A 113,892-nucleotide genomic window follows, 5' to 3' on the forward strand; every position below is an offset into this window, starting at 1 on the left:
CGCTATGGCTCGAATTTTCCGGCCAAGGTGACGGCCTGGAACCACATGGCCGGCTCGGCGCTGACCGTTGCGCCGACCATCGAGTCGGTCAAGGATCTGGGCGGTCAGCAGGTGGCGATCCCCTTCTGGTACTCGATCCACAACGTGGTGCTGCAACAGATCCTGCGCGACGCCGGTCTGACTGTGGTCACGCGCCCTAAGGACAAGCCGGGGCCGAACGAGGTGGTCCTGACCGTGATGGCTCCGGCCGACATGGGGCCGGCGCTCGCCAATGGCGCCATCGCCGGCTTCATCGTCGCCGAACCCTTCAATGCCGCCGCCGAGACCCAGGGCATCGGCAAGATCCTGCGCTTCACCGGCGATGTCTGGAACAACCACGCCTGCTGTGTCGTCTTCCAGCACGAGCGGGATCTCCAGGAGCGGCCCGAGTGGTCGCAGCAGGTGGTCAACGCCATCGTCAAGGCTCAGCACTGGATGCGCGATCACCGCGCCGAGACCGCCGCCCTGCTCGCGCGCGACGGCAGCGGCAAATACACGCCGTTCCCGCAGCCGGTGCTGGAACGGGTGCTGGTGCCCAATGCCGAGCGCGACCGCGAATATCTGGCCAGCGGCGCCAATCGTCATGCCGACTGGAATCGCGAACGCATCGATTTTCAGCCCTGGCCCTTCCCCTCCTATACCGAGGCGCTGGTACGGGCACTCAAGGACACCCAGGTCGAGGGCGACAACGGGTTCCTTGCCGGCCTGGATCCGGCTTTCGTCGCCCGCGATCTGGTCGATGACCGCTTCGTGCGCACGGCCATCGAGTCCGTCGGTGGCCTCGGCGCCTTCGGCGTGACCGGCGGCTGGGAGCGGACCGAGAGGATCGCGGTGTGAGCGAGTCGGTCGAAATCCAGGCGGACGGGTTATCCGCGTCCGGCCGGCGCCTTGAACTGGGCTGGCTGCTGCCGGCCGGCGGACTGCTCCTGACCCTGGCGCTCTGGTGGCTGGCGACCGCGCCCGAGCTGGGCGCCTCACCGCTGGCGGCGCGCTTCTCGCCGGCGGCGACCTGGGACGCGACGCTGGCGCTCGCGGCGACCAACGAGCTCTGGCCGCACACGGTCGACAGTCTGCGCCGCGTCGTCGTCGGTCTGGTCCTGGCGCTGGCGGTGGGCGTGCCGATCGGTCTGCTGGTCGGCGTCTCGCGCACCTTCGAACGGTCTACCACCGCGACGTTTCAGTTCCTGCGCATGATCTCGCCGCTGTCCTGGATGCCACTGGCGGTGATGGCGCTCGGCATCGGCGACGCGCCGGTCTATTTCCTGCTCGCCTTCGCCGCCGTCTGGCCGATCGCGCTGAACGTCGCCGCCGGGGTGCACGCCATCGACCCGCGCTGGCAGCGTCTGGCGCGCAGTCTGGCCGCCCGGCGTCTAGAGGTGCTGATCGGCATCGTTATCCCGGCCATCGTCGGTCACCTGCTCACCGGGGTGCGGCTTGCCATCGGGCTGATCTGGGTGGTGCTGGTTCCGGCCGAGATGCTCGGCGTCCAGGCCGGACTCGGCTATTTCATTCTGGATACCCGCGACCGCATGGCCTACGGCGAGCTGATGGCGGTGATCCTCTTCATCGGTCTGCTCGGCTATCTGCTCGATCTCGCGGCGCGGCTCGCCCATCGCGCCTGGGACCGACGGGATTGATGTCTGGCGAGTGCCGAAGTCGAGACGATCCATCCACGGACCCCATGAGCCATCCACTGGAGTACCAAGCCATGTGCCAAACCCCAGCCTCCGAACAGCGTGATCCGCGCTCGGCGCCTCCCGAGGTGCAGCATCCGTTGTCGCATCGCCATCTCGCCGGCACGACGCGTCGCGGCTCGACGCGAGCTGCCTCGACGACATCGAACGCGCACCCACTGCGCATCGCGATCGTCGGCAAGGGCGGCGTCGGCAAGACGACCGTGGCCGGTGCGCTGGCGCGCACGCTGGTGGAGCAGGGGCGGCGCGTGCTGGCACTGGACGCCGATCCGGACGCCAATCTGGCCTCGGTGCTGCCGCTCGATGGCGTCGAACCTCCGCAGCCGCTCGCCCATCAGCGTGACCTGATCCGTGCCGCCGCCGGTGTCGGCGAGCTGCCGCTCGGGTTCTTTCAGTTCAATCCGGATACTGGCGATCTCCTGCCACGAGGTACCGTGACCTGGGGCGGCGGAAATCCGTTGGTGGTGCTCGGTTGGAGCAAGTCGGGCGGAGAAGGCTGCTACTGCGCCGAACACGCCGTGCTGCGGCGCCTGCTCTCCGATGCAGCGGCGCTACCGGCCAATGTCACCCTGATCGACAGCGAGGCCGGGCTGGAGCATCTGAGCCGGGGCACCATCGCTGGGGTGGATCTGGTGCTGGTGGTGGTGGAACCGGGGCAGCGCAGTCTGGAGACCGCCACCGCCGTGCGCCGGCTCGCCGGGGATCTGGGGATCGCGCGCGTGCATGCTGTGGTCTGCGGCTATCGCGACCGCGCCGAATTGCTCAAGCTGCGCGGTCGGCTCGGCGACTGGCCGCCGGTCGCCGCCTTTCCCTATGACGAAGCGGTGCGCGCGGCCGATCTGGCCGGCCGCCCTCCACCGCTGGAAGGCGCGTTCCGAGAGGCCGCCGAGACCCTAGCCGCCAACGTCCTGCAACTGGCCGACCGTCTCCAGGCGCTGCCGGAATGAGTACGGGGTCGTCCAGGAAGGCACGCCAGGGATTTCCCACCAAAGCCGAAGTCATGGCGCAGACGCCGGATCCGGCGGTGCGCCAGATGCTGGTGCGAATGGAGCAGCTCGGTCTCGAGACCGCCTTCGACCGCTTCGATGCCCAGAAGGCCCACTGCGGATTCGGACTCGACGGCACCTGCTGCCGCATCTGCAACATGGGGCCATGCAAGGTCACGGCACGCAGCCCACGCGGGGTGTGTGGAGCCGATGCCGATCTGATCGTGGCGCGCAACATCCTGCGCTGGGTCGCCGCTGGGGTCGCCTCCCACGGTGCGCGCGGACGCGAGGTGATGCTGACCCTCAAGGCCGCCGCCGAGGGGCGCGTGGCCCTGCCGATCCGGGGCGAGGCCAAGGCGCGCGCCACCGCCCGCGCCTTCGGCATCGACGACCCGGCCAAAAGCCTGCCCGAACTCGCGGGCGAGATCGCCGATATCCTGCTGGAGGATCTGTCGCGCAGCGTCCCCGACGTCCATCGCACGCTCCAGGCGCTTGCGCCGCCGGAACGGCAGGCCGTCTGGGAGGCACTCGGCATCCTGCCGATCAGCGCCTATCACGAGGTCTTCGAGGCGCTGCACCGCACCGGGACCGGCACCGATGGCGACTGGGAAAACGTCATGCGCCAACTGCTGCGCTGCGGACTCGCCTTCGCCTGGAGCAGCGTGCTCGGCTCCTCGATCGCCATGGACATCCTCTATGGCCCGCCGCGCCGCGACCGCATCGCCGCCAATCTCGGTGCGCTTGATCCGGATACGGTCAATATCGCCATCCACGGCCATTCGCCGGTGCTGCCGATGGCCATTGTCGCCGCCGCCGACGATCCCGAACTGCAAGCGCTGGCCAGCGAACAGGGCGCCGCCGGCATCCGCTTCTACGGCATCTGCTGTTCGGGGCTCTCGTCGCTCTACCGTCACGGCGGGGTCAGTCCGCTCGCCAACGCCATCGGCGCGGAACTGGTGCTGGGTACGGGCGCGCTCGATCTCTGGATCGCCGATGTCCAGGATGTCTATCCGGGCATCATGGAGGTGGCGCACTGTTTCCACACGCGCGTGGTGACGACCAACGATTCCTGCCGCCTGCCGGGGGCCGAGCACATCGGTTTCGATCATCATCACGCCAACCTCGATGAAGTTCACGCACTCGCCCGCCGGATCGTGCGGATGGGGATCGAACAGTTCCCGCAGCGGCGCGCCGCCAATGTCTTCGTGCCGCGCCAGGTCATGGAGGCCGAGATCGGTTTTTCGATCGAGAGTCTCACGGAGACCTTCGAGGGACTGCCGAACCTGCTGGCGGCGCTCACCGATGGCCGGGTGCGCGGCATCGTCAACCTGGTCGGCTGCAACAACCCCAAGGTGCTCTACGAAAAGACCCTGTGTGAAGTAGCCGATGCGCTGCTCGCCGCCGATTGTCTGATCCTGACCAACGGCTGCGCCTCCTTCCCGCTGCTCAAACTCGGCTATTGCACCGAAACGGCGCTGGAGCGCACCGGCCTTGGTCTGCGCGCGCTGCTCGGCGAGCGCGGGCTGCCGCCGGTCTGGCACATGGGCGAGTGTCTCGACAATGCGCGCGCTTCGGGACTTTTTCGGGCACTGGCCGATCTGGCGGGACGGCCGATCAAGGAGATGCCCTTCGCCTTCGCCAGTCCGGAATGGAGCAATGAAAAGGGCGTGGGCGCGGCGCTCGGCTTCCGCCTGCTCGGTGTGCCGTCCTATCACTGCGTGCCCGCGCCCATCGGCGGCTCGGCGGCGGTCTCGCGGTTCTTCCATGAGACGACGCAGGACACGCTGGGCGCGGCGATGGTCGTGGAGCGCGATCCGCAGCGTCTGGCCCAGAGGATCATCGAGGATCTGAACGTGCGTGCGATCGGCTGATTGAGCCCCGTCGGAACACGGTGGATACCCTTCGGTGCGCGCCAAGGTCGCGGCGATCAATGCACTTTCCAGGTCAGGAAGGCCCGCCTGAAGCCTGGTACTCGGGTATGGGTCTGTCTTTGAACCTCGGCACCGTATCCCAACCCGACCTGAAGTCCTCGGCGGCGTGAAGCGTACCGTTTCGCCGCGATTTGAACTCCAGCAAGGCATCGTGGAAACGGGCGGCGTCGATGAGGAACCCGTCGTGCCCATGCACCGAATCGATGGCCAGCAGGGTCGCGTTCGGGATCAGTCGCACGAGTTCCCACTGGTCGCTCGGCACATAGAGTCCGTCGCTGTCGATCGAGCCGATCAGGACCGGTTGCCGGATGGCACGCAGGACCGCCTCGTAGTCACCGCGTCCGCGCGCCAGATCATGGGTGTCGAGCGCATCGATCAGTATCCGATAGCTGTTGGCATCGAAGCGCTCAGTCAGCGACCGGCCGTGATGGCGCAGCCAGCCGTTGACCGCATAGTCGTCGGGGACATCGGAGGCGGCACCGAAGACCGCGTGACCCGAGCGGCGTCCGAAACGCTCTTCCAGCGAACGCGGACTGCGGTAGGTCGCCATGGCGATGGCACGCGCGGCGGCCAGTCCGGCGCGTGGCGGATCGCGCGGATCATAGTCGCCGTCGCGGTATCTGGGATCGGCGGCCAGGGCCAGACGCTGTGCCTCGCTCCAGGCCAGACACCAGGCCGAATGGCGTCCGCTGGCGGCCAGCGCCGCCACCGCCATCACCCGCTCGGGATCGAGCAGCGCCCATTCCAGCGCCTGCAAGCCACCCATCGAGCCGCCGATCACCAGTTGCAGGCGCCGGATGCCGAGCGCGTCGATCAACGCCATCTGGAGACGCACCTGATCGCGGATCGTCACCCGAGGAAAGCAGCGTCCCCAGGGGCGGCCATCCGGGGCTGGACTGGTCGGACCCGTGGTGCCGTAGCAGCCGCCGAGCACATTGCTGCAGACGATGAAATCGCGTTCCGGATCCAGCAGGCGACCGCGCCCGAACAGCGGCGCCCACCAGTCATCGGCATCCGCCGAGCCGGTCAGGGCGTGACAGACCAGGATGGCGTTGTCTGCCGTGGGGGATAGTCGCCCCCAGGTGCGATAGGCGACCTCGACCTCGGGCAGCCAGGCGCCGGATTCCAGCCTGAACGGCCGTTCGAGCCGCCGATGGCGGGTCTGCGCGCTGAGCCGGAACGCCGTCACGCCGCGTCCTCGGGATGGGCGTGCCGCAACGCCCGATCGAAATCGGCCTTGATGTCCTCGATGTGCTCGATGCCGACCGACACCCGGATCAGGTCGGGCCGTACCCCGGCCTGACGCTGTTCCGTGTCGGACAACTGCTGATGCGTGGTCGAGGCCGGATGGATGACCAGGGTCTTGGCGTCGCCGACATTGGCCAGATGACTGGCCAGCTCGACATGGTCGATGAAGCGGCGTGCCGCCGAGGCGCCGCCGACCACGCCGAAGTTGAGCACCGAGCCGAAGCCGTGGCGCAGATAACGCTTGGCCTTGGCGTTGTAGAGATGGTCCGGCAGACCGAGATACTCGACCCAGGCCACCTGCGGATGCGCGCGCAGCCACTGGGCCAGTTCCAGCGCATTGTCGGCATGACGCTGCACGCGCAGCGAGAGCGTCTCGACGCCTTGCAGCAACTGGAAGGCGTTGAAGGGCGAGAGTGTCGCGCCGACGTCGCGCAGCCCCTCGACCCGCGCGCGGATGGCGAAGGCGATGTTGCCGAAGGCGCCGCCGCTGCCGAAGACCTCCCAGAAGTTCAGCCCGTGATAGCCGGGCGCCGGGTCGGTGAACAGCGGAAACTTTCCGTTGCCCCAGTCGAAGGTGCCGGCATCGACGATGATGCCGCCGATCGAGGTGCCGTGTCCGCCGATCCACTTGGTCGCCGAGGCCACCACCACGTCCGCGCCGAAGTCGATCGGGCGGGCGATGAAGCCGGCCGCGCCGAAGGTATTGTCGACGATCAGCGGGATGCCGTGCTCATGAGCGAGTGTCGCCAGCGCCTCGAAGTCGGGCACGTTGAAACGCGGATTGCCGATGGTCTCGACATAGAGCGCCTTGGTGTGTTCATCGATGGCCCGGCGGAAATCGTCCGGATCGTCGCCGTCGACGAACTTCACGCCGATGCCCAGACGCGGCAGCGTGACCTTGAACTGGTTGTAGGTGCCGCCGTAGAGATAGCTGGTCGAGACGATGTTGTCGCCGGCCTGGGCCAGCGTCGTCAGCGCCAGGAACTGCGCCGCCTGACCCGAGCTGGCGGCGACCGCCGCCACGCCGCCCTCGAGCGCGGCGATGCGCTGCTCGAAGACATCCGTGGTCGGGTTCATGATGCGGGTGTAGATGTTGCCGAACTCCTTGAGCGCGAACAGACGCGCGCCGTGATCGGCGTCATTGAAGGTATAGGACGTCGTCTGATAGATGGGGACCGCGCGGGCGTTGGTGCCGGGCGCGGGCGATTGGCCGGCGTGGACCTGGAGCGTTTCGTAGCGATAGTTGGCCTTGAGGTCGGTCACGATGGAATTCCTCGATCAAAGGGGCTGGGTAGCATGGATAGCGGCGGCGGCGGGGCGTGGGACGCGCGGATGGAATCCGGAGAGACGCGCGGGTGTCGGTGTCACGTCCGGCCGCTGGAATCGACCGGACTGCAGGGCGCGCAGCAGCGCCAAGCCCTGCGGCCAGGGACCGAATCCCGAGTCGACGTTGATGTGTCCGGCCTCGCCGATGTCGATCACCGCACTGCCCCAGAGTCCGGCCCAGTGCTCGACCGTTTCCAGGCGCATCCAGGGATCGTTGCGGCTGGCCACCACCAGGCTGGGGAAGGGCAGGGGCGTGAACGGCAGATCGGCGGCTAGCGAGCGCCGGCTGTTGCGCCGCGTCCCGGCGCGCACGCCGCGCGGCGAGAAGCGTTGCGGGTCGGCCGGGGCCACCAGTAGCGCGCCGGCGATGCGCCCGGCCAGCCCGGTCCCGGCGCTCACGGCCGTGAGGCAGCCGAAGCTGTGCGCGACCAGCCATACCGGCTCGGAGGATTCGAGGATCGAACGCCGGACGGCCTTGGCCCAGCGGCTCAGGATGGGCGCTTCCCAGTCGATGCCCGTGACGCGACGCGCGCCGGGCAGCCGCTCCTGCATCCAGGTCTGCCAGTGCGCCGGACCGCTGCCGTGATAGCCGGGGAGGATGAGCGTGGTCCGGTGCATATCAGGACGCCTCCCGGACGCGCAGGTCCGCGACCGCGCGGAACAGCTCGCCCTCGACCAGCTCGGCCCCCAGCGCCTGGGCGCGCTCCAGAGCCTCCGGGGTGTCGATGCGATCGATCCAGAGACCGATGCTGTGGGCCTGGGCCTGACGGCTCCAGTCCAGCAGGGCGTCCTGGTCGTGGCGCCAGATGTAAGGCGGCAGGTCGGTCACGACCCAGCCCACGCCGAGTTCGTGCAGGACACTCCAATCCGTGTCGTCGAGCGCCGGCCGGGTCGCCAGCAGCCGATAGCCGTGACGCGCGAAGCTGCGCGCCGCCGCTTGCACATGCGGATCCTGCTGGAGCGCGCGTCCGTTCAGGCGTAGCACGACCTGACTGGGTTCCAGCCCGAGCCGGTGGAGCAGTTCCTGGAACACCTGGCCATGCTGTTCGGGCAGGGCGCTGAGGTGGCGCAGATGCACCCCGAGCACCAGCCAGGCATTGGTGTCGTGGCCGGCGCTCAGATGATGCAGGGCATGGAAGGTGCGCAGAAAGCGATCGAGGAAGAGCACGTCCTCGGCGTCCCAGGCATGGACGTAGAGCGCCTCCGGTTTCATGGGGTGCCCGCGGCTGCTTTCGACCCGCAACTGGGCGCTGTAGGCCGCCACCGTGCCATCGCCTGTACGCACCACGGGCACCTGATGGGGCGTCAGACGAAAGCCCGCGATGCCCGCGCTGAGTTGGCCCTGGCGGTAGCGGAAGCCCGCCTGCTCACGTAACCGCGCGGTCGGATGCAGTTGATGCAAGCGGTCGTTGAGATACTCGACAACACTGGTCAGCGGCATGGCCGGCCTCCCTCGATGAATGCGCTAGGGGAACCGCCGCAGGGCGGATCGGGATGATTCGAGGGATGGACGATAGCGCCGCCGGGAAGCGGCGTAAAAGAATATGAAATGCTTTTTTTATATGATTTGAGAATAAAAAAAGCGCGCGGCGGGAGAGACCGCCGCGCGCCGAAGGGATGGATCATTCAGGATCCATGCAAAGGCAACGGGTGTGATGCGCGATCATGCGCTCCTCGTCGGTCGGGATGATCCAGGCGCCGACCCGGCTGTCCGCGACGCTGATCCGGGTGGAATGGGCCGCATTGGCCGCCGGATCCAGCTCCAGGCCGAGCCAGGCGCAACCGGCGCTGACCGCCGCGCGGATCGGGGCGGCGTGCTCGCCGATGCCGGCGGTGAACACCAGATGATCCAGTCCGCCCAACACCGCCGCCAGCGCCCCGATCTCGCGCACGATCCGATGCACGAAGAGTTCGATTGCCTCGCGCGCGCCGTCCTCGCGGCTGTCGAGCAGCACACGCATGTCGGCGCTGAATCCGGAGACGCCGAGCAGACCGGATTCGTGATAGAGCAACCGTGCGACCTGTTCCGGCGTCAGTCCCTCCTGTTGCAACAGATGCAGCACCACGCCCGGATCCAGATAGCCGCAGCGTGTCCCCATCGGCAGGCCGTCCAGGGTGGTGAAGCCCATGCTGGAGGCGACACTGACCCCATCGCGCGTGGCGCACAGACTGGCTCCCTGACCCAGATGGGCCATCACCACCCGTCCGGTCTCGGCCCGTCCGAGCTGCCGGGCCAGACGCCGGCTGACGTATTCATAGGACAGGCCGTGGAAACCATAGCGGACGATACCGGCCTCGCTCAGTCGGCGCGGCAGCGCATAGGCCTGCGCGACCCAGGACTGGCCGGTATGGAAGCTGGTGTCGAAACAGGCCACCTGCGGCAGTTCGGGACGCAATGTCGCCAGCAACCGCACCGGCGCCAGGCTGTTGGGCTGATGCAGGGGCGCGAGCGGGGTCAGGGCGTCGAGCCGGTCCAGGGTCTCGGCATCCAGCCGCACCGGCTGACGATAATCGCGTCCGCCATGCACCACGCGATGGCCGACGGCCGCGATCCGTTCGAAACCGGACTGCGCCTCCAGCCAGGCGAGCAGCCGTTGCAGCGCGGCGGCCTGGTCGAAGACCCCATCGGTCGCGAGCGCCTCGTCGGTCAGGGTGGCGCCGGCCCCATCGCGGATCAGCAGATGGGGCCGGGCGCCGCCGAGTCCGGAGAAGTGCCCTCGGGCGCGTAGAGCGAGAGCGTCCGGTTCGGCCCCGGCACCCGGCGTGAAGACGGCGAACTTGAGGCTCGACGAGCCGTTGTTGATGACCAGCAGTTCGCCGCTCATGGACCCTTCTTCAACTGGTATTGCGCCAGCAGCAGCGCCAGGGCGCAGGAGGCCATGCGGGTGATGGCGTCATCGGCGCGGCTGGTCAGCACGATGGGCACGCGCGCCCCGACCACCAGACCGGCGCCGCTGGCGTCGGCCAGATAGGTGAGCTGCTTGACCAGCATGTTGGCGGCCTCCAGATCCGGCGCCACCAGGATGTCGGCGCGTCCGGCCACCTCGGAGACGATCCCCTTGGTCGCCGCCGCCGTCTCGGAGACGGCGTTGTCGAAGGCCAGCGGACCATCGAGCACGGCGCCGCTGATCTGACCGCGCTCGGCCATCTTGCACAGCGCGGCGGCCTCGACCGTCGAGCGGATGCGCGGATTGACGGTCTCGATCGCCGAGAGGATGGCGACCCTGGGTTGGGCGATGCCGATCGCGTGGGCCAGATCGATGGCGTTCTGCACGATATCGACCTTCTCCTCCAGGGTCGGGTCGATGTTGATGCCGGCGTCGGTGATGAAGAGCGGACGCGGATAGGTCGGCACGTCGAAGGCGCTGACATGGCTGATGCGCCGCTCGGTGCGCAGGCCCGAGTTGCGCCGGACCACCTCGCGCAGCAGCTCGTCGGAGTGCAGCGAACCCTTCATGATGGCCTGCACCGCGCCGCTGCGGGCGAGCGCCACCGCCTGTTCGGCCGCCGCGTGACTGTGGGGCACATCGATGATCCGGAAACCGCTGATGTCGACCTCGGCGGCGTCCGCCGCCTGACGGATGCGCGCCTCCGGTCCCACCAGCACCGGGACGATGAGTCCGGCCTGGGCCGATTCCAGGGCGCCCAGCAGGGCCTGTTCGTCGACCGGATGCACCACCGCCATCGCCACCGGCTCGGGCTGGGTCGCGGCGTCGAGCAGTTCGTGGAGCTTGGCCCGCTCGGCCAGGCGCACCCGCGGCATGATGGTGCGCGCGCGGCGGATCTTCTCGGTCGGCGCCAGGACATCGGCCACGCCCTCGATCACATGGCGGCCGTCCTGATTGGTGCAGAAACAATCGAAGGTGACGCGCTTCTTCTCGTCGTCCTTCTCGCGCACCCGGACCGTCACCTTGAGCACGTCGCCCAGGCCGACCGGGGCGCGGAAGCGCAGGGTCTGTCCCAGATAGATGGTGCCGGGGCCGGGCATCTCGGTGCCGAGCACAGTGGAGATGAGCGCGCCGCCCCACATGCCGTGGGCGATGATCTCCTGAAAGCGGCTGCTCTTGGCGAAGTCCTCGTCGACATGGGCCGGGTTGACGTCGCCCGACATCACCGCGAACAGCTTGATGTCGTCCATGGTCAGACGGCGCTCGATGCCGGCGCTGTCGCCGATCTGGAGTTCGTCGAAGGTCCGGTTCTCGATGAAGGTCTTGTCGTGATGGTTGTCCGTGACCATGCTCTCAGGCCCTCACGTTGACGCCGGCGTCGACATAGGTGGTGCTGCCGCTCAGGCCGCTGCCGGCCTCGGAGGCGAGGAACACGGCGGTGCGTCCGACGTCGTCGATGGTCGCCAGCCGGCGCAGCGGGGCGCGACTCTCGGCGCTCGCCAGCAGCTGATCGATCCACGACTGGAGAGACTGTAGATGAGTCCAAAGGTTCGATGCCGCCCGCAGCGCTCGTTCATCGCTCGGACTGTACCCCTGGCGAATGCAGTGCTCGCGAATCGATCTGTGATGAACGGCAACGAAGTCTTCAACCGTCAAATGCACGTCGTCGAGGATGGCGTGGAATGTCGCCCGGTTGGTGGTGGCGAGATCGAAGAAAAGACGCGCTGGATCCCGGTCTGGCATGTGGCTACGTCCCCGACAGATAGATTTGCGGTCGTCGAGCGACCGAACTCAGATTCGATTGCAGGCGCTCCTGATCACGCTCGATGGCTCTCCTCGAGATGGAAGCCCAGCAATTCCAGCAGGACACCTGCGATCGAGCCTCCCAAAAGGCCGCCGAGCAGTCCGTGTGGAATATGACTCGCCACTCCCGCGAATACGGATGTGAACTGGGCGTCCAGCATCAGGATCGTTGCACCGCCGACGAACCAGATGCTGGCGCCGACGACCGCGGCGATGAGCCCCGCGACCAGGGGCGCGGACAGGGCGGCGGGCAACCGGCGGACTGCACCCTCGACCAGCCAGTGTTCCGAGAGCTGGAACAGGACGCCGACGCTCGTCACCGCGATGGCAGCCAGAACCAGCATGTTGGTCTGCCGGCCGGACAGTGCGAAGATCAGGACCAGCCCGGCCCCCGCCAGGATTCCGGCGAGCAGACCATTGAGCATCTCGGCCAGCGGACGGCTGCCGCGCGTGATCGTCCAACCATAGAGACTGCCAGCCACCAGACCGGCGACTCCAGCCAGACCGACGAGGGTGGGGAGTTCGATCCTGAGACCACTCGCCATCAGATAGCCGATCGAGGCCAGGACACCGGCCATCGAGCCGATCAGCGCAACGGGCATGGCGCTGTAGAAGGCCGAGGTCGTCATGCCCGCGATGGCGGTCGCGATCATCAGGCATTGCCAGCCCGGCAGTCCGAACACCCAGCACACGCCATAGAGTCCGGTGAAGAGCGCCCCGAACAGGGCGCCCGCCAAACCCCAGACGATCAAAATCATCGCGATGGCGACGCCGTGGTCTTTCGTCGGCATGAAACTTCTCAGTGAGCGACGCGCAGGAGGGAGGAGGGCGTTCGGTCCGGTGATCATCGCAGCGCGCGTTCCAGTTGGCGGATGCCGACGGCTCCGCCGGCGGCGATGGCCCCCAGCCAGGCCCGCAGACGGTTTAGATTCCCCATGAGCAGGGCGTCGGAGATCGCGCCCAGGGTGCAGAAATGGGTGATATGAGCCGTCGCCCCAAAGAGGGTGCCGGCCAGGAAGCCGACACCGGCCACCCGTGTGCCGACCGGAATCGCTTCGAATATCGTCATTTGAGCGTGTCGGACCAGATGTTGCGCGCCCAGGCCAACGCATAGTCCGCTTCCAGCGCGTTGCGTGACTCGGACAGTCCGCCGGCGCCCTCGACGCTCGCCAGGATCTGTTCTTTGGCGTCGAACTTGTGGACCGAGGCCACATGCAAGGCTTCACGGGCGGAGACGAAGCTGTAGCAGGTGTTGGCGATGATGGGTGATTCATTGACCGGAATCCCGGCGAGACGGGCGATGACCGCATCCGCCGCCACCTTGGCATGATTGTTGGCCATGAAACCTGACTTCGGATTGGCGTCGAGGATGAGGATCTTGCTGCGCGGCTTGTGCCGTTTGAAATACTCCGCGATCAGACTCGCCCGCTCGAAGGGGCCGGGCGGGCAGCGGTAGGGCATGGCCGGTACTGAGATCACGAAGGTGCCGCCGTTTCGCAGGTCTTGCAGTCGCCGGCGCAGGGCAACCGTTTGCGGTCCGGCCTTCCAGGCATGGGGTACCCGCGCCTGGGCCTCGGTCGACGCGAGACCGGGGAGGCGGTCATAGAGGAAATCGATGCCGGGCGCCACGATCAGACGGTCCCAGGGCAGAGGATCGCCGTTGGCCAGCCGCACCTGACGTCGATCCGGATCGATGGCCAGCGCCTCGTCGCGCACCAGCCGCACGCCATGCGCCTTCAGGCCATCGTAGGACAGGGTGATGTCGTCGATGTCCTTGACCCCCGCCAGCACCAGATTGCTGATCGGGCAGGAGACGAACCGGGCATTGCGCTCGACCAGAGTCACATCCAGTCCGGGCGCCCGGCCAGGGGAAGCGCGCCCTTTTGGGCCTGGCCATCGGTTCCGTGACAGGCGGCGCAGGAGGCGGCCCAGGTGCGCACCTGACGCGGGCTGGAGTCGGCCTGAAGCCCGGCGGAGGAAAGGCCTAGGGCCAGGCCGAGCGCCATGATGATGGGAGGATGGTCGGATCTCATCGGCATTCCTGGTGGTGTCGAGTGGAATCAGCACAGGGACTGCCGACTAGACTCGCTCAGGAGGCGAGAGACACGAACCAAGAAAATCTGATAAGGAAATCAGGTCATACGCGACGCACGACTGGCTATCAGTCTGCAATCAATCCACTGAATCCGATATGTAGGAGGCACAGAAATTGGCTGGCAGCTGACGTTTCCTGCCAAACCGGAACTCCCGCGTCAGGGTCGGCGGTGTCACGTCTTCTTGCTCAACGATGATCGTGATCATGTGTTTCAGGCGATGCACATAAGGTTGGCCGGTTCTGGACTTTCAAACGGCCAGACGCTAATGACAACTAGGCTTGAGCGATGCCTATACTGTGCGTAATATGTGCCTATATTTTAGGTGCACTCAGGAGAAACGCCATGTTCGCCCGCTTCGCCGACGTGCTTGAATCGACGCGGGAACCGGGTACGTCGCGGTTCTCAGCCTCGGGCGTCGCGCACATTCTCGGCCTGCAACAGCAGGATCTGGCCGAGCTGGCCGGGGTCCATCGCAACACCCTGCGCACCCACCCGGAATCGCCGAGACTGCAATCGGCACTGCGCGACCTGATGCGTGTGCTGTCGGCCGCCACGGCGATACAGCCGGATCCGCCGCGCGCCATCTTCCTGATCAAGAACGAGCCCATCGCGGCGTTTCGTCACCAGACCCTGTTGCAGCTGGTCCAGCAAGGTCGAACCGAGGACGCGATTGACTATCTGGAGTCGATCCGCGCCGGGTTCGTCGGATGATCCTCTCCGACTTGCCGCCCGGCACCACCGTATTCCGCGCGCATACCCCACAGTGGGCCAGCCGGCCGACCAGCGGCGCCGGTGCCGCGGCCCGAGGTGGGCGCTTCAACCGCGAAGGCGTCGAGGCGCTGTACCTGTCGTTGGAGGCAGTGACCACATGATCTCCTCCCTGGCTACCTGTTCCCAGGCCACCATGAACGATGGCGAACGGTCGGTACCACGGCGTGCATTCATCGGGCTCCTCGCGCTCACCATGAGTGGCTGCGCTATCGCGCCTCGGGAACCGTACCCCGAACTGTCCTTGACGGTGACCGCTCCCATCCAGATTCCTGCCGGCCAGGCGCATGCCGTCCTTCAGAGCGGTCGAGTCGTTGGTACGAGCAATCGACTTGCACCCTATTGTGAACTCGAGGTTCGCCGCGTCTCAGGGGTGGAGCCGCAGCTGATCACGCACGGTGATTTCCAGGTTGACCGCCTCCGCCACAGCGTGCTGCTGGATCCAACGACACGTCTGCCGGCCTTCATCTTTGGGTCGAGTTGTGCCGACCCGCTCTATCAGGAGAGCATTTGGCAGCTGCACTCGGATATGCCCAGCGAGGTGCTCTTTCTGCGCTGTATCGCCCCCTATTTCCACTGCACTCTCGGACCACCGCTCACACCCGAGCAGGTTCAGCAGCAGGTCGGACGTTATCTCCGCGTACAAACGAGCGATCCAGCCGTTCTGTCCCACGCGCCTGCTACAACAACCCCACCGCCAGACTGACAATACCGCTGACAACGAAGCTCCAACACTTGGAAACCTTAAGCGACAAGGGTGAAAAATCAAATTATTCAATGATTTGTCGTGAAAATCTGGGGGGCGACACGCAGGCGACTCAGGACGACAAGGGTAGCCGGTCTGCTCGCTCTGTCGCCCCGTGTCGCCCGCGCGGTCTACTGAGCGGCGGCCCCGAAGACCTGATCCAGCTGCCCCCAGAGCGCCTGCTTGACCCGGCGCAGCCGCATCTGCGGCATCAGGCGCAACTGGTCGATCGCCTCATCGAAGGTCCAGCGCTGTTTGAGCATCTGCTCGACATCCTGGCCGAAGGTGGCGGCCGGGTATTTCGCCAGCCGGATCCAGCCCAGAATGCGGGCTTCGAACACCCGAAACAGCTCCAGCTCCGTGACCGGACAGCCGCGATGCTCCAGCGTCCCCAGATGGGCATTGAGCCAGATCAGGGTCGGCGCCTGTGTGTGCTCCAGGACCGCCTTGGTGCTGCTCAGGGTCTCGGCCATATCCGGCCCGCCGGCGATGACCGAGTTGAGGATCACCGGCACGCCCAAGGTGTCCAGCAGGCTGAACAGATCGTTCTCGACGGCATAGGCCATCAACGGCTGAAAGCCGTTGCTGCCGACATCGACGACGAAGTGCGTGTCGGTCTCGGCACTTGTGAGGGTCTCGACCAGCTGATCGAAGGCACGCGGATTGACGACATGCTCCTCGGCCAGCCGCAGATAGGCGCACTGCAACGGCCGGTAGCGCAGCAGGGTGGGGTTGGTGGTATCGGTGTCGATACAGCGCACCGAGCGCCCGCGTTCCTGGAGATACTGGGCCAGGATCGAGGAGACATAGCTCTTGCCCACGCCGCCCTTGGCCTGGAGCGTCAGATACAGAATCGACATCGCGGATGACCTCATGCATGGTTGGAATGGAGCGGGACGCGCCGGGCCGAGCGCCTAATGGATTTCGCTGTCGTCGCTGAGCGGATCCCAGCGAAAGGTGGCGGGCGGCCGGGCGGGCGGCTGGGGGTCTGAATCCTGACGGGGCGGCGTGGGGATGCGGACAGGCGAGGCACTGGAGCGGCTGAGTACCGTCGTGACAGCGCTCGGATCCGGTCGCCAGGTTGCCAGATAGCGTCGAAACTGCCGCAGACTCATCGGCGGCGGATGACCCAGCGCGGCCAGTGCCCGGTAGAGTGCGCCGGCCCGGTAGCCGACGGCCAGTGCCCGGCGGATCGCCGTCTGGTGCTGCTGCATGAACGCCCGCGCCCTGGAGGGACGAACGGCCGGCGTCTGGGCCAGCTGTGTCAGGATCCGTTCCGGATCGAGCCGCTCCTCCGCCATCGTTGTCCTCCCCGCTCATTTCGGCGACGCTGAGGCGGCTCGATACCCTGGGAGTGGGCGCTGATCGAGACCTATGAGCCGCGCTTCGCCGAGATCCGTCTCCTGCTGCACCAGATCGGCATCCTTCGGCGTCAGGCGCGACACCTGACCATGCTCCTGGAGCGACGCGAGCGGCCCGACAGTGGGCTGGAGTTCGAGCTTCAGGACTGAACCACAGCGTCCCGCGTGAGTCTGAAGCGCCACGCGACGCCTGAGATTCAGCGTCCTCACCCAGGTTCAGTCATAGCGGCGTGGCACTGGATGCCCCCAGCCTGGCGTCCTATCATCGCGTTCACGATCCTCAGCTGGATTGTCATTCCCCAATCCCATCCACCGCCTGCCCTGCGGAGCCCCCATGCCTACACTCGGAACCGCTTTGACCCCCTCGGCCACCAAGGTACTGCTCTGCGGGGCCGGCGAACTCGGTAAAGAGGTCGTGATCGAACTCAAGCGCCTCGGCGTCGAGGTCATCGCCTGCGACCGCTATGCCAATGCCCCGGCGATGCAGGTGGCCGATCGCGCCCACTGTTTTTCCATGCTCGACGGGGCGGAGCTGCGGCGGGTGATCGAGCAGGAGCGCCCGGACCTCATCGTCCCCGAGATCGAGGCGATCGCCACCGAGACGCTGCTGGAGCTGGAGGCCGAGGGATTCCGGGTCGTGCCCACCGCCCGCGCCGTCCAGCTGACCATGAACCGCGAGGGCATCCGTCGTCTGGTGGCCGAGGAGCTGGGACTGCCGACTTCGAACTACCGGTTTGCCGACACCTACGCTGAGTTCATGCAGGCGGTCGCCGAAATCGGCCTGCCGTGCGTGGTCAAGCCGATCATGAGTTCCTCGGGCAAGGGCCAGAGTCTGGTGCGCCACGCCGACGAGCTGCCGGCGGCCTGGGACTATGCTCAGGTCGGCGGACGTGCCGGCGGTGGCCGGGTGATCGTCGAGGGCTTCATCGACTTCGACTACGAAATCACCCTGCTGACGGTGCGCCATCGCGACGGCGCCACGTTCTGCGAACCGATCGGCCATCGCCAGGAAGAGGGCGACTATCGCGAATCCTGGCAGCCGCAACCGATGACGCCGCGTGCGCTGGAGCGTGCCCAGACCATCGCCGCCCAGGTGACGGAGGCGCTGGGCGGGCAGGGGATCTTCGGCGTCGAACTCTTCGTGCGCGGCGATGAGGTGATCTTCAGCGAGGTCTCGCCCCGTCCCCATGATACGGGTCTGGTGACACTGATCTCACAGGATCTCTCGGAGTTTGCCCTGCACGCCCGCGCGATTCTGGGATTACCGATCCCGGCCATCCGTCAGCTGGGGCCGGCGGCCTCGGCGGTCATTCTGGCCGAAGGGGTGTCCACACAACCGCGCTTCGGCAATCTGGCCGCCGCCCTGGCCGAACCCGGAACCGATCTGCGTCTGTTCGGCAAGCCCGAGGTGCAGGGGCGACGCCGACTGGGCGTGGCTCTGGCGTGCGGCCGGAGCGTTGAGGAGGCCACCGCGCGGGCCGTGCGTGTGGCTGAGCAGGTGCAGGTCCGGCTTGACGAGGCGGTGGGGGATCGGTGACAGCGCGGAGGTTTGGCCGCCTCCGGTCGGCGAGGATGCCATTGGCGCCATTCCTCCAGGAGTTCGTCGCGGTGTTGTACGACCCAATCCATGACCTCGGCGCGCAATCCGCGCGGTCAGGCATCATCGGTGTCCAGGGAGTCCGTAGACGGCAGTGGCGTGAGGTTGTCGCAGAGGCGTGGCGGCTTTACTTTTGGGTCAAGGATACGCCAATATTGTTTTACGCGAACGCCAAATGGCCATACTCATGTCTGCACCGATACACCCCCCTGTGAGTTCCGCGGCCGGTCTGCTGGGCGGTCGGCGTATTTTGCACGCGCAACCGCGTCAACCCATGGATTGGGTGGCCCTGGTCCGCCAGGGATTGCCGGCGGCGTCCGTCGACAGCCTGGTCCGCTCGACACACCTGACCCAGTCACAACTGGCCCAGGCGTTGGCCATTCCTGAGCGCACGCTGGTCCGACGCAAACGTGAGGGGGCCTTGTCGCCGGACGAGTCGGCCAAGGTGGTGCGGTTGGCGCGTGTGGTCGAGCGCGCCGAAGGGGTGTTCGAGTCCACCGAGGTGGCCCTGAACTGGCTGCAAGCCGCCAATGCCGCGCTCGGCGGTGTTTCGCCGCTGTCCCTGCTGGACACCGAAATCGGGGCCGAGAGTGTACTGGACACGCTGGGGCGCATCGAGCACGGGGTCTTTGCCTGATGCCGACAGGCACAGTCACGGCCTGGCGCATCACCACCGCCCGCTTCGCCGCGCAGGCGTTCAGCGGGGAGGGGGCCAGACGCTATGGCGGACGCTGGAATCCGAAAGGCTGGCCCGTGGTCTACACCGCTGCGTCACCCTCGCTGGCGTTGCTGGAGATGCTGGTTCAGGACGCGCCACTGCGGGCTCACTATGTCTTGATCCAGGCCCAGTGGCCCGAGTCCCTGGCCGAGACGCGCCTTGAGAGCGATCCGCTGCCCGAGGACTGGCGCACCCTGGGGGGACGGGATGGGCTGCAAGCCATGGGGCGTGACTGGCTGGCGGCCGGTGAGACGGCCGTACTCAGCGTTCCCAGCGCGGTCATGCCCCTGGAGCGCAATCGGCTTCTCAATCCGCTGCATCCGGACTTTGCGCATATCCGGATCGGCCAACCTCATTCGCTCGCGACCGATATACGCCTGTTACGCCATATGGAACCTTGAGACGTTTGAGGCCTCCCCACACGCGAGGCCGGAGCGTGATTCCATGGTTTCACCGCCCATCGGCGCGGTCAGCCTGTGGCCGAGCGCCCGCCTCGAGTGCCGCCGCCATGGCCAGCACCCGCCGCCCATAGGCGCGTGCCCGGCTGGAATCTCGCCAGTGGTGGTAGCGCCCCAGTCCCAAGGCCAGGTCATCGGGGGCCGAGCCGATGGCCTCGGCCAGGAGGCGGGCGCCGAGTTCGAGGTTGGTGCGGGCCTCGAGCAGGTCTTCCGGAGCGCGCACCCGCCGGCCGTGCCAGTGCAGGTTGATCTGCAACAGCCCGACATCGATGGCCCGGGGCGGATGGCGCGCAAGCAGTTGGCGCAGGGCATGGGCCGCCTCGGCCTTGGAACGATGGAACTGCGACCCCTCGGGACTGCGCCGCGTATAGGGCCACGGCTGCGCGTGGCCCGGACCGGCGCGACGGCGGCTCTTCTGGAGCGCCACCCCATAGAGCCAGTGCGGATCAAGTCCGTGGCGCGCCGCCACCGTCTCCCACAGGGTGCCGCGCAAGAAGGCCCCTCCCGCCTCAGTCCTGGAGACAGCGGACGTTGAGGAGGCGCTGATCAGGCGAATCGGCGGAGCGGCCTGGACCGGGCCGCCCAGACTCCAGAGCATGATCGCGACCGGAACCTGTCCGTCATGCGAGAGCGGTCCATGGAGCGAAGCACCGTTTTTGACGGTTCCGGATGGGGGAGTGGACGATAACCAGGGTTGGAGGGCGCCCAGCTATTCCTGGTCGGCCAAGCGGGTGTTGCAGATTCGTAGAAAGCGAGCCAGTCTATTTCCGTACATTATCCGTACTTGACAGGATGCCGCCATGCCTACAGCACTTGAGCGTATCGACCTGCGCACCTCCGTCGAAACGAAAGCCCTGATCGCGCGCGCGGCGGCCACCACGGGAATGTCGGTGAGTGCCTTTCTGTTGAGCGCCGCTCGGGAGCGCGCCCACGCGGTGCTGAGTCAGACCGACTCTCTGACCTTGACCCCGCGTGACTGGGAAGCCTTCGTCGCGGCGTTGGATCATCAGGACCGTCCGCGCCCCAAGCTCACGGCCGCGATGGAGCGCTATCGCGCCTGGAAATCCGAGCCAACGGACGCTTGAGCGCCGGCCGCTGATGCGCCTCGAACCGTTGCCCGCTCATCACGATCGTCGTGCCTTCAGCTGTGGTGAAGACGATCTGGACCAGTACCTGCGCCGCTTTGCACGCCAGCACGCTGCGGCCAACCTGAAGTCGTACCTATGTGGCCGCTGAGGGCTCGACGGTGCTGGGCTTCTACAGTCTGGCCATGGCCGCCATCCTCAAGGATCAGCTACCGGCGGCTCACGCCGCACGCTTTCCCCGTTTCCCGCTTCCGGTCGCGCGTCTGGCCCGTCTGGCGGTCGATCAGTTGCATCAAAAACAGGGCCTGGGTGAACGGTTGTTGATGGATGCGTTGCAGCGATGCGCGCGGCTGGCCGAGGAGATCGGCATGGTGGGCGTGATCGTCGATGCCAAACACGAGCGGGCACGCGGCTGGTATGAGCGCTACGAATTCGAGCGCTTCCCGGATGCACCGCTGACACTATGGCTGCCGACCGGGGTGATCACGCGACTGTGCGGCGCCTAGCCGGGGCAGGGTGGTGAGGCGCACCGAGAGCCCTCATGGGTCGACTCGCGGACGGTCCGAAGCGGACGTGTCGGTATTGGCCGTCGGGGTGACGCCGGCGACATCCAAAATCCGCGCCCCATGCTGCTCCAGGGCGACGCGCACCGAGTCCTCACCAAAGCGAGCGTAGACAGCGGTGGTCGACTGGTTGGAATGGTTGAGAACCCGTCCGATCAAGTGCAGCGAGTCTCCCGATTGGGCCAGCCAGTTAGAGCCTATACCTTTTCGCTATCCGCTCCCTCATTCGCCCATGGAGCTGGCCGTCAGCACCCGTTCGCCATCGGCACGATGGACATCGAGCATCCCGCGCACGATATCCCAGGTCGTTGCACTCTCCAACGCGGCAAGGAACGCTTGCTCCTGGACCATCACCGCTTCGTCGCAGGCCTTGCGCGTGGTCGCCAGCGGATGGATCGTCAGCCTGTTCTCTGCCGCTGTGAATGATCCGTGGAAGCGATTGCAGCCGCTGCTGCCCGAAACCTGGCCGTCCTGGAACATTAGGGTGAGCCGGGTACCTGTCTGTGGGCTCACGACGGCCTGCCGTCCGTTGTTGTAGCCGGTGACCTCCCATTGCCCGCCCTCCAGTGAGAGTGGCGCCTCCCGCTCGAAACGCAGCGGCGCCCCTCCACCCACCGGCGTCAAGATCAGCGCGTCTCCGGCACCGGCAACCCCCAAGGCTCCGGAGAACGATCGGAGGAAAGCCTCCTCGACCGACATCGCCGGTTCCGGGCAGGCCATCATCGTTCCGCCCAACGTACCGAGGACGAGCGTCTCGCCTTCCAGGGTGTACGACCCCATGAACTGATTGCACCCCGAGAACCCATGCGTCCGACCGGCGTGGAACCGGACCGTGACTGCATGGCGAGCGTGATCGGTCGGTAGCGTCTTGCCCGGCAGCTCGGTGAGACGCCAGGTCGTATTCTCGACGGTCGCCGAAACATCCGGCGCTTCCGGCACACGGCAGCAACCGGTGTAATGGCGTCCATTCGGGAGCGAGACCTTGACCGCATAGGGATGTACGGCATCCGACATCCCATCGCTGCATGCGCCCTCGTGCAAAAACGCCACCAGCTCTCCTCCATCGGACGTGATGGCCTGACCACGCCAGACCGACTCCTTCTGCCCGGTCGCTGTATCCACAGCACCGAGATATTCCACGACCGGAGAATCCGGCGTCGAGAACCGGGCCTTCCCTGTCTCGGTGAGATCCAGACTCCAGAACGGCTCATTTCCGAAGCAGATCAATGGCGGCTCTTGAGCCGGGGACGCGGTCAGCGGCGCGGCCACGAAGACGAGCGCCAGCGGCCAAGTGTTTCTGCTCATATCGACACCTCGGTTGTCAAAAGTCCAGTCCGGCGCGACGGCGACGCGGCGCTGTCGCTCGGTGGCCCGGTTCGGCGGCATCAGAACGGCGCAGGGTTTGCTCGATCCGCTTCGATCCCGTGCCTCGGACGTGAAAGGTCGCGGGCGCCTGACCCGCGATATCTAGTGTACGCACAGTAGATCGGCGGGTTTACGGCGGCTATTGGACCTTGGTTAAAGGCGACGGAAGATGCCGTAGAGCCAAGGTCGGGACTCAAAGCACCGTCGATCTCGTCGACCTTCGTTGACGACGGACGCCCTCCGAGGCGTTGCACCAAGGTTCAATGGGTTTTCGACCCTTGATCACTTAGCCTTCAGGCCAGCGCCCGACGACGCCTACTGCGAGGTTTGAATCCGAGCGATGAATACACACAATACGGACTTGGCCGGCCCCGGCTGGCACGCGATGGCGACCGATGCGGTCATGACACGGCTAGCGGCCGATGCGGCGACGGGACTCGATGCCGCAGAGGCCGCCAGGCGCCTCGCCGAGCATGGAGCCAACCGGCTTCCGGCCGGCAAGCGGCGCGGACCTTTCATGCGCTTCCTCTCCCAGCTCAACAACGTCCTGGTCTATGTCCTGCTGGGCGCGGGCTTCGCCAAACTGATGCTCGGGCTCTGGATCGACGCCGGGATCATCCTCGGGGTGGTCCTGATCAACGCCCTGCTCGGATTCCTCCAGGAGGGCAAGGCGGAGCAGGCGCTGGAGTCGATCCGCAACATGCTCTCGGCCGAGGCCCGGACGCGCCGCGACGGCGAGACCCGGATGATACCGGCGGAGGATCTGGTCCCCGGCGACATCGTCCTGCTGGAGTCCGGCGACAAGATCCCGGCGGATCTGCGGCTCATCGAGGTCAAGAATCTGCGCACCGAGGAGGCCGCCCTGACCGGCGAGTCGGTCCCCGCCGACAAGTCCACCGATGTGGTGCCGGAGAAGGCCACCGTCGGCGACCGCCACAACCTGGGCTTCTCCGGCACCATGGTGGTGTCCGGGCGGGCGACCGGTGTCGTCATCGCCACCGGGGCGCAGACCGAACTCGGGCGGATCAATGCGATGCTGGCCGGCGTCAGTGCCCTGGAGACCCCGCTGCTGCGCCAGATCAAGCGCTTCGGCTATGCGATCACGACGGTCATCGCCGTGGTCGGCGTGCTGGTCTTCGCCTACGGCAAATGGGTGATCGGAATGGACTTCGTCGAGCTTTTCCAATCCGTGATCGGCATCGCCGTGTCGGTGATCCCCGAGGGTCTGCCGGCGATCATCACCATTGCGCTGGCGATCGGGGTGCAGCGGATGGCGAGCCGCAACGCGATCATCCGCCGTCTGCCGGCGGTGGAGACCCTGGGCTCGGTCTCGCGGATCTGCTCGGACAAGACCGGAACCCTGACCCTGATGGAGATGATGGTGGTCTCCGCCGCCGGCGCCGAGTCGCAGTACCAGGTCAGCGGCAACGGCTATGCCCCCGAGGGTGCCGTGACCCGCGACGGCGAGCCGGCGCCCAAGGATCCCGTGCTGGAGCTGATGGGCCGGGTCTCGATGCTCTGCAACGACGCTGTGCTGTTGCAGCAGGACGGGGTCTGGAAGGTCGAGGGCGATCCGACCGAAGGGGCGATGTACCCCTTCGCGACCAAGCTCGGGATGGACCGCGCGGCCGAGATCGCCGCCTGGCCGCGGATCGACGCGATTCCGTTCGAGTCCGAGCACAAGTTCATGGCGACCCTGCATCGTGGCGCCGACGGACGCGAGATGCTGCTGGTCAAGGGAGCGCCCGAGGTCATCCTCGGTCACTGCGACCGTCAGCAACTGGGCGCCGGTGAGACCGCCGCGCTGGATCTCGGGCACTTCGAACGGGTGGCCGACCAGCTCGCGGCCCAGGGCGAGCGGGTTCTGGCCCTGGCCTGGCTCGAAGATCCCGGACTTGCGGCCGGAACCCTGAGTCCCGCCGATCTGCCTCGCAATCTGGTCCTGATCGGTCTGATCGGGCTGCTCGACCCGCCGCGCCAGGAGGCGATCGAGGCGGTCAAGGTCTGCCACGACGGCGGCATCCGGGTGACGATGATCACCGGCGATCACAAGATCACCGCAGCAGCGATCGCCAAGATGCTCGGTATCGGCGACGGCAGGACCGCAGTCGCCGGCAGCGAGATCGAGGAGATGAACGAGGCGGCGCTTCAGGAGTGCGTGCAGACCGTGGATGTCTTCGCCCGCGCGAGTCCGGAGCACAAGCTGCGTCTGGTCAAGGCGATCCAGGCCAACGGCCAGATCGTCGCCATGACCGGCGACGGGGTCAACGATGCCCCGTCGCTGAAGAAGGCGGACATCGGTGTGGCGATGGGGATCAAGGGGACGGAAGTGACCAAGGAGGCCGCCGGGATGATCCTCGCCGACGACAACTTCGCCTCGATCACCGCCGCGGTGAAGGAGGGCCGCACCGTCTACAACAACATCGAGAAGGCGATCCTCTTCATGCTGCCGACCAATGTGGCCCAGGGCCTGGTCATCGCGGTGGCGATCTTCCTCGGCTTCACCATGCCGATCACCGCGCCCCAGGTGCTCTGGGTCAACATGGTGACCTCGGTCGCTCTGGGTCTGGTCATCGCCTTCGAGCCCCATGAGCGCGATGTGATGCGGCGTGCCCCGCGGACCGTCGATCGGGCCATCCTGACCGGGTTCGGGATCTGGCGGGTGGTCTTCGTCGGCCTGGCCTTGTTGGCCTATACCCTCTGGGCCTTCTTCTGGATGAAGGGGCAGGGCGCCTCCGACGAGCTCGCGCGCACCGTGGCGGTCAACGCCATCACGATCGGACAGGTCTTCTATCTGCTCAACAGCCGCTTCCTGCTGGAGTCGTCCCTGTCGTTCAAAGCCCATCTGGGCAACCGCTACCTGCCGATGGGGATCGCGGCCGTCGTCGTCCTGCAGCTCCTGTTCACCTATGCTCCGCCTTTGCAGTACCTGTTCCACAACGAGGCGATCCCGCTGATGGTTTGGCCCTGGCTCTTCCTCGGCGGGCTGGCGTTCTTCCTGGTGGTGGAGATCGAGAAGCTCGTCATCCGCCTCACACCCAGCCTGCGTGTCGCCGTGACCTCGGTCGAGGCCGGGGGGGCCAAGACGCGCGCCGCGATGTCGTGAATGATTCCCGTTGCTCGCCGTCGTGACCGCGAGTGGGGAAACGCCGATCGGATCGGCGCTCCCACTCGCCGGTCGGAGGCTGGACTAATCGAAGCTGCCGCGGCGATGCTCATCGGCGAGTACGCCGCCGAGTGCGCCGACACCTGCTCCGATCAGCGCGCCGCGCCCGGCGTTGCCGCTGAAGGAGCCGATAGCGGCGCCGGTGGCGGCGCCCATCGCAGTGCCGCTGGCAACGCTGGCCCGCGGTGTGCTTCCGCAGCCTGAGAGGACGACCGCGATCATGGCCGCCAGGAAGAGGATGGATATGGACTTCATGAGGTGATCTCCGATGATTACTTCTTGCAGGGTCTGGCCTTCGCCAACGCACGGACCACGCCGACCACGGGCATCTCGTTCATCAGCGTCTGATTGCCCTTGTTCTCGGCTCCCCAGGTGAGGAACGCCTGTCGGCCATCCTCGATCGTGTCGTTCGCGTTGTAGCAGATCAGTCGCTTCGCCCGCTTCTTGTCGCTCACCGCGTCATGGTACTGGACGCTGGCCTCGATGAACGCCCGGCATGACAACAGGGCCTCACGCGCCCCCGGACTGTCTCCGGTTGCTCCGCAGACCTTGAGCAGGTTCTCGGTGGTGTCGAAGTTGAAATCGCTCTCATCGAGCGCCTGGGACGTCATCGGTTGCACGGCCAACGCCAGAAGGGCGGCGAGGGCGACTGGATGTCGGATGATTTTATTCATATCGATTAGCAGTCCTGTGAACGATCGAGTGGGTTGGGTGCCGGCGGGAGGGCCGGCGGTTCAGTTTCTGACGGACGAACGTCAGAAGGCGGTCGAGCTGCATTTCTACGGCAAGTCAGTCTCTATCAAACGACTCTTGAACACCGTGTCACCTACCAGACATAGAGCGTACCGACGCTGCAAACCCACAGGTTCCGGAGCCCCGGTCTGCGACCAGGGGGCTGTCAGCGGCAGAGACTCAGGCGGCGGTCGGTGACGAAGCCCGGTGCAGATCGCTGCCCCTGAGCGACTCCCAGGTGACATAGAGCGTCGGAATCACCACCAGCGTCAGCAGCGAGGCCACCAACAGTCCGCCCATGATGGCGAAGGCCATGGGGCCCCAGAACACCGTCGGCGCAATCGGGATGAGTCCCAGAACGGTGGACATGGCGGTCAGCATGATCGGTCGTACCCGCGATAGGCTCGCGTCCACCACGGCATCCCAGATGGGCCGCCCGCTGGCGCGCTCCTGCTCGATCTGGGTGATCAGGATGACCGAATTCTTGGCGATCATGCCGATCAGCGCCAGGATGCCGAGGATGGCCACGAACCCGAGCGGTCGCCCGGAGATCAGCAGCGCCCCCACGACGCCGATGAGGCCGAGCGGCACCACACTCAGCACCATCGCCAACAGCGCGAAGCGACGCAGCTGGAACATCAGCAGCGTCAGCATCAGGAACAGCATCAGCGGCACCACGGCCATCACCGAGGCGCGCGACTCGGCGCTCTCCTCGACGGTTCCGCCGACCTCGATGTGGTAGCCGACCGGCAGGCCGTCGGCCAGCGCGGCCACCCCTTCGGCCAGTCCGTCGACCACGGTCTCGGGCAGCAGGCCAGGGGCCGTGTCCGCCTGCACCGTGAGCGTCGGCACCCGGTCCCGTCGCCAGATCAGCGGCAGATCCTGGCCGAAGTCGAAGGTGGCGATCTGGTTCAGCGGGATGGTGCGCCCGTCGCCGAGGGCCACCGGCAGGGTCTGCAGGGTCGTGGTCGAGAGCGTCTGTCCGCCGACCTCACGGGCAACGACGTCGATCAGGAAGATGTCGTCGCGGACCTGGGTCACGCGGCTGCCCGAGATGTGGGCGCTGAGCACCGCCGCCACCGCCTGCGAGGACAGGCCCAAGCGGCGTGCCTCGTCCTGGTCGATGCGGATGGTGACCTCGCGGGCGGTCTCCATCCAGTCGAAGTTGATCTGCCGGGTCAGCGACGAGTCGGCCATCAGCGTCGCCAGCTCCAGCGCGATGCCGCGTAGCCGCTCCGGGTCCGGGCCGCTGACGCGGTATTGCACGGGCCAGCCCACGGGCGGTCCCAGCTCCAGCGGAGAGACGCGGGTCACGGCCTCCGGAAAGACCTCCGGCAACAGCGTCGTCAGACGCTCCTCGATGCGCTGGCGTCCCTCGAAGTCCTTGGCCACCAGCACCGCCTGGGCATAGAAGGGGTTCGGCAACTGGACGTTGAGCGGCAGGTAGAAGCGGATCGCGCCCTGGCCGACATAGGTGCTCCAGTGGTCCAGGTCCGGATCCTCCGCCAGGATCGCGTCCAGCCTTTCCGCCGCCGCCTCGGTGGCGTGGATGGAGGCGTTCTGCGGCAGGGTCAGGTCCACCAGCAGGTCCACGCGGTCGGAGGCCGGGAAGAACTGTTGCGGGATCAGCCGCACGCCGAGGATGGCCACCACGAACAGCACCAGGGTGACCAGAAGGGTCAGCCAGCGCAGGCGCATGGCGCCATTCAGCAGGCCACGGTACAGGCGCAGCGCCCGGCCCGGCGCCGCGCCCGCGGTCTGCGCCGGCGCCTTCAGCAGGGCCGTGCCAAGCAGCGGCGCAAAGACCACGGCGACGAACCAGGACACCAGCAGCGCGATGGCCACCACCGCGAAGATCGAAAAGGTGTACTCGCCGGCGCTGCTCCGGGCAAAGCCGATGGGCACGAACCCGGCGATGGTCACCAGCGTTCCGGTCAACATCGCGAACGCGAGCGTGCGATACGCATAGGTGGCCGCCTCGTGCTTCGGCTCGCCCAGCGCAAGGCGCCGGGTCATGGCATCGACGGTGGTCATGGCGTCGTCCACCAGCAGCGCCAGCGCGATGATCAGCGCGCCCAGCGAGATGCGGTGCAGGTCGATGTTCGCGAGATCCATCAGCGCGAACACCAGCGCCAGCGTCAGCGGGATGGTCAGCGCCACGACGGTGCCGGCACGCACGCCGAGCGCGATGAAACCGATCGCCAGGATGATCGCGATGGCCTGCCAGAGCGAGGTCGTGAAATCCGAGATGGCCTCGTCCACGGTCACCGGCTGGTCGGCGACACGCATGACATCGATGCCGAGGGGCAGCTCCCCGACGATGGCGGCCATCTGCGACTTCAACCTGTCGCCCAGGGTCAGGATGTCGCCGCCCTCGCGCATGGCGATGGCGAGTCCGAGCGCCGGCTCGCCGTTGACGCGGAACATCGACTGCGGCGGATCCACATAGCCGCGGCGTACCTGGGCGATGTCGCCGAGCCGCAGCATGCGCCCGCCGACGGCGAAGCTGACCTCCAGCAGATCCGTCGTGTCGTGGAAGGCCCCGGAGACCCGCAGCGAGATGGCCTCGTCGCCGGTCTGGAGCACGCCAGTGGGCGTGACGACGTTCTGCGCCTGCAGCGCGGCCGTCAGCGCCGCCGGGGCGATGCCGAGTCCGGCGAGTTCGTCCATCGCGAACTCGATGTAGAAGCGCTCGTCCTGGGCGCCGAGGATGTCGATCTTCGCGACGTCCGGCACCCGCAGCAGTTGCGAGCGCACGTCTTCGACGTAGTCGCGCAGCTCGCGATGACTGAAGCCGTCGGCGGTGAAGCCGTAGATGATGCCGTAGGTGTCGCCGAACTCGTCGTCGAAGCGCGGACCCACCAGCCCCTGCGGCAATGTGTGGCGGATGTCGCCGACCTTCTTGCGGATCTGGTACCAGGCATCCTCGATGGCCTCCGCTGGTGTGCCGCCATCGAGGTCCACGAAGATCGTCGTGCTGCCCGCACGCGTGAAGCTGCGCAGCCGGTCCACATGCGGGGCCTCCTGCAGCGTGCGCTCCAGCCGCTCTGTGACCTGATCCAGCGTGTCCTGGAGCGTCGCCCCCGGCCAGGCGGCGCCCACCACCATGGTGCGGATCGTGAATGCCGGATCCTCGGCACGGCCGAGCTTGAAGAAGGCGCCGACGCCGGCCGCGACGGCGACGATCATCAGATAGACGACGACGGAGCGGTGGTTGATCGCCCATTCGGACAGGTTGAACGGCTTCATCGTGGCGTCCCGCCGGTCGTTTCGCCCGCGCTCTCGGGCGCGGCCTCATCGGAGACCGCCGGCGCCGACACCGCACCGAGCAGGCGCACCGGCTGATCCGGGCGCAGACTCTGCACGCCCGCTGTCACCACCAGATCGCCCGGCATGAGTCCGTGCTGCACCAGCACCCTGTCCAGCTCATAGGCGATCACGTCGATGTTGCGCAGCGCCACCCGCTGCGTGCCCGGGTCCACCACCCACACCGCCGGTTGCCCGTCGGCGCGAGTCAGCGCCGCGGCCGGGATCGAAATGCCCTCGGCGCCGCCGCCGACCGGCACCTTGCCGCTCACTGAGGAGCCGAGCCGGAGCGCCTCCGGCGGATTGGCGAGACCGACCCGCACCCGGAAGGTGCGCGTCACCGGGTCCGCTTGCGGCGAGATCTCGCGCACGCGCCCCAGCGCGCGCACGTTGGGATCTGTGGTGGAGACGACCTCGATCACCGTGTCCGCCGCCAAGGCATCCTTGACCCGCGGCGGGAAGTCGAAGACCGCATCCCGGCCGCCCTCGCGTGCGAGCTGGACCACCATCTGGCCTGCGGCCACGACCTCCCCCGGCTCGGCGCCGCGGGCGGTGACAGTGCCGGCGGCATCGGCCACCAGTTCGGTGAACGAGCGCTGGTTCTCGGCGCTGCGCAGCTTGGCCTCGGCGGCCTCCACCTGGGCCTCGGCCGCATTGCGCGACTCGACGGCCCGGTCGAACTGCTGCCGGGCGACGAAGCCGCGCGCCACCATCGGTTCATAGCGGGCGATGGTGTTGCGCGTCTCCACCAGCCGCGCCATCGCCGCGGCGACGTTGGCGCGCGCCGCATCGACCGCGTTCTGCGCCGTCTCCGGATCCAGCCGCGCGACCGTCTGTCCTGCCCGAACCCGGTCGCCGACGTTGACCGTGCGCTGGATCAGTTGGCCGCCGACGCGGAAGGCTAGGTTGATGCTGTCCTCGGCCTCGATGGTGCCGCTCAGCCTGATCTCCTCGCCGCCGCCGGTTTCGACGACCTCGGCCACCCGCACCGGACGAATGGGTTCAGGTGCGGCTGAGGATTCTGCGGATTGCTCGAACTCGCAGCCTCCGATCAGCAGCGCCGTGCACATGGAGGCGACGGTGACAAGTGCCGATCGATACCTTGACGTGCGTTGTGAGACCGCCTGTTGCATAGGACATCCCTCGTGCTGGTTACGGCGATCGCCGACGTCCAAGTGAGCGGTCGATAAGGACCGCGGCCGCCGGATCTCGCCTCCCGGCAACGCGCTCGGCGTTTGCGCGCGGACGGGACAAAGATGCGTAGGATAGTCAGGCTGAGGTGTGACCGGCTATTGCACGTTGGTTAAAGCCGGGGCGCACGGGAGACCGATCGAGTAGGGCGCTCCAGCGGGACGGAAACGAGAGACACGGCTGCGGCGTTGCTTGTTGCGGGTCGCAGCTTCATGGCATCATGGGGTCGAATCTAGCGCGCTGTTGGGCGATCGATGGATTTCACGCTGTCTTTGCTTCGCATATCCTTTCGGACATACTCGATTGAGGGCACGGAATGGAGTCTCTTCGTCCGGTTGTAAATCGTGACCTTCAACGCCATGGTGATCAAGGCTTGCCTTTTGCCCGATCCGCACTCGCACGCGGTCTCGCGTTCTACGGCGGCTGGCTGTTGCTCGCCGATCCCCGTCTGCCGGTCACGCCCGTGCTGCTCGCGGATCTGGCGGCAGGCGTCCCGGCGGCGGCCGCCGCGACCTGGGCCAGTCTGCGGCTTCTGCCGCCGACCGCCGGACGGATTCGTTACGGCGCACTGGTCCGGCTCGTCTGGCGTCTGCTGTCGCAGTCGGTCGTTTCGGGGATCGATGTCGCGCGGCGCACCCTGTCGCCCCGGCTGTCGCTGCAACCCGGTTATCTGACCTATCCGACACGTCTCCCGCCGGGTCCGGGGCGCGCCGTCTTCGGCGCCCTGACCGGTCTCATGCCCGGCACCCTGCCGGTCGGCACGGATGCGGCGGGCCGGCTCGTCTATCACTGTCTGGATGTCATGCAGCCGGTGGCGGAGTCGCTGGCCATCGACGAAACCCTGTTGCTCCAGGTGCTGGGTCAAGACGATGGACATCGCTGACTTTATGCTCGCCGCCGCCGTGTTCGTGCTGGCGACGGTGGCGCTGGGACTGATCCGCGTCCTGCGCGGTCCCGGCGATGTGGACCGCATGATGGCGGCGCAATTGCTGGGGACCGGCGGGGTCGCGGCGCTCCTGTTGCTCGGTGTCGCCACGGACATGAATGCCATCACCGATCTCGCCCTGGTGCTGGCGCTGCTCGCCGCCCTTGCCTCGGTGGCCCTGGCGGCCGGTGCGCGACGCCCGGAGTCGGAACCGGTTTCGGACGAGAACCGCCCATGACGCTTGCCCTGAACCTCTTCAGTGTCGCCGCGATCTCGCTGGGCGCGTTCTTTTTTCTCGCCGGCACGGTCGGGCTGCTGCGCTTCCCCGATACCCTGACCCGTCTGCACGCTTTGACCAAGGCGGACAATCTGGGACTGGGTCTGATCGTGCTGGGTCTGCTGCCTCAGGTCGGTTGGCCCGTCGGCGGACTCAAGCTGATCGCGGTCTGGCTGCTGACGCTGCTCGCCGGGGCCACGGTTGGCCGGCTCATGGCCCGGACCGCGCGATCCGATGCCTGGGATCGATCCGCCGACGCGGAGCCGCCGCGATGAGCGCCGCCCTGATCGTCGACCTGGGTCTGGCGCTGTCGATCCTGGGTCTGGGCGTCTGGACCGTCGCCGCCCGCTCGCACAATGGCGCGGTGGTCGGCTATATCGCTTACGGTCTGCTGGTCGCACTCGTCTGGGTGCGTCTCGCAGCGGTGGATGTGGCCCTGACCGAAGCGGCGATCGGGAGCGGGCTGACCGGCCTGCTGCTGCTCGGCGTCGCGACCCGTCTGCCGCGATCCGCGCGCCAGCCCAGCCCGACGGCGGGACGGTGGACGCGGCTCCTGGCCGGTGTCCTGAGCGCGACAGTCGCTGGCGGTCTGGCAGCGGTCGTGCTGCTCCTGCCTGATCCCGCGCCGACCCTGGCCCCGTCCGTCGCGGCCAATCTCCCAGCGACCGGACTCGGCAATCCGGTCACCGGCGTGCTCATCGCCTTCCGCGCCATCGATACCCTGCTCGAATCCGTGGTGCTGGTCTTCGCTATCATCGGCGTCTGGTCGCTCGCGCCCAAAGACGGCTGGGGCGAGCGTCCGGGCTGGCTGCGTCCCGCGCCGCTGGGCAGCGCCCTGACCCTGCTGGCCCAACTGCTGCCCCCGATCGGCATTCTGGTCGGCATCCATCTGTTCTGGACCGGCGCCAATGCGCCCGGCGGCGCCTTTCAGGGCGGCGCGGTGCTCGCTGCGATGTGGGTGCTCGCGATGATCGCCGGACTGACCCGACCGCCGGCGGTCAGTCGTCGTCGGCTGCGTCTGGTGCTGGTGATCGGACCGGCGCTCTTTCTGGCGGTCGGGGTGGCGGGGATCTGGCTTGCCGGAGACTTTCTGGCCTACCCGGTCGCCTATGCCAAGCCACTGATCCTCGTCATCGAAGCGGCGCTCACCCTGTCCATCGCGGCGGCGCTGGGTCTCCTGCTGGCCGGCCCGCCCGAAGCCCCGTCCGCAGCGGAGCGCCAGCCATGACCGCCGTGACCCTCTTCGGACTCTGCGGCGCGGCCCTGGTCGGTCTGGGGCTCTATGGCCTGATCGTCCTGCCCGGCGCGTTGCGCCGGATCATCGCCTTCAATCTGCTCGGCAGCGGGGTCTTTCTGCTGTTCGGCGTCATCGCCCGACGCGGCGGCGGCGCGATCGCCGGGACCGGCAGCGATCCGGTGCCCCAGGCGCTCATCATCACCGGGCTGGTGGTCGCCTTCGCCGCCACGGCGCTGGCGGTCGCCCTGCTGCGGCGTCTGCTCCAGGAAACCGGGCGCGACGATTGGGATGAAGCAGGTGAGGCCGACCGCTGATGGATCTGTCGGTCATGCTCGATCATCTCCTCGCCGTGGGCGGCAATCTGCTGGTGCTGGCGCTGATGCTGCCGGTCGCGAGCCTGATGCTCGCCTTCGCCCTCGGCGGACGCCATGCCGAACGCATCGCACTCATGACCCTGCCACTCGGACTCGCCATTGCAGTCGCCATCGCGGCGGCAGTCCTGTATGGCGATGCGCCGCTGCACACCGATCTGGGCGGCTGGGCGCCACCGCTCGGCGTGGCGCTGCGGGCGGACGGACTCTCGGCCATCATGCTGCTGACCACTGCCGTGGTGATGGTCGCCGTCGGACTCTTCGCGCGGGCCGATTTTCAGGCGCCGCGCGGCGCGACCGAGACCCGCGCGTCCTTCGCCTTCTGGACCCTGCTGCTCGCGCTCTGGGCGGCGCTGAACGCGGTCTTTCTGGGCGAGGATCTGTTCAATCTCTATGTCGCGCTGGAACTGCTGACCTTCGCCGCAATTCCGCTGGTCTGTCTGGACGGACGCGCGCCGACGCTGGCGGCGGCGCTGCGCTATCTGATGTTTGCGCTGCTGGGTTCGGTTCTCTATCTGCTCGGGGCGGCGCTGTTCTACGGCGCCTATGGCACCCTCGACATCGGCCAGCTTGCCGCACGCATCGGCGGTGATGACCCACTGGAGCCGGCGGCTCTGATCGCCGCTGCGCTGATGACGGCGGGACTGGCCGCCAAGACGGCGCTTTTCCCGGTACATCTCTGGCTGCCGCCCGCTCACGCCGGCGCCCCGGCGGCGGCGAGCGCACTGCTCTCCGCGCTGGCGGTCAAGGCGTCCTTCTTTCTGATCCTGCGCATCTGGTTCGATGTGATGCCCGAGCTGCTGGCGCAGATGGCGGCGCAGATTCTCGCCGCGCTCGGTGCGGCGGCGATCCTCTTCGGCGGCGTGCTGGCGCTGCGTCAGGCGCGGCTCAAGATGCTCATCGCCTACTCGACCATCGCGCAACTCGGCTATCTCTTTCTGGTCTTTCCGCTGGTCGCGAGTCCCGAAACGGCATCGCTCGCGGAGCTGCGCAATGCGCCCGGCGTCTGGACCGGCGGCGTGCTGCAACTGGTTTCGCATGCCTGCGCCAAGGCCGCGATGTTCATGGCGGCGGGACTCATCGCCGCCTCGCTCGGTCACGACCGGATTCAGGATTTAGGCGGCATCGGGCGCGCCCTGCCGATGACCCTCTTCGCCTTCGGGATCGCCGGGCTGTCGCTGATGGGACTGCCGCCAAGCGGCGGCTTCATGGCGAAGTGGCTGCTGCTGTCGGCGGCGCTCCAGAGCGGCCAGTGGTGGTGGATGCTGGTCATACTCGCGGGCGGTCTGCTCACCGGCGCCTATCTCTATCGCGTGCTGGCCCCGGCGCTGTTCGCCCAGAATCCGCCCCCGGCGCCGGTCAAGCCGGTGGATCGCTCGCGCGAATGGGTGGTGCTCGGACTGGCGCTGATCTCGGTGCTGCTCGGTCTGGTGCCGCTGTCGGCCTTCTCGCTGATCCAGATCGGTCGTGATGTCAGCGGGATCGGTCTGCCCTGATGAACATCGACACACTCTTTGCTCTCGCCCTGGCGACCCCGATTGCGGCGCTCCTGGCCTGTCTGTGGCGTCCGGCGCGCGAGCGGATGCTGTCGCTGCTGGTGCTGGCGCCGCTGCCCGCCCTGGCGGTCGCGCTCGCCGCGCTCCTGAACCCGGACGCGATGCCGACGCTCATCCTGGATCCGGACCGCCGGATCGGGCTGATGCTCGACCGGCCGGGCGCCATCCTGCTCGGGGTGGCGGCATTGCTGTGGAGCGCCGCCGGCGCCTATGCCGCGACCTATCTGCGCGGCAAGCCGCACGGCGGACGTTTCGTGGTCTTCTGGCTGCTGACCCTGACCGGCAGCCTGGGCGTCTTCGTCGCCGCCGATCTCCTGAGCTTCTATCTGACCTTCGCGCTGGTCAGTCTGGCGGCCTGGGGGCTGGTCGCGCACGACGGCACCGCGCGCGCCCGACGGGCCGGCGTCATCTATCTGCTGCTGGCGATCGTCGGCGAGGTCTTGCTGCTGCCGGCCTTCGTCCTGCTGGCGGATGCCGGTCCGGGCGCCAGTCTCGCCATAGAGACATCGGTGTCGGCCCTGCCCGACTCACCCTGGCTCGCCGCGACGGTCGCCCTGCTGATCGCGGGCTTCGGTCTCAAGGCCGGTCTGGCGCCGCTGCATGTCTGGCTGCCGGTCGCGCACCCAGCGGCCCCGATGCCAGCCTCGGCGGTGTTGAGCGGCGTCATCGTCAAGGCGGGCATCATCGGCCTGATCCGCTTTCTGCCCTGGGACGCCGGGCTCGACGGGTGGGGCGCGGCGCTGACGAGCATCGGACTCTTCACGGCCTTGTATGCCGTGGCGATGGGCGTCCTCCAGTCCAACCCCAAGACGGTGCTTGCCTATTCCACTGCCAGTCAGATGGGTCTGGTCGCCGCCATCCTCGGCATGGGGCTGGCCATCGGCGACCGCGAGGCGGTGACGGCGGGGACGGTCTATGCCGCCCATCACCTGCTCGCCAAGGGCGCGCTCTTTCTGGCCGTCGGCGTGATCGCCGCGACCGACCGGCGACGGCTGTGGCCGGTGCTGGTTCCCGCTGCGATCCTCGCCCTGGGTTTCGCCGGTCTGCCGCCGACCGGCGGGTATCTCGCCAAGCTCGCCGCCAAGCCGGTGCTCGGATCCGAAGTGGTCGGGTTGCTCGCCGGCCTCGCCGCCGTCGGCTCCACGCTGCTGATGATCCATTTTCTGCGCCGGGTCGCGGCGGGCGCCTCGCCTGCTTCCGGTGCACAGGCTGCTGCCGGACTCGTATGGCCCTGGCGGCTGCTCTTTCTCGCCGCGCTGCTGCTGCCCTGGATGCTGGCGCCGGTCGCCGGAATCCGGCCCTGGGCGGCGCTGACCGACTGGTATGCGATCTGGTCCGGGCTCTGGCCGGTTCTGGCCGGCGGGGTGCTGGCCCTCGCGCTGCAACGCTGGGGCGAACGTCTGCCCCGCGTGCCCGAAGGCGACCTGCTGGGGCTGTTCAAGGATGCGCCGCAGTGGGCGAATGCCGTAGGCGAAAGGCTGGAACGGACGGAAACCCGGCTGCGTCAATGGCCTGTCGCCGGCGTGTTGCTGCTCGTGCTGACGCTGCTGCTGTGGACGGTCGTCCTGACGATGTCCTGATCGATGGAATGCCAATCTCCGGCGTAGACTCCGCTTGCGGGCGATGCGAGGGGAATACGACCGACTTTGCATGTCCGTCGCTGGGCTCCGGAAACAGCCGCCAAACATCTTCCAGAGTCGGGTTAGCCAGGCTCATGGGGCGATTCCTTCCAAGGCGTTGCTCTGTGTATTGGAGAAGTTGGCGCCAAATGTTAGGATCATGAAAATTTTGCGCGATTCGATCCATCGTCCGCGCGCCCACCGTCCCCGAATCCCCAGAAATCCGCGCACCTGCGCCAGGAGCCATCATGGCTGCTTCCGTTTCAACATCCCCCGCCGCTCGCCAGCGTGCGCCGGTCTCCGTGGATTTCGCGCTCCAGGGCGGGGGGGCGCACGGCGCCTTCGCCTGGGGCGTGCTGGACCGCATGCTGCAGGAGCCCTGGCTGACCATCGACGGGCTCTCCGGCACCTCGGCCGGCGCCATGAACGCGGCGATCCTGAGCGACGGTTTTGCGGCGGGCGGGGCCGAAGGCGCGCGGGCTGCGCTGGAGCGTTTCTGGCGGCGGGTCTCGGACGCAGCGCTCATGAGTCCGCTGCGCCGCGCGCCGCTGGATATCCTCATGGGCCGCTGGACGATGGACAACTCGCCGGCCTTCATTGCGCTCGACATGGCCGCCCGTCTGTTCTCGCCCTACGACACCAATCCGATGGGCTTCAATCCGCTGCGCGACATCCTGGCCGAATCGATCGATTTCGCGCGGCTCGCCCGCTCCGATGTGCATGTCTTCGTCACAGCCACCAATGTACGCACCGGGCGCCCGCGCGTCTTTCGCAACGCCGACATGAGCCCGGACGCGCTGCTGGCCTCGGCCTGTCTGCCGATGATGTTCCAGGCCATCGAGATCGACGGCGAGGCGTACTGGGACGGCGGCTTCTCCGGCAATCCCACGATCTCGCCGCTGGTGCGCGAATCCAGCGCCGACGACACCATTCTCATCCAGATCAATCCGATCGAACGCGCCGGCACCCCGCGCACCGCGCGTGACATCCTCAATCGTGAAAACGAGATCGCCTTCAACGCGCCATTGCTCAAGGAGCTGCGGATGATCGCCCTGCTGCGTCAGGTCGCCGATCCGGGCCACAGCGAAGGCGCGCTCTGGGCCTCGATGCGGATGCACCGCATCGCCAGCCCATCCATGACCGACCTGGGCTATTCGTCCAAGCTCAATGCCGAATGGCCCTTCCTCTGTATGCTGCGCGACGAAGGCCGGCGCTGCGCCGAAACCTTCCTCGCCGAACACGGCGATGACCTGGGCCGACGCGCGACCTTCGATCTCGACCATCTGCTGGAAGGAATCTGACCCATGGGTTTAACTGGAATTCTGCTTGGCCTCGCGCTCCTCATCTGGCTCGCCTATCGCGGCTGGAGCGTGCTGCTGCTGACCCCGGCGGCGGCCCTGATCGCGGCGCTCTTCTCCAGCGAGCCGCTGCTGGCGCACTGGACTCAGACCTTCATGGGCGGCGCGGCGGGCTTTATCGCCCAGTTCTTCCCCATCTTTCTGCTCGGCGCGCTCTTCGGCAAGCTCATGGAAGACAGCGGCTCGGTGCAGTCCATCGCCCGCTTCATGGGCGAGAAACTCGGTGCGCGTCATGCCGTGCTGGCGGTGGTGCTGGCCGGCGCCATGGTGACTTATGGCGGCGTCAGTCTCTTCGTCGCCTTTTTCGTGCTGGCGCCCATGGCGCAGGCGCTGTTTCGCGACGCCAACATCCCGCGTCATCTGATGCCGGCGGCGATCGCGCTCGGCACCTCGACCTTCACCATGTCGGCCCTGCCCGGCACCCCGGCGGTGCAGAACGCCATCCCCATGCCTTTCTTCGGCACCACGCCCTTCGCCGCGCCCGGTCTGGGGACCATTGCCGCGCTCATCATGCTGGCGTTCGGACTCTGGTGGCTGGGGCGCGGGGTGGCGTCCGCCCGGCGTCGCGGCATCGGCTTCGATGGCGCGCTGCTCATGACCGCCGATCAGGCCGCCGACGATCCGCTGGTGCGCGAACGTGCGGCGGTCGCGCAGTCATTCGATCCGGCCGAGATCCATCACGGACAGGTCAGCACCGATCTGCCGCCGGTCTGGATGTCCGTCCTGCCGTTGATCGTGGTGGTGGCGGTCAATCTCGCCATGACCCTGCTGGTGCTGCCCGCGCTGGATCTCGGTTATCTGGCCGAAGACCGCTGGGGGCCGACCTCGGCAGCGGCGGTGGGTGGCGTCTGGTCGGTGACTGTGGCGCTGCTGGCGGCCATCCTGGTCCTGCTCGGACTCAACCGCAAGCGTCTGCCCAATCTGCGCGAAAGCGTCGATGCCGGCGTCAACGCCTCGGTGCTGCCGATCGTCAGCGTGGCGAGTCTGGTCGGCTTCGGCTCGGTCGTCGCCGCACTGCCGGCCTTCGATCTGGTACGCGAATGGGTGCTCGGGGTCGGCGGCGGGCCGCTGGTGTCGCTTGCGGTGTCCACCAATATCCTGTCCGCACTCACCGGCTCGGCTTCTGGCGGACTGACGATTGCCCTGGAGGCGCTGGGGTCGAACTATCTGCAACTGGCGGCTGAACTGGGCATCGATCCGTCGCTGATGCACCGCGTGGCGGTGATCGGAGCGGGCACGCTGGACAGCCTGCCGCACAACGGCGCGGTCGTCACCCTGCTGGCTGTCTGCGGCACCACTCACAAGGACAGTTATCTGGACATCGTGATGGTCGCTGTCGTCGGCGCCGTCGTCGCGCTCGCCGCCGTGATCGTTCTGGGCACGATGTTCGGCTCCTTTTAACCCTGGCGCAGGAGCGCGATTTGTAACCGGGTCGAGACGCTCGTCGCCCGCCAGCGGGATTCTGTCGCACCTAATGCGCGATGGAGTCGAGAGCGCCCGAACCCAGAATCGCATCCAGCGCCAGGACATAGAGCGCCCCGACAAACAATTGCAACGCCGCGATCGGCAGGCCGATGCGCAGGAACTGCATGAAGTTCACCCGCTTGCCGTGGGCGGCACAGATGCCGACGGCGACGACATTGGCCGAGGCGCCGATCAAGGTGGCATTGCCGCCCAGGGTGCCGCCGAACATCATGGCGATGAACAGGGGCAAGGTCGTATCGGGCCAATCGGTGAAGCCGGGGCCCAGCGCGATCTCAGGCACGGCTTCGGCGGCCACCAGATAACCTGTCGTCATCACCAGCGCGGCGGCGACCACCGGGATATTGGCCAGCAGACTCGACAAGACGCCGATGCCGGCCAGCGACAGGAGCGCCACCGGCATGAAATCGCCTCCGAACCAGTCGTAGAGCTGGATCGACAACCCTTGCAGCAGCTCGGTTTTGACGAACGCCTGAACCAGAGTGAAGATGGCGCCGAGAAACACGATCGTCTTCCAGTCCACGTCGCGGATGACCTCGCCCACCGGCTCGATGCGTGCGCCATAGACCACGAGTAGCGCCAGCGACGCGGCGATGATGGCGACCTGGGGCGGGATGATGGTATTCGGCAGGGATTCTCCGACCAGGAACAGGACCACCATGATCACGAGCACCGAGAGCGATAGCGCCAGGAAGGCGGGGCGCTCGATCGTCACCGGCCGGCGCTTTGCGGGCAAGGTCACCCGTGCGGCCCAGACCTCCGGCAACAGGCGTGGCAGCAGGGGCACGATGACCAGGAGCGCCAGCAGCCCGCCGAGGCTCACCAGCCGCAGATAGTCGATGAAAGACAGCCCGATCGCGCTGCCGACCAGAAAGGTCGCGGGGTCGCCCACCAGGGTGAGCATGCCGGCGGCATTGCTGACGATGGCCGTGATGATCAGGGGGCCGACGAAATCCACCTTGAGCGCCCGACAGACGCCGACGATGATCGGCGCCACCAAAATGACTGCGGTCGCGTTGGGAAGTATCGCGCACACCAGAGCGACCAGGGCCACGATCAGCAGCAGCAGGCGTTTGCCGCTCCCGGCGGTGGCGTGCAACACGGCATCCTCGAGCCATTCGAAAATCCCGGTCCGGCTGATCACCCGCGCCACCACCATGCCGCCGAAGAGCAGGGCGAGCGGACCACTGGCCGTTTGCACGATCTGGATGAGATCGCCTCTATCGAGGATATCGAACATGATCAAGACGCAGACCCCGAGCAGGGCCGCGACCACCATATCGACGACGTCGAACGCAATCAGCAGGATGACCGTGGCGAAGACGCCGAGGGTCAGATAGATCTGTATGTCGGTCATGGCCGCATCACTCAATCCATGGGTAGGGCATAGTGCAGTCCGCCCTGGGTCCAGAGCCGGTTGAGACCACGCTCGATCTCGAGCGGGCTATCGCGGCCAATGTTGCGCTCGTACATCTCGCCGTAGTTGCCGACGGCTTTCAGCACCCGGGTTGCCCACAGGACAGGTATCCCCAGGGACCGTGCGATCATGGCCTCTTCCTCCGTGGAGCGGAGCACCAGAGGGTTGCGGTTCTCCGCGATGACGGTCTCGAGGTTCTCGCGCGTGATTCCGTATTCCTCGGCGAGGATCAGGAGGTTCAGAACCCAGCGGACCACGGTGGTCCATTCCGGATCACCGCCCCAGACGACGGGACTGAGCGGCTCCTTGGAGATACGCTCGGGCAGGATGACGAAATCCTCAGGATCGTTGGGCGCGTGCAGGCGCATCGCGGCGAGCTGCGCGGCATCCGAGCTGTAGGCGCGGCAGCGGCCGGCGAAGAAGGCCTGGGCCGCCTCGGCGGGTGAATCGATGACCAGCGGCGTGACCGACCACCCCTTGGCGCGAAACCACTCTTCGAGATTGCGCCTGTGCGTCGTCCCTTTCACGATGCAGACGGTCGCGCCCTCCAGGTCCGCCAGCGTCGCAATGTCCGCCGCGGCGGGCACCATGAATCCCTGGCCGTCGTAGAACAGGATTCCGGGAAACTGGACCTTCAACACTGCCTCGCGGGTCAGGTTCCAGGTGGTGTTGCGCAGGAGCAGATCGATCTTGTGCGCCTGTAACGAGGGAAATCGTGTCGAGGCGCGCAGGGGCAGGTACTCGACCTTGTCCGGATCCCCCAGGACCGCAGCCGCGAGCGCGCGACAGAAGTCCACGTCGAACCCCTGCCAGCGTCCATCGGCGTCGCGCTCGGAGAAGCCTGGAATGCCTTCACTGACTCCGCAGCGCAGCAGCCCGCGGGCCTTCACTCCCTCCAGGACTTCGCCCGCCTCGAGCCGCGGCAGGAACAGCAGCATCAGGACGAGCGCGGCAACACGCCAAAGCCTCCGGTCGAGATGCATCGAAATCTCCCAACCACCAGCGCCAGTCCTCCAGCAGAGGTATTGCATGAGATCTTGCATGGCCGCTCAGCAGGGTCCGCTACACTGGATGACAACGCGTACGCAATTGGACGCCTCGAAAGTGTCGCTTGTAATGGCGAGCTCACCCCCTCCGGCATGGATCAGTGTCGCCGCGTTGCACTGCGTCCGTCGGGTGCCGAACTGAACGGGGGACGTCCAGCGCACGTTGGAGCAGTCCGCGTTTCCCCGGCCCAGCTGGATGCCCGTTTCGTAGGTCGCGCAGCGCAGCCGCCGATGCGTCACCGAGGTGCGGAGATTCCAGGCGCCGGAGTCATCGACCCGCCCCCGAGTCTCCCCCGTCTGGAAGTCCTTCGTCGCGGGTTGCTGGGCGCCGGTGGCCGGGGCCGGGAGCAATGGCAAATCAAGGGTGCTCACAATGCGCGAGCTGTCCGGGCGCGGCGCTTGGGAGACGCTGTCATTGGGTTCTTGCGCGGCGCACGAGACGAGCAGGAGGAGCGGCAACAGTTTCCACATTCGTGTTCTCCAGGATGTGTGTCGAGCCTAGATCCGGCAGCGAAGGGTCCGCGCCTGTTCTGGCGTTGTGGGGCTGCTGCGGCAGCCAGGATCGTGAGCTGGGTGATGAGGGCCTTGCCCCCGCGACGCCGCGGTCGTCTCCACACGGGGTTGGGGCGATCGCACCCGGCCGGTCACGGCTGGATAGCCGCCTGGTCTTCCGCAGGGCTTTCCGACGGCGCAATGTCCGGACCGAGCAAGATCGCCATCGGCCGGGTGTGTGGACTGGCATCGAGCGCGATCATCAGTACCATCGTCAGCGGAACCGAAAGAAAGGCGCCGACCGTTCCGAGCACCCAGCTCCATAGCAGCAGCGACAGAAACACCGCCAGTGTCGAGATGCCGAGCCCCCGACCCATGATCCTCGGCTCCAGAACCGAGCCGATCAAGGTATTCGCGATCAGATAACCGAGCGCCACCAGGAGGGTGGTCGACAGATCGGTTTGCACCAGCGCCATGAGTACGGCCGGGGCCGCCATCAGGACGGAGCCGACGAAGGGAATGAAGTTCAGCAGGAAGGCCAGGATCGCCCAGAGTGCGCCGAAGTCGATGCCGAGGAACCAGAGCCAGACCCAAACGAACAGCGCCGTGGCGAAGCTCGTGCCGGTCTTGATCACCATGTAGCGGCTCAGCGCGTCCAGCACCCGCTGCAAGCGGGCCTCGGACTCCTTGGTCAGGTGAAAGGCCGTGCGCAGTTTCAGCCAGAGGCCGGGAGCCTCCAGGAGCATGAAGACCACGGCCAGCAGGATCAGCAGTCCGGTGCCGAAGATCGAGCCCATGTTGCTCAGCGCGACACGGACCAGGCTGCCCGCCAGGGCAGGGTCCAGGATATCGGGCATGGCCTGTGTCGAGTTGGCGATGCCCTTGCCTTCCAGCCACTGGCCCAACTGATCGTTGAGCAGTACCAGTCGCTCCTGATAGCTGGGCAGGCTGTCCTTGAACCCCTCCAGGGCTCCGGTGGCGATCAGTCCGAAGAGGCTGCCGACGTCCAGCAGCACGAACGCGACGAGCGCCAGGGCGCCCCATTTCGGCACGCCCTTGCGCTGCATCCAACGCAAGGGCGGGGCGGCGATGACGGCGATGAACGCGGCGAGCAGGATCGGCGCGACGACGGATTCCGCCGCTTGCAGGAAGAGCAGGACGATGGCGATGGCCGCCGTGACGATCAGGCCACGCGCCGCGGGAGAGAAGCCGGCAAGGACGTTCATGATTCGCTCCTGGCTTCCAGCCATTGCAGAACCCGTGCCTCCAGGTACGGGTAGAAGGGGTTGTAGCGCTGCCGCAGCAGCCAGTCTGCGGGAATGCGCACCAGGCCCCGCTCGCCCCTAAGTGCCATGTCCCCGAGGAAGATGCGATCGCCGCTGTCGGCGGGACCGCGTCCGTACAGGGGGTCATCGGGCGGGAAGGCCAGAGCCACGTGTGACAGGGAGACCATGCCGCTGGGCCAGACGAGATCGAGCGGTCGGGTGCTCGACGTCTGGGGGGAAAAGGGCGCCTTGTAGCGGGCGACGACCTTGGCACTCTCCGGACTCTCGTTGGTGACGAAGGTCACCGCGAACGGCAGGCGCTCCTCGGCCATCAGGCGGTCGGTCAAGGGGGCCGGATCCGCGACGAGCAGGCTGGACGCGATGGCCGCATGGCGGTTGATGTCGAACAGCACCAGCTCGTTGCGGGGCCCTGGAAGTCGCTTCAGCAGGTTGTCGACAATGGCCTCGGTCGTGACCGTGGCATCGACGGTCGACTTGAGCGCGAGAACGGGCGGAAACGCGCGGGCCTTCGCCGGCTCCTGCACCAGGGTGCGGATACGCCGATCGACGTCGCGGGTGAGGGCATGGACCTGCGCGCCCGCGTTGGTCGCGAACGAGTTGTAGTTGAAGGGGTCGAATTCGCTCATGACCGCCAGATAGGCCAGATCCTCGAGGCCCGGCAGGACCGACAGGGCGTCCTTGAAGCGGGCCAGGGCGCTCGCGGGGTGGACCCGAATGGCCGGGGACACCAGCACCAGACTCGCGGGCACGGCCTTGGCCCCGTCTTCGAGCGCTTCGAGGGTGACATCCAGGGCCAGGGGTCCGCCGGTGGAGTAGCCGATGATGTGCAGCGGCGAGTCCCCGAGCCGGTCGGCCAGGTGCGTCGTCGCCAGTCGGACGGCGGCGGCCATGTCTTGCCAGGTGACGGATCTCAGCCCGGATGGCGCCGTGCCGTGACCGGGCAGGCGCAAGCCCAGGACGAGATACCCGGCGCGGTTGAGGGCCTCGCCCAGGGCGCGCAGGGAATAGGGTGAGTCGGACATGCCGTGGAGCAGCAACACCCCCCCGATGGGCGCGTCCGCGTCGAGCTCGAAGGTCCGGTTCCAGTCGCGCGGCCAGCGGCTCGGACTCGCCAGGCTGTCGCGACTGTAGCGCTCCAGGGCGAACTCGGCGCCTGTGGGAGTTTTCCGGACGATCTGCTCGTCCAGCTCTCGGAAGAGGCGCTCCTCCAGATCCAGATAGTCCTGCAGGGTGCGGACCTGCTCACCCGCCATGTCGGCGGTGAATTCCTCGGTGAGCGCCTGGGTATGCCAGGGCGCCAGAGTCGGGTCGTTGCTGCAGTCCGGCACGCCGAGGACGAGGGCGGCGAGCACAAGTCCCGCCACGATCGCAACGACCTGACGCCGCCGAGGGTCGCGGTGGGCGGTCGTCGGCATCTCAGCGCCCCCGCGTCAGCACGAAGTAACGCTTGCCTGCCGGCGTCTCGAGGAAATAGAGCTCGCGGGTCTGCGGCAGCTCGGTCCCGGTCAAGCGCAGGAAGAGATCGTCGAAGAACTCCGGCGTCTCGAGACTGAAGTTATGGAAATTCCGGGTTCGGTTGACGGGGGTGACGTCGACCAGCACCAGCCGCTCATCCCCCGGCTCGATGAGCGCGGACAGGCTATCCGCTTGCTCGGCCTGACTCGGGTTCGCCGGGTCCAGCGTGCTCTCGCCCAGCCGCAGACCGCGGTTGATGAGACGACTCACCAGCAGCGCCCGGTCGTTGGACGAGACATAGACGGTGACGTTGCTTGCAAGCGCCTTGATCTCATCCTTGAAACGTTCGTTGAAGTCGGTGTGATCGACGTCCGCGGCGGTCAACACCACGTTCTCGATCTCGGTTGCAGCGTCGGAGAAGTCGGCGTCCTGATAGAGCTTGTGGAAGGCGTCCACGACCACCTGCCCACCCATGCTGTTCGCCATCAGCCACAGGCGGCTCGGTCTAACCTCGCGGAGGACGAGTTCCAGGGTCGCCGCCAGGTCGGCCCCCGAGGCCTGCGCGACCTCGCGCGCCCGACGGTAGCCGCGCAACGACGAGCCCTGATCGCCGGGCCAGTCGAACAGCAGCACCGGGGTGTCGATATCGAGGACATGCGCGAGAAAGGCGGTCTTGCGCAACGCGGACGGATAGGCCTCACGGAAACCCTGGACCACCACCAGGAGCGAGCGGTGGGGCGAGGCCTCCACCTGGGTGCGCAGTGCTTCGACGAGCTGCTCGGGCGCCAGTGCTTGAACGCTTTGCAGCTGGATCTCCTCGTTGAGAAACCAGTCGCTGGGGTTGATCAGCATCCCCAGACCGAGCGTGGGCTGGATCTTGGTCTCGAACGCGCCGAAACTCAGGGCGTCACCGCGCTCCGAGCCGAAACGCGACTCGATCGGCCCCATGTCGTCGACCGGAGCCCGATTGGTGGCATAGAAGAACCGAAACACGCCCTGCTCGGAGAGTTGGGACACGGTCATCCGACGCAGAACAAAGGCCTCGGCCTGCTCCAGGGCCGTGCGCGTGCCCACGAAGTAGACGTAGAGGGCGGCGCCGATGAGGACTCCCGCGGCCAGGCCCGCGCCCCACAGAAAACGGCTTTTGATGCGCGGTATCATGGTCTTCGTGCGCCGCCCGCACGTCAGACGGTCGTAGCAGGGGCGACCGGCGCCGACCGGGTGGTGAGAAACAGGAGCCAGACAGACAGACCCAACACGATCAGCTCCGCGCTGAGAATGACGAGCAGGGACGTCAGGCTGATCGCATCCATCGCGGAGATCGACTGTGCCGGATCACCGCCCAGCCCCGACGAGATCATGAGACCCGTTTGCGGAGTCGCCAGCAGGATGAACAGCATTCGCCCGGCGGCGCTGAACAGCAAGAGCATCGAGAACGCGATCCCGGCGCCGCTGGCCCATAGACCCACCCACAGCGTCTGCTCGACGGAGGCCCGGTCAGGACGCCGTGCCGGGTCGGCGATGTGCTTCCCGATACGGGTGTAGCGAAAGAACCAGAAGGTCGTGAAGACCATGATGAGCAGGCTGCCGTAGGACAGGTAGTTGCTCAGATCGATCCCGATGCGCTGGGCGGAATCCGGACTTCTCATCAGCAGGACATAGGCGAGCAGCAGCAACGGAACCGCGAGCAGCGCGAACTGTATCCAGAAACCGAGCCAGCCAAGCCGGGAAAATTGCTTCGAGAGCCGTTCCGGCTCGACCGGCAGCCAAGGTTTGCTTAGGATGGCGTCCATAACGAATCCTCTGGATCGATGTTTGGTGTATAGTGCCGGGCTGGAATATGCGGGCACCGTAGTCGCATCGGAGTGGTGGATGTCCAATTTTATGGAAGCGGCCGGCGCGCTGAAATTGCACCTTGGTAAAACGCTGGAGCCCATGGACACGGTTATCGGATAGGCGATGAGCTGGATCACGATGCTCTATGGCACGATGGCCGTCGTCGCGTCCACACTGGCCGGGATTTATCTGGCCGCCTGGGTCGCGCAGCGGGACGACGGGGCCTACCTGATGTTCGTGCTGCTTGCGGTCAGCATGTGCGGCGTCGCGGTGACCGAGTTCTTGATGCTGCAAGCGCAGACGCTGGAGGAATACGTCCTCGCGACACGCTTGTGGCACGTGCCGTTGTGGTCGGGCGTTTGCGCACTCGTCGGTTTGGCTCACTGGCGTTTGCGGCCGCGTTTTTCGTGGGTGGGTTGGCTCGCCGTGGCACTGCGGACGCTCGCGCTGGTTGCAAACTTCCTCTCTGAATCCTCTCTGCACTATGTCGTTCCGACCGGGATCGACCACGTCTGGCTCTTCGGTGAGCCGCTCTCCATGGCGACCGGCGCCCCCAATCCCTGGATGCTCCTGGGTCAGGTCAGCAACCTCCTGCTGCTGGTCTTCATTATCGACGGCGGTGTCTGCGCCTGGCGGCGGGGAGAGCGCCAACGGGCACTGTCGTTGGCGCTCGGTCTCCTGATCCCCGTCGCGCTCGGCGCCATCCAGTCGGTGCTCGTGTATTGGGGCTTCGTTCAGATGCCCGTCATGATCGCGCCGCTGCTGCTGTTCATGGCCGTCGCCATGGGCTACGAACTGAGCGACGGGCTGCTGCGCGCCGCGCGCGCCGAGCGAGAAGTCCGGTCGATGGATGCCTCCTTGAGCGAGCTGTCCGCCAGCCTGGCGCACGAGCTGAACCAGCCCCTGGCCGTGATCCTGACGAACGCCGAGGCCGCCCAATCCCTGCTGCGCCGGACACAGCCGGACCTGACCGAGGTCAGCGCGATCCTGGCCGACATCGTCGACGCCGACCGGCGGGCGGCTGACTTGATTCGGCGCATCCGCGCGCTCCACGATCGCGGCGAGCCCGAGCGCGAGCCGCTGTCCGTCAATGACGCGATCAAGCGGGTTCTCGGTCTGATCGGCAGCGAGCTGGACGAGCAGGGTGTGACCATCAGCCTCAGTCTGGCCGCGGACCTGCCCTCGGTGCAGGCCGACGGCATTCTGATCGATCAGGTTCTGCTCAATCTCCTCTCCAACGCCGCCGAGGCCGTCGCCGACAACAGTCCGCACGACCGCCGTCTCTCGGTCACGACCTTTTCTCACTCGAACGGCGTGTCGATCGAGATCGCAGACAACGGATGCGGCGCCGCCGATCCGAGACGGATCTTCAACGCCTTCCATTCGACCAAGCCCGGTCGGCTCGGCATGGGATTGGCCATCGTGCGCTCCGTCGTCAAGAGCCACGGGGGGCGGGTCTGGGCCGAATCGGCGACCGGCCGCGGAACGACCATTTACCTGTCTTTACCGAGAGACTGTCCGTCATCATGACCAACGAACAGATCGTCTATGTCCTGGACGACGATCCCGAGATACTGAAGGCGCTGACGCGGCTGCTCGGCGCCGAGGGTTTCCAGGTTCGCGGCTTCACCAGCGCACACGAGTTTCTCGCCCACGAGCGCTCTCCGGGGCCGGCCTGCCTCGTGCTGGATCTGGCCATGCCCGAGATCGATGGTCTGGAGGTCCAGGAGCGTTTGCGTCGCGGCGGCGCCGATCTTTCCATCGTCTTCCTCTCCGGCCATGGCAGCATCCCCCTGAGCGTGCGGACCGTGAAGGCGGGTGCGGAGGACTTCCTGACCAAACCGGTGAACGCGGCCGAGCTGCTGGCGGCGATCCGGGCCGCGCTACGACGCGCCTCCGATCGACAGGCCGAGCGCGAGGAATGGCTGGCCCTGCACCAGCGACTCGCGTCGCTGACGCCGCGGGAGCGGGAGGTGCTCGACCATGTGATCGCCGGACGACTGAACAAGCAGATTGCGGCCGATCTCGGCACCGGCGAGCAGAACATCAAAGTCCATCGCGGGCGCCTGATGCGCAAGATGGGCGTCAGGTCGGTGGTGGAGCTGGCGCGCATGACCGAGCAGCTGAGACGCACGCTCAAGGAGCGAGATGGGCGCGCCCAAGAGTGACTCGCATCCGGGGGCGCCGCCACCCCGGCATGCTCGTTAGAGGAGCGTCCCGGTTCCGACGCCGCGTCTCAGACGGACGAATCCCTTGGGGCTTGACGGGCTGTTATACTGTACGGCCTGGACACCCCTACCATCGACCCGACCCCCATGCCGAGCACAATGCCCGACTCCCCCGTGATCCGCGTGGAGTCCGTCAGCTTCTCCTATGGCGAGACCCTGGTGCTCGAACGCATCGACCTGAGCATCGTCGCCGGTGAGTTCGTGGGACTGGTCGGTCCCAATGCCGGCGGCAAGAGCACGCTGCTGAAGCTGATCCTGGGTCTGCTCGAACCTCAGTCAGGGCGCATTCGCGTGCTCGGTCGCCCGCCGCGCGAGGCGGCGCGCGCCATCGGTTACGTCCCCCAGTTTCCGAGCTTTCCGCGCGACTTCCCGATCTGTGTCGAGGAGGTCGTGGCCATGGGGCGGATCGGACTCGGGTCGCGCTGGCCGCTCGGCTGGTCGAGCCGTGCCGACCGCGCGGCGGCCCGGCAGGCGCTCGCCGAGGTCGAGGCGGCGGATCTGGCGCGGCGTCCGATCGGCCAACTCTCGGGCGGGCAGTTGCAACGGGTGCTGCTGGCGCGCGCTCTGGTCGGTGAGCCGCGTCTGCTCATCCTCGACGAGCCCACGGCCAACATCGACCAGCGCGCCGAGAACGACATCTTCGACCTGCTCGCCGAACTCAACCGGCGCCTGACCATCCTGCTGGTCTCGCACGACATCGCCTTCATCTCCGAGTACGTCAGCCGCGTGGCCTGTCTCAACCGGACCCTGGCCTGTCACGGCACCAGCGCGATCGACGGCGACACCATCCAGCATCTCTACGGCGGCCATGTCCGCCAGGTCGAGCACCGGCATGGCTGAATTTCTCACGGCACTCGCGACCTATGGATTCCTGCAGAGCGCACTGATCGCGGGGCTTCTGGCCAGCGTCGGCTGCGGCGTGATCGGCACCTTCGTCGTCGTCAAGCGCATCGCCTTCATGGCCGGCGGGATCGCGCATTCGGTGCTCGGCGGCATGGGCGCGGCGCTCTATTTCGGACTCGATCCATTCGCCGGGGCGCTGATCGCGGCCATCTTCTCGGCGCTGCTGATCGGGGCGGTGCGTCTGAGCTGGAAGACCCAGGAAGACACGCTCATCGGCGCGCTCTGGGCCATCGGCATGGCGGTCGGCGTGCTCTTCATCGCCAAGACACCAGGGTATTCCTCGGACCTGATGAGCTTTCTGTTCGGCAACATCCTGCTGGCGCCGACGCGCGAACTCTGGTGGATGGCGGGGCTGGATCTGGTGCTGGTGGTCACGGTCGCGCTCTTCTATCGGCAGTTCCTGGCCGTCACCTTCGACGAGGAGTTCGCGCGTCTGCGCGGCGTGCCGGTCACGTTTTTCTATCTGCTGCTGCTGTGTCTGGTGGCCGTGACCGTGGTGCTGCTGATCCAGGTGGTGGGGCTGATCCTGGTCATCGCGCTGCTGACGCTGCCGGCGGCCATCGCCGGTCACTATGTCCATTCGCTGGGGGCCATGATGCTGATCGCGACCGGACTCGGGGCGCTCTTCACCACGCTGGGGCTGGCGCTCTCGTTCGGGCCGGATCTGCCGACCGGGCCGACCATGATCCTGCTCGCGGGGTGCGTCTATATCCTGTCGGCGCTGGTCAGTCGTCAGTTGCACCGTCGGCGCGCCTGGCGTCAGGCGGCAATGGTCAGAGGGTAGGGCGCGCCATGCCGACGACGGGTGATGCCCTGGAACGGGTGCTGGACCAGGCCGAGGCGCTCTGCCGGCAGCGCGGCGTCAGGCTCACACCGCAACGGCGGCGGGTGCTGGCGATCCTGTGCGCGGCCGAGCGTCCGCTCGGGGCCTATGAGATCCTGGAATCCATGCGCGAGGGCGCACGTGCACTGGCCCCGCCGACCGTCTATCGGGCGCTCGACTTCCTGCTCGAACACGGGCTGGCGCACAAGATCGAGAGTCTGCATGCCTTCGTCGGCTGCACCCATCCCGAGCATCCACATGCCGGCCAGTTCCTCATCTGCGCCGAGTGCGGGCGCGTGACCGAGCTGAAGGATGCCGCCATCGCCCGGAGTCTGACGCTGGCGGCCAGTGAGACCGGGTTTCGACCGAGCCGTCCGGTGGTCGAATTGATCGGTACCTGCGCCGACTGCGTACTCAAGCATCCCTGACCTCGACCATGCCGGATTGGAGCCTATCGCTGGCCGTGCTGATCCTGGGCCTGATCGGACTCGTCCTGGGGAGTGCCGGCGTGCAGGGGGCGATTGGGGCATCGGGGTGTCGGTTCTCGCCCTGGCAAGCGCTGGTCGCCATGCTGCCGGCGATGGCCGTGACCTTGCAAGCCATTGGTTCGGACGCAAGCACTCTGGGGCTTGGTGCGATCATCGGCGTCCATGTTCTCGGCGTTCTATTGGCGATAAGGCGTTTTTCGAGCCGGTTGCGGGCTTGGAGCCTGATCGGTGCGGCGATCGGCGTCTGGGGATTGGGGTTCGATGGCCGTCTGGGACGGGTCGATGGGGGTGTACTGGTTCTGCTGTGTCTGCTCTATCTGGCATGGATGACCAGGGCGGCGCGACAGTCAGCTTCGCCGAGGGATGACGGTAAAACCCAAGCGGCGGCTGTCGATGCCGGACAACCAACACGACTGGTGCGCTCCAGATGGCGGATCTGGGTGGTGATCTCCCGTTTCTGTTTGGGGTTGATCCTGCTGGCCGTGGGCGCGCGCGTGCTGGCGATGGGGGCGCTCGATCTGGCACTGGTGCTGGATCTCGATGACTGGACGCTTGGCCTGATGCTTGTCGCGCCAGTCGGCGTCCTGGCCGGCTGGGCGCCGATCCTGCTCGCCAGACCGCGACCAGACGAAGGCGCATCGCGTCTGATCGCGCCGGGCTTCGCGGTCGATTTCAATCTCGTCAATCTGCTCGGCCTCGTCGGCCTGACGGCGCTGACGGCGCCGGGCGGTCTCCCGTTCACGCGCGAGACGCTGCTGGTGTCCTGGCTGCTGGTGATCCTGACGTCGATCCTGGCCGCAGCCGCGCTCATCCGCGCCGAGCCGGCTTGATCCGACCGCGACGACCCGCATTCTCAGGATTGCCGAATGGCCGCCGCACGCTTGACACTCCGGACGAGCGCGTCAAACTGGCCGACCGCCGATCATGCCCATGGAGAAGTTTGTGGCCGAAGCCATCCTGACCCGTATCGAGATCAGCAAGGACTATCTCAATTTCAGTGCCGGCCATTTCACGCTGTTCTCGGCCACCGAGCGCGAGAATTTGCATGGTCACAACTTCCGGGTGCGCTGCGCGGTCACGGCCCGGGTGGGCGAGGGAGGTCTGACCTTCGACTATGTGATCCTGAAACGCGCGCTCAAGGAACTCTGCGACGCACTCGACGAGCGCGTGCTGCTGCCGCTGGAATCGCCCTATCTGCTCATCGAGCGCCGGGACGGACTGGTGCTGGCGCACTTCGCCGACGAGCGCATCCCTTTTCTGGACCGCGACGTCCTGCTGCTTCCCATCCGTAACGTCACCATCGAGGAACTGGCCCCATTGCTGCTAGGACGGCTGCGCGCGCATCCCGAGATCGCCGCCATGGCCCCGGCGATCCGCGCTATCGAACTCGGCGTCTCCTCGGGGCAGGGACAGTGGGCCATCGCTCAATCGGAGTCTGTATCCGTATGAACCAACTCATCATCACCGGCGCCAGCTCGGGCATCGGACGCGCCATCGCTGCACGCTTCCTGGCCAATGGCTGGCGCGTGCTCAATCTGTCGCGTCGGCCCTGCCCGGAGCCTGGGGTCGAGAACCTGAGCGTCGATCTGGAATCGCCCGCGAGTTTGGATGCACTGGCCGAGACATTGCCGGGACGCCTCGCCACCGAAGGCCGGATCTGTCTGGTGCACAACGCCTCGATCATGCGCGCCGACCGCATCGATGCCCTGCCGGACGCCGATCTGCGCGCCGTGCTCGAACTCAACCTGCTGTCGCCCAATCGGCTCAATCAACTCATCCTGCCGCACCTGGGAGCGGGATCGAGTGTGCTCTACATCGGCTCGACCCTGTCCGAGAAGGCCGTTCCGGGGGCGGCCAGCTATGTGATCGTCAAGCACGCGCTCGTCGGCATGATGCGCGCGACCTGTCAGGATCTGGCCGGGCGCGGCATCCACACCTGCCTGATCTGCCCCGGCTTCACGGATACTCCGCAAGTGCGCGCCCTCATCGACGGCCATCCGGAGACGCTGGCCGCCATTACGGCGATGAACGCTTTCGGTCGTCTGATCACGCCCGAGGAGATCGCCTCGGCGGTCGCCTTCGCCGCCGAGTCGCCCATGTTCAACGGATCGGTCATCCATGCCAATCTCGGGCAGCGTGAGCGCTGATGGCGACGCGATCCAACAAGGACGATGAGACGGCGGATTCGCGCGTCGTCTGTATCAGCGGCGGCACCTCGGGGATCGGCATGGGGCTGGTCTCGGCTTTCCTCGATGCCGGGGATCGGGTCTACACCTTCGGGCGCTCGCCGGAGAAGGTCGAGGCCGTGCGCGCGCGTTGGCCGGAGGCGGTCACTGCGGGCTGCCTGGTGGTTCTGACGGGGGATGTCACGGACGCCGATTTTCGCCGGCGCCTGACCGAACGGCTGGAGCAGGACGTCGGGCGGCTGGACGTGCTGGTCAACAATGCCGGCGTCATCCGCGACAGCGGCACCCTGGAGGAGAGCCTGGAGCACTGGCGCGAGACTTTAGAGATCAACCTGGTCGCGCCCTTTGCCCTGACTCAGGTCTGCGCGCCATTGATGGACCAGTCAGCCGCGCCCGTAGTGATCAATCTGTCCTCGGCCTGCGGCCGGCATCCCTTCGTCACCTGCACCTCGACCAGCTATTCGGTGGCCAAGGCCGGACTCGACATGCTCACGCGCCGACTGGCGCTGGCGCTCGGTCCGCGCGGAATTCGGGTCAATGGAGTCGCGCCCGGTGTGGTCGCGTCCGAGATGTGGAGCGGGGCGGATGATCTGATGCAGGCGACCGTGGAGCGCCGTCACGTCCTGGGCCGACAGGTGGTCACGCCCGCCGACGTCGCCGAGGCCGTCCTCTTCCTCGCCTCGCCGCGCGCCCGGCTCGTGACCGGCGCCACGCTCAACGTCGATGCCGGCTATACGCTCGGCTGACAGGACGTCCCTTGGTAACGGTTCAAAAACAACTTGGCCATAGCGGTTCCTTCTCCCCCCTCTCCCCAACCCCATCGCTCAGACCGACTCCGCGCGGCCTTGCTCATCGAGCCGCCGAGCCCGTTCGTCCTCGCTGACCAGCCGATAGTCGCTGTCCCGAACGTCCTGGATCAGCAGATCGACGTTCTCGGGTGCGGCCCCGACCAGACTCAAGGCTGTGGCCCCGAGTCGCAGGCTGGCCTCGATCGCTTCCGGATAGGCGCGGGTCGCGCCGGCCGCGATCAGACGCGCGCTCTGCTCCAGATCGCGCGCGCGGGCGATGATCGGGAGAGACGGATAATGAGCGCGCAGAAAGGACACAGTGCGCCAGGCCGTGTCGGCCTGATCGATGGTGACAACCACCAGGGCCGCGCGCTCGCCATGTGCGGCGGCGAAGAGTCCGGCCTCGGCGACATCGCCATAGAACACCGCATGACCATCCGCACGTCCACGCGCCACCCGCGTCAGATCGGCATCGAAGGCCACGAAGGGCACCTCACTGGCGCGTAGCAGGGTCCCGACCGTATGTCCGACCCGTCCGTAGCCGCAGATGATGACATGATCGCGCAGGTCGGCGATGTTGAGCGGCTGAGGCTGTGGCTCGGCCTCGTCCGCCCTGGCGCCCGAGCGCGTGAGCCGGCGGGCGATGGCGCCATTGTGACGGATGAGGAAGGGCGCGATCACCATCGACAGCAGCACCGACATCAGCGCGACCTGTTCGGCCCGACCGGCGATGGCGCCCGATTCGAACGCGATCGCCAGTAGCGCGAAGCCGAACTCACCGCCGACCGTCAGCAGGAGCGCCACGCGCCAGGACATCAGCGCATCGGCTCCGCTCAGTCGCACGATCGGCCCCACCACCAGCGCCTTGAGCGCCAGCAGCGCCAGCGCGCCGCCGAGCGCCAGGTGCCAGACATCCGGTAGTGCCGACAGATCGAACAGCATCCCGATCCCGACGAAGAAGAGCCCGAGCAGCACATCGCGGAAAGGCCGGATCGCCGCCTCGATCTGGTGTCGGAACTCGGTCTCGCCGAGCATCATCCCGACCAGGAAGCCGCCGAAGGCCATCGACAGCCCCAGACTGCCGGTGATCCAGGCGGCGGCGAGCGAGACGAACAGCACCGTGAGCGTGAACAGCTCATTGGAGCGGCGCGCCACGATCAGATGGAAGAGCGGACGCAGCAACCGCCGCCCGGCGATGTACACCAGCGCCAGTGCCAGCGCCGCCTTGACCATCGCCCAGCCGAGCGAGAGCGCAATGGCCTCGGCGCCGACCGCCAGCCCCAGCACCGGGATGATGACGACGAAGGGCACGGCGGTGACATCCTGGAACACCGACATCGCCACGCCCAGGCGTCCGTGACGGCTCTGCTCCTCGCGCTGTTCCTCCAGCAGCTTGCTGAGGATGGTGGTCGAGGACTGGGCGAACACCGCGCCCACGACGAAAGCGGCGACCGGCGACAGACCGACGAGCCAGGCCAGGACACCGACCAGCGCCGTGGTCAGGACCACCTGCGCCGTGCCGAGCCACAGCACCGTGTGACGCAGAGCCTGCAATTGCGGCAGCGAAAAGCTCAGTCCGACCGTGAACAGCAGAAAGACGATTCCATACTCGGCCAGCAGCCGCAGTTGATGTCCCTCGATCACGGGGCCGGGCGTATAGGGACCGAGCAGCACGCCGACCAGCAGATAGCCGAGCACGGGCGGCGCTTGCAGACGCTGGAAGGTCCAGACCAGTGCGATCGCCGCGCCGAGCAGCAGGATCAGGTGCATCAAGGTTTGATCGAACATGAATACAAGTGTCTCCGGGTTGGCGCATCGAGCGACCTGTCTCTCAATCCGAATCCGGCCGCGCATCGACCGCGGCTGAAGTCTCGGAGCGGTTACGCAGCTCCCGATACACGCCGGCACGCATGATCAGCATGGCCACCACCGGCGCTGTCATCAACACGAAGACACTGATCAACAACTCATGGATCACCAGGCGCGACTGCGCCACCGTGAAATAGAGCATCGACGCCAGCAGGATGCAGCCGGCGCCGAGTGTGACGGTGATCGCCGGGCCATGCATCCGTTGATAGAAGCTGTGCAGCCGCGCGAGGCCGAACGCACCGATCAGGGTCATCAACCCACCCAGCACCAGCAACAGGGCGACCGGGATGGCCGCCCACCACGGCAGGGCTTCGGCGCTGCTCATTCGATCACCTCGCCGCGCATCAGGAACTTCGCCAGCGCGATGGTCGAGACGAAACCGAGCAGAGCGATGATCAGCGCGGCCTCGAAATAGATCTGACTGCCATAGCGGATACCCAGCATCAGCGCCAGCAGCATGATGCACATCCACAGCGTATCGAGCGCCAGCACGCGGTCTTGGGCGGACGGGCCGATCAGTAGGCGCAGCGTGCACAGCAGCATCGCCAGCACCACGCAGGCCAGTGCGAACAGGCTCGCCACTGCGAGCAGCGTCACGGTCGTCATCCGGGGTCTCCTTCGGTGGCGGGTATCTCGAACACCTCGATGATGGGGCGTTCGTAGCGCGTCTTGATGGTGTCGATCCACCAGGCTTCGTCGTGCAGGTCGAACACGTGGAGCAGCAGTTCATGTCCGTCGGGCAGCAGATCCACCCACACCGTGCCCGGCGTGGAGTTGATCAGGCAGGAGAGCAGGGCCAGCCCGTGCGGACTGTGCAGATCGAGCGGCACCCGAATGAACTGGGAATTCACGTCAGCCGAGCGGCGCAGCAGGATGATCTGGCTGACGTTGAAGCAGGAGCGCACGATCTCGATGGCCGAGAACCACAGCAGCCGCAGCAGCCGCAGCAGCGCCAGTGGACGACGAATGCGGGCCTGACCATGCGGTTGCAGCGGCCTGGAGAGCCGCGGCGCGACGAGGCCGAGCACACTGCCCAGCAGCCAGTGCGCTGGTTCGATGCTCTGGTTGAGCAGCAGCCACAGCAGCAGCAGGCTGATCGATAGCAGTGGCGAAGGCAGCCAGCGTTTCATCGCACCGCCTCCAGGTCCGGCAGCCGCTGCACCGGGGGTTCGCCGAGCACCTGCCGGCTGTAGTCGCCGCTGCGCATCAGCCCCTCGGTGGTGCGGCCCAGGTAGTCGAAGACCGTGCCCGCCTGCACCGTCAGCAGCACGCACAGCATCACCAGCGCACCGATGGGCGCGGCTTCGGAGAACAGCAGCCGTGGCGGCGTGACCACGCCCGAGGCCCAGAAGGTGCGCACCCCCAGGCGCATCAGCGCAATGATCGCCGCCAGGCCGCCCACCAGGATCAGCGCAATCAGCAGCCAGGTGGTCGCCGGCAACGGCGCGGGTGCGGCCGCGAGCAGGGCATGAAAGAGGCTGAACTTGGCGACGAACCCCGCCAGCGGCGGCAGTCCGGTGATGACCAGCGCGCAGGCGACGAAACTCAGTCCGAGGAAGGCGAGCGCACCCGGAATGCCGACGCCGACCGGGTCTTCCGGTTTGTCCTCGATGGCGAAGGCCTCCATCGTGATCGCCAGCATCGCCGCGCCCGGCGGCAGGAGACGCTCGGTGAGTTCGAGCAGCAGCATGAAGGCTGCCATCGCCAGCGTTGAGCCAAGGAGATAATACAGGCCCGAGGCCAGCACCGGACTGCCCGAGTGGCCGATCGCCACCAGCAGCGTCCCCGAGGACAGGATCGCGCCGTAGCCGGCCATCCGTCCGCCGTCCTGGCTGGCGAGCATGCCGATTGCGCCGAACAGCAGGGTCGCCATGCCGCCCAGGGTCAGCGCCGCCAGACCGAAGCCGCTGAGCGCCCCGGCCTGATCGCCGAAGACTGTCAGCCAGACGCGCAGCACCGCATAGAGGCCCACTTTGGTCATCAACACCAGCATCGCCCCCACCGGCGCCGACGCCGAGGCGTAGGCGGTGGGCAGCCAGAAGCCGAGCGGCCACATCGCCCCCTTGGTCAGGAAGGCCAGCGCCAGCACCGTGGCGCCGATCTGCAACAGCCAGACATCCTGTGCGCCCAGTGTCGCCACACGCCCGCCCAGGTCGGCCAGATTGAGCGTGCCCGTGGCGGCATAGATCAGCGAGACACCGATCAGGAACAGCAGTGAGGCGACCAGATTGACGGCGATGTACTGCATCCCGGCCTGGATGCGGCGCAGGTTGTAGCCGTGGAGCACCAGACCGTAGGACGCGGCCAGCATGACCTCGAAGAAGACGAACAGGTTGAAGAGGTCGTTGGTCAGGAAGGCGCCATTGAGCCCCATGAGCAGGAACTGGAACAGCGCATGGAAGCTCACCCCCACCCGGTCCCAGCGCCGCGCCGAGAACACCAGCACGGCCAGCGCGATGGTCGCGGTCAGCACCAGCATCAGCGCGGTGAGCCGGTCCACCATCAGCGCGATGCCGAAGGGCGCCGCCCAGTTCGCCGCCAGATAGACGCCGATGCCGTCCGGCCAGTGTTCGCCGTCGGCCAACAGCAACAGCGCCACGGCCACGACCCAGAGCAGCAGGGTGCTGCCCAGGCCGAGGGCGAATTTCAGCGGGTAGCGCTTCTGGTTGATCGGGATCAGCAGTGCGCCGACGATCAGCGGCAGCAGCACCGGCGCGACGATGAGGTGCTGCATCCAGGGCAGCGCGTTCATGAGCGCGGCTCCCTGCCGTCGACGTGGTCGCTGCCGGTCAGTCCGCGCGCGCCGATCATCATCACAAGATACAGCGCGGTGGTGGCAAAGCCGATCACGATCGCAGTCAGCACCAGTCCCTGCGGCAGCGGATCGGCGAACTGCGACGGATCGATGTCGGGCGTGGGGGTGATCGGCGGTTTGCCCACCCACAGCCGGCCCATTGCGAAGATGAACAGATTGACGGCATAGGACATCAGCAGCAGCCCGGTGATGAGTTGGAAGGTTCGTGGGCGCAGGATCAGCCAGATGCCCGCGCCGAACACCACGCCGATGGCGATGGCCAGGATGAGTTCCATCAGAATGTCCTCTCCGTGACGGTGCCGGGAATCTCCACCTCCGCGTCTTTGCCCGGCTGGCGATGCGCGCGCAGCGACTGGTGGGCGAGTGCGACCAGCATCAGCATGGTGGTGCCGACCACGACCGTGAAGACGCCGAGGTCGAACAGGAAGGCGCTCGGCAGATGCAGTTCGCCCAGCAGCGGCCAGTCGAGATGCGCGGTGTGCGTGGTCAGGAAGGGATGACCGAACCACCAGGCTCCCAGCCCGGTGAGGCAGGCCAGTAACAGGCCGGCGCTCAACCAGCGGTGCGAACGCAGATGGATATGGCTCTCCACCCAGGTCGTGCCGGCCAGCATGTACTGCACCAGGATCGCCACCGCGAAGATCAGCCCGGCGACGAAGCCGCCGCCCGGCAGGTTGTGCCCGCGCATGAAGAAATACACGGCGATCACGCCCATGAAGGGCAGCAGCAGACGCAGATAGATGCCCGGCACCAGCAGATAGCCGCTGTTGGCCTGCTCGGCCGGGGTCTGCCGGCTGGCCGGGTCGGCCTGGAATCGCTGCTGGGGCGGAATGCTCGCGCTCTCGGGTGCCGGGCGGAAGCGGCGCAGCAGCGCATAGACCGTGAGCGCGACGATGGCGAGCACGCTGATCTCGCCCAGGGTGTCGAAACTGCGGAAGTCCACCAGCAGCACGTTGACCACGTTGCTGCCCCCGCCGCCGCTGAGCGCATTGAGCAGGAAGAAGTCGGCGATCGTGTCCGAGGCCGGATGCACCAGCACCGCATAGGTCAATGCCGCCAGCGCCAGCCCGCCGCCGACCGCCAGCGCGAGGTCGCGCGAACGGCGCCCCCACAGGCGCCAGAGCGGCTGTTTCGGACCGGCCATCGACTCGATCCGTGGCGGCAGCCAGCGCAGACCGAGCAGGATCAGCACGGTGGTCACGGTCTCCACCATCAGTTGGGTCAAGGCCAGGTCAGGCGCCGACAGCCACAGGAAGGTCGCCGCCGTGACGATGCCGGTGCCGCCGATCAGCATGAGTGCCGCCAGACGGTGATACTTCGCCATCCAGGCACCGGCCAGTGCGCAACCGGCGCCGATCAGCCACAGGGCGGCGAACAGCGGGTCGATGTCCTGCTGCGGGATGCGAGTCCAGGCCGGCGGCTGACCGGCCAGCAGCAGCGGGACGGTCAGTAATCCGAGCATCAGGAACAGCAGTTGGGGTTGCAGCTTCTGGGTGCCGAGGCGTTGCAGCAGCCATTCCGAGCCGCGTGCAATCTGCGCCATCACGGTTTCGTAAGCCTGAGCGCCGCTGAGACGGTGGATCAGCGGGACGCGGTCGCGCTGCTGCAAGCCGAAGTAAATGCGGAGCACGAGGTAGAGCAGCACGCCGCCGCCGAGCGCGAACAGACTCATCAGCAGCGGCAGATTGAAGCCGTGCCACACAGCCAGGTTGTAAGCCGGAGTGGCCTCGCCCAGGGTAGCGGTGGCGGCCAGATGCAACAGCGGGCCAATGCTCACGCCGGGGGCGATGCCGACCACCAGGCACGCCAGTACCAGGAGTTCGACCGGGAAACGCATCCAGCGCGGCGGCTCGTGCGGGTCGCGCGGAAGATTCTGCGCCGGCGCGCCGAAGAACACCGAAATGAACCGCAGCGAGTAGGCGACGCTGAACATGCCCATCGCCACCGCCGCGTATGACATCCACCAGTTGCTGTTGCCGCCGACATGAATGGTCTCGGCGAAGAACATCTCCTTGGACAGGAAGCCGTTGAGCAGCGGCACGCCCGCCATCGCCGCGCTCGCGACGATGGCCAGCGTGGCCGTGATCGGCAACGTGTGGCGCAGACCGCGCAGCACGCGCAGGTCGCGGGTGCCCGACTCGTGGTCGATGATGCCGGCGGCCATGAACAGCGAGGCCTTGAAGGTGGCATGGTTGAGGATATGGAAGATCGCTGCGACGATGGCCAGCGGAGTGCCGATGCCGATCAGCACCGTGATCAGCCCGAGGTGGCTGATCGTCGAATAGGCCAGGAGACCCTTGAGGTCGTGCTGGAAGATAGCGATGAAGGCGCCGATCAACATGGTGCACGCCCCGGCGCCGCCGATGATCCAGGTCCATTCCGGCGTGCCGGCGAGCGCGGGCCACAGGCGCACGAGCAGAAACACCCCCGCCTTCACCATGGTCGCCGAATGCAGGTAGGACGACACCGGCGTGGGCGCCGCCATCGCGTGCGGCAGCCAGAAATGGAAGGGGAACTGCGCGCTCTTGGTGAGCGCGCCGAGCGCAACCAGCACCAGGGCCGCGAGGTAGAGATCATGGCTGCGGATCCTGTCGCCTGCGGCGAGCACCGCGTCGAGATCGTAGCTGCCGGCGATGTGGCCGATCACCAGCACCCCGGCGAGCAGGCACAGACCGCCGGTAGCGGTGACGGTGAAGGCCATGCGCGCGCCACGGCGGGCATCGGCGCGATGGTGCCAGTAGCCGATCAGCAGGAAGGAGGTGAGGCTGGTGAGCTCCCAGAACACCACCAGTTGCACCAGATTGCCCGACAGCACCACCCCCAGCATCGAGCCCATGAAGGCCAGCAGGAAGGAGAAGAAGCGCGGCACCGGGTCGTCGGACGACATGTAATAGCGCGCGTACAGCACCACCAGCAGACCGAGCGTCAGGATCAGCATGGTGAACACCCACGCCAGACCATCGACCCGCAGCACGAACGCCAGCCCCTGCGCCGGCAGCCAGGCGAACTCTGCGCGCAGCACCTCGCCGGCGGCCATCTGTGGAAACAGCAGACCGCCGATCGCCAGCCCGGACAGCGTCACGCCGATCGCCAGCCAGGATTCGCGGTTGCGCGCGTCCTGGGGCATCAGCGCCGCGAACAGAGAGCCGAGGAATGGGATGAGGAGTAGAGCGGCAAGCAGCATGGATCGTGGTTGGTAGCGCGGAATTCAAAGGCAGCGTTAGACACGCTTCGATTTATTCTTTATATCAATTTCAATGATTGACAAAAAAAACTGTTTTAGTCGGGGCGAGTCGGATATATGGCGCCTCTATCATAATCGTCTCGTTATCGTTCAATCCCCGAGGTAAGAAGGAGATGCTGGATCCCGAAGTCGGCTATGGCGACGAGCTCTTGGAGCGCGTCCCGTCCATGTCACCCCAAGAGTCACGCGGTCAGTCGGCCAGTCTGGACGTGCGCCGCCGCATTGAGCACATGCGCGAGATCAAGCGCTTGCGCGAACTGCTCGACGACCCTGACTTCAACGAGCTGAACTGACGTCCGGTTTGGGCGGCGCGCCGCTGGACGTCGCCGCCCCGTTCCCCGCTTCCCTCATCAATCGCCCAGACTGACGGGCGTCTCGAAGCTCGGCGGCTTGACAGCCAGGACCGCACGATCACAGCGATCGAGGATGGTCTCGGCGGTGTTTCCGATCAGCAGCCCCGGAATGCCGCCGCGCCCGACCGTGCCCATGACGATGAGATCCACGTCCAACTCGACGGCGAGGGCCGGGATTTCCTCGATCGCCGAGCCGCGCTGTAGATGCGATCTGGGCTTCAGATACTCCAAGCCCTCCGGTCCGATCCGCTCGGCGAGCGCTTTGATCAAGCCATCCACACCCAGCACATGCTGGTTGCGGGTCTGCTCGACATAGCGCAACTCATCGACCGTGGTATCCGTCGTCCAGACACCGCCCGCCCAGTGATGCAGGAATCCCGTGGCCGGCGCCTCCCAGACGTGCGCGACATGCAGTTCGGCGAACTCGGCTAGGGCCAGCGCGCTCGCCAGATCCAGGATTCGCCGGTTCAAGCCCTCGGTCTCGGCGTCCTCGTCAGCGCCGGGCGTGAAATCCACCGTCGCCAGGATGCGACGATAGGGTTGGCGTCCATCTGGCTTCAGCAGCCACACCGGACAGGGGCATTTGCGTAGCAGGTGCATGTCGCGGCTGCCCAGCCAGCGCGCGCGCAGACCGCCGCCCTGGGGTTCGGCGGCCTTGATGACCAGATCATGCCCCCCGCGAAGCACGGTGCGGATGATCTCGATGTGCGGGCGACCGAAGGCGACCAGGCATTCGGCCTCGATCGGTTGGGCGAGGGCCGCTAGCGCGCCCTGCATCGTCGCCAGACACTGATCGCGGATCGCCGCCTCGACCTGCGCCTGATCCAGTTCAGCCGTCGCCGCCGGGCGTTCGGCGACCATCAGGAGGGTCAGATCCGCCTGGACGTTCGCCGCGAAGGCGCCGGCGCGCGCGAGCGCCCAGGCCGGCTCCTGTCCGGGTTCCATCACGAAGAGTATCCTGTCGAAGCCTTGCATGGGCGCCTCCCTAAGTCATCCGGATTGGTGATTGGACTGTAGACGGATGTCGAGCGGCTCGCTCGTATAGAGACGCACGTCGCGCTGTGGGAAGGCGATCCTGACGCCCTCGGCCCTGAAGGTGTCGTAGATCTTCTGGTTCAGCTCGGTGATGACGCCGATGCGCCCGTCGAGTGAATCCATGTAGCAGCGCAGCACCAGCGTCAGGGCATTGTCGCTGAAGCCATCGAAGCCGACCAGTGGCGCCGGGTCGTCCAGTATCCGCTCGTGCTCGCCGGCGATGCGCTCCAGTAGTTCCAGCGCCTTCCTGGTGTCACTGCCGTATTCGACGCCGATCGGAATGCTGATACGGTTGAGCTGATCGGTGAGCGTCCAGTTGAGCAGCCGCCCGGTGATGAACTCCTTGTTCGGCACCAGCAGTTCCTGCTTGTCCCAGTTGCGGATGGTGGTGGCGCGGATGCGGATGTTGGTCACGACGCCCGTGGTATCGCCGATGGTCACGATGTCGCCGACACGCACCGGACGCTCGAACAGGATGATGAGTCCGCTGATGAAGTTCCCGATGATCTCCTGCAAGCCGAAGCCGATACCCACGCCGAGCGCGGCGACCAGCCACTGGATCTGGCCCCACTGGAGGCCGAGGGTGGCGAAGGCCATCAGGAAGGCCACGGTGGTGATCAGATAGCTCGACAGGGTCTTGATGGTGTAGCGCGCGCCCGCCGAGAGGGTGTTGCTCTGCAACAGCAGGATTTCGAGCAACGCCGGCAGATTGCGTGCGGCGATGGTCGCCACCACGATGATCAGGGCCACCACGCCGATGTCGGCCACGGTGACGGGAATCCGCTGCTCGGCGCCGTCGACGAGACCGCTGTAGTGCCAGAGCGCGAAGCGTTCCAGGACATTGAAGGCGGGCAGCACCTCCGACCAGGTCGCCCACAGCCCGATCGCTCCCGCCATGAAGATCGCGGCGCTGATCAGGCGCCGGGTCTGCTCGTCGAGCGCGGCCAGATCCGGTTCGGCCTCGTCGACCTGGAAGACATCGGGCACCGAACTCGACTCACCCGGCTCGCCCCCGGCCTGGGCGCGGCGTGCCGCCTGACGCTCCAGCGCGGCCTGGAGCGCGATACGTCGGCGCGTGATGCTCAGCCAGCGCACGACGCTCTGGTGCACCACGACCAGACCCAGCACCACCCAGAGCTGATAGACCAGCGACTGGAACAGCACCCCGGCGGTATAGAGATAACCGACTGCCGCCAGCGCCGCCAGCGACAGAGGCATCCCCACGATCAACGGGAACCAGAGTCGGCGCAGTCGGCAGAACCAGCCGCCCGGATGATCGAGCAGGAAATGCTTGATCGCCCCCTGACCCGGATGGAGCAGACGGGCGAAGAAGACGGCAGCCCCCAGCATACTGGCGATCAGCATCAGACGCCCGAGACTGTTGGTATAGACCGGGTCGTTGTATTGGAAGAGCGCCACGGTGATGAATGCCACCGGAACGATGTACAGGGTGAACCAGCCGAAATCACGACGCAGACGCGCCAGGGTGTGATCCTTCCAGCGGAAGTGCCGGTCGCCCACGCCGCCGTTCGTGCTGAGGATGCGGAAGAAGCGCAGACAGTAGAGTCCGAAGGCGACCTGGCTCAGACCCGCGCCCAGGGCGCGCGTATAGGCGGTGGCCGCGCTCGACACCATCAGCTGCTGACCCACCAGCCAGAACAGGAAGGCGGCCGGCAGGGCGGCGATGAGCGTCAGTCCGATGGCTTCGAGGGTGAAGTGGATGCTGTCGGTGCGCACGCGCCGCAAGGGTTCGGCCCGCGCGCGAATGGCCCGGCGCAGCGCCGGATTCTTCCAGAGCAGCATGAGGTTGACCGCCAACCCCAGCCAGAAGAGCGGCGAGTGGCGCAGACGCTCGCCGAGCGCCAGCACCACCTCGGTCCAGCCATCCACCGAGACCAGCCAGCCGAGCGCCGCCGGCAGGTTCTTCAGGGTCTCCAGATCCACGGCCGCCGCACTGCGCACCCAGAGCAGATTCTCGGCCAGGAAGGCGTCATAGCCACTGGCCACGCGCACCACCTGCTCGGCGGCATAGTTCAGCTCGCCGAGCTGGCGGATGTAGTCGTCTTCGCTCTTGATGACCTGACGCAGCAGGTTGCGCCGCTGCTTGAGCGCTTCCAGCAGCTCGGGACGGACCGTCTTGGCCTGCACCGCCGGCTCGGTGAGTGCGAGCTCGTCGAGATAGCGGTCGAGATCGCTGAGCTGACGTTCTTCCTCGCGATAGCGGATCTGACGCAGCGTGGCATCGGCGATCCGATTCTCGCGCTCGCGGATCTGGTTGCGGTACTGGCGTGGATCCGGGAGCTGATTGCGTTCATCGAGCAGCACCTGCCCGAGCGCGCGCGTGAGACCGGCCACTTCCAGGCGCTGCTTGGCGCCGCGATATTCGTCCTCGATGCGTTTGTATTCGGCCTCGAGCTGTGCCAGTTCTTCGCTCAATCCCGAGAGCCGCTGGGTGCTCTCGCCGAGTGCTCCGGTCAGGATCGCGTTTTGCCGGATCAGATCGCGAATCAGCGGATGCTTGTCCTCGGCCTCGCGCTGGGCGCGTTCGGACGCGAGCTGCTCGGCGCGCGCCTGCTCGGCGCGCCGCTCGCTCAGCGCCTCTTCGAGCGCGCGCTGTCGCGCCCGCAGCTCGCGTAGCTCGAGCGCGGCCAGATCGTGCCGAACCTTGATCAGGGTCTCGTTGGCCGGCTGCCCGAGCAGCTCCTGCTCCAGCATCCGCGCCTCGCTCCAGAGGGCCTGACGCTGGGTCTCCAAGGCCCAGCGCCGGGCCTGGGTCGACTCGGGCGGCTCGCCCGTGGGCGTGGTCTGCTGGAGATCCTGGTCCAGGGTGTCGAGCGCTTGTTTGATGACGATCAGACGCTCGCGTGCCGTCGCCGGTCGCGTCTGGCCGGCGTCGATGAGCTTGCCGAGTTCGCTGACACGGATCTCGTGCGCGGCGGCATCGGCGAGCACCTGATTGAGTCGCTGGCTGATCTGGTCGCTCGTGAGTCCGTCGGGGAGGGCGGGCGGCTTGGACGCGCCGGCGGCCGATTGACGTTCCAGCGCTTTCTGGAGTTCCTGGGTTTCCTTGGGCGCCGTCTTGAGGGCTTCGGTCAGCTCGGCGAGGCGCGTGTCGAACTTCTCGATCTCGGTGAGATTGGCCAGCGTGCGCCGATAGAGTTCACTCAGGCTGGATTTGAGCGCCTCATCGAGACCATTGCTCGACTCGAGCCCGGCCAGTTGCTCCTCGACCTGAGCCTTGTCCGGCAGCGTGGTGGTGCCGGTGACGGCCGCTGAGAGCGCTGTTTGATTGCCGGCGTCCTGCGCCGGGGCGTCTGCCGGCGACCCAATGGACAGGACGACCAGCAGCATGAAGGCTGTGACGCCGAGACGGCGTGCAGCTTGGTGCAGCGTATCCGGGAATCGACAATCGTTGGGGGTCATGATTTGAGCGGACTGAGCAGAAGCGATCATGCGAAAACCAAAGTTCCTTTGTGTCTCGAACGGCGTCCAGGTTCAAAGCGGCTTGATGAAGACCTTGGAGTTGCGCTGGAAGTTGTAGAGGGCGCGCTTCTCCATCGGCAGGGCATCGAGTCCGGCGGGCTGGAAGCCGCGTTCCTGGAACCAGTGCGCGGTCTGGGTGGTGAGTACGAACAGCCGGCGGATGCCCTGGGCGCGCGCCAACCCCTCGATATGCTCCAGCAGCCGTTCGCCGCGCCGGCCGCCGCGATAATCCTGGTGGACGGCCAGACAGGCGAGTTCGGCCATGTCGTCGGACGGATAGGGGTAGAGCGCGGCACAGGCCGTCACCAGACCGTCGCGTTCGGTGATGTGGAAGCGCTCGATCTCGGTTTCGAGCCGCTCGCGTGAACGGCGCACCAGCACGCCGCGCTCTTCCATCGGGCGCAGCAGTTCCAGGATGCCGGTCACGTCGTCGATGCGCGCCGGGCGCAGATCCTCGTAGGGTTCGGCTGAGATGAGCGTACCGCTGCCGTCGTGGGTGAAAAGCTCGCGCAACAGTGCGCCCGGCTCGCCGCGTTCGACCAGATGCACGCGGCGGATGCCGTGTCGGCAGGCCTCAGCGCCGGCACGCAGGCAGGTCGCGAGTTCGTCAGGGAGCGTCTCATTGGCCAGCAGGACATCGACGTCGCGCGCGAGCAGGTTCGGAGCGAGCGGCGGTCGTTGGCTGGTCTCGGCGCATTCGGTCAGAAAGATCAGTTTGTCGGCGCCCAGGGCGACGGCGGCACTGCGCGCCACGTCCGCCGCGCTCAGATTGAACACCTCGCCGGTGGGCGAATAGCCGAGCGGCGGCATCAGGGCGACCATGCCCTGATCGAGCAGGGTGCGCAGGGTGCGCTGATCGACGCGGCGCACCGAGCCAGTATGGGCGTAGTCGACGCCATCGATGACCCCGAGCGGACGCGCGGCGACGAAGTTGCCCGAGACCACCGGGATGCGCACCCCGGCCATCGGCGAGTTGGCCAGCCCCAGCGACAGCAGGGCCTCGATCTCGACCCGCACCATGCCGGCGGCCTCCTTGACGCAGGCCAGTGCGCGGTCGTCGGTGACGCGCAGGCCGTTGACATAGCGCAGTTCGGCCCCCTGATCGCGAAGACGCTGCTCGATCTGCGGACGCGCGCCATGCACCAGCACCAGCCGGATACCGAGTCCGTGCAGCAGGGCGATGTCGTGTACCAGCTCGGGAAAGCGCGCGTCGGCCACCGCCTCACCGCCGAAGGCGATGACGAAGGTCCGGCCGCGGTGGGCGTGAATATAGGGCGTGGCCTCGCGCACCCAGTCGACGAAGGGGTCGCGCGTGGGCTGGGTGTCGTCTGGGCGGGAGCGATGTGGCCTGGTGGTCATAGAAGGTAGAGGCAGGAATTTAAAGCCGGGCGATGAGGTCAGAGGCCGTTTAGAATAGCTGATTTTGCGAGCGGGCCGACAGCCGGATCACGACAGTCGACGAACACGCTCGCTCCCGGCCCGGAAGGGTCGAGTTTCTCGCGGAGTCACTGATGAAAAACGTCCCTCGCCGTCCCGTCGTCCTGATCATCCTCGACGGCTTCGGCCTGAATCCGTCCAAGGCCAACAATGCCGTGGCGATTGCGCGCACGCCGAATCTGGACCGCTATTTCTCGACCCATCCGCACACGGCCATCCAGGCGTCCGGTCTGTCGGTCGGGCTGCCTGACGGTCAGATGGGCAATTCCGAGGTCGGGCACATGACGCTCGGCTCCGGCTGCGTGGTACGTCAGGATCTGGTACTGATCGATCAGGCGATCTCCGACCGCAGTTTCTATGAGAACCGCGCCCTGGTCGCGGCGGCGCAAGCGGCGGCGGCCCAGAACCGTCCACTGCATCTGATGGGTCTGGTCTCGGACGGCGGCGTGCACAGTCATGTCCATCATCTCAATGCGCTGATCAAGCTGTGCAAGTATCAGGGTGCGCGCCCCATGGTGCATATGTTCACCGATGGACGCGACACCCCGCCGCGCTCGGCGCTGAATTATCTCAAGAGCGTCGAGAACGCGCTCGAAGTGGCCGGCGGTCAGATCGCCAGCGTCTCGGGTCGCTACTATGCCATGGACCGCGACAACCGCTGGGAGCGCACAGAGCTGGCCTGGCGCGCGCTGGTCGACGGGGAAGGGCGCCGGGCAGAGAGTGCGCGCGCGGCCATCGAGGCGGCCTATGCCGAGGGCGAGGACGACGAGTTCATCCGTCCGACCCTGATCGAGGGCGGCGAGACCATCCGGAGCGGCGATCAGGTCATCCATTTCAACTTCCGCAAGGACCGTCCGCGCCAACTGGTCTCGGCGCTGTTCAAGCCGGATTTCGATCACTTCGACCGGCGCGGCGTCAGCGGGGTCAACGTGACCTGCATGATGGAGTACGACCAGTGGTACGGTTTGCCGATCGCTTTCGATCACGACATGCCCAAGATCACGCTCGGTCAGGTGCTGAGCCACGACGGTCTGCCGCAGTTCCACTGCGCCGAGACCGAGAAATACGCCCATGTCACCTTCTTCTTCAATGGTGGACGTGACGAGCCGTATCCGGGCGAGGAGCGGGTGCTCATTCCCTCGCCCAAGGTCGCGACCTATGATCTCAAGCCCGAGATGAGCGCGCCCGAGGTGGCCGATGCCGTGATCGCGGCGATCGAGAAACAGGTCTATCCCTTCATCGTCGTCAACTTCGCCAATGGCGACATGGTCGGGCACACGGCGGTGCGCGAGGCGGTGATCGCGGCGGTCGAGGTGCTCGATCGCGAGGCCGGGCGGGTGATGGACGCGGCGGTCGCCGGCGGCTATTCGGTGATCCTCACCGCTGACCACGGCAACTGCGACGAGCTGATCGATCCAGTCACGGGCGATCCGCACACCCAGCACAGTCTCTATCCGGTGCCCTGTCTGATCGTCGACGAGGCGCCCTGGCGGCTGACCATCGGCGGCGGGATCAAGGACATCGCGCCCACGGTGCTCACGCTGATGGGTATCCCGGTCCCTGACGTGATGGACGGGCGCTCGCTGCTGCTCGGCCCGGCGGTGGTCTGACGCGATGCAGGTCTATCTGGATCTTCTGCGCGACGTCGTTGCCAACGGCCAGGATCAGGCCGACCGCACGGGCGTGGGGACGCGCGCGGTCTTCGGGCGGCAGGTGCGATTCGACTTGGCGGCGGGCTTTCCGCTGCTGACCACCAAGCGCGTGCATTTCAAGAGCGTGGTCGGCGAGCTGCTGTGGTTCCTGTCCGGTTCGACCGACAATGGTTGGCTGCGTGCGCACGGCATCCGCATCTGGGACGAGTGGGCGACGGAGCATGACGCGCTCGGCCCGATCTATGGTGCCCAGTGGCGCGCCTGGCCGGCGCCGGACGGGCGCGCGATCGATCAGCTCGCCGAGCTGGTCGCGACCATCCGCACCCGACCGCATTCGCGCCGGCTGGTGGTCTCGGCCTGGAATCCGGCCGATCTGCCCGACGAGACGCTCAGCCCCCAGGACAATGTGCGCGCCGGCCGCATGGCGCTGGCGCCCTGTCACTGTCTGTTCCAGTTCCATGTCGCCAATGGGCGGCTGTCCTGCCAGCTCTATCAGCGCAGCGCCGATCTCTTTCTCGGCGTGCCGTTCAACATCGCCAGCTATGCGCTGCTGACGCACCTGATCGCGCAGCAGTGTGATCTGGAGCCGGGCGAGTTCATCCACACCTTCGGCGATCTGCATCTGTATCGCAACCATCTGACCCCGGAGATCGTCCACGCCCAGCTCGGGCGCGAGCCGCGTCCGCTGCCGCGTCTGGTGCTCAAGCGCCGACCGGCGACGCTGTTCGACTATGGGTTCGAGGACATCGAGATCCAGGGGTATGATCCGCATCCGGCGATTCGCGCGCCGATCGCGGTGTGAGTCGCGGCCCATTTCACCTCGGAAGGTTCTTTGCCCATGCTGGAATTGTTTCTGGAGTCATCGATCGACTATCTCTTCTTCCTGGCCAAAACCCTGACCCTGCTGGCCGGGATCGCGGTGCTGATCGTGCTGGCGCTGCGCGTGCGCTCCAGCGGCGGCCTGCAGCGCGAGCAACTGGAGATCACGGATCTCAAGGAGCGTTATCGCTCGCTCAGTTACGCGCTCAAAGAAATCTCGCTGCCGGAGAAAGAGTACAAGGCGTTTCTCAAGCAGGAGCGCAAGCGCGAGAAGGAACGCGAGAAGACCGGCGATCAGGAGCAGCGACGGCTGTTCATCATCGAGTTCAATGGGGACATTCGCGCCAGCGAGGTCAGCGCGCTGCGAGTGCTGGTGACGACCCTGCTCCAGGAGGCGCGCGAGGGCGATCAGGTGCTGGTGCGGCTCGACAATGCCGGCGGCATGGTCAGCGAGCATGGGCTGGCGGCCTCGCAACTGGCGCGGCTGCGTGCCAGGGGCATTCCGCTCACCATCGCCGTCGACAAGGTGGCTGCCAGCGGCGGTTATCTCATGGCCTGTGTCGCCGATCGCATCATCGCCGCGCCCTTCGCCGTCATCGGTTCGATCGGGGTGCTGGCCGAACTGCCCAACTTCCATCGCTTGCTCGAACGCTATGGCGTGGACTTCGAGCTGCATACGGCCGGTGAGTACAAGCGCACGCTGACACTGTTTGGCGAGAACACCGACGAGGGGCGCCAGAAGCTGCGCGAGCAGCTGGAAGAGACGCATCGGCTGTTCAAGGCGTTCGTCTCCGAGTACCGGCCCAGTCTGGATCTGGAGCGGGTGGCGACCGGCGAGTACTGGCACGGCCGGCGCGCGGTCGAGCTGGGGTTGGTCGACGCCATCCAGACCAGTGACGATTTCATCCTGGAGGCAGGGGCCGAAATGGAATTGCTGAAACTCAAGTACCGGGCGCACAAGAAGCCGATCGAGCGGTTGGTGGCCAGTGTGCGCGGTGTGCTGGATCGTCTTCTGGTCGCCTCCCCATGACGGCGCTGTCCTCGGGTTTGTCGACGTGCATGGGCGGTCTACACTGTTGAAGGTCCGGCCGGATCTCCATTTGACGGTGATCCAGTCCATTCAGCGACGTGCCTCGATGTTGACCACGGTTCCCGATGCAGATCCTCGGTTCACCGGTTTCGCTGTCCCATGCCATCGTTTCCGAGTCATCTTGGGAGCGGACGCTGCCGGTCGCACCTCCACCGGCTATACGGACCGATGCCGACTCGCTGACCGAGCGCCCGGTGACGCGGGCCGAACGCACCGAGGAGTCTGCTCAGTATCGACGCCCCTACAGCGCCCCGGTCAGGGTGATGGCCGGCGATGGCTATGCACGGCGCGCCGTGGCGGCCTACGAAGCGACCCAACGCCTGGAGCGACGCGATGATCTGCAATCCTTCCAGGGCGTCGACGACTATGCTTGAGCGTGCTCAATAGCGCGCCCTGAGTATGAGCCAGTCCGAATCCTTGCGTTCGAGCAACAGCTCGATGATCCCGGCCTGTGTCACCAGACGCGATTGCCGGTCGAGATAGCTGACCTGGAACACAGCCATGAGGGCGCAGCGCCGGCTGTCGGCGATGGGCTGGACCTGGATCTGCTCGAAGCCGATGTGCCTGGACGAGGTGGTGCGGAACCACTCGGCATAGGTCTGGCGGATGGCGAACCAGGTCGCCAGCTCGTTCTCCTTGGCCAGCGGGCTGTAGAGCGCCATCAGCCGATCGAGCGCGCTGGATTGATAGGCGTTCTGGAAACGGCTCAGGATCTCTGGGGCGGTCTGGCACTCGGTGGCGACCGATGTACCGGCGGCCGTGACGTTCGAGACGGCTGGAGCCGTGCCCAGTGCCAGGGGCGTCTCGGGTGGCGCCGGCGGCTTGGGCGGCTCGGGTGTGGCCGCCGCCGGGATTTCGGCGTGTGGGGCGAGCGAGGCCATGGGATTGGACCACGCCGAGGAGGGCGCTCCAGGCGGGGACGCATTGAGAGGCGGGGCCGTCGGTCGATCCGATGACCCGATGATCGCCGGAGTCGCTGCATCCGTTTTTGGCTCTAGCAAGGGTTCCGGTTTTGGTTCCGATGCCGCTTGAGCCGGCCTCTCCTGAGTGGATCTCTCGCGCTCGGCTGTCTCGGGCACGACGCTCGACTCCAGGCCGAGCAGGGCGTTTCCTTTGGATGCGACGATTGGCGCCTCGCTTGGTGACGCATCCGGCGCGCTCGTCTGTGGAATGATGGCCGTTTGCGGCGCCTCCGCCGCTTCTGGAGTCGGCTCGCTCATGGCGATCGCTGGCGGCTGTGGCTCAGGCTCGGGCGCCGGTTCGTCTACGAGTGCAGGCGTCGGTTCGATCCCGAGCGGATGGTGGATGATCCGGGGAACCGGCCGGGGAGGCTCCTCCGGCCAGAACGCGATCGTGAGCATCAGGACACAGATGATCGCCGCCGTGCTCGACAATCGCTGCTGGATCGGTGTGAGCGCCAACCAGCGATCGTGCGTCCAGACCCAGACGGGGGCGATCAGGTCTCTGAGCGCGGGCGGCAGCCAGGCCGGCGGCAGACGCCGGTTGGATGGCTTGGAAGCCTCTCGATGTGCCTGTCCCCTCCGTGCGCCGGCGTGCGCCGTGCCGGTCTCGCCGCGCTGGAAGGCCGCGAAGGCGCGGTTGATCTGCTCAGTGCGACGGGTCGCCCAGGCGGTGCGTTCGGGATGTCGGTCCGGGTGATAGACCTGCATCAGCCGACGATAGCGCTGCTTGGCCTGCGTGGCGGCGGTGCCGGGCACGAACCCCAGGGGCGCGGGCGGGGGCGCGGCCTCGTCGGCAAAGAGTTGCCGGTCGAGCAGACGGTAGGCACTGGCGCTGGCGTGGTCGCGTGCGAGCCGCTGCCGTCCGATGGCCCGCTCCAGCTCGGCCACGCGCGGATTGTCCGGATTGCTCAGCCAGACGAGCAGGGCGTCGAGATGCAGCTCCAGGGCCGGGGTCGGCCGTTCGGCGGCGAGTGCTTTGGCGATCTGGTGCGTCCAGGACAGGCTCATGGATCGGGCCGTGGGCGTGGCGTGAGTGGAATTCGTGGCTCCTCGCCCTGGGGGCTGAGGAGGCGTGTTGCGTTAGGCTTCATCGAGACGGGATCGGGGTAAACCATGACCGTGGAGACACGTCGCTTCCTTCGCCATCCGGCCGATGTGCCCATCCGCTATTCATTGCGCGAGGTGATCGCCGACGAGCGCGATTATCTGCGCAACATCGGCGAGGGTGGACTCTGCTTCAGCTCGCGTCAGGCCATCCGGCCCGGAACACGCATCCATATCCAGATCCCGATCGCCGATCCGGTGTTCGAGGCCGATGGCATCGTCGCCTGGTGTCATCGACACGGAGCGGTTTTCGAAGTCGGGGTGCGTTTCGAGGGCATCGAGGATCGCTACGGGGTGCGGATGGTCGAGCAGGTCTGTCATATCGAGCACTATCGTCACGAGATCCTCGAACGCGAAGGACGATCGCTGACCAGCGAGGAGGCGGCGTTGGAATGGATCCGGAAATACGCCGATCGCTTCCCCGGCGGCGGCTGACTCCCCGGTCGGGTTGGAGTCGGTTCAGTCGTCGCGGTGGAATTCGCCCTCGATCACCCGCACCCGAGTCTCGGTCCGGACCTCGCCGGGCGCCTGCATGTTCATGGGCTGGATCCGGATGTAACGCTCGATCAGCCGGCGGCGCAGCGGAGGGATCAGGAGCAGGAAGCCCAGACCGTCGGTCAGGAAGCCGGGCAGGATCAGGAAGAGTCCGGCGGCCAGGATCAGGGCGCCGTCCATCATCTCGATGGCGGGCACCTCGCCCCGGTCGAGCAGATCGCGCACGCGCATCAGGATGCCGAAGCCCTGATGGCGCACCAGCCAGGCGCCGATGACGGCGGTCAGGATCGAGAGCAGGATGGTCGAGAGGGCGCCGATCTCGGAGCCGACCTGGATCAGGACATAGAGTTCGATCAGCGGCAGGCCGACGAAGAGCAGGATGAGTAGCGGCACGATGGCGTTCTCCGTGGGATGAGGGATCATCGGGGCCGGCCGCATGGAATCTATCGCAGCCGGCGCGGTCAGAGTCAGGCGTTCGTCAGACCCCGACGGTTAGCGGAAACCTTACCCTGTCGGTGAGATCAAGTCCAAGCGAGATCGAGTCTCCAAGCATGTCGACCCACTATCGTTTGATCCTCTGTACCTGCCCCGACCGGGAGACGGCGCTGCGTCTGGCCGAGGCCCTGGTCGAAGAGCGGCTGGCCGCCTGTGTCAATCTGCTGCCCGGCCTGACCTCGGTCTATCGTTGGGAGGGGCGTATCCAGCACGATTCCGAGGTGCTGCTGCTGATCAAGACCGTCGAGGCGCGAGTCGAGCCGCTCACTGACCGGCTGCGCCTGTTGCATCCCTACGAGGTACCGGAGATCATCGCCCTCCCCATCGTCTCGGGGTCGAGCGACTATCTGAATTGGGTGAGCGAATGCGTGAACGCCGTGGAGCAGGACTCGTGAAGCGACCGTGGTTTTTGGCCGGGGCGTGGCTGTGGCTGATGGCGGCCTTGGGCGGTACTCAAGCCCTGGCCGATGACTTCCTGAACCAGGAGCAGGCGTTTCCGGTCAGCGCCGAGGTGATCGGGCCGGAAGCGGTGCGTGTCGTCTGGGATACGGCGGACGGTTACTATCTCTACAAGAGCAAGCTCAGGTTCGACTCCGAGACGCCCGGTATCAGGCTCGGCGCCGCTGTGCTGCCCGAGGCCGAGATCAAACAGGACGAGTTCTTCGGCGAGGTCGAGACCTATCATGGGCGGCTCGCGGTCGAGTTGCCCATCGTGCGTGAACCGGACTCCGGCAATCGTCTGACGCTGCGGGTCGGCTCTCAGGGGTGCGCCGACACCGGATTCTGCTATCCGCCGCATCGCGAAACCCTCAGGCTCGAATTGCCGCCGGCGGCTCCCGTGCCTGTCGCGGCGGTATCAGCATCCACCGAGGCCAAGCCGAACCGTCTGGCGGCCCTGATGTCGTCGGCCGGCGCGGGGGCTGGATTGTCCGGCACGGATGAGATCCCCGAGGTCGAGCAGGCCTTCCGCTTCCAGTCCGAGGTCGTCGCGCCCGATCGCGTTCGGCTCACCTGGGACATCGCGCCTGGAACCTATCTCTATGCCGATCTGATCGAGATCGCGCTCGTCGATTCGCCCGAGGTCGCGCTCGGTATGATCGAGCGCCCGGCGGGCACGCTCAAGCATGATTCGGTGCTGCCCGACGGCTCGATCGGCGATGTCGAGATCCATCAGGGCCGACTCGACCTGACGGTGCCGCTCCAGCGCGCCACGACGGCGCCGACCGAGGCGACCCTGGTCGTCAAGTATCAGGGCTGTGCCGAGATCGGGATCTGTTATCCGCCGCAGACTCAGCGGCTCGCGCTGAATCTGCCCGAGGCGCCGGCCAAGATCGTCGGCGCCCTGCCCGGGGCGTCGACGGCAGACTCGGTTCAGACTCCGGCGTCGGCGCCGAAATCGACCGCCGGCTCGAGTCCGCCGGTCTCCGAACAGGACCGAATCGCCGCCGTGCTCGCCGGCGAGGGGCTGTGGGTGATCATCGCCGTCTTCTTCGGCTTCGGCCTGCTGCTGGCCTTCACGCCCTGCGTCTTCCCGATGATCCCGATCCTCTCGGGCATCATCGCCGGGCAGGGCGCAGGACTGACCACGCGCAAAGCGTTCGTGCTGTCGCTGGTCTATGTGCTGGCGATGGCCCTGACCTATACGGTCGTCGGCGTGCTGGCCGGGCTGTTCGGCGCCAACCTTCAGGCCGTCTTCCAGAGCCCCTGGATCCTGACCGCCTTCGCCCTGGTGTTCGTCGGACTGGCGCTGTCCATGTTCGGCTTCTACGAGTTGCAACTGCCCTCCAGCCTGCAATCCAGGCTCGCCGAACTCAGCAATCGTCAGGAAGGCGGCACCCTGATCGGCGTGGCCATCATGGGCCTGCTCTCGGCGCTGATCGTCGGACCCTGCGTGGCCCCCCCGCTGTTCGGGGCGCTGATCTACATCAGCCAGACCGGCGACGCGCTGCTCGGCGGGCTGGCGCTGTTCGCGCTCAGTCTCGGCATGGGCGCGCCGCTGGTCGTCATCGGCGCCTCGGCCGGTCGCTATCTGCCGCGTGCAGGGGCCTGGATGGATGCGGTCAAGGCGGTGTTCGGCGTGGCGCTGCTGGGCGTGGCGATCCTGATGCTCGAACGCCTCCTGCCGCCGGCGGTCGCCATGCTGCTCTGGGGTGGGCTGCTGATCTGCTCGGCGGTCTACATGGGCGCGCTTGCTCAGCTCCAGCCGGGTGCGAATGGCTGGAGCAAGCTGTGGAAAGGACTGGGTCTGGTGCTGCTGATCTATGGTGCGCTCATGCTGGTCGGCGCGGCGGCCGGCGGGCGTGACACGCTCCAGCCGCTGCGGGGTCTGATGCCGACGGGCGGCGTTGCGGGCAGCGCCGAGCATGTCGCGTTCAAACGCATCAAGTCGGTCGCCGATCTGGAGCGCGAACTGGCCCAGGCCCAGTCGAACGGCCAACCCGTGCTGCTCGACTTCTATGCCGACTGGTGCGTGTCCTGCAAGGAGATGGAGCGCTACACCTTCAGCGATCCGACCGTGATCGCCGAGATGAACCGCTTCGTCCTGCTCCAGGCCGATGTCACGGCCAACGACGCCGAGGATCGCGCCCTGATCCAGGGCCGCTTCGGTCTGCCCGGACCGCCGGCGATCCTGTTCTTCGATCGCAGCGGTCAGGAACTCGCCAACTATCGCCTGGTGGGCTTCAAGCCCGCCGAGCCGTTCGCCGCGCATCTGCGGCAGGTCGCGCCATGAAAGCCCTGAAGGTCATGCTCGTCACCGTACTCGCCGGCGGCATCAGCATCGGCACCGCCATCGTCGGTCAGCGCTGGGTCGATTTCGAAGATGGAGCCGGCGACAGGCAGGCCGCGCGTTCCGAGCGCCAAGCCGAGCCGCTCCAGACCCTGCCCGATTTTCGCCTGACCGATCTCGAAGGGCGCGAGGTCGCCAGCAACGCCTGGGCCGGCAAGGTGCTGGTGCTCAACTTCTGGGCGACCTGGTGTCCGCCCTGTCTGTCCGAGATCCCGCGTTTCGTCGAGATCCAGGAGCGACTGCGCGAGTCCGGCGTGCAGTTCGTCGGTATCGCCGTCGATCAGGTCGAGGACGTGCGCGCCTTCGTCGCCGGGCAGCCGGTCAACTATCCGCTCCTGATCGCCACGCCCGAGGTGCTCAAACTCTCGGTCCAACTCGGCAACCGACTCGAAGTGCTGCCCTTCACCGTGATCTTCGATCGGCATGGGCGGCGCGTCCATGGTCAGGTCGGCGAACTGAGCGCCGAGGAACTGGCCGATCACCTCGATCCACTGCTCGTGCGAGAAGGGCCGCGCGTGTCGCGTACACCCTGATCGTCTCTGGACAAGATCCGACGAAATCCGCACAATTCGACGCGATTTGCCGCCGATTCCGGCCGGACGGCAATGACGCACATCCTTACCCTTTGGTCTGCAAGCGGTTGGCGCCATGGCCTCGATCCTGGTCCTGAACGGACCCAATCTCAATCTGCTCGGTACGCGCGAACCCGGTCACTACGGGCGCGTCACCCTGGCCGACATCGAGCGCACGCTCACGGCCATGGCTCAGGACGCCGGCCATGAACTGGCCTTCGTGCAGAGCAACGCCGAGCATGTCCTGATCGAGACCATCCACCAGGCCGGCCGCGACGGTGTGCGTTTCATCCTCATCAATCCGGCCGCCTTCACCCACACCAGCGTCGCCTTGCGCGATGCCCTGCTGGCCGTGGCCATCCCCTTCATCGAGGTGCACCTGTCGAACGTGCACGCCCGCGAGCCATTCCGCGCCCACTCCTATTTCTCCGACATCGCGGTGGGCGTGATCTGCGGACTCGGGGCCGAGGGGTATGCGCTGGCGCTACGCGCCGCGCTCGGTCGACTGGACCAGCAGCCAACGAACGAGAACAACTGAAACGATGGACATTCGCAAGGTCAAGAAGCTGATCGAGCTGTTGGAGCAATCCGACGTCGCCGAGATCGAGATCCACGAGGGCGAGGAATCGGTCCGCATCAGCCGCCAGGTGAGCGGCGGTGCGGCGATGCCGTTCTACATGCCCCAGGGGATGCCGATGCCCATGGCGGGCGCCGCCCCCCAGCCGGCCGCCGCACCAGCCCCCGCTCAGTCGGCGGGCGATGACGACGAGGACGAGATCACCGGCACCCTGGTGCGCTCGCCCATGGTCGGCACCTTCTATCGCGCGCCCTCGCCGGGTTCCAAGGCCTTTGTCGAGGAAGGTCAGTCGGTCAAGGCCGGCGACACGCTCTGTATCATCGAGGCGATGAAGATCCTCAACCAGATCGAGAGCGAGCATTCCGGGACGGTCAAGCGCATCCTGGTCGAGAACGGACAGCCGGTCGAGTACAACCAGCCGCTGTTCCTGATCGACTGAGGCGCGGGATCCGTCTGGATCCTCCTCAACCGGGGGCCGGGCGGCGCCGTGCGCGCCGGATCGGCCCGTCTGGCCGCTCACAACCCAAGGCATCCCCATCATGTCCGCAATGATCGAGAAGGTTTTGATCGCCAACCGTGGCGAGATCGCGCTGCGCATCCTGCGCGCCTGCCGCGAACTAGGCATCAAGACGGTCGCCGTCCATTCCGAGGCCGACCGCGATCTCAAGCACGTGCTGCTGGCTGACGAATCGGTCTGCATCGGTCCGGCGCCGGCGATGCAGAGTTATCTGAACGTTCCGGCCATCATCAGCGCCGCCGAGGTCACGGATACGGTCGCCATCCACCCCGGCTACGGCTTCCTGTCCGAGAACGCCGACTTCGCCGAGCGGGTCGAGAAGTCCGGCTTCATCTTCATCGGCCCGCGTCCCGAGACCATTCGTCTCATGGGCGACAAAGTCTCGGCCATCGCGGCGATGAAGGCGGCCGGCGTGCCCTGCGTCCCAGGGTCCGACGGTCCGATCGACGACAACAAGAAGCGCACCCTGGAGCTGGCGCGCGAGATCGGCTATCCGATCATGATCAAGTCCTCCGGCGGCGGCGGCGGGCGCGGGATGCGCGTCGTGCACTCGGAGGCGACGCTGCTCAACGCCATCGCCCTCACCCGAGCCGAGGCGGCGGCGGCCTTCAACAACGACATGGTCTACATGGAGAAGTATCTGGAGAACCCGCGCCATATCGAGTTCCAGGTACTGGCCGACCAGATGGGCAACGCCATCCATCTCGGCGAACGCGACTGCTCGATGCAGCGGCGTCATCAGAAGGTGGTCGAGGAGGCGCCGGCGCCCGGCATCACCGAGGAGCAGCGGCGCGAGATCGGCGAGCGTTGCGCGGCGGCCTGTCGTTCGATCGGCTATCGCGGGGCGGGGACGTTCGAGTTCCTCTACGAGAACGGGCAGTTCTATTTCATCGAGATGAACACCCGCGTCCAGGTCGAGCATCCGGTCACGGAGATGATCACAGGCGTCGACATCGTCAAGGAGCAGATCCTGATCGCCGCCGGCGAGCCGCTGCGCTACCGCCAGTCGGACATCCAGCTGCGCGGACATGCCATCGAGTGCCGCATCAACGCCGAGCATCCCGAGACCTTCATCCCCAGCCCGGGCAAGATCACTGACTTCCACGCGCCGGGCGGGCCGGGGGTGCGGGTCGAGACCCACATCTATTCCGGCTATACCGTGCCCTGTCACTATGACTCGATGATCGGCAAACTCATCACCCACGGCGAGGATCGTGATTCGGCGGTGGCGCGCATGTGCAATGCCCTGCGCGAGACAGTCATCGAGGGCATCCACTCCAACATCAAGCTCCAGCGCTCGATCATGCGCGATGGGGCCTTCCTGGCCGGCGGCGCCAATATCCACTATCTGGAGAAAATGCTCGGCCTCTGACGCGAGCCGCGTCTCCGACACGGCCAAGGCCGCGCCGGAGACGCCGTTGCGATCAGGCCGTCTCGGCGCGATGCCGGAACTCGGAGAGATAGTCGAAGACGGTGTCGATATCGATGGGCGCCAACTCACCGAAACGCCGGCCAACAGTCTTCTGGGATAGGCTCTTTGTTCCATGTCCGCTTCGATCTCCCCCGTCGCTCGCTCTGTCCGGCTCGCTGTCCTCACGCTCTGGCTGGCGTTCTGCTCCGGTCAGGATTACGCGCGCGCCGACTGGCGACCCGTGACGGGGGAACCCTGGCCCGCGTCCGACGCCCCCATCAGCCATCGTGAACGCACCCTGGAGTCGTCGACGGGCCGCACCGTCAGAGCGCATCTGGCGCTGTTCGATTCACGCCGCTATCGGCTCGCCGTGCTCGATCTGGGGCCGGATCTGGCGTCGGCCTCGGACTGGCCGGAGCACACGCGCGCGGCCGGTCTGCTGGCGGCGGTCAATGGCGGCTTCTTCCATGCCGACGGTCAGCCGCTCGGGCTGGTCATCGCCGGGGGCGAGCGGCTCAACCGCTTCGAGACGGTCAAGCTCCTGAGCGGTGTGCTCTATGGCGACGCGCGCGGCATCCATCTGGAGCGGCGCGCACGCTTCCAGTCAAGCCCTGGGATCGACGCCCTGGTGCAGTCCGGCCCCTATCTGGTCGAACAGGGCCGCGCGGTACGCGGACTCTCGACGAAGGATGTCAGCCGCCGCACCTTCATCGCCACCGACTGGCGCCGTCACTGGATTCTGGGCGCCACGCGCGATGGCCTGACGCTCGCCGAACTGGCCGAGGCGCTGGCCACGCCCGGTGCGCTCGCGCCCTGGCCGGTGGAGCGTGCGCTCAATCTCGACGGCGGCACTTCGACCGGGTTCCTGTTCGATCCCGGCGCCGGACAGGAACCGATCCAGCTGCGCGCGCGCCGTCCGGTGCGCAATCTGGTGGGCGTGCGGGCGCGTTGATGACGGCGCTGCTCTGGCTGATCCCGATCGCGCTGGCGGGGCTGGGTCTGGCGCTCTGGCGTCGTGCGCGGGCGATCCAGGGGTACGGTCGCGACGGCGAGCGTCTGGTCGGAGCGGCCCTGGAACGGCTGTTCCCGGCCGTCGTCCATGACGTGATCCTGCCGACCGCGCGCGGCGGTCTGACCCAGATCGATCATATCGCCCTCACACCCAAGGGACTGCTGGTGGTCGAGACCAAGCATTATCGCGGCACGATCCTGGGCAAGCCCGAAGACCGGCACTGGGTGCAGCAGCGCGATCAGGATCGTCGGACGTTCCAGAATCCGTGCCGTCAGAACTACGCGCATGTCAAGGCTGTCGAGGCGCTGGGACTCGACGTGCCGATCCTGGAACGGGTGGTCTTCACGGATTCGGCGCGCTTTCCGCATGGGCTGCCGGAGGGCGTGTCGCAACTGGCGACGCTGGAAACCGATCTGGCGCCCTGGCGTCGCGGCCGGGTGTCGCCCAAGCTGCGCCGTGCCTGGAAGGCGTTGCAGCCGGCGATCAGACAGGATGCCAAAGCCCGTCGCGCCCACCGGCGCGGACTGCGCGCACGGTATGGCTGGGATCGGCGCCGGCTGGCGGCCGGCGTCTGCTTCGCCCTGGCGGCGGTGTCGGCGTTCGGACTCCAGCAGTCGTCCGGCGATCCGGCGCTACTCAGCCGAATGGCCGACCTTGGTTCGAGCGGGTCGACACTCATCGAGCGGCTGATGCGCGTCTGGTCCGAATCCCTGCGATTCGACGCTCAACGCTGAGACCGACGCGCCACGGCCACCGTCACGGCCTTGCCGTCCTCGCCGCGATGGATCTGTTTGGCGACCAGCAAGTCACCACCGCTCGCAGCCAGCCGCGCGGCAGCTTCCGCGACGCTCGGGGCGCCGACTTCGCCGACCACGCGCCCGGAGGGCGTCGGAACCGCGACCCCGGCCAGCACCTCGGCCGGATAGAACCGCAACGGCCAGCCGCGTCGGCGCGCCAGCTCCAGCAAGGCGGGTTCATCGGATTTGCGCGCGTGGCTGGCCAGACAGACCACTACGACCGCACCGAGCGGACTCAGCGCCGTGTCGATGGCCCGCTCCAGACTTGCCGCTGCCACGCCGTGCTGACAGCCCAGGCCGACGGCGACTGCGATGGGTTCGTCCATTGGCTCTGCTTTCACCTCTGTCAGCACGTCGGTTAAACTGCCGCGCCTATGAATCCAACCAATGCATGTCAAACACCGATGGCCTCCGAGGACTCGGACGACCCCGACAGTCCCGACTCGATCCTTGAAGCCCATTTACCGCACGACTGGAGGGGGCGGCGATGACCCTGGCAACGCCACTGATCGTCGTCTTCCTCATCCTCGTCAATGCCCTCTACGTCGCCGCCGAGTTCGCGCTCGTCGGGGCGCGTGCGACCCGCGTCGAACAGCTCGCCCTAGAGGGTAATCGGCTAGCGGCGGCCGTGCTACAGATCCTGCGCGACACACAGCGTCTGGATCACTACATCGCCGCCTGCCAGATCGGCATCACGCTCTCCAGTCTGATCCTGGGCGCCTTCGGTCAGGCGACGATCGGCATCGCGCTCGGCGTCCTGCTGGACACGCACACCGGACTCGAACCGCTGAGCGCCCATGCCCTGGCGGCCACCATCACGCTGGTGTTCCTGACGGCGACGCAGGTCGTGCTGGGCGAGCTCATCCCCAAGACCATCGCGCTGCAATATCCGGTCGGCACGGCGCTCTACACCTACTGGCCGTTGCGCTGGTCGCTGACGCTGTTCGCGCCCTTCATCCGGTTGCTCAACGGCAGTGGTGCGCTGATCCTGAGGCGTCTGGGCGTCAGCGCCGACGCCGGCCACCGCCATATCCATGCCCCCGAGGAGATCGATCTGCTGATCCGCGAGAGTCGTGCCGGTGGGCTACTGGAGGACCGGGAGAGCGAGCGGTTGCGCGAAGCGCTGCAACTCGGACGGCATCGGGTGCGACAGCTCATGGTGCCACGGCGGCGGATCGCCGGTCTGGATCTGAGCGCGCCTCTGGATGCGCTACTGGAACGCCTGGACGCCAGCCCCTACACCCGGCTGCTGGTCCATGAGGGCTCGCTCGACGACCCCATCGGTTATCTGCACGTCAAGGACGTGGCCATCGCCATCGCGGCGGGCGGCCGGCTGGAGGATCTGCGCGCCCTGGTGCGACCGCTCCTGACCCTGCCGAGCCGTCTGACCATCGACCGCGCCCTGGGTCAGATGCGCGAGCGGCGCGCCCGCATCGCGATCCTGGTCGACGAATACGGCGATCTCGAAGGACTGCTGAGCCTGGAGGATATCATCCGCGAGCTGCTCGGCGAGCTGTCGGACGAGTTCAAATCCAATCCGGCCCTGAAACCCGTGCGCCTGTCCGACGTGCGCTGGCGTCTGCCCGGACGTCTGCCGCTCGACGAGTTGATCGATTGGGCCGCCAGCCAGGGTCTGAGTGACTGGGAGCGCGGCGAGGCCGAGACCCTGGCCGGCTGGCTGCTGGAACGGCTCGACGCCATCCCCGAGGGCCGCTGCTCGCTGAAGAGCGACGGCCTGCTGTTCGAGATCGAGCGTCTGGATGGAGCGGCCATCGAATCCGTGCTGATCGACCGGCTCCAGCCGGCGGAGGAGGGCGCGGATGCTTGAGTTCATCTGGATGCTGGCGGTGATCCTGATCCTGGTCGCGCTCAACGGACTGTTCGTGGCCGCCGAGTTCGCCATCATCGGCGCCCCGCGCGCGGTGCTGGCGGCGCGTGCCGAGGGCGGCGACCGGCTGGCGCGGCGTCTCCTGCACACGCTCGACGATCCGGCCCGACTCGACCGCTACGTGGCCACGGCGCAACTGGGCATCACCTTCGCCAGCCTGGGACTGGGCATGTATGGCGAGCACAGTCTGGCGCTGTATTTCGAGCGCTGGCTGACGCTGGCCGGACTGTCATCCGGCGACGCGCTGCTGGCGGCCCATGGTCTGGCTTCGATTCTGGCGATCGCCGCCATCACCTATCTGCATATCGTGCTGGGCGAGATGATCCCCAAGGCGCTGGCGCTCAACGACGCCCTGCGCGTGGCGCTCTGGGTGACGCCGAGTCTGCTGCTGATCGGCCTGCTGCTCTATCCGCTGACGCGCGCACTCAATCTCCTGGGCAACTTTCTGCTGCGCCGGGTCGGGATCGAGCGTGGGCGCGGGGCGCATCATTATCTGGCCCCGAAGGAACTCGAATCCGTGGCGCGCGAGAGTCAGGCCGTGGGGCTGATCAGCGAGGAGAGCGGGCGCATCTTTCGCGAACTCGCCGACTTCAGCGCCATCACCGCCGTCGAGGCCATGGTGCCCCGGGTGCGTGCGCACGGCATCCCGCTCGACGCGAGCGATGCGCGTCTGCGCGAGATCCTGCAACGCCATCGTCACACGCGCTATCCGGTCTATCAGGACGATCTCGACCACATCGTCGGCACCGTGCATATCAAGGATCTGCTGCGTCTGCTGCCCGAGCGGCGCGGACTGCGGCGCGAGGTGGTGCGCGAGACCGCCTATCTGCCTGAGACGGCCACCCTCGATGACGTCCTGATCGCCATCGAGCGCACCCACAATCAGATGATCGTGGTCATGGACGAGCACGGCGGCACGGCCGGCATCCTCACCATCGAGGACATCTGCGCCGAGGCGGTGGGCGACATCGAGGAAGGGGCCGACGACGTTCCGGACGTCGTCCCGGCCGGGCCGGGGCGGTATATCGTCCAGGGCGCGGTGCGGCTCGACACGCTCGGCGACATCACCGGCCAGGTGCTGGAGCATCCTGAGGTGGATACGGTCTCGGGGCTGATCCTCAGCGAGCTGGGGCGTCCGCCCCGCGTCGGGGATCGCGTCCGGTGGTCGGGGCTGGACTTCGATGTCACGGGATTGATCGGGCGCGGCGTGCGTCAGGCGATCGTGACCCGGCGCTCTCAGGGGCTTGATTCTTAGCCTGGATCGATATTCATGTCAGACCCCATCGTTCGTCATTGTCCCGCGCTCTTTCTCACCGCCTGCTCGTCCGGTCAGGGCAAGACCACGGTGGTCGCGGCGCTCGCCCGCCATCATCGCCGGCTCGGGCGGCGGGTGCGGGTGTTCAAGACCGGGCCGGATTTTCTCGATCCGATGATTCTGGCGCGCGCCAGCGGCGCCGAGGTCGGGCCGCTTGATCTCTGGATGGTGGGCGAGGCGCTGTGTCGGCGCAAGCTCTATGAGGCGGCGGGTGAGGCGGATCTGATCCTGGTCGAGGGAGCGATGGGGCTGTTCGACGGCTCGCCCTCGGGCGCGGATCTGGCCGAGACCTTCGGGCTGCCGGTCGCGGCCCTGATCGATGCGCGCGGCATGGGCCAGACCTTCGGCGCGCTGGCGCTTGGGCTGACGAGCTATCGGCCGTCGCTGCGTTTTGCCGGGATCGCGGCCAATCAGGTCGGCAGCGCCCGACATGCCGAGATGGTTGCGGCGGGGCTACCGGAGTCGGTGCGCTATCTGGGGGCGATTCCGCGTCTGAGCGAGGCGGCGTTGCCGAGCCGGCATCTGGGTCTGGTCCAGGCATCCGAGATCGCCGATCTCGACCATCGGCTCGATGCGGCGGCCGATCGGCTCACCGGGCTGGCGCTGGCCGAGCTACCGGAACCCGTGGCCTTCGCGCCGCCGTCTGCGTCCGAATGCGAACCTGAGTCCGAGCCACTACAGCCCTGGCTCGCCGGACGCCGGATCGCCGTCGCGCGCGATGCGGCCTTCTCCTTCCTCTATGCCGACAATCTGCGTCTGCTCGAAGCGCTGGGGGCGGAACTGAGTTTCTTCTCGCCGCTCGCCGACCCGGATGTCAGCGCCGATGCCATCTATCTGCCCGGCGGCTACCCCGAGCTGCATCTCCAGACGCTCGCGGCCAACACGGGCATGAAACGCGCCCTGCGCGCCCATGTCGACGCCGGTCGTCCGCTCTATGCCGAGTGCGGCGGGATGCTCTATCTGCTGGACCATCTGGCCGACAAAACGGGTCAGGGCGCGGATCTGGCCGGACTGCTGCCGGGACGCGGCCGGATGCAGGCGCGTCTGGCCGGACTCGGGATGCAGTCGCTCGACACGCCGTTCGGGCGGCTGCGCGGTCACAGCTTCCATCATTCAACGATGGAGACGCCGGTGGCGCCGGTCGCCTTCAGCCAGCGCCAGCGCGATGGGCAGGCGGGCGAACCCGTCTACCGCCTGGGATCGCTCCAGGCCAGCTATCTGCACCTCTATTTTCCGTCCGCGCCTCGGGCGGCGGCGGCGCTGTTTATCGATCAGGATTGAGGATGGCGGATGACCAAGTATCTCATCGAGGTCTACTGGGGGTGACAAAGATCAAGGCTTCATCGCCATCGTGCCCGATCTTCACAGCTACTCGGCATTCGGCGAGACGGCGACGGAAGTCGTCCGCGAGCTGGAAGACGCTCAAACCGTCCGTCTGGCTCGAAGCCTGCCGCGTCAGAGTGTCAGATGCATAGATTGCTGAGACTCCTGCGGATTTTCGAACCGTTCCGTCTCGACGACAACCTCTTGACTCTCGGTGGCTTCCTTTTCCTTCGACCACTCGGCGCGCAGCGACTGGGCGTGGCGCTTGATTTGCTCGATGTGCGGTGACTTCTCTGACGATTCCTCAAACCGTCTTTCAGTGTCAACGCCCAGTTGCTCGATGCCCAACTGATCGAGCCGGGCGAAGACTGGTTCCATCGCGGCGTCCGGATCGCGAAAAAAGAGGCTGCCGCGGATGCGGACGAAGATCCAGCCGAGTCGTTCGAGAATGGCCTGCCGCTCGAGATCGCGCTGAAGCTGGTCCTGCGTGTGCCAGCGTTCCCCGTCACATTCCACTGCGAGTCGTTTCGTGGTCCCTTCGACGACAAGGTCAATGCGATAAGCCCCGACCGGCCACTGCGTCTTGACGCGGTAGCCACGGGTGACGAGCCGCTCTAGAACCCGTTGCTCAAAAACGGACTCGGTGCGCTGGCCTTGTTCCTCCAACTCGCGCATCAGGGCGCGCGGATCGCGTGCGTGCTCGATGAGTCGGCGTCGCAGATCGCCCGACTTGAGATGGCTTTCCGGATCGATTGAATGGACGACCCAGAGCTGATCGCGTGCGCGGCTTACAGCGACGTTGTAGCGCTTCTTGTAGATGTCTCTCGGACCTGTATCGCGCAGCGGAAGCTTGCCGTCATCCGGCGGGCCATCGACCAGGGAGAGAAAGATGACATCGCGTTCGTCGCCCTGAAACTGCGCGGCATTTCCACATAGCAAACGGTGTTTGGCGAAGACATCGGGTGCCAGCCGTGATCGAAGCAGCTCTTCGATCAGGAGTGCCTGATCGTCGCCCAGCAGTGAAACCACGCCGATGCTGGTCGGTTGACCGGTGTCGTCGTAGGCGAACTCGGCATGCTGGATAAAGGCGACGATGAGCGAGGCGATCTCCTCGGCCTCGACAGGGTTCGTCTTGCCGTTCTTGTCCCGGTAGCCATCGACACGATGGGAGATCAGGGCAGGGCAGATGCGAGCCGATAGAGGTTCACGCAGTGGCCGGATGGCATTTCCGTATGACAGTTGGTTGCTGAACTGGATGATTTCGGGCACGCAGCGAAAATGTTCGCGTAGGGCGAGGACACCGCCGAAGGACATCTCGGCCAGATCGTAGATGGACGTCTGGCCGTCAAAGAGGTGTCTGTGGGGTATGTCCTGTAAATCGGTGTCAATGATCCGTTTGACATCTTCGAACTTCTGACCGACCGCATCTGGTGTGACCTGTTCCTTGTCACCGACGATCACGTACTCACGTCCGAGATAGAGTGCCGCAAGCGCTGTGACGTCGCTCTGACTGGCTTCATCGATGATCACGACGTCGAATCGCGTCTCCCGTGGATCGAAGCTCTCATACACGCGATTCAGGGGCATGATCCAGACGGGGACGGCATGACGGGCCGAGGCGAGGAGCTTCCTGGCTTCGCGCAACAAGGCTGGAGCGCGTCGTCCAGTGCCCTTGCCGATCCGGCGCATGGTCTGTACGTAACCCGTCAGTGCTTGTTGTTCAGGCAAGCCAACCCGCTCGCACTGAGCGGCCCAACTTTCGTGCTCGATGATCTCTGCCGCGAGTTTTCTCAGTTCCTCCTCGGTTCGATCCAACCGGCTCTGGAGATCGGTCAGCGACACCTGTGCCCGGCGATCCAGTTCTTGAGTCAACTGTCTCCAGCGCCAGGCAGCCGCGACCTCGCCAGGTGGACTCGATGACTCATGCGGGGGCTGTCGCTGAGCAATGGCCTGTGCCCAGGCTTGCGCGATCGGTTCCAGTTTCCGGAGATGCGTCAAACGTGTCTCGTAGATCTCGCGCAGACCTTCCAGGCGTGTCAGATCACGGTACGTCGCATCATAGTTGTCTACATTCCATGCATCTTGTGCCCTGAGCAAGGTGGAGGCGGGCTTGCTTTGGGGAAAACCGGCAAGATAGCCGCGCTGCGTCTGGAGTGCGGCCGAGAGTTCAGACTGTCGAATCAGCGCTGCCTGTGCCTCAACGATCTCGGACAAGCCGGACGAACCGGCGCGCCGAATGCGAGCCAGTTCATCCTGATCTCCAGGTAACGGTGCATGGTTTGCCAGCCAGGCATCCCAGCGAAAACCGACCGAGCGAAGCTCATCGATGAGGGGCTCCCAAACGGATTGACGCCAGTCGAGTCGCTTGCGGATCTCCTGCGCATAACCCTGCGCCGTCAACTCGGGTCGATGTCCCAAACTCTCCGCCATTGGCCCGCCAAGCGATTCGACGGTCCGTTGCCATCGCGAAACAAAACGCCTGCGGCTTTCAGCCAATCGTGCCATCGCATACAGAGCGCGAAATTCATCGATGACCTGGGGTACGCGACCATCCACCCGACAGTCTTCGATCAGACGATGCCAGGCACGCCGGGTCAGCTTCGTCTTCAGGCCGAACTCACGTCCAGCTTCGAGGAAGTCCAAGATTTCCTTGAGTATCCGTAACGTCTCATCCGGCGGGTGATCGGCAGGGAGTTCAGGTCCGTGCGCCAGAATGAGCTTCTGAGCCGATCCGGCTTCGTCCGCCAGCATCTCCATGATGTTCAATAGGTCGATCCAGGTCTCGCGCCAGTCGCCGCCCATCCAGCCGGCGAATATGACCTCACGCAACCATCCGGTGGATTCAAAAAGCGTTTCAGCCGATCGCGTCACGCGCTGGTGCAACCTCTGGAGCTGCTCCACACCGGCTCTGGTGGCTGTATCCTTTTCCCAGAGATCGGGGCGGTGGGATCGCGCGCGCGAACCGGCGGCGGTTCGTTCCTGGGCGAGTTGGTGAAAGTCTGCTGTACTCACCAGGCGCTTCAGATCCGGTTGCCGTACAGCCAGTTGAGCCTCGTCCACAGGCGAGACCAGAGTTTGGGAGGCGTAGAGCTGACGGATCTCGGTTTCCGTCAACGGGCACAGGGCGCCGGATGTCAGTGGACCAGGTATCCAACTATCGCGATCCGCGTTGGCTTTGATCTGTTTTGCCGCTTCGATCGGGGCGATGCCCTCGCCGCCGAGGACGATTTCATCCACCTCACTGAACCGTGCGGCCCGTAACTGCCGACGAAGGGATTCGGTTTCCTCCAACAGTTTCCGACGTCTCTGCCTCAGCGCCTTGGCCTTTGCCCGCAGGTCAGCGGCATCCGAGTTCGAGAGCCGATCGACAATCTGCTGCGCGGCCCGCGCGAGTTGTGCCTGACTATCGGCGTCACCTTCCAGGACGCTCAGGGCCAATGCCTGGATGGACTCATCGACTTGCTGCCGCAAGACCCGGAGAGCCTTTGTGGTGTGCGCCGTGACCAGCACACTCTTGCCGTGGGCCAGGAGGTGGCCGAGCAGATTGGCAATCGTATGGGTCTTGCCCGTCCCTGGCGGTCCTTGAACCAAAATGGCTCTGGTTTTCATCAGCCGGTCAGCGATGGCGTATTGCTCACCGTTGGCGGGTTTGCTGAAGAGAATGTCTGGCGCTGGCTCGCTCGGCATAGGGGACGGCGCGAGCGTCTGTCCCGATTGATCCGAGGGAACTTCAGACAGCTCGACACCAACGATACGTGCCAGTCCTTCGGGGATAGCCGTTTCCTCGCGATCCAGATGCTCAACGATGTGATCCAGCGTCGTTGTCAGGCCAGCAATGCGTGAGCGCAAGATGATGACCGGTTCACGCCAAAGACTGGGGCGTGCGATTTTTGCACTCTGAGGTTTCGTGTCGAGGAAATCGCCGTTCAGGAGACCGTGGATGAGTCGCCGAAGAAACCCTGTCGTGCTGTCGCCACCCAACGGATCGACTGGACGCTCGTCGAGTTCTTTCTCGAAATGGCCGATCATGGCCCCATCGAGATCCGGTAGGAGTCTCAGCAGGGCGCGATGCAGTTCGACTTTCTCTGTTTCACTGCTGAAGTGGAATTCCGGCACGGATGGATCGAACGTCAGTGTCACGCGCTGCATTAAGACCGGATGCTGTACTCCATGCTCGGGGACGCTCAGCATGCCTTCGGCCAGAATCAGCTCCAGACGGTCGCCTTCGCGCTGCATCGTCGTCCAGAGCGCGTGGATGCGCTCGAAGATTTGGTAGGCGGCAATCGATGGGCGCTCTGCCGTGACCCATTTGGCACGCTCGGCTTTCCAGACATCCAGTGCCTTCAGACGTTCAGCCTCATGCGAGAAATCAATGGTGACGGTATGCCCTTCGCTAGTCTGAGAATTCCGTGACGGTAGCACCTCCACAGGTGCATCGACGGACTGCCAGCCGGGTATCAGCCAGCTCTCCAGTATTCGCGGGGGTGTCGGACAGGGGGTGAGATGCGGACGCCGAATGCGTATGACAGGCTCCAGTTCGGCGGCTGTTTCGCTTTCTGCATCCTCATCGCGATCACCGCGCCAAATTTGGATGCATGGATGGATCGGCCACTGATCGAGTCGGAGAACATCCAGGCCGGACAGATCACGAGGGACTGGATTCCTGAGTTCGTTGAGTCCCTTAAGAAATTTGAAGGTTTGGGTAAGTCTGTCCCTAGCGGTCTGTTTCTTGACCAAGTGCTCCAAAGTCATTTCGCTTCCTCGTGAGGCAAGAAGTTCATCCGTATCTCAATCCCGCAAGTCTGCCAAACCACGGCCTATTTGCGCAATAAAACACTATGCGTGTCGCCGTCGTGCGACTCACTTTTTTAGCGCATTGTGAATCAGGCAGACGGCTCCGGGAACAAACCCGGCAACCACCGACCGGCCAGATGTGCCGGAAATGCCAGCACCAGTGGGGCACGACTCGTCTGAGCCGTCACGATGCCCGCGTCGATCAGCGCGGAGACGACTCGTCTCGCCTGCCGCTCCCCCGTGCCCACGAGGCCGGGCACCTCGCCGCGCGGCAGGGTGCCGCGATACAGGAGCGAATCGAGCACCAGACCGGCCTTGGGCGGCAAACGACCGAGCTGTATCGCGTCCCGCGCCCAGAGTTGGATGCGTTCGCGCAATCTTTCGGGCTGGATCAGGCCGTCCATGAACTCCACCTGATCGATGCAGAGATCAAGGAAGAACACCGCAAAATCGGCCAGGGCCTCTTCGCTCAGATGTCCCCGGCCATCGAGATCATTGCGTCGCGGCAGGTCACAGGCCGCGAGATGCTGTTTGTAGGTCTCGACATGGCGCGCCAGACCGCGCGCCACGGACCAGAGCGCGCCGCTGTCGAGAGTTTCGACCAGCACTGCATGGGACATCAGGCGGGCGACTCGGCCATTGCCGTCGATGAAGGGATGGATCCATAGCAGACGGTGATGCGCACAGGCCGCGGCCAGGATGGTGTCGGCGCGTCCCAGATTGGTATAGACATGCGTGAAGCGATCCAGGAAGCGGGGCACGGCGCCAGGACTGACCGCGAGATGACGACCGACGCGCACGTCCCGATCACGCCACTGCCCCGGCTCGACCCGGACGCGCGTCTCGCTATCCAGATCCCGAGTCCAAAGCAGCTCCTCCGGCAACTCCATGCAGAACCGGCGGTGGATCTCACGTATTCCCTCGAACGTGAGCGCGCGTTCCCGCAGTCCTCCTTCATCGATCCACTGCTGAACGGCGACATGCGCGCGTGCCTCGCGCTGTAAATCGCGTGTTTCAGGATCGCGGCTGTAATCGGCTCTGAGCGCTCGCTCGATATCGACCGGGTGTGTATTATGACCCTCGATCAGGTTGCTGTAGTAGCAGTTCATGGCACGCACGAGTGTGGCCAGTGGTGAGAGCAGAGTTTCCGGCAAGGCTCGCCGAAGACCGGCGGCTTTTTGGGCGAGTTCAACCGTTCGGTCGAGGATCTCGCCGCGACGCTTGGCACCTTCGCGCAACAGCAGCGGTTCCATCGAGGCCGGGGACTCACCCCTGTCCAGAGTAGAAGCGTCCGCTTTTTTATCCGCTTTATTCATGGATTTTAAGATTTATATATCAATGCCTTGAGTTTTTATTCCAGCATGGATGAGTCCTGTCGTATGTCCGCTTCGATCAGCCTGTCGCTCGCTCTGTCCGACTTGGCATCCTCCGCTCGGGCTGGTCATCGCTAGGGGCGAGCGCTTCAACCGTTTCTAGACGGTCAAATTCATGAGCGGTGTGATCTATCTGACAGCGCCGTGCGCAGTCGCAGACTGTTGGTGACGACGAACAGGCTCGACAGACTCATGGCACCGGCGGCGAACATGGGATCGAGCTGCCAGCCGGTGAAAGGCCAGAACACCCCGGCGGCAAGCGGAATGAGCGCGATGTTGTAGCCATAGGCCCAGACGAAGTTGAGCCGGATGGTGCGCAGGGTGCGGCGTGCCAGTTCCACCGCATCGGCCACGCCGCGCGGATCACCGCGCATCAGAACGACGCTGCCGGATTCGATCGCGATGTCGGTCCCGGTGCCGATGGCGAGGCCGACATCGGCCTGAGCGAGCGCCGGAGCGTCGTTGATGCCGTCGCCGACGAAGGCCACGCGCCGCCCCTTGGCTTGCAGACGCGCGATCTCGGCGGACTTGTCGGCGGGCATGACCTCGGCCAGCACGCGCCCGATGCCGAGTTCGCGCGCGACCGATTCGGCGGCGGGACGTCCGTCGCCGGTCAGCAGGGCGACGTCCAGCCCCTGTTCGGCCAGTCGCCCGATGGCCTCGCGGCTGCCGGGTTTGATGGGGTCGGACACGCCCAGCACCGCGACCAGCTCGCCATCGACCGCGACATGCATGAGCGTCGCCGTTGAGTTGGCCGGACCTTCGCCGGCCGCTGCCGGTTCCAGATCCACCCCGAGTTCCTCCATCCAGCGCCGCGCGCCCACGACGACCATCCGGCCATCGACCCGCGCGCGGATGCCGAGTCCGGGCCGCGCCTCGACCTCATCCGCTTCGCTCAGGCTCAGACCACGCGCCCGCGCCGCGGCGACGATAGCCGTGCCGAGCGGATGCTCGCTGTGCTGCTCGACGGAGGCGGCCAGCGTCAGAGCCGCGTTCTCATCCAGACCGAAGACCGTCAGCTCGGTCAGCGTGGGCTGCCCTGCGGTCAGGGTGCCGGTCTTGTCGAGCACCACCGTATCGACCCGCGCCAGGGTCTCCAGCGCCGCGCCCTGCCGAAACAGCAGACCCAGACCGGCCCCGCGCCCGCTGGCGACCAGGATCGCGGTCGGCGTCGCCAGCCCCATGGCGCAGGGACAGGCGATCAGCAGTACGCTGACGGCGGCGACGAAGGCATGATTGAGCGCCGGTTCCGGTCCCAGCCACAGCCAGACGCCGAAGGTCAGGACCGCGATCCCCATGACGATCGGCACGAACACCGCCGCGATGCGATCGGCCAGACGCTGGATCGGCGGCTTGCCGGACTGCGCCTCCTGGACCAATTGGACGATACGCGCCAGCACCGAGTCGGCGCCGACGTGCGTGGCGCGATAGCGGAAGGCGCCGGTTTGGTTGAGCGTGCCGCCGATGACCGCATCCCCCGGTTCCTTGCGCACCGGAACCGGCTCGCCGCTGATCATGGATTCATCTACATGGCTCGCGCCCTCAATCAGCGTGCCGTCGACCGGGAGGCGCTCGCCCGGACGCACCAGCAGCACATCGCCCGGCACCACCGCCTCGGCCGGGATCTCGGTTTCACCCTCGGCGTCGAGTACGCGCGCGGTCGGCGGCTGGAGATGGAGCAGACGCCGGATCGCCTGCGAGGTGCGGCCCTTGGCGATCGCCTCCAGATAACGGCCGAACAGGATCAGGGTGACGATGACGGCGGCCGCCTCGAAATAGAGATGCGCGGTCCCGGCCGGGAAGAGCTGGGGCAGCGTCAGGGCCAGCAGCGAATACCCATAGGCCGCGCCACTGCCGAGCATCACCAGGCTTTCCATGCCTGGACTGAACTGCGCGAGCTCCTTCACGCCCCGGCTGAAGAAACGCCGCCCCGACCAGAACACGACCGGCGTGGCCAACAGCAGTTGCAGCCAATGCCAGACCGCCATGGGCGCGACCCGTTCCATGAGTCCATGTAGTCCGGGCAGGAGCATCGGCCCCATGCTGACGAGCAGCAGCGGCAGACTCAGGGCGGCGGCGAACAGCAGATCGCGCTTGAGCCGGCCGAGTTCGCGTGCCTGCCGGGTCTCGTCGCTCTCATGTGGCTGGTCGGGCAGACGCGCCTCATAGCCCGCCGCGCGGATGCTCAGGGCGAGACGCTCGCGGCTCACCGTGGCCGGCAGATAGACGACGCTGGCCGACTCGGTGCTCAGGTTGACGTTGGCCTCCAGCACGCCCGGCACGGCCCGCAGCCGACGCTCGACGCCCGCTACGCACGAGGCGCATTTCAATCCGCCGACGCCGAGCGTGATCGACTCGGTCACGGGCGCATAGCCGGCCGCGCGCACCGCCTCCAGCAGCTCGGGCACCGAGGTCTGCTCGAAACGCACCAGGGCCAGCCCCGAGGCCAGATTGACCTCGGCTGATTCGACGCCAGGATGATTGACGATGACACGCTCGACCCGCGCCACACAGGACGCACAGTTGAGGCCGTTCACTCCGATACGCAGTTCTTGGGTCAAAATTTGGACTCCCGGCTGTGATGTCGTTCGTTCCCATGCGGGGACGTTCATTCGGCGGAATGGACGCGGTTGCGCCCCGATTCCTTGGCAGCATAGAGCGCCGAGTCGGCGCGCGCGACCAGCGCGTTCATGGACTCGCCGGGACGCGCGAGTGTCGCGCCGAAGCTCGCCGTCGCCGTGCCGACGATGGGGAATTCGTGCTCGGCGATGCCCAGACGCAGCTTTTCGGCGGTCTGCTCGATGCCGCCGCGATCGATCCTCGGGCAGACGATCATGAACTCCTCGCCGCCCCAGCGCCCGAGCGAGTCATCCTTGCGCAACTGGGCGCGCAGCAGCCGCGTCATCTCGATCAGCACCTGATCGCCCGCCAGATGGCCATGCCGGTCGTTGACCGATTTGAAGTGGTCGATGTCGCACAGGATCAGCCCGAAGGTCGCGTCCGGATCGGTCAGGTCCGCCAACTCCGCGCCCAGGATCTCTTCGATCCGGCGCCGATTGTAGACCTCGGTCAGCAGGTCGGTGTTGGCCATGCGCGCCAGGATGCGGGCTTCACGCTCCTGGGCCTGTTTGGCCACCCGGACCTCGATCAACTGGGTCGTGCGCTTGTCCAGTTCGACCGCCATCTCGTTGAAGTTCCGGCTGAGCCGGTCGATCTCCTGGATGCCAGCCGGCTGGAGCGGCCGGCTATCCATCCGCCGACCGAGATCACTGGTCGCCGCCGAGAGCGCATGGATCGGCGAGACGATGCGGTTCGACAGCCGTCGCACCGACACCAGGAGCAGCAGAAAAAAGCCCAGATAGAAGACCACCAGCACTCCGATGGCGACATAGCCGATGCGGTTGGTCAGATCGCGCAGCGCCGCGACGGGCGCGAGGATGCGTGCCTCGTTGACCAGCACCATCAGCCGCCAGCCGGTCTGGGAGATTGGCTTCTGGATGAGCACATAGCGGGTCGCGTCGATCCGCAGCTCCGATAGACTCTGACCCGACTGGAAGAACTCCAGCATCCCGGTGCTGAAGGTCGGATTCGCGCTCTTGAGGATGTTGTAGGCATCGGGCTTGCCGGGCGTGGCCCCGAGCGGTTCCGCATACTCGTGTTCGAGCAGCTCCTGGAGGCCGAAGACCTGCTCGACGCGCGGCGGCATGGCCAGGATGGTGCCGTCGCGGTCGACCATGAAGGGCATGGCGTCCCAGGACAGATTCAGGTCCAGGATATGACGGATGAAGCGCTCGATGGTCACGTCCAGTCCGGTGACGCCCTCCAGGAAGTCTCCGCGATAGACGGGCGCGATGCTGGAGATGACCCAGCCCGCGCCGGCCGGATCCAGATAGGCGCTGGTCCAGACCGGCCGGCGCTCGGGATCGTGGGCCGCGTCGGCCTCGTAATAGAAGGCCAGATCATTGACGTCCCAGGTGGTGCCGAAGCGCTCGGCGGCATCGTGCATGAAGGGATAGATCCGGCTCATGGCGTCCCAGGTGTTGAGGTAGACCTGGGTGACGATGGGGTTGGCGTCGACGATCGACTTGAAGAGCGGATCGAGATCCTCGCTACAGCGCGCCTTGTGCCGCTCGGCCTCGCCGATGGTGGTCGTCGCGGCGTAATAGAGGCTGGCGCCGCCGTTGTCATCGGCCTTGTAGTAGGCGCCGTTGGGATGGCGCTCCAGGCGCGGCGGGCCATTGGGCAGACGGCAGACCTCCGGATGGGCGAAGAAGGTCTCCTGTGCGCGCTGTAACAGCCCCGTGAGACGGGCGACCTCGCCGAGTTGGTTGTCGATGCTCCGGGCCTCGATGGTAGTGATCGTCAGCAGATTGTTCTGGACCTCCTGGAGCAGGGTGTCCTGGTTGCGCGTCGAGATGTAGAGATTGATGCTGAAATAAAGCGTCAGGAGCACCAGCTCAATGGCTAGCATCGGGATCAGGGCGCTCTTGAGATAGTGGCGATAGATCAGCCCTTGCAGGCTCGACGGAGCGCGTTTCATCGTGGCGACCGGATTCAGCGCGGTTTGACGGCGGTCAGGAGCGTGACCGGCATGGCGGTGCGCCAGCCGTCGAAGCGCCCGAGCGGGGCGGCGTGCGCGACCGAGATCCGCGTCAGCTCGCCGCCGATGCGCTCGCGCAGTTCGACGAGGAAGGCTTCGCTCTGGATGGTGACCGCATTGGCCACCAGTCGTCCGCCGGGTTTGAGCGCCGACCAACAGCGCTCAGCCACGCCCGCGACCGTGAGTCCGCCGCCGATGAAGATGGCGTCGGGCGCTTCCAAGCCTTCCAGGGCCTCGGGCGCGCGTCCGGCGACCAGCACCAGATCGGGCGTGCCGAGCGCATCGCGATTGCGCTCGATGAGCGCACGGCGTCCGGCGTCGGACTCGATGGCGATGGCGCGGCAGCGCTCGTCGGCACGCATCCATTCGATCCCGATCGAACCGCAGCCGGCACCCACGTCCCACAGCAGTTCGCCCGGCATGGGGGCCAGACGCGCCAGGGTCGCGGCGCGCACATCGCGCTTGGTCAGTTGGCCGTCGTGTTCATAGGCCGCGTCCGGGAGTCCGACGCGGCGCGACAGGGGCAGGGCATCCGGATCGGCCCGGCACTCGACCGCGATCAAATTGAGTGCGGCGCAATCCTCGACGCCTGCGCTCCACTCAGCGGCGGTATTTTCCAACCGGCACTCGAACGCACCGCCGAGCCGCTCCAGCACTGTCAGCCGGCTCGGGCCATAACCACGCGCGGTCAGTTGCGCGGCCAGTTGGCGCGGTGTCGCGCCGTCAGCGGAAAGCACCAGCAGCCGCGCGCCAGGCGCCAGATGCAGATTGACCCGCGCCAGCGGTCGGCCATGCGCCGGAATCACGGTGACGTCCTGCAAGGCCCAGCCCAACCGCACCGCTGCGAGCGAGACTGACGAGGGCGCGGGCAGAATGCGCAATTCCTCGGTCGGCAGGCGTTGCGCCAGCGTTGCGCCGATGCCGAAGAACATCGGATCGCCGCTCGCGAGCACGCACACAGGCTGACCGCGCCGGGCCAGAAGCTGCTCATAGGCCAACTCGAACGGACTCGGCCAGGGATGACGCTCCTGACCGGGACGCTCCGGGACGAGCGCCAGATGCCGCGCACCGCCGAACAGCAGATGCGCCTCGTCGATGGCCTGACGCGCCGTTTCGCTCAGTCCGGCCCATCCATCCTCGCCAATGCCGACGATAGTGAGCCAGGGGGATGTCGTGGAAAAAAGTGTGTTGGTCATGCCGCCCGTTTCAAATGCAGGATGCCGAACCGGCTGGTCGTCCCGGTGTCGTACTGAGCACGATGCTCAAACAGATCACGCCGGAACCGCGATTTGCGATTATAATCCGCCCCTTTTCAGATCGAACGCCCATCCCCGCCGACCTTCGCCCCGATCCGGGCCGCGCGTCCTCGCCGCCGAGCACCCGCGCCCGCTCCGCCTGACTGTGAGACCCTCTACATGATCGAATACAACCGCGATGCCCATGACATCTATCGTCAGTCGTTCGCCATCATCCGCGCCGAGGCGGATCTGAGCCGGATCCCGGCCGATCTGGAAGCGCTGGCGGTGCGCGTGATCCATTCCTGCGGCATGCCCGAGATCGCGGCCGACCTGGAGTTCTCGCCGGGCGCGGGTGCGGCGGGACGCGCGGCGCTGGAGTCGGGCGCGACCATCCTCTGCGACAGCCGCATGGTGTCCGAGGGTATCACGCGCGCGCGGATGCCGGCCGACAATCCCATCGTCTGCACCCTGCACGATCCGAGCGTCCCGGCGCTGGCGCGCGAACTGGGCAACACCCGCACTGCCGCCGCGCTCGAACTCTGGCGTCCGTATCTGGCCGGCTCGATCGTGGTGGTCGGCAATGCACCCACGGCCCTGTTCCGGCTGCTGGAGATGCTCGACGAGGGCGCGCCCAAACCCGCACTCATTCTCGGCTTCCCGGTCGGCTTCGTCGGCGCGGTCGAGTCCAAGGAGGCGCTCGCGGCCGACAGTCGCGGCGTGCCCTTCGTCACGGTACGCGGTCGGCGCGGCGGCAGTGCGATGGCGGCGGCGGCGGTCAACGCGCTTGGTCGCGAGCATTCCTGATCGACATGGGCAAAGGACGTCTCTATGGCCTGGGCGTGGGTCCAGGCGATCCTGAACTCATCACGCTCAAGTCGCTGCGCTATCTGCGTGCCGCGCCCGTGGTCGCCTACTATGCCGCGCGCGACAAGCCCGGCAATGCGCTGACCACGGTGCTGCCGCATCTGCGCCCCGAGCAGATCCGGGTGCCGCTGATCTATCCGGTCACGGGCCGCAAGCCCGAACCGCCCTACGACTACGAGGGCGCGATGCGCGACTTCTACGATGACTCGGCGGAGCGGCTGGCCGAGCATCTGGAGGCCGGGCGTGATGTGGCGGTGGTCAGCGAAGGTGATCCGCTGTTCTATGGCTCCTTCATGTATCTGCACGACCGGCTGGCCGAGCGCTATCAGACCGAGGTGGTGCCGGGCGTGTGCTCGGTGCTGGCGAGCGCGGCCGTGCTGGGCACGCCGCTGGTCTATCGCGATCAGCGCTTCCAGGTGATCGCCGCGACCCTGCCTGAGGAGACCCTGATCGAGCGGCTCACTGGGGTCGAGGCGGCGGCGATCATGAAGCTCGGCAGCAATTTCGACAAGGTCCGGCGCGTGCTGACGCGGTTGGGACTCATGGAGCGGGCGCGCTATGTCGAGCGAGCGACCATGGAGGGCGAGCAGGTGCGCGCGATCGCCGAGATCGATCCCGAGAGCGTGCCCTATTTCTCGATGATCCTGATTCCGGGCGAGCGTTGGCCGGGATCGAGCGCCGGCGAATCCGTACCCGCGTCGCAGCCGACTCAACCGCTGCACTCCGAACCTCCGGCACCCAAACCGGGCCGACTGGCCGTGATCGGTCTGGGGCCGGGATCAGCCGAGCTCATGGCCCCGGCGGTGCGCGCCGAACTCGACCGTGCTCAGGACATCGTGGGTTACACCACCTATGTCGAGCTGGCCGGACCCTTCCGCCCGGATCAGCGGTTGCTCGATTCCGACAACCGCCAGGAGCTTGACCGCGCGCGGCTCGCGTTCGAGCTGGCGGCTCAGGGACGGCATGCGGTGGTGGTCTCGTCCGGTGATCCGGGCGTCTTCGCGATGGCGGCGGCGGTGTTCGAGGCGCTCGAACAGTCCGAGAATCCAGACTGGCACGCGGTGGAACTGGCGATCCTGCCCGGCATCTCGGCGGCGCAGGCGGCAGCGGCTCGCGCCGGTGCCCCGCTCGGACACGATTTCTGCGTCATCTCGCTGTCGGACAATCTCAAGCCCTGGTCGATCATCGAGCACCGGCTGCGACAGGCGGCGCAGGCCGATCTGGTCATGGCGCTCTATAACCCACGCTCCAAGGCGCGTCCCGATCAGTTCGCCCAGGCGCTGGCCGTCCTGGGCGAAGTTCGTACTCCAGAGACGCCCATCGTGCTCGGTCGCGACATCGGACGTCCGGACGAATCGCTGACCGTGACCTCCCTCGGCGAGGTCCGGCCCGAGCAGGTCGACATGCGCACGGTCGTCATCGTCGGCTCGTCGCTGACGCGGCGTCTGGCGCGTCGTGATGGTGGGGAGTGGGTCTATACGCCGCGCTGGTATCGTTGATCCAAAGGGGCGCGTGATTGGGCGGCGTCCTTGAGGACTTGTGACGCCCATTGATTCAAACTCTGTCCGGCCGCCTGCGCGGCAATGAGTGCCGCGCTATGGACCTCGGGCGGAACGCGCAACATCAGACGTCCGCTCGCCGGCTTCTCAGGTGATTTTCCGATGTGCGCGCACGTTTCCAGATAATCATCGACGGCCTCGATGAAGGCCGCCCGCAAGTCCGCGACGTTTTCGGCATGGAAGCTGACGCGATCCCGCAGTCCGAGCAGGCGGCCCACGAGCAGGTTGTCGCGTTCGTCGAAGTCGATGCGGGCGGTATAGCCCTTGTAGGTCAGCGTATTCAAGGTGTCACTCCGATCTGTTCGAGGAAGGCGCGAGCTTCCTCGACCTGATAGGGTTTGGCTTCTTTCTCCGGATGCGGACGATGGAAGGTGGCAACCTGCTCTCCGAAAACGAAACGCACCCGTGAGCCACGCCCCTCGATCGTTTGACACCCGATGGACACAAGCAGTGACTCCAGTCGAGTCCATTCCAAGGTGCGCGTCGTGGGTTGAGCAAAGACGGCTTGGAGTGTTTTACGATGCTTGCTGTTCATGCAAGCAGCATAGAATTCAGCGTGTTGCTGTGCAAGCCGGGAATACGTTATCGATCCAGGTCAGCGCCTCGTCGACGGTAGCGGCTGTCGGCACCTCGGCAGGTCGTGCCGGACGCTGGAGCATGACGACACGAATCCCACGCTCATGCGCGGCGATCAGCTTGGCCGATGTGGCCTCGCCGCCGCTGTTCTTGCAGACGAGGGTGTCGATGGCCCAGGTGTCGAGCAGGGCGCGTTCGTCGTCGAGCGCGAAGGGGCCGCGTGAGTAGAGCCATTCGGCGGCAGGGAAGTTCGGTTTTGGCTCGGGCGGCGTGACGAGCCGGATCAGGAACCAAATGTTCTCGATACCGGCGAAATGCGTCAGCTCCTGACGTCCGACCGCTAGCAGGACGCGCCGCGCCTGAGTCCGGCGCAACGCCTCGGCGGCCTCCGCCCAGGTTTCGACCGGCTCCCAGACGTCGCCCGGCCCGGGCCGCCAGGCCGGGCGCTCCAGCCTCAGCAAGGGTACGCCCGCCAGACGGCACGCCTCGGCCGCATTCCATCCCATGCGGGCCGCGAATGGATGGGTCACGTCGATCACGGCCCGAATCGCGCATTCGCCCAGATAGAGCGCCAACCCCTCGACCCCGCCGAAGCCGCCGATGCGCGTCTCGCCCGCCGGCAGCCGTGGATTGGCCGTGCGCCCGGCGAGCGAGTTGATGACGTGCCAGTCTTCGCGCCCGGCCAGTCGCTCGGCCAGGTCATAGGCTTCGGTGGTACCGCCGAGGATCAGCAGATTGGCCGGCATCGGTCGCAAGACGGGTTTCAGGGCAGACTCATCCGCGTCATGACGCCGTCCTTGAGACGCCAGTGCTTGATCGCGGCGGCCATGTGCAGCAGCACCACCAGTGCGAGCGCCAGCCCAGCGAGTCCGTGATAGAAGAACAGAGTCTCGCCCAATGCCTCGTTCTCGGGCAGCAGTCCCGGCAACTCGAAGCCGAAGAACTGGACCGGATAGCCCGAGGCCGATGTCGCCAGTGCCCCGCCGATCGGCATACCGATCGAGAGCAGATAGAGCACCAGCACCGTGGTGCCGCCGACCAGACGCTCGACGAGACCCAGCGGCGGATCATAGGGCGGCGCCGGATCGCGGCGGCGCAGCCAGATCCGCAGAACGGTCAGCAGCAGCACCAGGATCCCGATGCTCTTGTGGTACATGAAGAGATTGGCTGTTACCTGCGGGCCGACCCGATCCACCAGACCCTCGTATCCGAGCGCCCAGAAGGTCAGTCCACCGAGGAGCATACCGAACACCAGCGCGGCGATCAGCCAGTGCAGCATGCGTTGCGTGAATGTGTAGCGATTGGCGGTCAAGATCGTCTCCTTGCGATGCAGGGCTGGGTTGACGAATGGGTTCGATCGCGAGTCGGGTCGAGTATCCGACCAGGGCCTATCTTAATCTTAACCGCTCTCCAATCCGAAACCTATCAGACGCTCGATGTCCTCGGGCGGCTGCGGACGTCCGTAGAGATAACCCTGGACCTGCCGGCAGCCATGACGACGCAGGAACTCGGCCTGTTCCTCGGTCTCCACACCTTCGGCGACGGTCATGAGTCCCAACGCCGTACCCAGCGCAATGGTGGCCTTGACGATCTCGGCGTCACCGGCGTCGTGGGTGACGTCCTGGATGAACTCACGGTCGATCTTGATCTTGTCGGTGCGGAACTTGCGCAGATACTGCATCGACGAGAACCCGGTGCCGAAGTCGTCGATGGCGAAGTGGATGCCCAGCTCGGAGAGACGCACGATGTCGGCCTGGGTCCGGGCGTCGGCGGCGATCAGCACCGTCTCGGTGAACTCCAGTTCCAGATGTTCGGTCCGCGCGCCTGTGCGCTCCAGGACGGTGAGGATGTTGTCGCCGAAGTCCGGATCACCGACCTGCTGGGCGCAGAGGTTGACCGCGACGCGCCCGAACTCCAGCCCCCGGTCGGTCCAGTCGCGAATCCGGCGGCACACGGCGTTCAGCACCCAGTCCGAGAGCGGCCGGATCAGCCCGCGCTTCTCGGCCACCGGCAAAAAGGCGCCCGGCTGGCGCACGCCCTCGCGCGGATGACGCCAGCGCACCAGGGCCTCCATGCCGACCAGCCGGCCCGATTCCAGATCGAACTGGGGCTGGTAGTCCAGGAACAGCTCGTCGTTCTGGATCGCCTGGGTCAGCTCGCGGGTGAGCTCCATCTCGTGGCGCAACTGCTGGGTCATGGAATCGGCGAAGAAGGCGTGGGTGCCGCGCCCGGCCTCCTTGGCCTTGTAGAGTGCGACATCGGCGCGGGTGATGAGGTCGTCGACGTCGTGACACTCCTGGTCGGCGATCAGGATGCCGATGCTGGTGTTGATGTCGATGCGGTTGCCGCCGATCCAGAACTCCTCGCCGAGTGCCTCGATGATCGAGAGCGCCAGCTCGGCGGCCTCGCCGATCTCGCTGATGTTGACCTGAAGCAGCGCGAATTCGTCGCCGCCGAAGCGCGCCAGGATATCGGTGCCGCGGATGAGCGCGGTCAGCCGCTCGGCCACGGCGCGCAGCAGCTCGTCGCCGATGAGGTGTCCGAGACTGTCGTTGACGTCCTTGAAGTGATCCAGGTCCAGCATGTGCAGGGCGAAGGGCCGGCCGTCGAGGCGCAGACCGGCGAGCGCTTGTCTCAGCTCCTCCTTGAACAGCAGCCGGTTGGGCAGTCCGGTCAGACTGTCGTGGAAGGCTAGATGCTGGATCTCGGCCTCGGCGCGCTGACGGGCGCTGATGTCGTGGAAGGTGACGACGACCCCTTCGACCTGATGGTCGCGCCGCATGGGCGTGGCCCAGTATTCGGCCGGGAAGCAACTCCCGTCGTGCCGCCAGAGCACCGCATTGGCGGTATGGCAGTCCTGCCCCTGTTCGAGCGTGGCGAGGATCGAGCCGCACTCGGACGGCAAGGGTGTGCCGTCGCGGCGTGAATGATGGATCAAGGGATGGGTGGCCTGGCCGATCAACGCCTCAGGCTCGTAGCCGAGCATGTCGGCGGCGGCCGGGTTGATGAAGGTGATACGCCCCTCCAGATCCAGGCCGAAGATGCCCTCGGTGGTGGATTCGAGCAGCAGCCGCGCCTTGTCCTCGGCCTGGCGGGTCGCGTTCTCGGTGCGATCGCGTTCGATGACGATGGCGGCCAGCTCGGCGGCCGATTCGATCATGTCCAGATCCGTCGGCGAGGGTTCCATGACGCGCGTGGCATAGATGGCGAAGGTGCCGAGCACCTGACCGTCTTGTCCGATGATCGGCTGTGACCAGCAGGCGCGCAGGGGTGTCTGGAGCATCAGGTCGCGGAAGGCCGACCAGTCGTGATGCGACAGCAGGTCGGCGACCACGACCCGCTGGCCGGTGACGGCCGCCGTGCCGCAGGAACCGACGCCCAGGCCGATCCGGACACCCTCGACGGCACGCGTATAGAACTCGGGCAGCCGGAGCGTGGCCGCCGTGCTCAGGGTCTGGGTCGCGGGATCGAGCAGATGGATAGAGCAGATGGCGTGCGGAGCGATCTCCTCGATATAGGCGACGATGGCCGTGAGCATATCGCGCAGCGGTCGCCCGCGCGCCAGCATCTCCAGCACGCGGTTGCGTCCATCCAGCAGGAGACGGGCGCGCCTGTATTCGGTGATGTCCTTGGAGATGCTGACGAAGCCGATCACCTGGCCGGAGTCGTCGCGCTTGTAGTTCCACTCCACCTCGACATCGATGAGACGCCCGTCCGCCGTCCGGTTGCGATTGTAATAGGTGCTGGGCGTCGGCTGCTCGGTGGCGAAGCGGTGCAGATCGCTCAGGAGCGCCGCGCGCTCCTCCTCGGGCAGCAGCAGGCTGACGTTGCGGCCGATCAGCGCCTCCGGCTCCAGTCCGAGCAGATGAGAGGAGGCCGGGTTGGCATACTGGATTCGGCCCTCGACATCGATCTCCTGGATGTAATAGCGGCTGACCTCGACCAGGGTACGAAAGCGTTGCTCGCTCTCACGCAGCGCCTGCTCGGCCTGTCGACGCCGCTCGATCATGGCGCTTGCGGTCTGGGCGATGGTCTGGAGTTCGCGGAATCTCAGTCCCTCAGGGGCGATATCGGCATCGGTGTCGATCGCCTGCTCCAGATAATCGACACAGGACTGGGTGTCGAGACGCGCCTGGAGTGCGATCCGGCGCGCCTGCCAGGCGGCGATGAGCGAAATGACGACGAACAGCCCGCCGATGATGGCCAGTTCGAGCCGGAGACGTTCGCGGACCTCCTGGTGCATGGCCTGGATCCTGGATTCGATGTCGTCGATGAAGACGCCCGTGCCGACATACCAGCCCCATTCCTCGATCGGTTCGACATAGCTCAGTTTGGGGGCCGAGCGCTGATCGGGAAACTTGGGCATGACGTAGTCGACGAAACCGCCGCCCGCACGCGCCTGTTCGATGAGCGCTTGCACGACCTTCTTGCCGTTGACGTCGGTCTGCTCCAGGACGTTCCGGCCACGGGCGGGTCCGGCGAGTGACAGACCATCGAACCGTCCCACGAAGATGTAGGAGCCATTGGCGAAGCGCAGCGCGTTGAGCCAGTCGAGAACCGCTTCCTGGGTTCTGGCCAGTATCTCGGCCGGATCGGCCCCCGCGCCGGCGGCGCGCGTCTCACGTTCCAGTTGATGGCGTGCATAGGCGATCCCCACGCGCACGCGCGACTCCAGGCGTTCCCGGTGCTGTTGCAGGTCACGGGCACGCAGGAGGCTGCTCTCGCGCACAAATTCGCGATACTCGAAGACCGCGAGCACCGTCAGGCATGTGACGATGGTCGCCAGGAGCACGAGCAGCATCCGGCGTGAAACGGAGACGATGAGCGAAGGTGGTGACATTTAAGCGCTGTCTCTGCGAATGGAGACTCGATCCAGCGACTCGCGCACCAGGGCGATGGCGCGATAACCGGAATGGACGAACTTACTGTAGGGCAGGAGCAGGAAGAAGGCGAGCACGGTCCCGAGATGGACGATGAGCAGGGGCGCCATCGCCGGCGTCGCGCGCCAGACGAGCAGGGCCAGGCCGCTGCCGGCCACCACGAACACCAGACCGAGAAAGGCCCGGTCGAGCCGGCGTGCCTCGGGGGCGAGCGGCGCGGGATCGGCGCGCCATTCGATCCAGCCGAGCCCCAGGACGGCGACCAGCAGGGCGATCCCGCCGAGCGTTCCGAGCAGAACCGGGGCGCTCAGGACGGGGTAGGGGGCCTCCAGTCCCAGCCCATGGTGATAGAGGGTCGCGGCCAGGGTGGCGGCGAAGCTCAGCCCCAGGCCACTGAGCAGCGTTTGATGCAGCCGGCGGCGCCAGTGCGAGAAGCGCGCGTCGAGATCGTTGCAGCCCGGACCGCCGCCGCGCAGATTGCGCAGATCCAGGATATCGGCGAGCGCGCTCCAGAGTGCGCGTCCCGGCTGCACTGGCTCGCCCGCCGCTGTGCCCTCGGGGCGGGTCAGCTTCCAGTAACGATGCCAGCCGATGCCGATGGCCAGCGCCGACCAGCCGAGCGGCAGGACACCGATCCAGACCATCGCCGTCCAGGGCAGGACGCGATAGAAGGCGCCGGCATCTGTGTCCGCGTCGAGCGTCGGCATGCCGGCGGCGGGGGCGAAAGCCAGCATCAGTCCGAACAGCAACAGGATCGCGCCGAGCGTGACCCAGACCACCGTCGCCATCGGGCGGTTCAGGAGCGGCGCAAAGGATCTGGGCCAGACATGGTCCAGATAGCTCTGATGGCGCATCCGCGCCAGTGCGCGCGGGACATTGACCGCGAAGACATGGGGCGGGGCGTATTGGCAGGCATGGAAGCAGTTGCGGCAGGCGTGACAGAGGTTGGCCAGATGGGCCAGATCGGCCTCGGTCAGGGCCGGGCGGCGGCGCGCGGCCTCGAACAGGTCGCAGAAGCCGTTGCAATAGCCGCAGGCATCGCAGATGCCGAGGGCGCGTCGGGCCTCGGCGCGGATCTCAGGCGCGGACATGACGTGCCGCCTCCTCGCCGGCCAGACGACCGAACACTAGCCCGATGCTCAATGCCAGTCCCGAGACATAGCCGCGCGCCATGAGGTTGGGCGCCATGATCATGCCGGCGGCGAACAGGTTTTCCACCACGCCGCCGGCGGCCAGCCGCACACGCGCCCGTTCGTCCACCGCGAGTCCCTGATAGGTGAAGGTGATCCCCGGACGCATCGGATAGACGCCGAAGGGCGGCTCGATCAGCGGGTGAGCGTGACGGCTCTTGGGCGGATCGAGACCGACCGTATGCCAGTCGTCACGCTCGTCGGTCGGCGCCCGAACGGCGGCATTGTAGTCGGCGACCGTGGCGCGGAGCGTCGCTGAACCGATTCCGAGCCCGCCCGCCAATTCGTCCAGACTGTCGGCCTGGATCGGCGGATAGAGCGCAGGCGGAGCAGCACGCAGTCCGCGTGCATCCAGGATCAGATAGCCGATCTGGTCCGGCCACTCAGCCAGACGTTGCCCCCAGAGTGCATACCGGGTCGAGGCGGTGTCGCCGCCCTCGTCGTGCCGACGCCGTCCATGCGCGTCGACCACGATGCCCTCGGGCATACAGCGCACGCGGGTGGCGATGCCGCCATCGTCGGCTGGCGAGCGCGCGTCGACCGCGACCAGATAGGCCGCCTTGGGATCACCGACCGGCTGAACGCCCTGACGCAACAGGGATTCGAGCAATTCACCGTCGGCGAAGGGCGTGCCGCGATTGATGAAGCCATCGGCCGCCGCGCCCCAGTGTCGGCGCAGCCAAGCGCGATTGGCCTGGGCGCCGCCGCAGCAGGCGATGACCGCGCGCGGCGTCGACGGGTAAGACGTGCCATCCAAGCGGGCGGTCGAGGTGGCCAGGCGTCCATCCTCGATCACGGGATCGCGGATCTCACAGCCGTAGCGGATCTCGACTCCCAGTTGCTCGGCGAGCGCATAGAGCCGGTTGAGCAGCGTCTTGCCGCCGCCGAGCAAAAAGGCCGTGCGGCGCGATTCGGGCAGCCCGCCGCCGGCGATCGGCTGCAAGGGGACGCCGGCCTCGATCAGCCAATCCTTGAGCTCCGCCGAGCGCTCGACGAACAGACGTCCCAGCACCGGATCGGCCGTACCCTCGGTCGCGCGCGCGAGTTCCGACCAGAACTCATCGGCCGGATAGACCCCGGACGTAAAGGGCGTGGGCGCCTCATGGCTGAGGCGCAGATTGCGCGAATGCCGGGTATTGCCGCCGCGCAGCGGCTCGGGCGCCTGCTCGGCCAGCAGCACCGAGCAACCCGCGCGCCGTGCCGTGATGGCCGCGCACAGGGCCGCCGCACCGCCGCCGATCACCAGGACGTCTGGAGCTGAGCGGGAGACTGGAGGGGGAGAACGCCGCCGCCGTGGACGGAAATGCACGAAGAGGTTTGACAAGGGGTGGCTTGGATTAGAAGAATACTGGGTTTTCGCAGTGCCACCATACGCGGGGATCATCGCGCCATGCAAGAGACTTCATCGACCCAGCGACCGGGCAAGGTTTGGTTCGTCGGGGCCGGTCCGGGCGCGCCGGATCTCATCACCGTGCGCGGCAGTCGGCTGCTGGCCGAGGCCGGAGCCATCCTCTACACCGGCTCGCTGGTGGCCGAGACCGTGCTGCAATGGGCTTCGCCCGACTGCGAGATCGCCGATTCCAAATCGATGGATCACGCCCAGGTGACGGCTTGGCTGCTCGATCGCGCCCAGCGTCATGCGACCGTGGTGCGGCTCCAGACCGGCGATCCGACGCTCTATGGCGTGTTGGCCGAGCTGGCGCGTCCGCTGGATGCGGCCGGGATTCCGGTCGGGATCGTGCCCGGCGTCTCCTCGGCCATGGCCTCGGCCGCCGCTGCCGGCGAGTGTCTGACCCTGCCCGAGATCACCCAGACCGTGATCTTCACGCGGCTCTCCGAGCGCACCCAGATGCCCGAGCGCGAGTCGTTGGTCTCGCTCGCCGCGCATGGCTGTACGCTCTGCATCTTCCTCTCGATCGAGCGCATCGAGGCGGTGGTCGAGAATCTGATCGCCGCCGGCTGGACGTCCGAGGCGCCCGTGGTGGTGGTGCACAAGGCGACCTGGCCGGACGAGGAACTGGTGCTGCGCGGGACGCTCAGCGACATCGCCGTGCGCTGTCGCGAGGCTCAGGTCGATCGTCAGGCGCTGATCCTGGTCAGTCCGGCACTCGGGGCGCGCGCCCAGAACGACTACAAGCCATCCAAGCTCTATGATGCAGGCTTCCCGCGCCGTTTCCGTCCGGCGCGCGAGCCGGGCTGATCCGGCGCCCATGTGGATCGAAGACACTGACCGCTATCGCCTGACGCGCCAGGGACGCTATCTGTCGGCCGTCTTCAAGCGCCCGCATCGCGTGCTCAGCACCTGCCGGCTCAACGGCGGCTTGCGCGAGGATCTGACCCATGTCGCCAACCACCAGAGCTGCGAGGGCGTGGCCCATGTGGTGCGCGAGGCGTCGAACACCGGGCATGGTCTGGAGGACTATCACCGCACCGCCTGCGCGGCGGGCGGACTGCCGCCCGAGTCGACCGCGCTCATGGCCACGGCCGCCAACATGCAGTGCGCGGTGCTGGCGCGGGCCGAGCACGCGGATCTGGCCGTCTCGGTGGTCGCCACGGCCGGGGTGCTCGGCAACGCGACCCGCGCCGGTGATCCGGCCGGCTGGCATGAGCAGCGCGACGGCAGCCGGCCGGTCGAGCGAAACGAGGGCGGAACCGCGACCGTAAGCGTTCTCGGTCAATCGAACCTTGCGCAAACCGCCGGCGCCCTGCCGGCGCCACCCGAGGCCGGCGCCGGGACCATCGTCACCCTGGTCTTCATCAACCAGCCCTGCACCCCGGCCTGCCTGGTGCGCGCCGCGACCCTGGCCACCGAGGGCAAGAGCGCGGCCGTGCTGGATCTGCGGATGCCGAGTCTGCAATCGGCGCGACTGGCCACGGGCACGGGCACGGATCAGCTGGCCATCGCCGCCCCGCTGGTGCGTGCCGACGAAGGCGAGTGGGAACGTCACTGGGCCGGCAGTCACAACACCCTGGGCGAGCTGGTCGGACGGGCGACCCACGAGGCCGTGACCCGTTGTCTGCTGTTGCAGAACGGCGTCTGCGCCGAACTGCGCCGCAACCTCTGTGCCGCACTCGGACGTCATGGCTGCGACGAGGCGGCCCTGCGCGAGCTGGCGCGCGCCGAACTCGACCCGCCGGACGCCAACTGCTTCGAGCGCAACCTGCTGGCACTCATCCATGATCCACTGAGCGCGGCGGCCGCCTATGGGCTGGCCGAGATCCTCGATCTGGTCGACGTCGGCGTGCTGCACGCCGAGGTCGCGCGCGAGTCGATCCTCAATCAAGCCGCACTGCTGGCCGCCGCCGTGGCCGTCAAACCCGGTGACTTCGCCTACTTCCGCGAGGTACTCCAGCCGCGCGCGGATCTCACGCCCCGACGGCTGGCGGCGCTGGCCGTGGTCCTGGGCTTCGAGCACAAATGGAATACGCATGACTGAACATCTGATCCTGATCCTCGGCGCCTGCCTGCTCGATGCCCTCATCGGCGATCCCGTCTACCGGCTGCATCCGATCCGGCTCATCGGCCACTGGATACTCGTCTGCGAGCGCGCGCTGTTCGCGCTGGGACTCAATGGTCGACTCGGAGGCGTGATCCACTGGGGGCTGGTGGTCGGGACGGCGCTCGGGGTCTGGTTCGGTGTCCGTCTCGGACTCGATGCCATCCATCCCTGGCTGGCCTTCGGCTGGGATCTGTTAATCGCCTACAGCCTGCTCTGCACCCGCGAGCTGCTGGAACAGGGCTGGCGTATCCTGCGTGATCTCGACGATCTGCCGGCCGTGCGCCGGCGGCTGTCGCTGCTGGTCGGGCGCGATACCGAACCGCTCCAGCGCGATGGCGTGGTGCGCGCCACGCTCGAAAGCCTCTCGGAGAACCTGACCGATGGCGTGCTCACGCCGCTGTGGGCGTTCTGTCTGTTCGGTCTGCCTGGACTGATCCTGGTCAAGGCGATCTCGACGCTCGACTCCATGGTCGGCTACAAGAATGCGCGCTACGCGCGCTTCGGCTGGGCCGGCGCGCGCAGTGACGATCTGATCCACTGGCTGCCGGCGCGGCTCTCGGTGCCGCTGCTTGCGCTCGCCGCCCTGCTGCGGCGCGAGCATCCCCGGCTGGCCTTCAGTGCCGCCTGGCGCTATCACGCCCTGCTGCCCAGCCCCAACTCCGGTTGGAGCGAGGCCGCCTGCGCCGGAGCGTTGCGGGTGCGTCTGATCGGCCCGGTCTGGCGCCGGGGCCGGCTCATCAACGAGATCTACATGGGCGATCCGGACTGGCCGGCCGATCTCGATGCCGGAGATCTGCGCCGGGGTCTGTGGCTGATCCTCACCGCCTGTCTGCTGGCGCTCATGGCCGGTCTGGGGATGATCGGCCTGCTATAGCCGGGGAAGATGGGCATCGCGTTCGCTCTGCCCATCCTACGCCGCAAGCACCTTCGAGGTCACAGCAAGCCCTGACAGAGGCCGTCCTGACAACGGATCAGGAAACTGTCGCTGCCCTGGCAGGGCACCTTGTAGACCTCGCCGTCCTGACGCGACTCGATCAACTGCGAGCCGCTGCCCGCGACCTGACAGCCGCGCTGACGGGCATACTGTTCGGCGTTGGCCGACCAGATCATCCGGGGACCGGCCGCCGTCGTCATGGGCGCTGGCTCCGTGCGAGGCAGCGACATCATGTTGTCCCGCGCAACGCCCGAAGTCCCGGATACGGGGGCGGGTTCGCGCGGAGGCAAGCGGTTCAGGTTCGAACTGGCATCGACCACGGGCGCCGCGCCGGGCGGGGTGTATCTGGGTTCGGGCGTGGTGGGGCGGCGCGTATAGGTCGGACGCGGAATGCCCGATTCGATTTGACTCGGCGGCGTCGACGCGGCCCGCGGAGCGACGCTCGTATCCGTCCGTGGCGGTGCGGACGGGGGCGGTGTGTAGGTGGGCGCC

The 113,892-nt window shown here is 66.5% G+C and carries 107 protein-coding genes and 1 pseudogene (1 of these 108 only partly in view); 54 read left to right on the plus strand and 54 right to left on the minus strand.

What is annotated here, in order from left to right; all coding sequences use genetic code 11:
• The 4 genes from HW932_RS06745 to cooS form a co-directional block, all read left to right on the plus strand.
• The coding region (locus tag HW932_RS06745; protein ID WP_176975735.1) for an ABC transporter substrate-binding protein at positions 1-876 on the plus strand (876 nt) is incomplete at its 5' end.
• The gene (locus HW932_RS21790) at positions 873-1,676 is read left to right on the plus strand and encodes an ABC transporter permease (RefSeq protein WP_222932263.1); all 804 of its coding nucleotides are present in this window, start codon (positions 873-875) and stop codon (positions 1,674-1,676) included. The genes HW932_RS06745 and HW932_RS21790, both read left to right, overlap by 4 nt.
• Positions 1,677-1,747: 71 nt before the next feature.
• The gene (locus HW932_RS06755; protein ID WP_176975736.1) at positions 1,748-2,680 is read left to right on the plus strand and encodes an ATP-binding protein; all 933 of its coding nucleotides are present in this window, start codon (positions 1,748-1,750) and stop codon (positions 2,678-2,680) included.
• 53 nt (positions 2,681-2,733) lie between these two features.
• Complete coding sequence (cooS, locus tag HW932_RS06760; RefSeq protein ID WP_246296701.1) at positions 2,734-4,590, plus strand: anaerobic carbon-monoxide dehydrogenase catalytic subunit; 1,857 nt, start codon at positions 2,734-2,736, stop codon at positions 4,588-4,590.
• Between the two features lie 73 nt (positions 4,591-4,663).
• On the opposite strand, the gene metX is transcribed toward cooS, so the two are convergent.
• The 11 genes from metX to HW932_RS21630 all read right to left on the minus strand — a co-directional run bounded on the left by metX (position 4,664) and on the right by HW932_RS21630 (position 13,948).
• Positions 4,664-5,839 carry a homoserine O-acetyltransferase MetX gene (metX, locus tag HW932_RS06765; protein ID WP_176975738.1) on the minus strand — a complete coding sequence of 392 codons (1,176 nt, stop codon included), beginning with the start codon at positions 5,837-5,839 and terminating at the stop codon, positions 4,664-4,666.
• Complete coding sequence (locus tag HW932_RS06770) at positions 5,836-7,161, minus strand: aminotransferase class I/II-fold pyridoxal phosphate-dependent enzyme (RefSeq protein WP_176975739.1); 1,326 nt, start codon at positions 7,159-7,161, stop codon at positions 5,836-5,838. The genes metX and HW932_RS06770 overlap by 4 nt, the downstream gene beginning before the upstream one ends.
• Positions 7,162-7,176: 15 nt before the next feature.
• The gene (locus HW932_RS06775; protein WP_176975740.1) at positions 7,177-7,842 is read right to left on the minus strand and encodes an RBBP9/YdeN family alpha/beta hydrolase; all 666 of its coding nucleotides are present in this window, start codon (positions 7,840-7,842) and stop codon (positions 7,177-7,179) included.
• Between the two features lies 1 nt (position 7,843).
• Positions 7,844-8,665 carry an EAL domain-containing protein gene (locus HW932_RS06780; protein ID WP_176975741.1) on the minus strand — a complete coding sequence of 274 codons (822 nt, stop codon included), beginning with the start codon at positions 8,663-8,665 and terminating at the stop codon, positions 7,844-7,846.
• Positions 8,666-8,846: 181 nt separating this feature from the next.
• Positions 8,847-10,049, minus strand: coding sequence for an acetate/propionate family kinase (locus HW932_RS06785; protein ID WP_176975742.1), 1,203 nt, complete (start codon positions 10,047-10,049; stop codon positions 8,847-8,849).
• Positions 10,046-11,461 carry a bifunctional enoyl-CoA hydratase/phosphate acetyltransferase gene (locus HW932_RS06790; RefSeq protein WP_176975743.1) on the minus strand — a complete coding sequence of 472 codons (1,416 nt, stop codon included), beginning with the start codon at positions 11,459-11,461 and terminating at the stop codon, positions 10,046-10,048. The genes HW932_RS06785 and HW932_RS06790 overlap by 4 nt, the downstream gene beginning before the upstream one ends.
• A gap of 4 nt (positions 11,462-11,465) precedes the next feature.
• Positions 11,466-11,855 (minus strand): SDR family oxidoreductase, encoded by a 390-nt coding sequence (locus HW932_RS06795; protein WP_176975744.1) that lies wholly within the window; start codon positions 11,853-11,855, stop codon positions 11,466-11,468.
• A gap of 74 nt (positions 11,856-11,929) precedes the next feature.
• A complete protein-coding gene (locus HW932_RS06800) occupies positions 11,930-12,706 on the minus strand; it encodes a spermidine synthase (protein WP_176975745.1) in 777 nt (258 codons plus the stop codon).
• A 53-nt stretch (positions 12,707-12,759) separates the two neighbouring features.
• Positions 12,760-12,984 carry a hypothetical protein gene (locus HW932_RS06805; protein ID WP_176975746.1) on the minus strand — a complete coding sequence of 75 codons (225 nt, stop codon included), beginning with the start codon at positions 12,982-12,984 and terminating at the stop codon, positions 12,760-12,762.
• Entirely contained in the window at positions 12,981-13,760 is a 780-nt protein-coding gene (locus HW932_RS06810; protein WP_222932264.1) for an FCSD flavin-binding domain-containing protein, read from the minus strand. Before HW932_RS06810 ends, HW932_RS06805 begins: the two co-directional genes overlap by 4 nt.
• Positions 13,757-13,948 carry a c-type cytochrome gene (locus HW932_RS21630; protein WP_222932265.1) on the minus strand — a complete coding sequence of 64 codons (192 nt, stop codon included), beginning with the start codon at positions 13,946-13,948 and terminating at the stop codon, positions 13,757-13,759. The genes HW932_RS06810 and HW932_RS21630 overlap by 4 nt, the downstream gene beginning before the upstream one ends.
• A gap of 405 nt (positions 13,949-14,353) precedes the next feature.
• Between HW932_RS21630 and HW932_RS06815 the strand changes: the two genes are divergently transcribed.
• The 3 genes from HW932_RS06815 to HW932_RS06825 are packed head-to-tail and all read left to right on the plus strand — an operon-like array spanning position 14,354 to position 15,485.
• The gene (locus HW932_RS06815; RefSeq protein ID WP_176975747.1) at positions 14,354-14,722 is read left to right on the plus strand and encodes a helix-turn-helix domain-containing protein; all 369 of its coding nucleotides are present in this window, start codon (positions 14,354-14,356) and stop codon (positions 14,720-14,722) included.
• Positions 14,719-14,883, plus strand: a complete 165-nt coding sequence (locus HW932_RS06820) for an RES domain-containing protein (RefSeq protein ID WP_242470441.1) — start codon at positions 14,719-14,721, stop codon at positions 14,881-14,883. Before HW932_RS06815 ends, HW932_RS06820 begins: the two co-directional genes overlap by 4 nt.
• Complete coding sequence (locus HW932_RS06825) at positions 14,880-15,485, plus strand: hypothetical protein (protein WP_176975748.1); 606 nt, start codon at positions 14,880-14,882, stop codon at positions 15,483-15,485. The genes HW932_RS06820 and HW932_RS06825 overlap by 4 nt, the downstream gene beginning before the upstream one ends.
• Positions 15,486-15,655: 170 nt before the next feature.
• On the opposite strand, the gene HW932_RS06830 is transcribed toward HW932_RS06825, so the two are convergent.
• From HW932_RS06830 to HW932_RS06840, 3 genes are read right to left on the minus strand one after another with little or no spacing between them, the layout of a single operon-like run.
• Positions 15,656-16,384: a nucleotide-binding protein gene (locus HW932_RS06830; RefSeq protein ID WP_176975749.1), complete on the minus strand. Its 729-nt coding sequence runs from the start codon at positions 16,382-16,384 to the stop codon at positions 15,656-15,658.
• A gap of 54 nt (positions 16,385-16,438) precedes the next feature.
• Complete coding sequence (locus HW932_RS06835; protein ID WP_176975750.1) at positions 16,439-16,825, minus strand: hypothetical protein; 387 nt, start codon at positions 16,823-16,825, stop codon at positions 16,439-16,441.
• A gap of 15 nt (positions 16,826-16,840) precedes the next feature.
• On the minus strand, positions 16,841-17,095 hold the full coding sequence (locus tag HW932_RS06840; protein WP_176975751.1) for a hypothetical protein: 255 nt from the start codon (positions 17,093-17,095) through the stop codon (positions 16,841-16,843).
• A 124-nt stretch (positions 17,096-17,219) separates the two neighbouring features.
• On the opposite strand from HW932_RS06840, the gene purT reads away from it, so the two are divergent.
• The 3 genes from purT (at position 17,220) to HW932_RS06855 (ending at position 19,601) form a co-directional block, all read left to right on the plus strand.
• Positions 17,220-18,422: a formate-dependent phosphoribosylglycinamide formyltransferase gene (gene purT, locus HW932_RS06845; protein ID WP_176975752.1), complete on the plus strand. Its 1,203-nt coding sequence runs from the start codon at positions 17,220-17,222 to the stop codon at positions 18,420-18,422.
• Between the two features lie 271 nt (positions 18,423-18,693).
• Positions 18,694-19,119 (plus strand): type II RES/Xre toxin-antitoxin system antitoxin, encoded by a 426-nt coding sequence (gene parS, locus HW932_RS06850; protein ID WP_338081297.1) that lies wholly within the window; start codon positions 18,694-18,696, stop codon positions 19,117-19,119.
• On the plus strand, positions 19,119-19,601 hold the full coding sequence (locus HW932_RS06855) for an RES family NAD+ phosphorylase (RefSeq protein WP_176975754.1): 483 nt from the start codon (positions 19,119-19,121) through the stop codon (positions 19,599-19,601). Before parS ends, HW932_RS06855 begins: the two co-directional genes overlap by 1 nt.
• Before the next feature lie 49 nt (positions 19,602-19,650).
• Here the strand turns inward: HW932_RS06855 and HW932_RS06860 are convergent, their stop codons facing one another.
• Positions 19,651-20,256, minus strand: coding sequence for a lysozyme family protein (locus tag HW932_RS06860; RefSeq protein ID WP_176975755.1), 606 nt, complete (start codon positions 20,254-20,256; stop codon positions 19,651-19,653).
• 202 nt (positions 20,257-20,458) lie between these two features.
• Here HW932_RS06860 and HW932_RS06865 point away from each other — a divergent pair, with 202 nt between their 5' ends.
• Positions 20,459-20,743 carry a type II toxin-antitoxin system TacA family antitoxin gene (locus HW932_RS06865; protein ID WP_176975756.1) on the plus strand — a complete coding sequence of 95 codons (285 nt, stop codon included), beginning with the start codon at positions 20,459-20,461 and terminating at the stop codon, positions 20,741-20,743.
• A gap of 140 nt (positions 20,744-20,883) precedes the next feature.
• Positions 20,884-21,249, plus strand: coding sequence for a GNAT family N-acetyltransferase (locus HW932_RS06870; RefSeq protein WP_176975757.1), 366 nt, complete (start codon positions 20,884-20,886; stop codon positions 21,247-21,249).
• Positions 21,250-21,282: 33 nt separating this feature from the next.
• On the opposite strand, the gene HW932_RS06875 is transcribed toward HW932_RS06870, so the two are convergent.
• The gene (locus HW932_RS06875) at positions 21,283-21,465 is read right to left on the minus strand and encodes a hypothetical protein (protein ID WP_246296702.1); all 183 of its coding nucleotides are present in this window, start codon (positions 21,463-21,465) and stop codon (positions 21,283-21,285) included.
• A gap of 63 nt (positions 21,466-21,528) precedes the next feature.
• Positions 21,529-22,611: an META domain-containing protein gene (locus HW932_RS06880; protein WP_176975758.1), complete on the minus strand. Its 1,083-nt coding sequence runs from the start codon at positions 22,609-22,611 to the stop codon at positions 21,529-21,531.
• A gap of 400 nt (positions 22,612-23,011) precedes the next feature.
• On the opposite strand from HW932_RS06880, the gene HW932_RS06885 reads away from it, so the two are divergent.
• Entirely contained in the window at positions 23,012-25,777 is a 2,766-nt protein-coding gene (locus HW932_RS06885; protein WP_176975759.1) for an HAD-IC family P-type ATPase, read from the plus strand.
• 84 nt (positions 25,778-25,861) lie between these two features.
• On the opposite strand, the gene HW932_RS06890 is transcribed toward HW932_RS06885, so the two are convergent.
• The 4 genes from HW932_RS06890 to HW932_RS06905 form a co-directional block, all read right to left on the minus strand.
• Positions 25,862-26,092, minus strand: a complete 231-nt coding sequence (locus tag HW932_RS06890; protein ID WP_176975760.1) for a glycine zipper family protein — start codon at positions 26,090-26,092, stop codon at positions 25,862-25,864.
• Positions 26,093-26,109: 17 nt separating this feature from the next.
• Positions 26,110-26,511, minus strand: coding sequence for a Rap1a/Tai family immunity protein (locus HW932_RS06895; RefSeq protein WP_176975761.1), 402 nt, complete (start codon positions 26,509-26,511; stop codon positions 26,110-26,112).
• A gap of 238 nt (positions 26,512-26,749) precedes the next feature.
• On the minus strand, positions 26,750-29,818 hold the full coding sequence (locus HW932_RS06900; protein WP_176975762.1) for an efflux RND transporter permease subunit: 3,069 nt from the start codon (positions 29,816-29,818) through the stop codon (positions 26,750-26,752).
• Positions 29,815-31,008, minus strand: coding sequence for an efflux RND transporter periplasmic adaptor subunit (locus tag HW932_RS06905; protein WP_176975763.1), 1,194 nt, complete (start codon positions 31,006-31,008; stop codon positions 29,815-29,817). The genes HW932_RS06900 and HW932_RS06905 overlap by 4 nt, the downstream gene beginning before the upstream one ends.
• 431 nt (positions 31,009-31,439) lie before the next feature.
• Between HW932_RS06905 and HW932_RS06910 the strand changes: the two genes are divergently transcribed.
• From HW932_RS06910 to HW932_RS06950, 9 genes are all read left to right on the plus strand, one after another.
• The gene (locus HW932_RS06910) at positions 31,440-31,949 is read left to right on the plus strand and encodes a Na+/H+ antiporter subunit E (RefSeq protein WP_246296704.1); all 510 of its coding nucleotides are present in this window, start codon (positions 31,440-31,442) and stop codon (positions 31,947-31,949) included.
• Positions 31,942-32,229, plus strand: coding sequence for a monovalent cation/H+ antiporter complex subunit F (locus HW932_RS06915; RefSeq protein ID WP_176976067.1), 288 nt, complete (start codon positions 31,942-31,944; stop codon positions 32,227-32,229). Before HW932_RS06910 ends, HW932_RS06915 begins: the two co-directional genes overlap by 8 nt.
• On the plus strand, positions 32,226-32,543 hold the full coding sequence (locus tag HW932_RS06920) for a monovalent cation/H(+) antiporter subunit G (RefSeq protein ID WP_176975765.1): 318 nt from the start codon (positions 32,226-32,228) through the stop codon (positions 32,541-32,543). The genes HW932_RS06915 and HW932_RS06920 overlap by 4 nt, the downstream gene beginning before the upstream one ends.
• A complete protein-coding gene (locus HW932_RS06925; protein ID WP_176975766.1) occupies positions 32,540-33,496 on the plus strand; it encodes a hydrogenase subunit MbhD domain-containing protein in 957 nt (318 codons plus the stop codon). The genes HW932_RS06920 and HW932_RS06925 overlap by 4 nt, the downstream gene beginning before the upstream one ends.
• A complete protein-coding gene (locus tag HW932_RS06930; RefSeq protein ID WP_176975767.1) occupies positions 33,493-33,819 on the plus strand; it encodes an NADH-quinone oxidoreductase subunit K in 327 nt (108 codons plus the stop codon). The genes HW932_RS06925 and HW932_RS06930 overlap by 4 nt, the downstream gene beginning before the upstream one ends.
• Before the next feature lie 14 nt (positions 33,820-33,833).
• Positions 33,834-35,372 carry a complex I subunit 5 family protein gene (locus HW932_RS06935; protein ID WP_246296705.1) on the plus strand — a complete coding sequence of 513 codons (1,539 nt, stop codon included), beginning with the start codon at positions 33,834-33,836 and terminating at the stop codon, positions 35,370-35,372.
• A complete protein-coding gene (locus HW932_RS06940) occupies positions 35,372-37,012 on the plus strand; it encodes a complex I subunit 5 family protein (protein ID WP_176975769.1) in 1,641 nt (546 codons plus the stop codon). Before HW932_RS06935 ends, HW932_RS06940 begins: the two co-directional genes overlap by 1 nt.
• 287 nt (positions 37,013-37,299) lie before the next feature.
• Positions 37,300-38,352: a patatin-like phospholipase family protein gene (locus tag HW932_RS06945; RefSeq protein WP_176975770.1), complete on the plus strand. Its 1,053-nt coding sequence runs from the start codon at positions 37,300-37,302 to the stop codon at positions 38,350-38,352.
• Positions 38,353-38,355: 3 nt separating this feature from the next.
• Positions 38,356-39,810, plus strand: coding sequence for a GntP family permease (locus HW932_RS06950; protein WP_176975771.1), 1,455 nt, complete (start codon positions 38,356-38,358; stop codon positions 39,808-39,810).
• Between the two features lie 70 nt (positions 39,811-39,880).
• On the opposite strand, the gene HW932_RS06955 is transcribed toward HW932_RS06950, so the two are convergent.
• The 7 genes from HW932_RS06955 to HW932_RS06985 all read right to left on the minus strand — a co-directional run bounded on the left by HW932_RS06955 (position 39,881) and on the right by HW932_RS06985 (position 47,560).
• The gene (locus tag HW932_RS06955) at positions 39,881-41,248 is read right to left on the minus strand and encodes an ArsB/NhaD family transporter (RefSeq protein ID WP_176975772.1); all 1,368 of its coding nucleotides are present in this window, start codon (positions 41,246-41,248) and stop codon (positions 39,881-39,883) included.
• 11 nt (positions 41,249-41,259) lie between these two features.
• Positions 41,260-42,291 (minus strand): amino acid ABC transporter substrate-binding protein, encoded by a 1,032-nt coding sequence (locus HW932_RS06960; RefSeq protein WP_176975773.1) that lies wholly within the window; start codon positions 42,289-42,291, stop codon positions 41,260-41,262.
• Between the two features lie 66 nt (positions 42,292-42,357).
• Complete coding sequence (locus tag HW932_RS06965) at positions 42,358-42,825, minus strand: hypothetical protein (RefSeq protein ID WP_176975774.1); 468 nt, start codon at positions 42,823-42,825, stop codon at positions 42,358-42,360.
• 173 nt (positions 42,826-42,998) lie between these two features.
• Entirely contained in the window at positions 42,999-44,072 is a 1,074-nt protein-coding gene (locus HW932_RS06970) for an AI-2E family transporter (RefSeq protein WP_176975775.1), read from the minus strand.
• Entirely contained in the window at positions 44,069-45,547 is a 1,479-nt protein-coding gene (locus HW932_RS06975; RefSeq protein WP_176975776.1) for an alpha/beta hydrolase, read from the minus strand. Before HW932_RS06975 ends, HW932_RS06970 begins: the two co-directional genes overlap by 4 nt.
• 1 nt (position 45,548) lies before the next feature.
• Positions 45,549-46,748: an alpha/beta hydrolase gene (locus HW932_RS06980; RefSeq protein ID WP_176975777.1), complete on the minus strand. Its 1,200-nt coding sequence runs from the start codon at positions 46,746-46,748 to the stop codon at positions 45,549-45,551.
• Between the two features lie 23 nt (positions 46,749-46,771).
• Positions 46,772-47,560 (minus strand): DUF3611 family protein, encoded by a 789-nt coding sequence (locus HW932_RS06985; protein WP_176975778.1) that lies wholly within the window; start codon positions 47,558-47,560, stop codon positions 46,772-46,774.
• Here HW932_RS06985 and HW932_RS06990 point away from each other — a divergent pair.
• The 9 genes from HW932_RS06990 to HW932_RS07030 all read left to right on the plus strand — a co-directional run bounded on the left by HW932_RS06990 (position 47,547) and on the right by HW932_RS07030 (position 54,797).
• Positions 47,547-48,953 carry a sensor histidine kinase gene (locus HW932_RS06990; RefSeq protein ID WP_176975779.1) on the plus strand — a complete coding sequence of 469 codons (1,407 nt, stop codon included), beginning with the start codon at positions 47,547-47,549 and terminating at the stop codon, positions 48,951-48,953. The genes HW932_RS06985 and HW932_RS06990 overlap by 14 nt on opposite strands.
• Positions 48,950-49,591, plus strand: coding sequence for a response regulator transcription factor (locus HW932_RS06995; protein WP_176975780.1), 642 nt, complete (start codon positions 48,950-48,952; stop codon positions 49,589-49,591). The genes HW932_RS06990 and HW932_RS06995 overlap by 4 nt, the downstream gene beginning before the upstream one ends.
• A 147-nt stretch (positions 49,592-49,738) precedes the next feature.
• The gene (locus tag HW932_RS07000; RefSeq protein WP_246296707.1) at positions 49,739-50,491 is read left to right on the plus strand and encodes a metal ABC transporter ATP-binding protein; all 753 of its coding nucleotides are present in this window, start codon (positions 49,739-49,741) and stop codon (positions 50,489-50,491) included.
• A complete protein-coding gene (locus tag HW932_RS07005; protein WP_176975781.1) occupies positions 50,484-51,338 on the plus strand; it encodes a metal ABC transporter permease in 855 nt (284 codons plus the stop codon). The genes HW932_RS07000 and HW932_RS07005 overlap by 8 nt, the downstream gene beginning before the upstream one ends.
• A gap of 8 nt (positions 51,339-51,346) precedes the next feature.
• Positions 51,347-51,805 carry a Fur family transcriptional regulator gene (locus tag HW932_RS07010; RefSeq protein WP_176975782.1) on the plus strand — a complete coding sequence of 153 codons (459 nt, stop codon included), beginning with the start codon at positions 51,347-51,349 and terminating at the stop codon, positions 51,803-51,805.
• An 8-nt stretch (positions 51,806-51,813) separates the two neighbouring features.
• Positions 51,814-52,695 carry a hypothetical protein gene (locus HW932_RS07015; RefSeq protein ID WP_176975783.1) on the plus strand — a complete coding sequence of 294 codons (882 nt, stop codon included), beginning with the start codon at positions 51,814-51,816 and terminating at the stop codon, positions 52,693-52,695.
• 94 nt (positions 52,696-52,789) lie between these two features.
• The gene (locus HW932_RS07020; RefSeq protein WP_176975784.1) at positions 52,790-53,314 is read left to right on the plus strand and encodes a 6-pyruvoyl trahydropterin synthase family protein; all 525 of its coding nucleotides are present in this window, start codon (positions 52,790-52,792) and stop codon (positions 53,312-53,314) included.
• Complete coding sequence (locus tag HW932_RS07025; protein WP_176975785.1) at positions 53,311-54,012, plus strand: SDR family NAD(P)-dependent oxidoreductase; 702 nt, start codon at positions 53,311-53,313, stop codon at positions 54,010-54,012. The genes HW932_RS07020 and HW932_RS07025 overlap by 4 nt, the downstream gene beginning before the upstream one ends.
• Complete coding sequence (locus HW932_RS07030) at positions 54,012-54,797, plus strand: SDR family NAD(P)-dependent oxidoreductase (RefSeq protein ID WP_176975786.1); 786 nt, start codon at positions 54,012-54,014, stop codon at positions 54,795-54,797. Before HW932_RS07025 ends, HW932_RS07030 begins: the two co-directional genes overlap by 1 nt.
• A 78-nt stretch (positions 54,798-54,875) precedes the next feature.
• Here HW932_RS07030 and HW932_RS07035 read toward each other — a convergent pair whose 3' ends face one another.
• Genes HW932_RS07035 through HW932_RS07065 form a run of 7 tightly spaced genes read right to left on the minus strand, consistent with a single transcriptional unit; the run spans position 54,876 to position 62,707 of the window.
• A complete protein-coding gene (locus HW932_RS07035) occupies positions 54,876-56,627 on the minus strand; it encodes a cation:proton antiporter (RefSeq protein WP_176975787.1) in 1,752 nt (583 codons plus the stop codon).
• Between the two features lie 43 nt (positions 56,628-56,670).
• Entirely contained in the window at positions 56,671-57,033 is a 363-nt protein-coding gene (mnhG, locus tag HW932_RS07040; protein ID WP_176975788.1) for a monovalent cation/H(+) antiporter subunit G, read from the minus strand.
• On the minus strand, positions 57,030-57,314 hold the full coding sequence (locus HW932_RS07045) for a K+/H+ antiporter subunit F (RefSeq protein WP_176975789.1): 285 nt from the start codon (positions 57,312-57,314) through the stop codon (positions 57,030-57,032). The genes mnhG and HW932_RS07045 overlap by 4 nt, the downstream gene beginning before the upstream one ends.
• Positions 57,311-57,838, minus strand: coding sequence for a Na+/H+ antiporter subunit E (locus HW932_RS07050; RefSeq protein ID WP_176975790.1), 528 nt, complete (start codon positions 57,836-57,838; stop codon positions 57,311-57,313). The genes HW932_RS07045 and HW932_RS07050 overlap by 4 nt, the downstream gene beginning before the upstream one ends.
• Positions 57,835-59,460 carry a monovalent cation/H+ antiporter subunit D gene (locus HW932_RS07055; RefSeq protein WP_176975791.1) on the minus strand — a complete coding sequence of 542 codons (1,626 nt, stop codon included), beginning with the start codon at positions 59,458-59,460 and terminating at the stop codon, positions 57,835-57,837. The genes HW932_RS07050 and HW932_RS07055 overlap by 4 nt, the downstream gene beginning before the upstream one ends.
• A complete protein-coding gene (locus HW932_RS07060) occupies positions 59,457-59,798 on the minus strand; it encodes a Na+/H+ antiporter subunit C (protein ID WP_176975792.1) in 342 nt (113 codons plus the stop codon). Before HW932_RS07060 ends, HW932_RS07055 begins: the two co-directional genes overlap by 4 nt.
• Complete coding sequence (locus HW932_RS07065) at positions 59,798-62,707, minus strand: monovalent cation/H+ antiporter subunit A (RefSeq protein WP_176975793.1); 2,910 nt, start codon at positions 62,705-62,707, stop codon at positions 59,798-59,800. Before HW932_RS07065 ends, HW932_RS07060 begins: the two co-directional genes overlap by 1 nt.
• 173 nt (positions 62,708-62,880) lie before the next feature.
• Between HW932_RS07065 and HW932_RS07070 the strand changes: the two genes are divergently transcribed.
• Positions 62,881-63,060: a PA3496 family putative envelope integrity protein gene (locus tag HW932_RS07070; protein ID WP_176975794.1), complete on the plus strand. Its 180-nt coding sequence runs from the start codon at positions 62,881-62,883 to the stop codon at positions 63,058-63,060.
• Positions 63,061-63,117: 57 nt separating this feature from the next.
• On the opposite strand, the gene HW932_RS07075 is transcribed toward HW932_RS07070, so the two are convergent.
• The 3 genes from HW932_RS07075 to argA all read right to left on the minus strand — a co-directional run bounded on the left by HW932_RS07075 (position 63,118) and on the right by argA (position 68,997).
• Complete coding sequence (locus HW932_RS07075) at positions 63,118-64,095, minus strand: universal stress protein (RefSeq protein ID WP_176975795.1); 978 nt, start codon at positions 64,093-64,095, stop codon at positions 63,118-63,120.
• Positions 64,096-64,110: 15 nt separating this feature from the next.
• On the minus strand, positions 64,111-67,578 hold the full coding sequence (locus HW932_RS07080) for a mechanosensitive ion channel domain-containing protein (protein WP_246296709.1): 3,468 nt from the start codon (positions 67,576-67,578) through the stop codon (positions 64,111-64,113).
• A 72-nt stretch (positions 67,579-67,650) separates the two neighbouring features.
• A complete protein-coding gene (gene argA, locus HW932_RS07085) occupies positions 67,651-68,997 on the minus strand; it encodes an amino-acid N-acetyltransferase (RefSeq protein ID WP_176975796.1) in 1,347 nt (448 codons plus the stop codon).
• Between the two features lie 152 nt (positions 68,998-69,149).
• Here argA and gpmI point away from each other — a divergent pair, with 152 nt between their 5' ends.
• The 4 genes from gpmI (at position 69,150) to HW932_RS07105 (ending at position 73,010) form a co-directional block, all read left to right on the plus strand.
• On the plus strand, positions 69,150-70,685 hold the full coding sequence (gpmI, locus tag HW932_RS07090; protein WP_176975797.1) for a 2,3-bisphosphoglycerate-independent phosphoglycerate mutase: 1,536 nt from the start codon (positions 69,150-69,152) through the stop codon (positions 70,683-70,685).
• A gap of 4 nt (positions 70,686-70,689) precedes the next feature.
• Positions 70,690-71,529: a thymidylate synthase gene (locus tag HW932_RS07095; RefSeq protein WP_176975798.1), complete on the plus strand. Its 840-nt coding sequence runs from the start codon at positions 70,690-70,692 to the stop codon at positions 71,527-71,529.
• A 36-nt stretch (positions 71,530-71,565) separates the two neighbouring features.
• Positions 71,566-72,576: a protease SohB gene (gene sohB / locus HW932_RS07100; protein ID WP_176975799.1), complete on the plus strand. Its 1,011-nt coding sequence runs from the start codon at positions 71,566-71,568 to the stop codon at positions 72,574-72,576.
• Positions 72,577-72,701: 125 nt separating this feature from the next.
• Positions 72,702-73,010: a hypothetical protein gene (locus HW932_RS07105; protein ID WP_176975800.1), complete on the plus strand. Its 309-nt coding sequence runs from the start codon at positions 72,702-72,704 to the stop codon at positions 73,008-73,010.
• A 6-nt stretch (positions 73,011-73,016) separates the two neighbouring features.
• Here the strand turns inward: HW932_RS07105 and HW932_RS07110 are convergent, their stop codons facing one another.
• Positions 73,017-74,606, minus strand: coding sequence for a J domain-containing protein (locus HW932_RS07110; RefSeq protein WP_176975801.1), 1,590 nt, complete (start codon positions 74,604-74,606; stop codon positions 73,017-73,019).
• A gap of 105 nt (positions 74,607-74,711) precedes the next feature.
• On the opposite strand from HW932_RS07110, the gene HW932_RS07115 reads away from it, so the two are divergent.
• Positions 74,712-75,137 carry a PilZ domain-containing protein gene (locus tag HW932_RS07115; RefSeq protein ID WP_176975802.1) on the plus strand — a complete coding sequence of 142 codons (426 nt, stop codon included), beginning with the start codon at positions 74,712-74,714 and terminating at the stop codon, positions 75,135-75,137.
• Positions 75,138-75,161: 24 nt separating this feature from the next.
• On the opposite strand, the gene HW932_RS07120 is transcribed toward HW932_RS07115, so the two are convergent.
• Positions 75,162-75,590 (minus strand): FxsA family protein, encoded by a 429-nt coding sequence (locus tag HW932_RS07120; RefSeq protein WP_176975803.1) that lies wholly within the window; start codon positions 75,588-75,590, stop codon positions 75,162-75,164.
• Positions 75,591-75,748: 158 nt separating this feature from the next.
• Here HW932_RS07120 and cutA point away from each other — a divergent pair, with 158 nt between their 5' ends.
• The 8 genes from cutA to HW932_RS07160 all read left to right on the plus strand — a co-directional run bounded on the left by cutA (position 75,749) and on the right by HW932_RS07160 (position 83,303).
• Positions 75,749-76,087: a divalent-cation tolerance protein CutA gene (gene cutA, locus HW932_RS07125; protein ID WP_176975804.1), complete on the plus strand. Its 339-nt coding sequence runs from the start codon at positions 75,749-75,751 to the stop codon at positions 76,085-76,087.
• The gene (gene dsbD / locus HW932_RS07130) at positions 76,084-78,423 is read left to right on the plus strand and encodes a protein-disulfide reductase DsbD (RefSeq protein WP_425485112.1); all 2,340 of its coding nucleotides are present in this window, start codon (positions 76,084-76,086) and stop codon (positions 78,421-78,423) included. Before cutA ends, dsbD begins: the two co-directional genes overlap by 4 nt.
• Complete coding sequence (locus HW932_RS07135; protein WP_176975806.1) at positions 78,420-79,013, plus strand: TlpA family protein disulfide reductase; 594 nt, start codon at positions 78,420-78,422, stop codon at positions 79,011-79,013. The genes dsbD and HW932_RS07135 overlap by 4 nt, the downstream gene beginning before the upstream one ends.
• A 115-nt stretch (positions 79,014-79,128) precedes the next feature.
• Entirely contained in the window at positions 79,129-79,590 is a 462-nt protein-coding gene (aroQ, locus tag HW932_RS07140; RefSeq protein ID WP_176975807.1) for a type II 3-dehydroquinate dehydratase, read from the plus strand.
• A gap of 4 nt (positions 79,591-79,594) precedes the next feature.
• Positions 79,595-80,068 (plus strand): acetyl-CoA carboxylase biotin carboxyl carrier protein, encoded by a 474-nt coding sequence (gene accB, locus HW932_RS07145; protein ID WP_176975808.1) that lies wholly within the window; start codon positions 79,595-79,597, stop codon positions 80,066-80,068.
• Positions 80,069-80,177: 109 nt separating this feature from the next.
• Positions 80,178-81,518, plus strand: coding sequence for an acetyl-CoA carboxylase biotin carboxylase subunit (gene accC, locus HW932_RS07150; RefSeq protein WP_176976070.1), 1,341 nt, complete (start codon positions 80,178-80,180; stop codon positions 81,516-81,518).
• Between the two features lie 172 nt (positions 81,519-81,690).
• Complete coding sequence (locus HW932_RS07155) at positions 81,691-82,509, plus strand: phosphodiester glycosidase family protein (RefSeq protein ID WP_176975809.1); 819 nt, start codon at positions 81,691-81,693, stop codon at positions 82,507-82,509.
• Positions 82,509-83,303 (plus strand): nuclease-related domain-containing protein, encoded by a 795-nt coding sequence (locus HW932_RS07160; RefSeq protein ID WP_176975810.1) that lies wholly within the window; start codon positions 82,509-82,511, stop codon positions 83,301-83,303. The genes HW932_RS07155 and HW932_RS07160 overlap by 1 nt, the downstream gene beginning before the upstream one ends.
• Here HW932_RS07160 and HW932_RS07165 read toward each other — a convergent pair.
• A complete protein-coding gene (locus HW932_RS07165) occupies positions 83,294-83,692 on the minus strand; it encodes a cobalamin biosynthesis protein (RefSeq protein WP_176975811.1) in 399 nt (132 codons plus the stop codon). The two genes, HW932_RS07160 and HW932_RS07165, sit on opposite strands and share 10 nt — an antisense overlap.
• 161 nt (positions 83,693-83,853) lie before the next feature.
• Between HW932_RS07165 and HW932_RS07170 the strand changes: the two genes are divergently transcribed.
• The 3 genes from HW932_RS07170 to HW932_RS07180 are packed head-to-tail and all read left to right on the plus strand — an operon-like array spanning position 83,854 to position 87,850.
• Positions 83,854-85,194, plus strand: coding sequence for a hemolysin family protein (locus tag HW932_RS07170; protein WP_176975812.1), 1,341 nt, complete (start codon positions 83,854-83,856; stop codon positions 85,192-85,194).
• Complete coding sequence (locus HW932_RS07175) at positions 85,187-86,509, plus strand: hemolysin family protein (protein ID WP_176975813.1); 1,323 nt, start codon at positions 85,187-85,189, stop codon at positions 86,507-86,509. Before HW932_RS07170 ends, HW932_RS07175 begins: the two co-directional genes overlap by 8 nt.
• Before the next feature lie 15 nt (positions 86,510-86,524).
• A complete protein-coding gene (locus HW932_RS07180) occupies positions 86,525-87,850 on the plus strand; it encodes a cobyrinic acid a,c-diamide synthase CobB (RefSeq protein ID WP_176975814.1) in 1,326 nt (441 codons plus the stop codon).
• A 174-nt stretch (positions 87,851-88,024) separates the two neighbouring features.
• Here HW932_RS07180 and HW932_RS07185 read toward each other — a convergent pair whose 3' ends face one another.
• From HW932_RS07185 to cbiE, 5 genes are all read right to left on the minus strand, one after another.
• Complete coding sequence (locus HW932_RS07185; protein WP_176975815.1) at positions 88,025-92,644, minus strand: AAA domain-containing protein; 4,620 nt, start codon at positions 92,642-92,644, stop codon at positions 88,025-88,027.
• A gap of 131 nt (positions 92,645-92,775) precedes the next feature.
• Positions 92,776-93,939, minus strand: coding sequence for a Fic family protein (locus HW932_RS07190; protein WP_246296710.1), 1,164 nt, complete (start codon positions 93,937-93,939; stop codon positions 92,776-92,778).
• Positions 93,940-94,172: 233 nt separating this feature from the next.
• On the minus strand, positions 94,173-96,620 hold the full coding sequence (locus HW932_RS07195) for a heavy metal translocating P-type ATPase (protein ID WP_176975817.1): 2,448 nt from the start codon (positions 96,618-96,620) through the stop codon (positions 94,173-94,175).
• A gap of 47 nt (positions 96,621-96,667) precedes the next feature.
• The gene (locus HW932_RS07200) at positions 96,668-98,599 is read right to left on the minus strand and encodes a sensor domain-containing diguanylate cyclase (RefSeq protein ID WP_176975818.1); all 1,932 of its coding nucleotides are present in this window, start codon (positions 98,597-98,599) and stop codon (positions 96,668-96,670) included.
• 14 nt (positions 98,600-98,613) lie between these two features.
• A complete protein-coding gene (gene cbiE, locus HW932_RS07205) occupies positions 98,614-99,855 on the minus strand; it encodes a precorrin-6y C5,15-methyltransferase (decarboxylating) subunit CbiE (RefSeq protein WP_176975819.1) in 1,242 nt (413 codons plus the stop codon).
• Between the two features lie 219 nt (positions 99,856-100,074).
• Here cbiE and HW932_RS07210 point away from each other — a divergent pair, with 219 nt between their 5' ends.
• The 3 genes and pseudogenes from HW932_RS07210 (at position 100,075) to cobJ (ending at position 102,260) form a co-directional block, all read left to right on the plus strand.
• Entirely contained in the window at positions 100,075-100,701 is a 627-nt protein-coding gene (locus tag HW932_RS07210; RefSeq protein WP_176975820.1) for a precorrin-8X methylmutase, read from the plus strand.
• Between the two features lie 5 nt (positions 100,702-100,706).
• Positions 100,707-101,420 (plus strand): annotated as a pseudogene (locus HW932_RS21795) (precorrin-2 C(20)-methyltransferase); the annotation flags it as partial.
• Between the two features lie 57 nt (positions 101,421-101,477).
• On the plus strand, positions 101,478-102,260 hold the full coding sequence (gene cobJ, locus HW932_RS21800) for a precorrin-3B C(17)-methyltransferase (protein WP_343047052.1): 783 nt from the start codon (positions 101,478-101,480) through the stop codon (positions 102,258-102,260).
• On the opposite strand, the gene HW932_RS07220 is transcribed toward cobJ, so the two are convergent.
• From HW932_RS07220 to tcuA, 7 genes are all read right to left on the minus strand, one after another.
• The gene (locus HW932_RS07220; RefSeq protein WP_176975822.1) at positions 102,236-102,604 is read right to left on the minus strand and encodes a type II toxin-antitoxin system HicB family antitoxin; all 369 of its coding nucleotides are present in this window, start codon (positions 102,602-102,604) and stop codon (positions 102,236-102,238) included. The genes cobJ and HW932_RS07220 overlap by 25 nt on opposite strands.
• On the minus strand, positions 102,601-102,855 hold the full coding sequence (locus HW932_RS07225) for a type II toxin-antitoxin system HicA family toxin (protein WP_176975823.1): 255 nt from the start codon (positions 102,853-102,855) through the stop codon (positions 102,601-102,603). The genes HW932_RS07220 and HW932_RS07225 overlap by 4 nt, the downstream gene beginning before the upstream one ends.
• A 16-nt stretch (positions 102,856-102,871) precedes the next feature.
• Positions 102,872-103,642 carry a cobalt-precorrin-6A reductase gene (locus HW932_RS07230; RefSeq protein ID WP_176975824.1) on the minus strand — a complete coding sequence of 257 codons (771 nt, stop codon included), beginning with the start codon at positions 103,640-103,642 and terminating at the stop codon, positions 102,872-102,874.
• A gap of 17 nt (positions 103,643-103,659) precedes the next feature.
• A complete protein-coding gene (locus HW932_RS07235; protein ID WP_176975825.1) occupies positions 103,660-104,208 on the minus strand; it encodes a cytochrome b in 549 nt (182 codons plus the stop codon).
• 87 nt (positions 104,209-104,295) lie between these two features.
• Positions 104,296-107,736: an EAL domain-containing protein gene (locus HW932_RS07240; RefSeq protein ID WP_176975826.1), complete on the minus strand. Its 3,441-nt coding sequence runs from the start codon at positions 107,734-107,736 to the stop codon at positions 104,296-104,298.
• Positions 107,737-108,867: a tricarballylate utilization 4Fe-4S protein TcuB gene (tcuB, locus tag HW932_RS07245; RefSeq protein ID WP_176975827.1), complete on the minus strand. Its 1,131-nt coding sequence runs from the start codon at positions 108,865-108,867 to the stop codon at positions 107,737-107,739.
• Entirely contained in the window at positions 108,854-110,290 is a 1,437-nt protein-coding gene (gene tcuA / locus HW932_RS07250) for an FAD-dependent tricarballylate dehydrogenase TcuA (protein ID WP_246296711.1), read from the minus strand. The genes tcuB and tcuA overlap by 14 nt, the downstream gene beginning before the upstream one ends.
• A 66-nt stretch (positions 110,291-110,356) precedes the next feature.
• Between tcuA and cobM the strand changes: the two genes are divergently transcribed.
• From cobM to cbiB, 3 genes are read left to right on the plus strand one after another with little or no spacing between them, the layout of a single operon-like run.
• A complete protein-coding gene (cobM, locus tag HW932_RS07255; RefSeq protein WP_176975829.1) occupies positions 110,357-111,166 on the plus strand; it encodes a precorrin-4 C(11)-methyltransferase in 810 nt (269 codons plus the stop codon).
• A gap of 10 nt (positions 111,167-111,176) precedes the next feature.
• A complete protein-coding gene (locus HW932_RS07260) occupies positions 111,177-112,403 on the plus strand; it encodes an adenosylcobinamide amidohydrolase (RefSeq protein WP_176975830.1) in 1,227 nt (408 codons plus the stop codon).
• Positions 112,396-113,340 carry an adenosylcobinamide-phosphate synthase CbiB gene (gene cbiB, locus HW932_RS07265; protein ID WP_176975831.1) on the plus strand — a complete coding sequence of 315 codons (945 nt, stop codon included), beginning with the start codon at positions 112,396-112,398 and terminating at the stop codon, positions 113,338-113,340. Before HW932_RS07260 ends, cbiB begins: the two co-directional genes overlap by 8 nt.
• 59 nt (positions 113,341-113,399) lie before the next feature.
• Here the strand turns inward: cbiB and HW932_RS07270 are convergent, their stop codons facing one another.
• Positions 113,400-113,892, minus strand: partial view of a hypothetical protein gene (locus HW932_RS07270; protein ID WP_176975832.1) — the 3' portion only. The gene runs 662 nt beyond the window's last position; the window shows 493 of its 1,155 coding nt (coding positions 663-1,155); its start codon lies off the right edge, out of view; the stop codon is at positions 113,400-113,402.

Origin of the sequence: Allochromatium humboldtianum, from assembly GCF_013385175.1 — a bacterium.
Classification (GTDB): Bacteria; Pseudomonadota; Gammaproteobacteria; order Chromatiales; family Chromatiaceae; genus Thermochromatium; species Thermochromatium humboldtianum.

Bases quoted from the DNA above. Each gene is read 5' to 3' on its own strand.
- HW932_RS06755 (WP_176975736.1), top strand. From the start codon at position 1,748: ATGTGCCAAACCCCAGCCTCCGAACAGCGTGATCCGCGCTCGGCGCCT.
- cooS (WP_246296701.1), top strand. From the start codon at position 2,734: ATGGCGCAGACGCCGGATCCGGCGGTGCGCCAGATGCTGGTGCGAATG.
- HW932_RS06775 (WP_176975740.1), bottom strand. From the start codon at position 7,842: ATGCACCGGACCACGCTCATCCTCCCCGGCTATCACGGCAGCGGTCCG.
- HW932_RS06780 (WP_176975741.1), bottom strand. From the start codon at position 8,665: ATGCCGCTGACCAGTGTTGTCGAGTATCTCAACGACCGCTTGCATCAA.
- HW932_RS06785 (WP_176975742.1), bottom strand. From the start codon at position 10,049: ATGAGCGGCGAACTGCTGGTCATCAACAACGGCTCGTCGAGCCTCAAG.
- HW932_RS06790 (WP_176975743.1), bottom strand. From the start codon at position 11,461: ATGGTCACGGACAACCATCACGACAAGACCTTCATCGAGAACCGGACC.
- HW932_RS06795 (WP_176975744.1), bottom strand. From the start codon at position 11,855: ATGCCAGACCGGGATCCAGCGCGTCTTTTCTTCGATCTCGCCACCACC.
- HW932_RS06800 (WP_176975745.1), bottom strand. From the start codon at position 12,706: ATGCCGACGAAAGACCACGGCGTCGCCATCGCGATGATTTTGATCGTC.
- HW932_RS06805 (WP_176975746.1), bottom strand. From the start codon at position 12,984: ATGACGATATTCGAAGCGATTCCGGTCGGCACACGGGTGGCCGGTGTC.
- HW932_RS21630 (WP_222932265.1), bottom strand. From the start codon at position 13,948: ATGAGATCCGACCATCCTCCCATCATCATGGCGCTCGGCCTGGCCCTA.
- HW932_RS06815 (WP_176975747.1), top strand. From the start codon at position 14,354: ATGTTCGCCCGCTTCGCCGACGTGCTTGAATCGACGCGGGAACCGGGT.
- HW932_RS06820 (WP_242470441.1), top strand. From the start codon at position 14,719: ATGATCCTCTCCGACTTGCCGCCCGGCACCACCGTATTCCGCGCGCAT.
- HW932_RS06825 (WP_176975748.1), top strand. From the start codon at position 14,880: ATGATCTCCTCCCTGGCTACCTGTTCCCAGGCCACCATGAACGATGGC.
- HW932_RS06830 (WP_176975749.1), bottom strand. From the start codon at position 16,384: ATGTCGATTCTGTATCTGACGCTCCAGGCCAAGGGCGGCGTGGGCAAG.
- HW932_RS06835 (WP_176975750.1), bottom strand. From the start codon at position 16,825: ATGGCGGAGGAGCGGCTCGATCCGGAACGGATCCTGACACAGCTGGCC.
- purT (WP_176975752.1), top strand. From the start codon at position 17,220: ATGCCTACACTCGGAACCGCTTTGACCCCCTCGGCCACCAAGGTACTG.
- HW932_RS06855 (WP_176975754.1), top strand. From the start codon at position 19,119: ATGCCGACAGGCACAGTCACGGCCTGGCGCATCACCACCGCCCGCTTC.
- HW932_RS06860 (WP_176975755.1), bottom strand. From the start codon at position 20,256: ATGCTCTGGAGTCTGGGCGGCCCGGTCCAGGCCGCTCCGCCGATTCGC.
- HW932_RS06865 (WP_176975756.1), top strand. From the start codon at position 20,459: ATGCCTACAGCACTTGAGCGTATCGACCTGCGCACCTCCGTCGAAACG.
- HW932_RS06880 (WP_176975758.1), bottom strand. From the start codon at position 22,611: ATGAGCAGAAACACTTGGCCGCTGGCGCTCGTCTTCGTGGCCGCGCCG.
- HW932_RS06885 (WP_176975759.1), top strand. From the start codon at position 23,012: ATGAATACACACAATACGGACTTGGCCGGCCCCGGCTGGCACGCGATG.
- HW932_RS06890 (WP_176975760.1), bottom strand. From the start codon at position 26,092: ATGAAGTCCATATCCATCCTCTTCCTGGCGGCCATGATCGCGGTCGTC.
- HW932_RS06895 (WP_176975761.1), bottom strand. From the start codon at position 26,511: ATGAATAAAATCATCCGACATCCAGTCGCCCTCGCCGCCCTTCTGGCG.
- HW932_RS06900 (WP_176975762.1), bottom strand. From the start codon at position 29,818: ATGAAGCCGTTCAACCTGTCCGAATGGGCGATCAACCACCGCTCCGTC.
- HW932_RS06905 (WP_176975763.1), bottom strand. From the start codon at position 31,008: ATGCAACAGGCGGTCTCACAACGCACGTCAAGGTATCGATCGGCACTT.
- HW932_RS06920 (WP_176975765.1), top strand. From the start codon at position 32,226: ATGACGCTTGCCCTGAACCTCTTCAGTGTCGCCGCGATCTCGCTGGGC.
- HW932_RS06925 (WP_176975766.1), top strand. From the start codon at position 32,540: ATGAGCGCCGCCCTGATCGTCGACCTGGGTCTGGCGCTGTCGATCCTG.
- HW932_RS06930 (WP_176975767.1), top strand. From the start codon at position 33,493: ATGACCGCCGTGACCCTCTTCGGACTCTGCGGCGCGGCCCTGGTCGGT.
- HW932_RS06935 (WP_246296705.1), top strand. From the start codon at position 33,834: ATGCTCGATCATCTCCTCGCCGTGGGCGGCAATCTGCTGGTGCTGGCG.
- HW932_RS06940 (WP_176975769.1), top strand. From the start codon at position 35,372: ATGAACATCGACACACTCTTTGCTCTCGCCCTGGCGACCCCGATTGCG.
- HW932_RS06945 (WP_176975770.1), top strand. From the start codon at position 37,300: ATGGCTGCTTCCGTTTCAACATCCCCCGCCGCTCGCCAGCGTGCGCCG.
- HW932_RS06950 (WP_176975771.1), top strand. From the start codon at position 38,356: ATGGGTTTAACTGGAATTCTGCTTGGCCTCGCGCTCCTCATCTGGCTC.
- HW932_RS06955 (WP_176975772.1), bottom strand. From the start codon at position 41,248: ATGACCGACATACAGATCTATCTGACCCTCGGCGTCTTCGCCACGGTC.
- HW932_RS06960 (WP_176975773.1), bottom strand. From the start codon at position 42,291: ATGCATCTCGACCGGAGGCTTTGGCGTGTTGCCGCGCTCGTCCTGATG.
- HW932_RS06965 (WP_176975774.1), bottom strand. From the start codon at position 42,825: ATGTGGAAACTGTTGCCGCTCCTCCTGCTCGTCTCGTGCGCCGCGCAA.
- HW932_RS06970 (WP_176975775.1), bottom strand. From the start codon at position 44,072: ATGAACGTCCTTGCCGGCTTCTCTCCCGCGGCGCGTGGCCTGATCGTC.
- HW932_RS06975 (WP_176975776.1), bottom strand. From the start codon at position 45,547: ATGCCGACGACCGCCCACCGCGACCCTCGGCGGCGTCAGGTCGTTGCG.
- HW932_RS06980 (WP_176975777.1), bottom strand. From the start codon at position 46,748: ATGATACCGCGCATCAAAAGCCGTTTTCTGTGGGGCGCGGGCCTGGCC.
- HW932_RS06990 (WP_176975779.1), top strand. From the start codon at position 47,547: ATGAGCTGGATCACGATGCTCTATGGCACGATGGCCGTCGTCGCGTCC.
- HW932_RS06995 (WP_176975780.1), top strand. From the start codon at position 48,950: ATGACCAACGAACAGATCGTCTATGTCCTGGACGACGATCCCGAGATA.
- HW932_RS07000 (WP_246296707.1), top strand. From the start codon at position 49,739: ATGCCGAGCACAATGCCCGACTCCCCCGTGATCCGCGTGGAGTCCGTC.
- HW932_RS07005 (WP_176975781.1), top strand. From the start codon at position 50,484: ATGGCTGAATTTCTCACGGCACTCGCGACCTATGGATTCCTGCAGAGC.
- HW932_RS07010 (WP_176975782.1), top strand. From the start codon at position 51,347: ATGCCGACGACGGGTGATGCCCTGGAACGGGTGCTGGACCAGGCCGAG.
- HW932_RS07015 (WP_176975783.1), top strand. From the start codon at position 51,814: ATGCCGGATTGGAGCCTATCGCTGGCCGTGCTGATCCTGGGCCTGATC.
- HW932_RS07020 (WP_176975784.1), top strand. From the start codon at position 52,790: ATGCCCATGGAGAAGTTTGTGGCCGAAGCCATCCTGACCCGTATCGAG.
- HW932_RS07025 (WP_176975785.1), top strand. From the start codon at position 53,311: ATGAACCAACTCATCATCACCGGCGCCAGCTCGGGCATCGGACGCGCC.
- HW932_RS07030 (WP_176975786.1), top strand. From the start codon at position 54,012: ATGGCGACGCGATCCAACAAGGACGATGAGACGGCGGATTCGCGCGTC.
- HW932_RS07035 (WP_176975787.1), bottom strand. From the start codon at position 56,627: ATGTTCGATCAAACCTTGATGCACCTGATCCTGCTGCTCGGCGCGGCG.
- mnhG (WP_176975788.1), bottom strand. From the start codon at position 57,033: ATGAGCAGCGCCGAAGCCCTGCCGTGGTGGGCGGCCATCCCGGTCGCC.
- HW932_RS07045 (WP_176975789.1), bottom strand. From the start codon at position 57,314: ATGACGACCGTGACGCTGCTCGCAGTGGCGAGCCTGTTCGCACTGGCC.
- HW932_RS07050 (WP_176975790.1), bottom strand. From the start codon at position 57,838: ATGAAACGCTGGCTGCCTTCGCCACTGCTATCGATCAGCCTGCTGCTG.
- HW932_RS07055 (WP_176975791.1), bottom strand. From the start codon at position 59,460: ATGAACGCGCTGCCCTGGATGCAGCACCTCATCGTCGCGCCGGTGCTG.
- HW932_RS07060 (WP_176975792.1), bottom strand. From the start codon at position 59,798: ATGGAACTCATCCTGGCCATCGCCATCGGCGTGGTGTTCGGCGCGGGC.
- HW932_RS07065 (WP_176975793.1), bottom strand. From the start codon at position 62,707: ATGCTGCTTGCCGCTCTACTCCTCATCCCATTCCTCGGCTCTCTGTTC.
- HW932_RS07070 (WP_176975794.1), top strand. From the start codon at position 62,881: ATGCTGGATCCCGAAGTCGGCTATGGCGACGAGCTCTTGGAGCGCGTC.
- HW932_RS07075 (WP_176975795.1), bottom strand. From the start codon at position 64,095: ATGCAAGGCTTCGACAGGATACTCTTCGTGATGGAACCCGGACAGGAG.
- HW932_RS07080 (WP_246296709.1), bottom strand. From the start codon at position 67,578: ATGACCCCCAACGATTGTCGATTCCCGGATACGCTGCACCAAGCTGCA.
- argA (WP_176975796.1), bottom strand. From the start codon at position 68,997: ATGACCACCAGGCCACATCGCTCCCGCCCAGACGACACCCAGCCCACG.
- gpmI (WP_176975797.1), top strand. From the start codon at position 69,150: ATGAAAAACGTCCCTCGCCGTCCCGTCGTCCTGATCATCCTCGACGGC.
- HW932_RS07095 (WP_176975798.1), top strand. From the start codon at position 70,690: ATGCAGGTCTATCTGGATCTTCTGCGCGACGTCGTTGCCAACGGCCAG.
- sohB (WP_176975799.1), top strand. From the start codon at position 71,566: ATGCTGGAATTGTTTCTGGAGTCATCGATCGACTATCTCTTCTTCCTG.
- HW932_RS07105 (WP_176975800.1), top strand. From the start codon at position 72,702: ATGCAGATCCTCGGTTCACCGGTTTCGCTGTCCCATGCCATCGTTTCC.
- HW932_RS07110 (WP_176975801.1), bottom strand. From the start codon at position 74,606: ATGAGCCTGTCCTGGACGCACCAGATCGCCAAAGCACTCGCCGCCGAA.
- HW932_RS07115 (WP_176975802.1), top strand. From the start codon at position 74,712: ATGACCGTGGAGACACGTCGCTTCCTTCGCCATCCGGCCGATGTGCCC.
- cutA (WP_176975804.1), top strand. From the start codon at position 75,749: ATGTCGACCCACTATCGTTTGATCCTCTGTACCTGCCCCGACCGGGAG.
- HW932_RS07135 (WP_176975806.1), top strand. From the start codon at position 78,420: ATGAAAGCCCTGAAGGTCATGCTCGTCACCGTACTCGCCGGCGGCATC.
- aroQ (WP_176975807.1), top strand. From the start codon at position 79,129: ATGGCCTCGATCCTGGTCCTGAACGGACCCAATCTCAATCTGCTCGGT.
- accB (WP_176975808.1), top strand. From the start codon at position 79,595: ATGGACATTCGCAAGGTCAAGAAGCTGATCGAGCTGTTGGAGCAATCC.
- accC (WP_176976070.1), top strand. From the start codon at position 80,178: ATGATCGAGAAGGTTTTGATCGCCAACCGTGGCGAGATCGCGCTGCGC.
- HW932_RS07155 (WP_176975809.1), top strand. From the start codon at position 81,691: ATGTCCGCTTCGATCTCCCCCGTCGCTCGCTCTGTCCGGCTCGCTGTC.
- HW932_RS07160 (WP_176975810.1), top strand. From the start codon at position 82,509: ATGACGGCGCTGCTCTGGCTGATCCCGATCGCGCTGGCGGGGCTGGGT.
- HW932_RS07165 (WP_176975811.1), bottom strand. From the start codon at position 83,692: ATGGACGAACCCATCGCAGTCGCCGTCGGCCTGGGCTGTCAGCACGGC.
- HW932_RS07170 (WP_176975812.1), top strand. From the start codon at position 83,854: ATGACCCTGGCAACGCCACTGATCGTCGTCTTCCTCATCCTCGTCAAT.
- HW932_RS07175 (WP_176975813.1), top strand. From the start codon at position 85,187: ATGCTTGAGTTCATCTGGATGCTGGCGGTGATCCTGATCCTGGTCGCG.
- HW932_RS07180 (WP_176975814.1), top strand. From the start codon at position 86,525: ATGTCAGACCCCATCGTTCGTCATTGTCCCGCGCTCTTTCTCACCGCC.
- HW932_RS07185 (WP_176975815.1), bottom strand. From the start codon at position 92,644: ATGACTTTGGAGCACTTGGTCAAGAAACAGACCGCTAGGGACAGACTT.
- HW932_RS07190 (WP_246296710.1), bottom strand. From the start codon at position 93,939: ATGGAACCGCTGCTGTTGCGCGAAGGTGCCAAGCGTCGCGGCGAGATC.
- HW932_RS07200 (WP_176975818.1), bottom strand. From the start codon at position 98,599: ATGAAACGCGCTCCGTCGAGCCTGCAAGGGCTGATCTATCGCCACTAT.
- cbiE (WP_176975819.1), bottom strand. From the start codon at position 99,855: ATGACCAACACACTTTTTTCCACGACATCCCCCTGGCTCACTATCGTC.
- HW932_RS07210 (WP_176975820.1), top strand. From the start codon at position 100,075: ATGATCGAATACAACCGCGATGCCCATGACATCTATCGTCAGTCGTTC.
- HW932_RS07225 (WP_176975823.1), bottom strand. From the start codon at position 102,855: ATGAACAGCAAGCATCGTAAAACACTCCAAGCCGTCTTTGCTCAACCC.
- HW932_RS07230 (WP_176975824.1), bottom strand. From the start codon at position 103,642: ATGCCGGCCAATCTGCTGATCCTCGGCGGTACCACCGAAGCCTATGAC.
- HW932_RS07240 (WP_176975826.1), bottom strand. From the start codon at position 107,736: ATGTCACCACCTTCGCTCATCGTCTCCGTTTCACGCCGGATGCTGCTC.
- tcuB (WP_176975827.1), bottom strand. From the start codon at position 108,867: ATGTCCGCGCCTGAGATCCGCGCCGAGGCCCGACGCGCCCTCGGCATC.
- cobM (WP_176975829.1), top strand. From the start codon at position 110,357: ATGCAAGAGACTTCATCGACCCAGCGACCGGGCAAGGTTTGGTTCGTC.
- HW932_RS07260 (WP_176975830.1), top strand. From the start codon at position 111,177: ATGTGGATCGAAGACACTGACCGCTATCGCCTGACGCGCCAGGGACGC.
- cbiB (WP_176975831.1), top strand. From the start codon at position 112,396: ATGACTGAACATCTGATCCTGATCCTCGGCGCCTGCCTGCTCGATGCC.